The sequence below is a fragment of the Wolbachia endosymbiont of Dactylopius coccus genome (assembly GCF_977011065.1).
The window spans coordinates 57,672-173,014 of sequence record NZ_OZ347065.1; the positions used below are offsets into that span (position 1 = coordinate 57,672).

A 115,343-nucleotide genomic window follows, 5' to 3' on the forward strand; every position below is an offset into this window, starting at 1 on the left:
ATTTTTTACAAACAGCCCAAAATATATCACTATACCAGTTATCGCACTTGCTGCGTTGCTTGCAATTAGTCCAATATTTTTTGCAATAAAACAGTTTAGAAATACTGAAGAACATTCCATTCAAAAAGAAGATGCGAATGAAATTTTAGCTGATGTGTTGGAGCATCAGCCAAAAAATAAAGCTATAAAATCTGTAAGACTGGAATATAGCAATGGCACTCATTCAAATTTTGTACTTAATGCTTGGGAAGCTAAACAAGGCTTCACTAACATTGACGAAAAAGTAATTACTAGAACTAATAAAATAAAATCAGTAATTAACGACAGACCAATATTTACTGCATTATTTACTGGTGTAGTTGCTGCAAATATAGCACTTCCTTTATTGCTGTATGCGGAAGGCGGTGTTAATAATATACAAAAATTTTACCAAAACCCTTTGATTAATAACATAGGGTTATCATTACTTATAGGTTCTGGTATACTTGCATTATCAATTATATGTCTTGGCGTGCATTATTATAGAAAAACAAATTGCACTAACCTTATATATTCTCAGGAAAAGATTGACACTGAAAGCGTTAACAAGAAATTCATTGAAGAAATAAAACAAGAAAGAACAGAGGTTCTTGGAGAAAACCACAGTAAAGATGCTAAACGCAGCAGCTTAACGCTTGAGCAAGTTGTAGTCCAATCTCATAATTGTAAGGATGTTGTTTATAGTGTCGGTTAATAAAATGCACAACGTAAAACACAATGCCTTATGCTCTTTCTTCGTCATCCCAGCGCGTGACACTTTATAATGATGTCATGAAAGTAGCTGACACTTGGGGTCTATGTTTTTTCTGGTCACACGCTGGAATGACAAAGTGAGCGTGCGTAGGTGTCATCCCAGTGCCTATTTCTTTGTCATCCCAGTGCCCAGACACTGGGATCCAGCTTCTTTTTTTCTAGATTCCAGTGTCAAGCACTGGAATGACACCTCTCTTGGGCTCTTTTAGCTACAAACGTTAAGAAATTTACTAAACGAAAAAAAGGCAAAAGAAGCCCCATGGTTGGCTAATTACTTACATTATACTTTCAAGTATGGCGTTTTTTTATTCTAAACGCTACGATTCAGCCGCTTTTAAATGCAACTAACCTAAATTATAAACGTTAAGAAATTTACTGAGCGGAAAAAAAGGCAAAGAAACCCCAGGGTGGCTAGTATTCAAATTCTCCCTTGTCTATTTGACGTCTTTTACTGTCTTAAACGCTTTATAAGCGCGTTTCAGCTTATATAGGTGGAAACCTAGAAGTTTTATAAAGACATGAGGTGCACATAGTGCAAAAAATTAAGCATGATTTACGCCAAATACATTAAGTTTTTTTGTCATTAATCCACTGCAGAGATTGCGAAGATAAATAGCTTCACTTTCATGATAAGGGGGCTGGCGGAGTTTGTCAAGAAAGTTTTTCTTTCCCGTGAATGCCCTTTGAAGTTGAATATTGAAAATTGACTGGAGAGTTGTGGATTACTTTGTATATGTCATAACAAGCCATGGCACTCTCGGCAAAACCACTTAGTATTAACTTGAGTTTGCCTGGATAAGTAGCTATATCTCCGATTGCATATATTCTATCTCTACTGGTTCTAAGTGTAGCTGGGTCGACAATTATGCGGCCATGTTCTAACTCTATACCCCAACTGTTTATTGGCCCAAGATTCATTGACAATCCAAAAAATGGCAGCAAAAAATCAGCGGATATTTCTTTTTCTTCCTTAGAGGCAATGTTTTTTACTATCACTGCGCTCAACTGCCCATTACCTCCTGCTAGTTCGTGTAATTGATATGGCACTACCAGTTCTATCTTTCCATTATTTTCAAGTGATTCTAATTTATTTCTAGTTTCAGGAGTGCAGCGAAATTCCTTTCTTCTATGTATCACATAAATTTTCTTTGCAACTTTAGAAAGTTCTACAGTCCAATCAGCCGCAGAATCACCCCCCCCTGCAATGACTATAGTTTTGTCCTGAAAATCAGAAATTTTATTTACACTATAAAATACAGATTTATTTTCATATTCTAATATACCACTTAAGGGTGGACGGTTAGGTTCAAACATTCCGTTACCTGCAGCAACAATAACAGCCTTATATTTTACCTCTGTACCTGTGTTAGTTATGATAGTAAAGCTTTGATCACAGTTATTCGAAATCTTTTCCACTTTTTGACTTAAATGGTAAACAGGCTCAAATGGTGAAGCTTGCTCCATTAATTGCTCAATTAATTTTTGGGCAGTAATTACAGGATAACCAGGTATATCATATATTGGCTTTTCTGGGTAAAGAGCTGTGCATTGTCCTCCTGCTTGATCCAAAACATCTATTATATGACATCTCATATCAAGCATTCCCGCTTGAAAAGCAGTGAATATTCCAATAGGCCCTGCACCTATTATTACTATATCGGTTTTCATATTCAGATGGTAATCTATTTATAGATATTAGCTTTCTTCGCTAATAAGGTCAATTTACAAAGGGATGTATTTTTAAAAGATGTGGCTAGATTAGACAAGATTTCCAGCGTTATGAACCACATAGTCCAAATAAGCTCTAAAAATCAGCTAACATCGCGGGATGCTGTGCGGACGGAATGGGATTCGAACCCATGGTACGCTCATCACGTACGTCAGTTTTCAAGACTGGTGCCTTAAACCGCTCGGCCATCCGTCCATTTCTTTTCTATCACAACATTTGATTTTAAGCAATCTATAAAAGCTTTACTTGCCCACGCAAAAGTTGCTAAACACACTACTCAATATTTCCTCAACATCAATAATTCCAATCACCGCACCAAGTTCAAATGCAGCAAGCCTCAAATCTTCAGATATCAACTCAATTGGATTATCGATATTAAAACGTTGTAAATGTTCCAGTGCTTTCTTCATGTGATTCCTATGTCTTTGCCGAGTAATCACAGGAGTGTCTCTATCATGCCCAAATTTTTCCTCTGCCTTCTCTTTTATGAGGGAGATCAACTTGTTTGTACCTATTCCCTTTAAAATAGAAATGGGTAAAAGATCTATGCCATTAATTTTTATATTGTGATCATTGATAACATCGTCAGCTTTGCTCAGAACATGAATGGTGTCATTTTGGTCTGATGTCATGCAAGTAGCTGACACTGGAATCCAGCTATGAACATTGTTTTCAGCACATGTTTCTAGAATCCATTGTCTATTGCATAATTTGCAAGTATTTTTATATCTGGATCCCAGTGTCACGCACTGGGATGACACCGTTTGTTGATTACAATATTTGCATAGTTGTGTGTCAACGACAGATGGTATATTGCCTGCGGCTTGATAGTTGACATCGTGTCGTTGTTCAAAAGGAAATAGTTCTATTCTTAAATCAGCTTCAAAAGACCTCTTTTTTGCTCGACTTATGCCTTCTGATTCTATCGGGTCTGAACTCTCACGAATTCCAGCAGTATCAGAGAGAATGATTGGGTATCCGCCAATGTCAATATGAGCTTCAAGCACGTCTCTTGTTGTGCCTGCATATTCAGAAACAATAGCAATATCACGCTTGGCTAAGAAATTAAACAGAGTTGATTTACCGACATTTGGTTCACCAGTTATTACAATATGTAAACCCTCACGCAACCTTTCGCCCCGTCTATTATCATTTAAATGCTCTTGTATCAACTGCACGAGAGATTGCACTTCATTATTAATTTTTTCCAATTCACTTTTTTCTGCCAAAATGTCCTCTGGAAAGTCTATATATGCTTCGATTTTGGATTGTATCGTTATTAATCTTTGCCTCCAACTGCTGTATAGTCTCTCCAATTCTCCTGATATCTGCTTAATCGCTTGTTTAGCTTGCATTTTCGTCTCAGCATCAATTAAGTCTGCAATCCCTTCTATTTGCGTTAAGTCAAATTTACCATTTAGAAAAGCCCTAAGTGAGAATTCTCCAGGCTTGGCCATAACGAAAACTTTTGATAATTCCTCCAAGATGATTTTTATAACTGCCTTGCTTCCATGCACTTGTAACTCTATAACGTCCTCGCCAGTGAAACTGTTTGGAGCAGGGAAATAGATGATTATTCCATTATCTATCAATTGACTGGAATCATCATATAGATCAACTAAAGTAGCAAATCTTGGTTTAATTTCTTTCTTAATATGAAAATGATTTAAAGCTTTAAGTGCGTAATTGCCTGAAATTCTGATTACTGCAACTCCTGACTTACCAAATACGGTCGACAAAGCGAAAATAGTTTCATTTGTGTTTGTCATTATTTATATAAACTACTTAGCAATGTTATACTTAAGGAACCAAAATACCTAATTTGAAAACATCTAAATTTTATTTATCTTGTCAATTTATAGTAATATAACACTATCATATTAATGAATATATTATATAAAAAAACTGTAAAGATCATCCAGGTGAAAATATTTATTTTGAAAACTGATAATATGATTTATAATGACTGACACAAGTTTTAAATATTTTATGCTCAAGAAATTAGCTTGGTACTGGTCTTTTGTAGAGTTAATTAAAGGGTTTGTTATTACATTAAAATATATGTTTAAGCCAAAGGTTACTTTGAGGTATCCTATGGAGAAGGGCCCTTTAAGTCCAAGGTTTCGTGGTGAGCATGCGTTGCGTAGGTATCCAAACGGTGAAGAACGATGCATAGCTTGTAAATTATGTGAAGTTATCTGCCCTGCTCAAGCAATAGTTATTGAAGCAGAGGAAAGAGAAGACGGTAGTCGTCGCACCACGCGCTATGATATTGATATGACAAAATGCATATACTGCGGACTTTGCCAAGAGGCATGTCCAGTTGATGCAATTGTGGAGGGTCCTAACTTTGAATTTGCTACTGAAACAAGGGAGGAGCTAATGTACAATAAAGAAAAGTTATTGCGTAATGGTGAAGTTTGGGAAGACGCAATTGCACTCAGGTTAAAAAAGAATAGGCCTTATTATTAATGTTCGGAGCTTATAACCCTGTTATCCATTATGATTTAGGGGCAGTGCCCACTAGGGGTGGTGTCATCCCAGTAGCTGATACACAACTGTACGAACATTTGTTTGCGAGGGCAGTATGTTAAATGTTATAGCCTGTTTTGCCTCAAACACAAAGGTGTCATCCCAGTGCTTGACACTGGGATCCAGTAAAATTGATTGTGAACAAGCACACTATACAACATTTTCAATGAAATTACAAAAAAGCTGGATTCCAGTGTCAAGCACTGGAATGACACCATTTGCTGTGCAATTTACCTTCGAAAATGAATGTTCGTATGGCTATGTGCGTGACACTGGGATGACACCGTTGGAAGAAGCAAACCGCCTTCAAGCTACATGTCCGTATAGGTTTATTTATGGTTAGGATTACTTTTTCAACCGAACAAAAAGTAAAAGAATACAGTGGTAGAGTCACTGGCTTTGATATATTACAACCGTATGCTTTGAAAGAAGTAGTTGCATTGAAAGTAAATGGTGAGCTATATGACCTCTCACGTGAAATTGAAGCTGATGCAGAGATAAAAGTGATAAAACTTAGTGACGAAGCGGGTTTGGATATAATAAGGCATGATGCTGCTCATATAATGGCACAGGCAGTGAAAGAGCTATTTCCTAATACTCAGATTACTATCGGCCCAACAATTCAGGACGGTTTTTACTATGACTTTGCTACAAGTCGTGCCTTTACTACGGACGATCTTACCGCAATAGAAAAGAAAATGAAAGAGATTGTAAAAAGTAACCACAGATTTGTTCGAGAAGTTTGGACTCGCAAGCAGGCAATTGATCTCTTTAGTGGTATAGGCGAAAAATATAAGGTTGATATTATCTCATCCATACCAGAGGGTGAAAACCTAACTGTTTATAGGCAAGGTGATTTTATTGACCTATGCCGTGGTCCGCACTCACCATCAACCGGCAGAGTTAAAGCGTTTAAACTTATGAAAGTAGCGGGTGCATACTGGCGAGGTGATGCAAAGGGCCCAATGTTGCAGCGAATATATGGCACAGCATGGAGAAATAAGGATGAATTAAACGCTTATCTTGAGTGTCTCAAAGAAGCAGAGAAACGTGATCACCGCAAAATTGCCAAGGATATGGATTTATTTCACATCCAAGAGGAAGCTGTCGGGCAGGTTTTTTGGCATGAACAAGGATATATTTTATATAATGTTCTTGAGTCTTACATCAGAAAGAAGCTAATAAATAATGGCTATTTTGAGGTAAAAACCCCTATTTTAGTAAGCAAGGAACTGTGGGAAAAGTCGGGACATTGGGATAAATTTCGTGAAAATATGTTTATTGTTGATGAATCTGAAAGCAAAAAGCTAGCAATAAAACCTATGAATTGCCCTTGTCATGTGCAGATTTTTAATTCTCACACCAGGAGCTACCGTGATTTACCAATACGTATGGCAGAGTTTGGCACATGCCATAGAAATGAAAGCTCAGGCTCATTGCACGGACTGATGCGAGTGCGTGGTTTTACGCAAGACGATGCACACATTTTTTGTATGGAAGAACAAGTGAATTCTGAGACTATAAAGTTTTGTGACCTTTTAAAAGAAGTATATTCAGAGCTTGGGTTTAATGAAATTTCTGTGAAATTTTCAGACCGTCCAGATATTAGAGCAGGTAATGATGAAGTGTGGGATAGAGCTGAAAAAGCGCTGCTTGAAGCCATTAAAGAAGCGGGCTTGAGTTATAAACTTAATCCTGGTGAAGGTGCATTTTATGGTCCAAAGCTAGAGTTTGTTTTAAAAGATGCAATAGGCAGAAGCTGGCAATGTGGAACATTACAAGTTGATTTCATTTTACCAGAACGTCTGGGAGCTTTTTATATAGGGGCAGATGGGCACAAGTATCACCCTGTCATGTTACATAGGGCAATTCTTGGGACTTTTGAGCGTTTTATCGGAATTTTGATAGAAAATTACGCAGGAAAATTTCCAGTTTGGCTTGCTCCAACGCAACTTGCTATTCTAACCATTACAAATGAGGCTGACGGTTACGCCACAGAAATCAGCAATGTCTTAAAAGAACAAGGTGTGAGAGTCAAGACTGATTTGACCAATGAAAAAATTAGTTATAAGATACGTTTGCATAGTTCAAACAAGGTTCCTATATTGTGGATTGTAGGCAAAAATGAAGTTACAAGTAAAACTGTGTCAGTGAGAAATTTAGGATCGGAAAGACAGGAGTCTTTTTCTTTGGAGAAGGCTATTGAATTGTTGTTAAAAAGTATTAATTTGAATTAAGGGAGTTAAAGTTTGCAAGTTAAAAAGAACAATAAAAACAGAATTAATGGATTCATCACAGCTAAGGAGGTACGCTTAGTTGATCATAGTGGTGAAATGGTCGGAATCGTGCCAGTAGAACGAGCTTTGGAATTTGCACAGAGTGTTGGTTTAGACTTGGTGGAAATTGTACCTGATTCAACCCCTCCAGTATGTAAAATTCTGGATTATAGCAAACAAAAGTATGACATAAAAAAGAAAGCAAGTGAAGCAAAAAAGAAACAAAAAACATTAACTATAAAAGAAATTAAACTGGGTCCCAATATTGGTGATCACGATTACGGAACAAAATTGCGTCAAGCAAGAGACTTACTTGCCCACGGACATAAAATTAAAGTCACAATGAGATTTAGAGGGAGAGAGCTTATAAATACTGATGTTGGACTGGAAAAATTAGAACGGCTAATTCGAGACACTGAAGATATTGCAAAGGTAGAATTGGCACCTAAAAAAGAAGGGAATCAATATTTTTTAGCTCTGGTTGCTAAGTAGCAAAACGGCTTAAGAAGTATAAGTAGAGTTAAATTATCGCTCTTTCTCTGATAACATGGCGAAAATGTCTTATTAATCCTTGAATTGGCCAAGCTGCAGCATCGCCAAGCGCGCAAATTGTATGTCCTTCTATTTGAGTCGTAAGATCAAGCAGTTTATCTATTTCATCAGGCTTAATATCTCCTGCCACCATCCTCTTCATAATTCTCCACATCCATCCAGTACCTTCACGGCATGGTGTGCATTGTCCACAGGACTCATGCATATAAAAGTGTGATAACCTCTCTATTGCAGCTATTATATCAGTTGATTTATCCATCACTATTACAGCAGCAGTACCAAGCCCTGATTGTGCGGTTCTTAATGAATCAAAATCCATTTCAATAGTATCACATATAGATTTTGGAATTAATGGCACTGAAGACCCACCAGGTATTACAGCAAGTAAATTATCCCAACCTCCTCGCACTCCACCTGCGTATTTTTCAATTAATTCACGTAGTGGAATTCCGAGCTCTTCTTCAACATTACACAGGTTGTTTACATGTCCTGAAATACAAAAAATCTTAGTACCAGTATTATTTGGTTTACCAAGAGATGCAAACCATTCTCCTCCGCGATTTAGAATATCTGGAACCATGGCTATAGTTTCAACGTTGTTTATTGTGGTTGGACAGCCAAAAACTCCAACACCTGCGGGAAATGGAGGTTTCATGCGAGGAAAGCCCTTTTTTCCTTCAATTGATTCGAGTTGAGCTGTTTCTTCCCCACATATGTAAGCTCCTGCACCCCTATGGATAAACACATCAAGATCATAACCTGATTTGCAGGCATTTTTTCCAATTAAGTTTTCTTTATAGGCTTCCTCAAGTGCTTTTTTTAGAACTAAATATTCATTATAAAATTCACCCCTGATATAAATATACGCAACTGATGCGCTGATCGCTTTGCCGGCTAGGAGAATTCCCTCAAGTAACTTATGTGGCTCATATCGCAATATATCTCTATCTTTACATGTACCAGGTTCTGACTCATCTGCATTGACTACTAAATATGCTTTTGGGAGATTTTTGGGCATAAAGCTCCACTTAAGGCCGGTGGAAAATCCTGCACCCCCTCGACCTCTCAAACCAGATTTCTTTACTTCATCAATGATCTTTTCTGATCCTAAATCTAGTAACTCCTTTGTTTTTTGCCAGCTACCACGTTTTTTTGCACCCTTAAGTAGTGGAGTTTCTTTACCATTTAGGTTGGTGAATATTTTGTCTTGTTCTTTTAGCATGTTTTTCAAAATTTGTGAGTGAAGGAGTAACACTAAAAAAGAACTCCTCTCACGCTTGCTTGTCAATTTGACAAAATTAGCGATATAGAATGCATTTTATTAATCTTCACTCACGTAAGGATACACACCCAGTTGAGAACTTACAAGAAAAATTAAAGCAAATTTGTAGAATAAAATAGAATTGAGTCAATAAAAGATTTTTTGTTGTTACTAGGCTCTGTGGACAAAAAATATGAAGAGGGAGAAAAAAAGTGGTAGTTTAACCAAATGAACATAAAAATGGAGAAACTACCGAATGGAATATTATATAAAAGAAAGAAATTGGAAACAAATTTTAGAATTCATAAAAGGCATAAAAGGAATGCATAGTAAAGACGAAAAACGTTTAAGAATATTCATAGAAGCAGTGTGGTATATGGCGCGAAGTGGTTGCCAATGGCGACTTTTGCCGAAAATCTATGGCAATTACAGAAGTATACACAAACGATTTAAGAGATGGTGCGAAAGGGGTATTTGGAAAAATTTATTGGAGTACACAAAACAAGAGCCAGATTTAGAAGCCGTCATAATCGACGGTACGATCATTAGAGCCCATCCATGTTCGGCTGGATATACAAAAGATTCGAAGGATCAAGAGGCTTTAGGGCGAAGTAAAGGTGGCTTTACGACTAAAATTCATGCACTTGTTGATGCATTGGGAAATCCTTTAAAATTTATACTTACTCCTGGCCAGAGGAATGAAATTACACAAGCTGAAGTATTAACAAAAAATGTCTATAACTCCATTGTAGTAGCTGATAAGGGTTATGACAGCAATGCTTTTGTGGTCAGCCTTGAAAACAGGAAATGTGAAATCGTAATTCCATCAAAAAGGAATCGAAAAGTGCAAAGATACTATGATGAGCATATTTATAAAGAACGTCATTTGATTGAGTGCTTTTTCGGTAAAATTAAAAATTTTAGGCGCATTTTTTCCAGATTTGACAAGACCGCAGAGGTTTACATGGGATTTCTAAATTTTGTTGGAGCTCTCATATGGCTTCTCTAAAATTTTGTCCACAGAGCCTAGTACAAAGACTCCTGTTGTGATTAAAAATACACTAAATCTTGGTTTGCACATGTTTCATTTTCTGCCATAAGAGACAATAATTTTGCGCTCTCGAGGAGACTATTTGCACCAACTTCTAATACCAATTCCCATTACACGGCAAACAGATGGACAACAATGGAAGAAAAGCCATAATGAAGTAAGTAAAATAGTTGAGGTATAAATGGCATTAAGATCAAAATTATTGGATGAAAAAGTAGTAGAATCAGCAAAAGAAATGCTGAAGAAAGTAATACCAATTCTCATTGTTGGTCATTCAAATAGGATACATAGCAGAGTTGTTTAATTGTGGAGTAGGTAAGAGAAGTAATAAATTTACACAAAGCACTCTCAAGCAAAGCAATAGTATCGTATATTTTATTGCGCAAAATGTTCTGTTTTACATACAACCAAAGCCTCTCAACTGGATTGAGTTCAGGTGAGTATGGTGGTAGGTATATAATCTCAATATTTTTAGGTACCTTTAAACTTTTCGACTTATGCCAACTAGCACAATCCATAACAAGAAAGGCTTCTCGTGGTCCCAAATATTGAGACATTTGCTCAAGAAATATATTCATACAATCAGTGTTGACATTCGGTGCAAACAAGCTAGAATTCTCCCCATTTCTAGGATTAACTGCACTGTAGAGATAAAAATTTTCCCTACCTAATTTTACCTTAACTTTTGTTCTGACGCCTTTTTTAAACCATCCATGCCCGGTCTTTGAATGTGTGCCAAACCGCGATTCATCGAAGAAAAACAGCTCTTTTTCAGGATACTTGCCAATAACTTCGTTGAGATTTTTTTTTGAATTCCTCTTGTTTTCTTTTATCTTGTACATTGTGTACTGGTCTTGGTGTAATATAAGAGAATTTCATCTTTTGCATATAGCGGTGTACTGTAGATTTGCTAATATTTAAGCCGAACTTTTCCTGGATTCTTATTCTCATTTCTTTAATGGTAATATTAGGATTTTCTCCTACCCATGCTTCAACTTGCTGTAGTTGAGCCTGATTTAATTTAGTTTTTCTACGCCGTTGTGGAGGAGCAAACAATTTTTCTTCTCTGCCTAATTTCAAGAGTTTTATCCACGAAGTTAGTGCGCTTCTTGAAATGCAATATATTTTTGCTACAGCCGTTATACTATGCTTTTTTGCTGCAATTACAGCATTTAGTTTTTTTGCAACATATGCATTGTTCCTTACTTTCTTCAGCATTTTTTTTGCTGATTTTACTACTTCTTCATCCAATAATTTTGATCTTAGTGCCATTTATACCTCGACTATTTCACTTATTTCATTATGGCTTGTCTTCTATTATTGTCTATCTGTTTGCCGTGTAATGGGAATTGGTATAAGATATGAGATTTTGCTTCTGTAAGTTCGCATTCAATCTTATCTATTTTCCCATCCAAATTTTTATGTGCATCTTTGATTAACTCATTCATTTCACTTTTTAAAAGTTTTCTTGCTTCTTTACTCTGTTCAGTAAGAAGATCATCTATTTTGCTTGTAATTTCAGGCTTTATAAGACTTTCGATTTTTTCTTCACTGTATTTTTTGATTGCTTCTTCTATCTGAGTCTTTATTTCTGGCTTCAGCAGATCTGCAACTTCTGGTCCTACATTTTTTACTGCTTTTTCAGCTGCATTTTTAGCTGCTTTTGTAGCATTTTCATTAACAGACTTCAATATATTTTTTTCTATTTCCTGAGCTTTTTCGTTTACTTCAGCTTTAGCTGCTTTTCTAGCTTCTGCTTTTAAGTCGTCACCCATTTCAGTTATTACTTGATTCGCAGCTTCTTTTGCTGTTTTGCTTATACCCAGAATTTTATCGAATATTCCTGCACGATGCACTTGAGAGCTGAAGTTTGATTCGTTAGCCAAATTTTTGTAATTGTATTTTACCATAATATACTCCTTAATTTAAAAATAATGCTAATATTAGCATGTAAATATAAATGTTATATTAATATTAGTATAGTTGCTTTTCAGAGCAGTAGTATATATGGCAAATTGAAATCATTTATGGTGCCTTTTGAAAAAAATTCACAGCTTGACGACAAAGGCTAATGTAGCATTATATTGGTATCATGACTAACTTAGAAAAGATGAGAGAAAAACTACAAGATCAAATAAATTATCATAATGTTTTGTATCACCAAAAAAATAAGCCAGAAATAAGTGATGCTGAATATGATGAACTGAAGAAAAAGTTAGCTGAAATAGAGCCAGAAATTTATGCAACACAAGATAGTGTTGGTGCTCCACCTGATGAGAGGTTTTCTAAGGTGGAACATCAAGAACCTATGCTTTCCCTTGAGAATGCTTATGATGAACAAGGTGTAGAGAAATTTTTGTCTAAAATAAAGAGGTTTTTAATTGAGGACAAAATAGAGATATTATGTGAACCAAAAATTGATGGGTTGTCGTTTTCTGCAATTTATGAGGATGGAAGATTTGTTAAAGCTGCAACTCGAGGTGATGGTTTTGTAGGGGAAGATGTCACTCACAATGTTGCAACAATAAAAGGCTTTCCTAAGTTTTTGCAAGGTGTGCAAGGAAGACTAGAAGTAAGAGGTGAAATATACATCAGTAACAGCGACTTTTTGAAGTTAAATGAAAACGATGAATTTGCCAATCCTCGAAATGCAGCTGCTGGTTCTCTAAAGCAATTGGATGCAAACATTACAGCAAGTAGACCACTTAGATATTTTGCTTATTCTTTGATTGGTGGAGCAGAGAAAAGTCAAAGTGAAATACTAAGTAAGCTTGAGGCACTTGGTTTTTGCGTAAATGAGCATCAGTCCTTAACGAGTAGTTTGGATGGAATGCTGAAGTTCTATAACGAGGTCTATAATTGTCGCTATAACTTGGATTATGATATTGATGGAATAGTCTATAAAGTAAATGATTTGGTACTACAAAATCGTCTAGGGAATACTCACAAAGCACCGCGCTCAGCACTTGCATACAAGTTTTCTGCGGTTTATGCAAAAACAAAGTTAAACAAGATATTTATACAGGTGGGCAGAACAGGGGTTTTAACTCCAGTTGCAGATTTAGTGCCAGTCAATGTTGGTGGGGTGCTAGTTAGTAGAGCAAGTCTGCATAACCAAGATGAGATAAAACGTAAAGACATAAGAGAGGGAGATATTGTAACAATTAAAAGGGCAGGTGATGTAATTCCCCAGATCGTTGAAGTAAGCAGAGATTCTCGTCTTCCAAATACACCTGAATTTGTGTTTCCTGAAGTATGCCCTGAATGTGGTAGTAAAGTACGTCAGGTTGAGGGAGAGGCAGCAGTAAGATGTCCTGAGGAATTTGCCTGTAAAGCTCAAATGATAGAAAAACTAAAGCATTTTGTATCGAAAGATGCATTTGACATTGTTGGCCTTGGTGATAAGCAGATAGAGTTTTTTTACGACCTTGGTCTGATAAAACAAATCCATGATATTTTTACTTTAGAAGAAAAATTGGATGAATTTAATCTGGAAGGACAGTCTGGCTGGGGCAAGAAATCTATAGCTAATTTGTTAAATTCTATACAAAGCAGAAGGGTAATAACTCTAGATAGGTTTATATTTTCTTTAGGTATTAGATTTATTGGCCAAGTTGCAGCAGAATTGCTTGCAGATTATTATGTTTCTTATGATAATTGGTATAATTCGATGATTGAACTGTCATCAGATAATACTGAGCTAGTCGGTATAGACGGCATAGGAAAAAAAGGGGCTGAATCTTTGGAATCATTTTTTTCTAAGGAACATAACATCAAAATGTTAAATGATCTTACTGCTTGTCTTCAAATTCTTCCTGTGAGCTCCAACTCTAGTGACTCTGTTTTAAATAATAAAATTATAGTGTTTACTGGTAAGCTACTTGCTATGAGTAGAGGAGAGGCAAAAGTAAGAGCCAAAACTCTAGGAGCAAAGGTCAGCTCACATCTTTCTGCTAAAACTGACTACCTAATTGCAGGAGAAAAACCAGGATCCAAATATAAAAAGGCAGTGGAATTAGGTGTAGAAATTTTAGATGAAGACCAGTGGCATAAAGTGATAAGTTCGGGAGTGTTCAAATGACACTTGGATTGTATATTAAATCAAAGTTGCAAGACTATAATGAGCAAGCTGTTAATTGGATTACCACAAAAAAACTCCTTTCTCTCCATTTTTTCTGGGTAAGGTCATGGTGCTGGTACAGGTCCTATAGCTGACCCAAGCAACACGTCATACCGCCGCAGTATCTCGGCATAGATTCCGCTAACTAGTAGCGGAATGACGAATTTGTCGTTTTTCAAATTGTAGGTAAACCTAATCCACTTTAGCTATAGATCTGACATGTCTTATAGCTTAAGATATTAGGATTGTATAGACTGAAGTGCGCTCAAAGTCAATTAAAAACCCTCAGTTATGTAATTGACTTTGGTTGCAAAATTATGCAATAATGAAAGAATTAATAAAGGGGACATTTATGCCTGATCAAAAAAAGTTTGCATCATATGCAGCAGTAACCATAGGGTCTTTGGGACTCATAGCTAGTACCATAGCTCTTAAATATTGTCCTAGTTTACCGCCTTTGATCGCAGGGGGGATGATTGGCTCTATGCTCCCGCTAGCTGTGTGTACGCTTGTTGGCATTTTATTACTTATAGATAGAACCTTTTTCGATAAAATATATTGTAATATATATGACCAAAAAAAGATAAATGAAAAAGCTGAATTGTTTGATAAATTAAGTAAGTGTATTTTACCTCTTATAGCAGGTGCTGTTGTTTCTTTTGGAGTTGGAGCAGGTTTAGCTGCCCTTGGCCTTGAATCGCCCCTAGCTATAGCCGTCTTAGCTGCAGTAGCATGCAAAGTTATTATGTCACTTTTTAGTGCAATAACTGAACGCTTTTCTTCTCCACCAACACCACCAGGTAGCTCGGTTGACAGCGATGTGAAAGTTGATAATACTTCTCCTAACCCTAGTTATGTTCTTCCTAACTAATTCTTTCCATCCAAGCATTCACTTGCCTTAATGTTTCAACAGATGGCAAGTCTTCTGTGCTGAGTGGTAGGCGGACAGTTTGATGTTCTATAAGACCAATATCATGCAAAAGTGCTTTAGTAGGTATTGGGTTGCTGGCAGTAAATAGAGCTTTGCAAGCTTGTTGCCAGATATCTGTTGAACTTTTCATGTCATTTCCTGTCATTTGAACAGGTTTCCTTCTGGATTCCAGCGTCACGCGCTGGAATGACAGTGAAGAGAGTTCGTCGTTCAGACATTGCTTAACGTATTCATGCGCTATGCGTGGCCAAACATTGGCAGCAACGGAAACCAGACCAGCTACGCCACGAGCAGCCATATCGGATATCATATTATCATCTCCGCAAAAGACCTTAATATTTGGTGCAACTTTCTTATACTGAGTTAAAGTATCAACAGTGCCACTTGAATCTTTGATAGCCCAAAATTTTTCGTGACTGGATAAGTTGCGTACAGTTTCGGCGTAAAGACTGACTCCTGCTCTCGATGGAATGTTATAAAGCATAGCTGGCACATGTGCTTTTTCAAGTAGCTTTTCAAACCATAAAGTCTGCCCCATGATACCAGGCTTTGCATAAATGGGAGTTGTCATTAGATAGCCATGAATAGGCATATCCTTGCAAAAATCAAGCCATTCAAGAGTTTGATATAGATTCACCCCTGGTACGCCAATTATAATTTTCGTATTTAATTTTAGCTTACATACAAATTCAACTAATGTACGTTTTTCAGAATCAGTAAGCGATAGGCTTTCACCTGTGCTACCTAGCAACACTACACCATTTTTAGCTTCAGCTTGCATTGTCAGTAAACGCTGCAAACTGCTATAATCTATGCTATCCCCATTGCAATTAAAAGGAGTAACACAAGCAGTCCATAAAAATGTAGATTTCAATTTAAATTGTTAAAATGGTATTTCATCGTCGAGTAGTTCATCTTTTATATCGTTGTCAAAACTTTCGTGTTTATCTTTTTGTTCTGTTTCACCTTGTTTGTATTCACTTGGCTTGTAATCAGGATTTGGCGCACTATTTCGTGAATCCAAGAGAGTAAGAGCGCTATTAAAATTATATAGAACCACCTCTGTTGTGTATCTTTCACTACCGTTTTGGTCAGTCCATTTTCTAGTTCTCAAAGAACCTTCAACATAAACTTTACTGCCTTTGCGTGCAAAATCTTTGACGATTTTTACTAATCCTTCACTAAAAATTACAATATTATGCCATTCTGTCTTTTCAGAGCGCATACCGGAAAGTTTGTCAGTCCAACTTTCAGATGTGGCTATTGAAAAACTTGCCATTTCTTTTCCATTTTGTGTAGTCCTAATTTCAGGATCTTTTCCTAAATTACCAACTAGTATGACTTTGTTTATGGTACCACCAGACATAATTATGTTCTAAATAAATCCCTTTATTATCTTATATGAAAGTACTATTGTCAAATTTTATTAAAAGTGCGCTTGGAGGGATTCGAACCCACGGCCTTTGCCTCCGGAGGGCAACGCTCTATCCAACTGAGCTACAAGCGCATGTATAGCTACCCACCTGCGGTATCTCTAGATCCCGCTAACACGTAGCGGACCGTCATACCGCGATTCATTCCACAACTGTACGAACATTCGTTTGTGAAAGCAGTGTGTTAAATGTTATAGCAGGTTTTGCCTCAAACACAAAGATGTCATCCCAGTGCTTGACACTGGGATCCAGAAAAATTGATTGTAAACAAACGACTATACAACATTTTCAATAAAATTACAAAAAAGCTGGATTCCAGTGTCAAGCACTGGAATGACATCATTTATTATGCAACATCGTGTCACATTGCAACGTTCGTACAGTTGTGGATTCATTCACGGTATCTCATCAGCTAACAAGCAGCGGGATGACGGTTTTTCAAATTGTCGGTAAACCTAAGTCACTTTGGCTATGTACTAAATTATTTAATAGATAAGCTATCCAAGTCAAATTTTTGTTTTGGATAAAGCGTAAACATAACACTCTCCTGTCCAAGATATACATTTTGAGAATCATTCGCATGCTTTTTTATTGCTTTTTGATCTACGGCCCATACAAAAGTCACACAATTTTCAGTGACTGAGTGCACCTTTAAGTCCTTAGTATTTATAAACAGCTTTCCATTTACCCATATTTTCCATGTATCGGGAGAAAGATATAAAATTGAGTCTAAACTCACTACCTTACAGTTGAAATTATCTGACACCTCCTCTTTTGCAGCTCTTGAAGACCGTAAATTGAACTTTTCCATTTCATTGACTATTCTATTAACTGGCTCTTCATCAAAAAAAATGCTTTTTACGTTACTATATTGTGACAAAACGTCAAAGTCACTTTCCACTGCTTCTCTTATTATATCGTCCCGATCTGTATAGCTTAGTTTTTGATTGTTAATAAAGAAACACTCTTTTGCACGCAGATTTGCTATATCAATAAAATCATCGATTTCTTGATTGCCAACTTTAAGAATACTTTCAAAATATCTTTTTTCTATCATCATTCCATACTGAGAATGATGACAAACCATTTCATCATCACCTTGTTTTTCTATATATACGCATAAATTTCCACTATTTAATCCTAATATTTTATGCTCAATAAAATCTTCATTGCCAATATATTGTCGGCAAGAATACTCCTTACAAATTTCTATGCTTTCTATGATATCTTCACAACTGCAATATGCATTAACATTGGAAATGAGTAGCGTAAAAATAAAAAACAGCTTTATGTTCATCACCTTATCTACTTAATATAGTATACCAATCAAAGACTATATTAACTCTCACTATCTCTATCATATTACCATTCAAAATTTGATTCATAGTTGCATCATCAATATTTCTCTGCTTGTTTAAAATAAGAGATTTGATCATAACATAACCGGGCAGATTTGGAATAGACTGTAGAAATAAAAAAATATGCTTATCGCTGATTGAACTTAAATTTAGGACCACTTCACTTTTTATTACTTTTGTGCGTTCACTTTTGTTGTAGAGCTCAACTTCTTCGGGTATAGAAATTGATATTTCAGGTTCTAATATATAGTACTTTTTATATAACCTGCTAAGCTCGAAATTTAAATTTGCAATGTATCTGCTACTGTGTAAATTTGAAGAGGAAATTTTTCTCCATAAATCTAGGTTTTTATTTAGAACAACTTCCTTTTTTTGAATTCCAGTAATCTGTAAATTAATAGAACGTATTTTATCAATCGCAATTTGGTTTTTATTATAAATCTTTTCGTTATAGATAACAACATATGTTAATAACCCTATTAATCCAACAGATAATAACAAATACGATATAAACTGAATTGTAGCTTTTCTTTTTAATTGAGAGATAGTCATTAATCTACATTGCCTCTCCTATTTCAACATCAATAGATAGATTTTGCTCTTTAGCAGCAGGTAAGCTAGAAATATTAATGTCATAGGTACGAAAATTATCGTTTAAATTTTTTCGTAGTTTCTCGTATTGATGAGAAATATTTTTACCGGATTGAAAATTAAACTTTAAAGTTGTGGTAATATAACTTTTTGCCTCATTATAATTCCATTCAAATGATCGAAGCTCTATACCTGGTATTTTTAACTTTTCTACATACTTAACTTGTGTAAGAGGAGAGTATTCTATTTTTGATAAAATATTATTGATATTAATAAAATCATAAATTTCATCTATTTTTTTTACATTATAGCTTTGGCTAAGTTTTGTTAATTGGTTATTTAAGGTGCTCTGCTTTGCAGATAAATTATTAGCGACACTGAAGTTTGAATACAAATTTAGCAAACAAAGGGCGTTAATTACAACTAAAACCAAAGCGAAGTATAGAAAAATTTGAGGAGAGTTTAAATAAAGATAATTGAATAGATAAAATTCTTTAGTTTCCTTTGTATTAAAAATAGCTGCTAATTTATTCTTAAAGCTATGAAACAAAATTATGGTATCGCAAAAGTTATCTTTTTCACTTATAGCTAGTTCTGCTCCTAATAGTTTGCCTAACTCATATGGAGTTAATATGTTCACACTGTTCTCTGAAAAATTTATGACTGATAAACTAGCTTTAATATCTTCTGACACTATGATGCAAAGGTCGATAGGGTTATTTTTTTCAAACCCAAACTTAGTTAAGGATCGAATAGTATCTTGCACTTCCTGATATATTCCACCAGCAATAATTCCTGGTAAATTATCATTAGTAAATGGTACTAAACGCGTAAATATCATTTTATTCTCTTTAAGAACCACTTGTCTATAGCCTCCCGTTTTAGTTGCAGCAACTATAATTTTCCAATTATTAGGATCTTTATGTAGAATCTTTTTTGTTATATTACTTATTTCTATAGGAAACATTAATATTCCCTTAAAGTTGGAGCCTATCTCAACAAACACATTCAACCAATATTCTACTAAATGCTTTGCTTTTGATGAAACAAGAAGATAGCACCAGTTTTGATTGAATTTGTTTGGCTTCTCAACCAAAAAAACTGAACTTATGTCATTATTACGAGAAAAATGCTCCATCTTTGTTTTTGCTGATAGATAGGCACTAATCTTGTTTGCCCTTGTAATAAACTGTAGCGAGTAATTTTGATCTGCATGATTAAGCACCAGGTATAAAGGTGCTTTTTTATCTGACGAAAGACATGAAATTAAATCGGAAACTGCTTTATCGTTTTTGCCCTTAACAAAATACCTTTTATTTAAAGTGTTATTTTTAAAATATAGTAACATTATGCCTTCTTCTCCAATAGAAAGCATAAACTTACTTTTGGATTTTGAACTAAACATATTAACAAAACGTATACTTATCTAGAATTAAAAAGGCAATTTATTGAAATTCATTAAACGTTAGAGGGAAATATTGTTATAAATTTTCGCAGCAACATTATTTATATTATAATTTTTTCACAAAATTACTACTAATATTAAGCTATTTAGGTAATAGATTAAATTAATTAGAAATATACACTATCTGCCGATTAACTTTAATTAATAGGAGTTATTAGTCTATTTACTATTCTTGTAATATCATTTCTAATGGTAAACATTTCTAGTAATACTGGAACAGTTGTTATTTCAGATACAGAATTTAGAACTAACCATTTGCTGAAGAACGCTCATCTTTTGTGGTACTTGATGATGGAGCAACTAATTTGCTCAAAATCTCATCTTTTGGTCCCATAGCATAAATGACACCATCTGACATGAGAATCACTTTATCAACTACGGACAGCAGAGGTAGCTTATGAGTGATGATGACAGTGGTAGTATTTTGCTTTCTTGCAACATTGATTGCATTAATTAAGCACGCTTCCCCATTACTATCTAGGTTGGCATTTGGCTCATCAAGCACCAAAAGCTTTGTATTTCCATAAAAAGCTCTTGCAAGGCCGAGAAGTTGTTTTTGCCCACCAGAGAGCGTCACTCCTCCAGGCCCTCCTATTGTTGTATCATATCCATTTGGTAAGCTTAGTATTAGTTCATGTATTCCTGCAATTTGTGCTGCTTTGATTATTTCTTCAGGATTTGGATCTGGTCTCATGCGAGCAATATTAGCTTTAACACTAGTGTTAAATAACTCAATATCTTGAGGTAAGTAACCAACATAATTGCCAAAATTTTCCCGATTCCAAGTGTATACATCAGCGCCATCTAGTCTTACTACACCAGATATTGGCTTCCATACACCAACAGTTAATTTTGCGATAGTGGATTTACCAGAAGCACTTGCACCAATCACACCAACTACGTCCCCTGGTTCTATTACAAATGATATTCCTTTTACTGTCGGCTTATTGCTTCCATAAGGAGTAAAAAATACTCTATCAAATTCCAATTTTCCTTCAGGTTCTGGTAGAGCCATCGTTTGCTCTCTTTTTGGCGATGTTAATATAAGTCTTTGTAGCCTTCCATATGACATTCTAGCCTGATTTAAAAACTTCCAAGTATGAACCGCAGCGTCAAATGGTGCTAATACTCTACCCATTAAAATTGAAGCAGCGATGATGCTACCAGCAGTTTTATGAGCTGTAATTGCAAGTAATGCACCTGTTCCAATTACTGATATTTGCAGAGTTGAGCGCAAAAACTTAGTGATTCCAGTAATTACATTAGAACGATTTTGTGCTTTAATTTGCATTGCTCGATTTTGATCATTTCGTTTACACCAATCAGAGACTATGAACTCTGACATGCCCATAGCTTCAACTACTTCTGCATTTCTTGTTGCAACATCTATAGCATTGATATTCCGTATAGTTTCTTCGTTGGTTTCTTGTAATATTCGTTTAGTGGCAAGTTCATTCCATATTGCCATAGAGACTAATATAATAATTCCAGCAATAGCTATAAACCCCGTGGAAGTGTGTATCATGAAAATCACAACAAGGTAAATTAACGACCATGGAGTATCAAACAGTGAGAATATACCATTTCCTGTAATGAAATTTTTTATTACCCCGAGATCTCGTATTGCTTCACCACTTGAAGTTGAGCTCTGCACTGACGTTAGCCTGATTGACCTTACTATCAGATCTGGTGTTGCAGTTTTATCGATCCAATCACCTATTTTTGCCATGGCTAAATATCGACAAGTTTCAAGCATTGCAGAACATGCAAACGCAGATAAAGTGATAATTGTCAGCATAGTTAGTGTTGACACACTTTCGCTTGATATCACTCGATCAAGCACTTGAGAGGTATAAAGTGGTAGGAATAACATTAATAAATTGATTCCCGCACTAAACCAAAAGATGAACCAAAATGCACTTTTGCATTTTTCTAGGCAAATATATAGAGTACTTTGCTTCAATTCTTTTTTTATTGATGGCGTAATTTCCACAATCTTCCTCTTAATTTGATTACATGCACCATATACAATTTTTATTACAAAAATATTAATAATGGCAGTTAGCCTGCTTTAAGTGAGTAAAATATTAATATATGTGAATAGGAAATATAAACAATGGTAAAAAGAAGTATAGTTAATATTTCCTTCATTGCCTATAGCTGAGCTACGTCATACCGCCACGGCGCTAACAAGAGATCCCGCTAACAAGCAGCGGGATGACGAGGTATAAACCATCGTCATGCAGCCGCAAACCGTCATACCGCCGCGGTATCTCATCCGCTAACAAGCAGCGGAATGACAGTAATCCTACGTCATACCGCAGCGGCGCTAACAAGAGATTCCGCTAACACGTAGCGGGATGACGGTTGTCAGGGTAGCTGTTATCCCAGTGCCAAGCACTGGAATGACATCTTCCCTTGTGGAAATTGTTCTCAAATCACAATGTTCGTACAGCTATAGATTCATTCGCGGTGTAGATTCCGCTAACACGTAGCGGAATGACGGTTTTTCAAATTGTCGGTCAACCTAAGTCACTTTAGCTATAATTCAGAATTGAGAGTTTTTAATAACTCTCCAATTCCCACTTTGGCCTTGGTGCAAAATTAAGTGGATCTATATAATTCTTCTGTAACCTTTCAATTCCTGCCCATCCAACCATTATTGCATTATCTGTACATAGGTTGTTGGGAGGAAAAAATATGTTTAAGTTTATGTGTTGTTTTAATTTTTCTCTCAAGAAATTATTTGCTGCAACTCCGCCGGTAATCACAAAGTCATTGATTTTGATATTTAAAGATTCGGCCATAATGATCGCATTACTAACCCTGTCCAGCAGTATGTCACTAATACACTCTTGAAACGAAGCACACACATCACACACATCTTGCTCGCTCATTTTAAGTTCTTGCACTAAGTTTTTTACTGCTGTTTTGATTCCAGAAAACGAAAAATTACATCCAGAACGTTTTATCATTGCCCTTGGGAGCTTAAATCTTATACTATCTCCTTTTTTAGCCAATTTTTCAATTAATGGCCCTCCGGGATAGCTTAAACCCAGCATCTTAGCAACTTTATCAAATGCTTCCCCTAACGAATCATCAAGTGTTTCTCCAAGTTTAATATATTTACCTACATCTTGTGCAATTAAAAATTGACAGTGACCACCTGATATTAGTAGGATTAAAAATGGAAATGTTACCTCATGCAGTAACCTAATAACCAATGCATGCGCTTCTAAGTGATTCACTGCAATGAACGGTTTTTGTGCTACATGCGCAATTGCTTTAGCCATCATTGTACCAACTATTAGTCCACCTATGAGTCCTGGTCCTGATGTTGCTGCAATTGCATTGAGGTCACAAAAGTTAAGGTTAGATTTTTCCACGGCGCTTTTTATTAGACCACTTAAATGCTCCATATGAGCACGTGAAGCTATTTCAGGGATCACCCCACCGCGTTTTTTGTGTTCTGTTTGAGAAAGAATCTCGTGAGCAAGGACCTGCTTTTCACTATTTACAATCGCTACTGCAGTTTCGTCGCAGCTTGTTTCAACAGCTAAAATGGTTTTCATGTATACTCGAACACTTTATTATAAAAACTATACCTTGAAACGCTATAGAAGTTAACTGCAAAGTTAACTTCTATAGCTAAAAGATTTACCGACAACCGTCATTCCGCTACGTGTTAGCGCCGCGGCGGTATGACGGTTAAGTATCCCAGTGCTTGACACTTGGATTTAGTGCAGCTACCCTAAATCGGAATTGCTATTCTTGGCTGAAAGGAACACATTTTTAGAATAATGAAAACAATCAGCACTTTAATTCAAGAAGGATCGGAGTTATTATCGTCACATAAAGTTGAATCACCACATTTAGATTGTGAAATCATCATGCAGCACGTACTTGGAGTGGAAAGATCATTCATAATTATGAATCACACTAATCAGGTACCAAGAGACAAAGAACTTTTATTTTGGAAATTAACAAAAAAAAGAGCGGAAAGATATCCAATATCGCAAATAATAGGTAATCGTGAATTCTGGAGTAAAAATTTTATAGTTAACCAGCATGTTTTGGATCCAAGACCAGATAGTGAAACACTAATCTCAACGGTGTTAAAATATTACCCAAATAAAAAGCAGAGACTAAAAATTGCAGATTTTGGTACAGGCACAGGTTGTTTATTGATATCCGTACTTAGTGAGTATGAATATGCTGTTGGCGTCGGTTTTGAAGAAAGCTTGGAAGCATACAAAGTTGCCTGTCAGAACACAAAGAAACATGATCTTCTCAGCAGAGCCAAAATATTTCCAAGCTCATGGACAGAGTGCAGAGGTTCATTCGATCTTATAATCAGTAATCCTCCATATATTAAAAGAAGCAAATTGAAAGACCTGCAAGCCGAAGTGCAAAAGGAACCAAGAATTGCTCTTGATGGTGGAATTGATGGTTTAAACTGTTACTTGAGCATTTTTCCAATATTAAGGAGGTGCCTTAAAAAAAATGGGTTTGCAATATTGGAGATAGGTGAAGATCAAAATGATATTGACAAAATAATACCCCCATACAAATTAGCTTTTCAGGAATATGTACATGATTTGGCAGGAATGAAGAGGTGCATTGTTGTGCAAAAAACATAGCTAATGTTTTCTTCCTTCATCCCATATTATCCTATGTCATCCCAGTACCCTCTACCTCGTCATCCAAGTAGCGTGACTACTTGGATCTATATTTAACTAGATCCTATGGTCAAGCCATAGGATGACAGGAACGGTTTTATGCATTTTTTAAAAGGGCAACATGTTTAAGCTTTGCTGGCAAAGTGGAAAGTAAGACCAACCTCTATGCCGTGTGTATGAAAAAAGCTGTTCTCTATGGTAGTAGATACTGGACTAGCAACTGTTTGTTTAGCCATTCTACCTTTTAACTTACCTGCGCCATTATCAAAATTGGGATCCCACTTTAAGGTTTCTAGTTTGCACTCACTGCTACCAATAGCACCAAAACCTCTATATCCAATATGCATATTTACATCTTCGTTTATGCGATAATCAAGGCCAGCTTTTAATTGACCTGCGGGTCTTATTGACGATTTTTCAAACATTGTCATTCTTGTTGCACCGACTCCAACCCCAACATAAGGAGAAAAAGAGAAACGGTCACTTTTCCAATGATGATAAACATTTGCCATTACAGATATGTTCTCAATTTGGTCATGATTGACTATTGCTCCATAGCTCTCTTCTGGGTTAGCTTTATCCTTTGTGTAGGATATTGTCATCTGGCCGCTTGTTAAACCAATATTATCCACTTTTACAGAAGAATACATTCCTTCCAATTCAGCTCTGTAGCTATTGCCATTCAATTCCCCTGTATAACCCAATGCTACATTTGCAGCAAAAGGTGGATTATAATCTCCTTTATACTTACTTAGTGACTGACCTTCTGTATTCTGAGCATTCCTGTCATTTACAGATACCTTATTGGCAGCTGTAGCAGCAGTATCTCCAATTTTTGCTTTCAACTCACCCATGTAATTTAAATATTGACCGTAATACCCACTGCCAAAGTAAAACCCTTCTGTTTCACTTGCAAAAGATTGTTGTGATAACAACAAAGCAAGTGCTGTAACTGCTAACGTTTTTTTATTAATCATTACTACTCCCCTAGTTAAAATAGCTAATCTAATACTAATTAATTAAAAATGGCTTAATATGAAAAACCTAATTATTTGCATAACTTGCACTTTTCTGAGCTAAAAATAGGCAAAGTTAACCTTACTTCTCGTCATTTTTTAATTTATCGTCAATATCCTCATCTTCAAATTCATCCTCCTCTTCTTCGTCATCAAACCCATCATCTTCCTCCTCTTTAAGCTTATCATCACCTTCAAATCCATCATCATCTTCCTCGTCATCAAACCCATCATCATCTTCTTCAAACTTATCGTCAATATCTTCATCATCAATATCTTCGTCTGCAAATTCATCTGATTCATCATATACTGCATCTTCTGTTTTAGTTTCAGCAGGATAATCAGCAGCGCTAGGCCCTTCAATAGCATTATTCCCCTCGTTATTAACCTTATCTTTGCTTGCAGCGGCAGAAAGAACTTTGTTTGGGTCATATGGTTCTTGTGTAGGCACACGAGTTTGCTTGAGTAGTCTTTTTGTGAAGGTGCTATCACTATAGTACAAAATTTTCTTTGATTTAATTGGGTAAGTCGACTCTATTAAAATTATCTGATCGTCGCGTGGCAACATAATAACTTCTTGAGGCAATAGCAATGCTCTCTGTGTTTCAGAGATATGTAATGACCTTGAAGCAGGATTTAAATCTAAAAATTTAGGCTTATTCAACGATTCTTGTTGTACAGTTTTGTTTCCTATAAGTTGCGATATTAAATTAGCTGTTTCAATATTATTGGCTGCAAAAGTTATTCTGTAAGTCGAGTTTGACAAAAAGGAGTTCATTCCTGCTTCTTCGTATATTCCTTTGAGCTGCTCAGTATCTTGAACAATTAAGAATAACCTAACTCGATAACCACGAAAATATGCAATACCTGTTTGAAATTGCTCCATTTTTCCAAGTGTAGGAAACTCATCCATTAAAAACAATACTCCATAAGGCTCGTCATCCGATGGCAATTTTCTACATAAAAACTCAGTTGCCTGTTGGTAAAAAACCTGCATTAAAGGCCTGAGCCTAGTCAAGTTGTCAGGAGTTAAACCAACATAAACTGTAGTTTTCTTCTTTTTAAAATCTAAAATATTAAAATCACTTGACGCAGTTGCAGTATCAATCAATGGGTTTGCCCACAATTCAAGCGATGAGTTCATAGTTGATACAACACCCGACCTTTCTTTATCAGCTTTTTGTAAAAAAGCTGCAATATTCATATATGCTACAGGGTGTATTATTTTACCCATTGTATCAAGAGCAACAGCAAGATTATAAACTACGTCATCACTACGCATCGTACGCACAACTTCACCAAAAGATTTAACTTTCTCTGGTGCAGCAAGTAAGTATAACACCACTCCAACAAATAAGCTTCTTGCTTCATTTTGCCAAAAGTCTTGTTCAGGCATGATGAGGTTAGCTATTTTTTGCACATCGTCAACCATCTGCCCAGGTTTTTTACTAATCCATTGTAATGGATTGTAACAGTGACTTATTCCATCTGGCTGCGCTGGATTCCATACGTATACTTTTTGTCCTTGTCGTTCTCGCCAACCACTTGTTATTTCATAGTTTTCTAATTTTATGTCGTGTACAATCACCGAGTCAGTCCAAAATAATAAATTAGGAATTACAAAGCCAACACCCTTACCAGAACCTGTAGGTGCAAATAACAATGCATGCTGAAACCCATCAGCAATAAAGTATCCTCTTTTATCTTTACCAAGCAATAATCCCTTTTTGCTTCTTAATCCTGCTTTTCGTATGTCTTTCTCTGATGCCCACTGCGAATCTCCATGAAGTGATTCTTTCTTTTTAAATGGTCGCCACTCAATTATCCTTTCTCTTAAATTCCATAAGATAATCATTAAAACAATGATAGGCAGTGCAAAAGATATAATTAATTTGATTTTGAGCTCAAGGCTATATAACTCTGGATGATGCCAACAATATTGTATATGATCAAAAATCGTTGGCCAAAGAGCTTGAGGGAAAGGCGTCAAACTAGGATTGATTGCCTTAAAATCCACAGCATCCGGACCGTCAACTAATAGAAAGAACAATATACCAGATAGATAGAAGCAAAACTCAAGTACGCTAAAAGCTACTACACCTCCTATGAGAATATTACGTAGGTGATTTCCATTACTCATAAACTACTCTTTTTTAACTTATGTATAAATTTAAGCATTTTCGCTCGCAGATCTAGTAAATAATATCTCAGAAATGCTTCTTTTGCCCCCACCGGTTCTTTTTAGCTGAATAACAATATCAATCACATTTCTAATGTATGGTATAATTTGGTCTGGAGGAATGCCAAGATTTGCCTGCATAACCATCAATTTTATTTGCTCAAGGGCCATTTTTGGACTATCCGCATGAAGGGTTGATATTGATCCAGGGTGACCAGTATTTATCGCCCTAAGAAAACTAAAAGCTTCTGCTCCACGGAGCTCACCAACTATTATTCTGTCTGGCCTTAAACGTAAGCACGCCTCTATCAAATCTTGAGAGGTTACTTTTGCTCTGCCCTGCCCTCCTTTGGAGGCAATCAGATGCACTCTATTTGGATGATCGTTCAAAACGATTTCCCTTGCATCCTCAACAGTAATAATTCTTTCCTCAGTTGGAATAGCACGCAAAGTAGCATTAGTAAAAGTAGTCTTACCAGTGGAAGTTCCACCGCTAATTATAATATTTTTCTTACTTATTACAGCGTATTCTAAAAACTCTTTTATTTTTTTTTGCCTTAACAGTAAATCCAAATGACGGTCAACTGGATTATCAGCTGCTTCTGTAACAGTTTCAGAAAAAGCCCCCATTTTTTTGTAATCATCGAGTGCTAATTGCATGCTAGAAGGCTTACGAATCGACATGACTACTTTATCAGGTTCACATGCTGGTGGAAATACTATCTGTATACGATAACCATTTGGTAATGTTGCCGAAAGTAAAGGTGCTTCTTCGCTAAGTTTTTGTTCTGTAGCTTGAGCAATCAGTCTGCCAAGAGATTTCAAATGGTTAAGATCGAATACTTCTAATTTTTCACACCTTATTTCACCGCGATTTTCAATCCATACTTCCTTTGGCTTATTTATTGATATTTCATTTACGCCTTCTTCTTGAAATATGCCTTGTAATGGCTCCAAATATGTATCAAGTGCAGCATAATTCATTTCATTGATTTAATATTGCCTGTGAAGGAAATACTATATCTTGGTTAACAAATACTTTCAATGCGGTGCCTTGATCGACATAAATAGTTGGTTTTTTATCTGTATATCTGCCCACTATATCTCGCATATCTTTAGAAAAATCCTCGATTGATTTCCCAATTGCTTCATCATAAACAGACTTGCTTCTTTTCTGAGTTTGCCTCAACAGTTGACGTACATCGTCTAAAGTTATACCGATATTGTCACTAGTAATTGCATCAACTCCACTAGCTCCAGAACTTTTTATCACACTTACTATTTCTTCCTTTATTATTCTCAGTAAATCCTGATCACTTTTAGCATTCCGAATTTTTTCAATAGCCCTAAGACCCAATTTCCATTTTTCGTCTCCTACCTTCCCAACTTCAGTTTTTATAGCATCCTCCAATCTCTCAACAATAGCCCCTTTGAGAGAAGAAATATCTATTTCAGTTGCAGTGATGGATCTCACCGCATCCATAGCAGTTAGCGTATCAATAAGATTAGAAGCCTTTTGACCTACAACAGCTGAACCAATTGAAACACCAGCAAGTGCCACTGAAGAGAATAACGCACTTACTATTTTGTTATCAACTATTCCAGCTATTCCTGCTCTGCCAAGTTCATCCGTACCAAGTGATGAAATAGCAATATCTATTCCATGAGGAAGAATGACCCTACTCCAGTTTATATTTACACGAGCTCTTGCAACATTCGAGTCAAATGAATAACTACCTATCAATCTTGAGCCTTTAGGTATTAAAACTGTATCACCAGTTTCTGCATAAACATCTCTACTCACCATAGCACGCAGCATTCCTTGCAGATCAGAGTTTATTGCAGTTTCAAGAACAGCATCAATAATTTTACCTTGAGTAATCATTAAACCAAGCTTTCCTACCCTGGTAGCTTTGCTCGATTGTGCCGAAGTGTCGGATAAAATAGCATCAGCAGCCTTGTTCTCTCCACTACCACCTGAAATTGTTAACATTTGTGCACTACGTCTGTCTCTAGGATAACCGCCACCCCCTATTGTAGGAAATGAGGTAGGTAAATTGCCCATAACATTACTAGAAGGAAAATTTTGCTTTGGCAAAATAGGTATATTTGACACAGGAGTTTCTTTTGGTTTCTCTTCTTCTTTTTTCATCACTTCTTCTTTTCTAATTTGTTTTATTTCTGGTATGATTAGTGGTGTAGGAAGAGGAGGTAAGGGTGGTAAGGGATCAGTTATTATTCTTTCAGGAACCATTACATTATCTGGAACTTGTTCCAACTTTTCTTTCAATTCTTGAACGTTTTGCTTTGTTTCCTCTTTTTTAATAACTTCTGAACCCTCTTTATGAGAAGGACTAAAATAGAGATAATACACTCCACCAGCCAGAAGCACTAAAATAATGACCATCAATGCCCTATGACCTTGATTAGAGCCAACTGTTACTACCTTATTCTCTATTTCTGATTCATCTTCTGAATTGTTACGCCTTTCTTTATTCATATTGCATGTACCACAGCTAAAGTGACCTATTTATAATTTCAACTTCACCATCTTCATAACGCATAAATAGCTTTTTATGTACTCCTTTTATTATAACATAATCATCAAATAACAGCCTTTTACAAGGTTTATCCTCCTCTTCTACAAAAATCTGAGGTATTTTATTATTATTTCTAAATTTTAAATAGGTTAAATAACCATCATCAAATAGCTCAATCGGAACTATATCCGCATTACCACCTTCATCAATATATGTATAATTGTACTTCGTATCATTTTCTTGTATTATTTTTTCTGGCTTGTCTGTAGTATATTGCATTTGAGTAGGTAAAGAAACCTCATCTAAATCAACATCAAATTCACCTTCTTCTTGAGGATAATAAAAACGTACTACGTAAGATATATCCTTTTCAGCAGAATAATCGTGATCCACTTTCTTAGCATCAGTATCCGGGTATTTATCGTAGTTTGGCCTTGAGATTAAATCAAAAATGTAATTTCTTTTTTTAGTTGTCGTAATAATCATGTTAGTGCGACTACTAACTTCAAATGGCATGATAAGCAATTTATTGTCATAAGGATTAATTTTCCAACTTGATGCATCACCAACAGCGATATTTTTAACTTTTTCTCCTTCCGCAAATTCAATATAAGAATAGTAACCCTGACTAAAAACCACCGTAAATACTTCATTAGGGCTATACACAAAAGTCTTTATTCTACTATCTACAGAAATAGGCTCATTATAATTAATGGATGCGTTTAAATTGCCACTGACAAGTAAAGCTAAAACTAATAATATCCTATACATATTCATCATCTACTCTATATGAAATAACTTGAAATCCTAATGGGTTAATATATCTTTGCTGATCATCCATTTCAAGCGATGCATACCTATATGACATAATAACTATCTTGTTTTTTCTTGTGGAACTTCCATCTTTCCGTGTAAATTCCACAAAAAATCTCACCTGAAGAGCATCGTTACCCAATTTTTGAATTGAGCGAATTTTAAATTCACTTTTGGTATCTGAATATAAATTAAAAAGATCATCCATATTCTGCGATCCTATATAATTTCTAAATTCATTATACACATTAGGTGAGGAAAACAACCTCACCTTTGTATAATAGTTATAATTATAATGATATGGATCAAAAACCTCCCTTGCTTTTATATACTCTGAAATAAAATAATCGTTTAGCGCTTCATCTGCAGAATACTGCTTTACTGTGACAGGATCAACTAATTGCACTATTCCCGATTTCTTGTCAATTTCTATAACAAATGGCTCAATAGTGCTACTTGTGCTAATTTTAAATATGACTAATATGCTGATAGAGATCGTTGCTAATAATATTAATGCAAATAAAAGTAGAATATTCCTTTGAGCAACAACTGTGCTGTAGCGGTTTGAATTCCAATCTATATCCTTATCTAAGGATTCAGTATTTTTTTCTCGCTTAAAAAATCTTAGCATTTTAGTATTCCTAAAAATCTTAACTCATGTTAATAAACATAGCAAATTAACAAAGTAGTTACAACAAAAAAGCTAAAAAACTCTTAATCTATGGCCTAACTTACCAAACTTTGTCTCCATATATGAATCGTTATATTTATTACGTTCCACAATAAGTGGTAGACACTTTGTAACTCCTATACCATTACTTTCCAATTCTGATAATTTCCTATCATTGTTTGTAAGTAATTGGATCTTGTTAATGTTCAATTTCTTAAGCATTTTAGCTGCAACAACAAAACTCCTTTCATCATCTTCAAAACCCAATATTCTATTTGCATCAACAGTATCAAGATTATGTCCTTTTTGCACACTGTACGCTCTTAACTTATTAGTTAAACCAATGCCTCTTCCATCTTGCATCAAATACAATATAATACCACTTCCAAAGTCAGCTATCATTTGAATTGCTTGATGTAACTGACTTCTGCAATCGCATGATAAGCTATCTAACAAGTCACCCGTATAGCACGAAGAATGAATTCTTACTAATGGTTCGTCATCTTTATCTGGATTGCCAATGATAATTGCATGATGTTCTCTTCCACCACTTTCTGTTCTATAAGATATGATATTTACTTCTTGAGTCTGTTTTAAAAATAATGATGTTTTGCACACTTCATACACACTCTGATTTTGTTGAAAATTATTTACGAGTAACGTATCTAGTACAATAATGTCATTTTCTTCACACCAATTTCGCATTTCATGCTTATTCTCAAAAGTCATATCAGCCACTAACGCGTATGGCAATAATTCTGAGAACTTAAGCAAGGCAATAGCACATTCATCTATTGTCTTTGAGCATTGCAACTCTTTTATGCAATCTTCCTTTAAACAGTTTATTAAATGGAGCAGTTCATCAAAATTATTCACCAACAGACGTTTGCTGTTATGTTCTTTATTCTGAGATATGTATTTTACCTTACTTGAAGTTAAAGTAACATATACATTGCTTGATATAAGCTTGTATTGATTAAATAAATCTCTTTCTAAAGCCTCAGCAGCAGCAAACAATAGGTAATTACTTTCATCATATATTACAATTGGCCGACCGCGCCTGATTTCGCTGATAGCTCTTTCTACCTTATTGCTACTCTGATTTCCTATAAACATTTTTACCCATATTAAACAGCGATAAAAACTGGTGCGGCCGAGAAGACTTGAACTTCCAAGGCCTTATGAGCCACAGCGACCTCAACGCTGCGTGTCTACCAATTCCACCACGGCCGCACTATATTCTAGTTTTTATATAATTATTTTAAATTACTTAATCATTTTAGAATTTTTCATCTAGAGTGTCAATCTGATACTAGAATAATTTAGAAATTGTTTGTATAATTTGATTATGAATTTTGTGATTATAAATTTTAATCATTTAAGATAACCTTACTACTAATTTTTAACTTAGGTTTTTATACAAATGAATATAGCTAATATCTTTATTTTTTTAGCTCTCTCTCTTATAACTAGCTTTCATTTCGTCCATGCACAAATATTATACACATGGTCTCAAGTTATCCCAGAAAATAAACTAAGCATACGCGCAATTACGGACAATGACATGTGTCCCATTGTTTATGTTGATGGCGAGGAAACAGAAATGCTGAATCGCAGCTCAATTAACAATGGTGATCATAACGAAACAGTTTGTGAACTGACAGTACAAACAAGTGCCAAAAACATTAGTATTGAGGATCTACGGGTTCCTATATTACCAAAAAAGGTTAATAAAATTGCTTTCATTGGTGACACGGGCTGTAGAATAAATATGTTATTTCAGCAGGAATGTAATTCGGTAGATAGCTGGCCTTTAAAAAAAAATTTAGATTCAATCGCCCTTCATAAACCAGATTTAATTATCCATGTTGGTGATTATCATTATAGACAAACAAAATGTAGAAATACAAAAAAGTGTGGCGATATTTATGGATATAATAAAGAAGTTTGGTACGCTGATTGGTTTGAGCCTGCAAAGGATATTTTATCACAATCCCCTTTCCTTTTTGTTCGTGGAAACCATGAGAGTTGTGATAGAGCTTATGAAGGATGGTTCAGGTATCTAGATTCATACCCCTTTTCGTCTGAAAAATGTGGAAACTTCGTTTCTAGTTGGTCCTTAGATGCTGGACCGATGAAATTTTTTATCTTCGACTCTTCATCCGGTGAGGATATTTTTACAACCCAAAGCACAATTGATGCTTTTGAGAGGCAATTTGATAAATTGATACAAAATAGTTCTGACAAGCCCATGTGGTTTTTAACTCATAAACCGCTTTGGAGATCTCCAAAAAAAGAATTTTTGACATTAAAAAGCCATGGTAATCTTACACAAATCGAAGCTTTTGGAGATAAATTTCCAAGCAATGTTACTACCATAGTTTCTGGCCACATTCATATAGCCCAGATTTTATTAATGGATAATGTTCCAGACCAAATTATAGTTGGAAACGGTGGTGCATCATTACACGCTCAAGATCAAGAATCTGTTTATCAAAATGTAGAATTTGACTATTCAAATGGTAAAAACTACTTAGCACACGAGGTTAGAAACTTTTTTGGCTTTGGCTTTGCAATACTAAATTTAGATGATCACGAATTTACCTTCTATAATCAACACAATAAGGAAATGTATTCTGCGAAGCTAACAGAAGATTTTAAACTTAAACGGATTAAAACTATAGTCGATTCATTTTAGGATTTGTTATTAGCTATTTTAAAAACGCTACTTAAACATTTTTTTTAATCGATTGATTTCATCAGCAAATTTTGAGTCGGTCTTTATAAAATTTTCTACTTGTTTTACTGCATGTATAACAGTAGCATGGTCTCTGCCACCAAAGTTTCTCCCAATATCTGGTAGGCTTTTTTGCGTAAATTTTTTGGCAAAATACATAGCTATTTGTCTTGGCCTTGCAAGACTGCGAAGCCTTCTATTGGATTGCATATCTGCAACCTTTATATTGAAAAATTCAGCTACTTTCTTTTGTATTTCTTCTATTGTGACTGACCTATGATTTGACCTAAGAAGATCGATTAGGGTTTCACTAGCTGATTCTACCGTCATACTTCTTCCAATTAATGAGGTATGGGTAACCTTATTTAATGCTCCTTCTAATTCTCTTATATTAGATTTTATGTTCCTTGCTAAAAACTCTAGGACATCTTTCGGAACATACATATTCATCTGCTCCACTTTTGCCTGCAATATACCAAGCCTTAATTCAAAAGTTGTTTCATTAATATCTGCCACCAACCCCCAACCGAGTCGTGATCTTATTCTTTCTTCCACTCCATCAAGATCACTAGGAGACCTATCAGCTGATATAACCAATTGTTTATTTTGGTCTATCAATGCATTGAAAGTGTGAAAAAATTCTTCTTGTGTACTATCTTTACCACTGATAAATTGCACATCATCTACCATCAATACATCTACTGATCTAAATTGCTCTTTAAATAACATAATATCTTTGCTTCGCAGCGCTGTAATATATTGGTACATGAATTTCTCTGCTGATAAATATACTACTTTTCTTTTTTCTGATGGGGAATTGACTATGTGCCAAGCTATAGCATGCATTAGATGTGTTTTACCAAGTCCCACTCCACCATATAGAAACAAAGGATTGCTGCCTAATATTGGATCTATAGATTCTGCCACACGCTTTGCCGCCGTAAATGCTAATTCATTTGACTTTCCTACCACAAAATTATCAAAAGTGAATCTGGGATCCAGTGGTGAACCAAGATTATGATTACTTTCCTCTCTGTTTTTTAGTATAACATTAGAATTTGAATTCCTTTCCTCAATTACTTGAATATCAATAGAACATATACTTTTATCTTCGCTTTGCCATAATGATAGTATTTTTTTCATGTAATGAACTGTAATCCACTCTTTTATAAACCTTGTTGACACGGATAAAAGAACTCCCTCATTTCTGCTACTGATAAATTTTAGCGAACTCAGCCAGCTGTTATATGTTGCTTCTCCATAAAGATTATAAAGACAATTTTGGATTTTTTCCCAAGTAACATTGTGATCCGTTACTGTAATAATCTGATCAAAAAACATAGTAGAAACCTTAGGGCTAGTTAAGTTCATATACCACACCAAGAAAAAAGCAATAATTAGAAAAATATAAGACAATCAATAGCTTACTGCAAAATGAAAAGCTAATACTACTTAATACATACTAAAAATTATGGTGATTTTTTGATGGGTTGTAAAGGGTATAAAAACACTAAAATTGATCATTTTTATTTCAAAGAAATGAAAAATTTGTAAATGTCGCTTGTATCGAGGATTAGAAGCATGCTATTAAAAACAGTAATACATTATGTATAAATAAGATGTTAAATTTACTGGCAAATAAGTAAAGTATTCATATAAATATAGCTAACCTAATATAGATTTACTGAAGCAAATTTATGATTATATTAAGTAATTTGAGTTGTTATGCTGTATTCGGTATTGAACTAGAGTTTTACATTGAAGGAATAGAAAAAGAATATTTATTTCTGAATAGCATCAAAAATAAAATAGCATCTCTTGAATTTTCTTGCGAGAAGGAGAATTCTACACATCAATATGAGATAAAAAGTGGTTGTTATACGAACTCCGACAATTTAATTAAGCATTTTGAGTTAGCAAAACAATCACTTACTGAAACAGCACAAAAACTAGGTGGGAATATTTCTTTTAAAGCAAAGCCCTATTTGGATAGAGCAGGCAGTGCATTAAATGTGCATGTTAATTTAGTGGACTTAAACAGCAACAATTTATTTTATTATAATGAACAAAAATATAGTGATTACCTACTTCACAGTATTGGTGGATTATGTGCAATGATGAAAAAACATATGCCATTTTTTGCACCAAATAATGATTCATATTTAAGATTCCAGTACCCGGATATTCATACTCCAACTACGATTAGTTGGGGAGTAAATAACAGAACTGCTGCGATAAGAATTCCCTATTTTGGCAATGATTTCAAAAGGTGCCGGCTGGAGCACCGTGTTCCTGGAGCAGACTGTAACCTTGAAAAAGTACTCACAGCAATAATTGAAGGTATAGTTTTTGGTATAGAGAACAAAATTGCTCCGCCAAATAGAGTGTATGGCATTGCATCTGATTCTCAATATAAGATGGAGAGCTTAATACAACAACTACATGTTAAACCTTAACCCGTTAAACTCCTTTTGGGTAACTGGCTGTTCTAGCACTTTCTTCACATCATTATTTACATTCCCGTACTGTAATAGCCACTCTGCAGCAGATAGTTTCTGCGTGCTTTTAGACCCAAGCTCTACATTGGTAAGGTTGCTCGGTGGCTGCTCAGGAAGTGGATTATAAAATCCATCCATGTGTTCAGGGAGAGATTTCATCTGACTCTTTATAGAGCTAGAGCTATTTTGTGTAAGAGTTTTATCATCTGGCATGCCAAGAATAATTTTCTCAGGCACTACCATAGCTTTTGTATAATCAACAGGATTACTATTTCCAGTATCTATAATTTTAACAAGAATTGGTTCGCCAAACGCATTTATAGAGTCACTAAGTGATCTTTTCTCCATGCGTTCTTGTGCTCTTTTATTTTTTAATTCTTCTGCTAGCTCAGTTTCAGTTCTTTTTGGTTCTTTTACGGTATCTTTTTCTTCACCTTCATCAACACTGCTATACCCTTCATCTTCTGAAGCACCAATAATTTCAGCAGGCTGTTCTTTTTTAGTTCTTATTTTATGAACCAGCGAAAGTAATAAGTAAGTAACTGCAGCAGCAGCAACTATAATGGCTATCTTTGCAGCAATGTGGATTGCTGTTAAAAATATTAAAGCTGATAAAGCCCCAGCTAGTTCAGACACAATAACTTTATTTTTGCCTTTTGTTATGTTTAGAATTGCCACCATAATAACCTCTCAAATACTGTTCCAGAATTATTATACAGAAATTTTCTTATACTTGCAACTTTGCGAAAATTTTAATTATTCGCGTAAAGTTTTAAAGCTATACAAGGATTAATTAATATGCAACGTATCTCGACTATAATATTGTACAAACGCACATATTTAGTTAACATTCAACATGCAGAGCTTACTCATAGAGCGAAACAGGGCGGTGGTATTATTACTTATAGTAATTTTTATCTTCGGTTCATACGTTTATGTAAAAATGCCAAGGGAAAGTAACCCTGATATACAGATTCCTATAATCAGCGTGTTCGTTGGACTTCCTGGGATTTCTGCTCAAGATAGTGAAAAGCTATTAGTGCTTCCTATAGAAAATGAACTAAGATCCATTGAAGGTGTAAGAGAATTGAGAGCTTTTGCAACTAATGATGGTGCTCACATGATACTCGAATTTGGAACAGAGTATTATAATAAAGAAGTGCTCGATAATGTCCGTTCAAAGCTTTCAAATATAAAAGCGAAGTTACCTGTTGAAGCGGAATCTCCAATAATCAATGAAATAAATTTGAGTCTATTTCCCATATTAAATGTTGGCTTAATTGGTAATTTGCCAGAAAGAGCCTTAACTGAAATAGCACGCAAGCTAAAGAAAGAAATAGAATCTCTGCCAAATGTTCTCAAAGTTGAAGTGGCGGGTATGCGTAAAGAAACAGTGGAAGTTATAATTGAGCCCACAGTTCTAACAAAATATAACATTCAATCAAACGAAATATTCCAAGCTATATCAAGCAATAATAGACTAGTGGGAGCTGGGTCACTGGAAAACGATATCGGTAAATATTCGATTAAAATATCAGGGTTATTAAAAGATATAGAAGATATTATGAATATTCCTATTAGATCTCAAGGCAATGCAGTTTTGAGAATCAAAGATATAGCAAAAGTATACCCTAGGTTTGAGGATCACCAAGGGTTTGCTCGCATTAATGGATTACCTAGTGTCGTGCTAGAAATTTCAAAACGTAACGGAAAAAACATAATAGACACAGTAAATCAAGTAAAATACTTAATGGATAAGGCAAAAGATCAATTACCTGAAAATTTAAAAGTGGTGTACTTAAATGACCAGTCAAAAAACGTCCGCGATGTGCTTGATGACTTGGAAAACGGCATAATATTCGCTGTGTTGTTAATATTGATCATAATGATGCTTTCTATGGGAACAAGGATTGCTATTCTTGTGGCACTCTCGATACCCGGTTCCTTTCTCATTGGGATAATAGCTCTTTACTTTATGGGCATAACCTTAAATATTGTTGTGCTCTTCAGTTTAATTATGGCTGTTGGCATGCTGGTTGATGATGCAATTGTGATTAGCGAATATGCTGATAGAAAGATGATCTGCGGAATGGACAAAATAGAAGCCTTTCACACTTCAGTTCGTGATATGTTTTATCCGGTTCTATCATCGACGTTAACTAAATTAGCAGTGTTTTTTCCTCTATTATTCTGGCCTGATACTGTTGGTAAATTCATGCAGTACATACCAATTACAATAATTCTAACTTTGACTGGATCGCTCATTATGGCTTTGGTTTTTATACCAACACTTGGTGCAATATTTGGCAAGCCTTCGATAACTTCAAAAAAAGAAATAAAAAAAATGAGTGCTATAGAAAGTGGTGAGATAAAAAATGCTGGGCCTATAATAAGAGCTTACACACGCATGCTAGAGAAGGTTTTAGATCATCCTAAAAAATTCATATGTGCTACTGTATTCGTCCTGTTTTCATTTAGTGTGCTGTACTTGACCTTTGGTCCTGGAGTGAAGTTTTTTCCGAAAGTGGATTCAGATAATATTTTAATCAGTGTTAAAGCAAAAGAAAGCTTATCAGCTAAAGAACGAGATCTGATACTCAAAGAAGTGGAAGAACGCATTTTGAGCGTTGAAAAAGAAATTCATGTTTCTTATGCTAGATCAGGAGCATTTTCAGACAACGTTATCGCCAGAATACAACTAGAACTTATGGATTGGCGCTTCAGGCGCAAAGCTAAGCACATACTAAATGATATAAGGAGCAGTGTGCAAGACATGAAAGGAATAATAATTAATGTTCAAGAGGAAAAGCCAGGACCGTCGGCTGACAAGCCAATACAAATTAACCTCAGCGGGAGTGTATCCAGTTTGAATTTAGCAGCAGAGAAAATTCTAGAAATTATGAACCAACCTTCATCCGGGTTTATAAATATTCAAGATAGCAGATCAGCACCTGAAATAGAGTGGAATATGAGTGTTGATAAGAGTAAGGCTACAAGTTCTGGAGTAAGTGTTGCAACCATTGGCGATTTTATAAAGATGGTTACAAATGGAGTGTTGATTGGAAAATATAGACCAAATAACACGGATGAAGAAATCGATATTGTACTCCGTTTCCCTGGAAAGGATCGCAACATGAAGACTATAGATAATCTTTTTATCAATACAGTAAACGGCCCGTATCCTATGAGCAACATAGTAAAATATGCTCCCGAAAAAAAGGTAAACAAACTAAATAGGATTGATGGATTACGTACAGTGACAATTTCCGCTGATGTGGATACAGGTTATCTTGTTAATGAAAGAGTAAAGTTCATTCAGAATTCTGTTGCCCAGGATTGGGACAAGGGAGTAAAAATTGATTTTAAAGGCGACAAAGAAGATCAACAAAAATCAGGAGCATTTTTGTTAAAGGCTTTTATATTAGCGATTACACTAATGATATTGGTATTAGTGGCACAGTTTAATAATGTATACCATACATTTATCGTAATGACAGCAGTGTTTTTATCTACAACATGTGTGTTTTTTGTTTTCTTTCTTATCCAACAAGTTTTCGTAGTTGTTATGTGTGGAGTGGGGATAATTGCTTTGGCAGGAATTATAGTAAATAATAACATACTATTGCTTGATGCCTTTCATCACCAAATTAAGGTACACAAAAATGACATCAAGCGATGTGTAATAAACGCTGCAATTTCTCGCATTAGGCCAATATTGCTTACCGTTGCAACCACAGTTCTTGGTTTAATACCGATGATTACCAGGTTAAATATCAATTTTTTTACGCTACAAATCACATATGATGCTCCATCAAGCCAGTGGTGGGTTGACATTTCAACAACCATAGCAAGTGGAATATTGGCTGCAACAGTTTTAACTTTATTCTTTACTCCTGCGTTGCTTGTTATGCAAAGACACGAAAAAACTTGACTTAAATTAGCAATTATTTAACATTTAGGATAGCGTTCTTTGCCCGTTGAAGCTATAATTATAACTAATTACATTGGATTTATTTATTATGATTGCTAATCGTAAAAGCAGTGTTAAGCAGAAAAGTAACAAGAATAACATAGTTGGAAGCCTTGATGTAATAAAAACAGCAGGAGAACTTTCACTTCAAAAAGGTTTAGATTTTAATGTTGTAATAAAGGCACTAGAAAGTGCTATAGAAGCAGTGGCTTATCAAAAATATGGTAGCAAAAGTAAAATTGTAGTTAATATAGATAGAAATACAGGCAAAGTTACTTCATACAGAAAACTAAAAGTTATTGATGACGAATCAGATGGAGAAAAGAATACTGAGTATGAATCAATTACGCTGACACAAGCTAAATTAATAAAAGGAGATGCAAAAGTTGGAGATACTGTTAGTGAATTGCTCTCTCTTAACACTGATCTTGCTTCAGCAAGGATTGCCCAGCAAAAGATTGCTCAAATAATTAAAGATGAAGAGTCAAAAAAGCAATATGAGGAATTTAAAGATAAGGTGGGAGAAATAAGGTATGGTATTGTTAAACAAGTAGAATATTCAGATCTTATTATAGACATAAATGGCACTAGGGCATATCTTCCATTGCGAAATTTGACCGGTGGTGAATCATTTCGTGAAGGCGATAAGGTTAAAACTTACATACAGACCGTTAAGCGCTCTGATGATGGACGTCAAATTATTCTTTCTAGGACTCATGAAGGCTTTTTAGAGGCATTATTAAATCAAGAAATACCAGAAATTGCTGACGGGTTAGTAACAATTAAAGGTATAGCTAGAGACGCCGGCTCAAGGTCTAAGGTTGCTGTTTTCTCTCCTGACAAGAACATTGATCCAGTAGGTGCTTGTGTTGGAGTCAAGGGAGATAGAATAAAAACTATTATACACGAATTAAATGGTGAAAAAATTGACGTTATAAATTACTCCTCAGATTTGGGTCAATTTGTTATTAAAGCCATTACTCCTGCAGAAGTATCGAAGGTTATTATTGATGAAAATGAAAATTGCATAGAGTTAATAGTTGCTGAAGATCAATTGAGTTTAGCTATAGGAAAAAAGGGCCAGAATGTAAGATTAGCTTCAGAGCTTGTTGGATGGAAAATTGAGATATTAAGCACTCAGCAAGAATCAGAAAGGCGAAGTAAAGAACTTAGTCAATGTTCAGCTTTATTTGCTGAAGCTTTAAACTTAGAAGAGATTATGGGTCAGCTATTGGTAACAGAAGGTTTTTCAAGCGTAGAAGATATATCCAGCGCTTCAATTAAAGAGCTTGCTTCAATAGAGGGCTTTAATGAGGATATTGCAAACGAACTTCATAACAGAGCAAGCAAGTATCTGAAAGCAGAAAATGATAGAAAAATAGAAGAGCTAAAAAGTCTAGGTATGGAAGATGATGTAATCAATTTAACTTTATCAATAGACAATAAAATTGCTCTTAGTAAACATGATATTAAGACTTTAGAGGACATAGCAGATTTATCAAGTTATGAGTTTTGCAGCATACTCTCTTCCTCATCCGATAGCAAAGAAGATCTAAAAGATACAGTAGATTCAATAATCATAGAAGCACGTAAAAAGCTTGGGTTAATATAATAAAATAATATGAATAATGAAGATATCAGTAATAAAAAATTAACGCTCCAAGGCTTAAGCAAGCTTAAATTAGACCTCAATTTAAACTCTTCAGCTAGCCCAAGTACTGGAGCTACAATAGTAAAAAAAAGAAGAAAAAAATCTCATGATGCAGAAGAACATAATTTATTTGACGAGAGTAAATTAGGTTCTTTAACAGAGAAAGAACAAATTTTCCGCATTAATGCTGTGCAGAATGCTGCTTTGCTGAAAGAAAGAAATCAAAGAGAAGAAAAAGAGAAAACAGCAAAAGAAGACAGCAATAAAGAGATTGACGAGAAAAATGAAGCGGACACTTTATCTAAAGAAATAAATAAGAAGGTTTTAAGTAATACTCACTTAGTTGAACTAAGAGAAGATAATATTGACTATGAGAGCGACGATAAAAAGTCTTCTAAAGTCAACAAAGATATATATTCTAAGCATTCTAAACTGGTAATTGCACAGGCAATAGATGAAAAAACTGAACAACCCCCTGTATTTAAGCAAAGATTTGGTATAAGAAGTAGAAAGTCAAAGTTTACTAAGGGTAAAAATATATCAAGAGAAGTTATTATACCAGACAAAATAACTATCAGGGAGTTATCTATTCGTATGGCAGAAGATAGCAAGAGTGTGCTAAAAATGTTCAAAGAAGAAGTCGGTGAGAGTTATAGAGTAGATGATCTGGTGGATCCAGATATAGCATCTGAAATAGTGGAAAAATTTAATCATACGGCTAAACGAGTGAGCGATACCAACAGAGAAAAGGATTTATTTTTTATAGAAGGCAGAGAAAGCCTGCCTAAAAAACCTAAACCACCAATCGTCACTTTTATGGGACACGTTGATCATGGTAAAACCTCATTGCTCGATGCATTTCGTGAATCTAATGTTGCAGAAAGAGAGTCAGGTGGCATAACTCAACACATAGGTGCTTATCAAATAACGACAAAAGATAAGCAAAAAATTACTTTTATTGATACACCAGGACATGAAGCGTTCACTGCGATGCGTGCATGTGGTGCCAATATTACTAATATAGTTGTAATAGTAGTTGCAGCTGACGATGGAATCATGAAACAAACAGTTGAAGCAATAAATCATGCAAAAGCAGCAAATGTTTCTATTATAGTTGCTATTAATAAAATTGATAAATCTGAGCCTGGTGATGTAGAAAAAATAATTAATAGTTTGCCTCAATATGATCTCATTCCTGAAGAGCTTGGTGGTGATGTTATGATTATGCCAGTATCAGCAAAAAAGAAAACTAATTTAGATAAACTAGAAGAGGCGATTTTGTTAATCGCTGAATTAATGAAGCTAGAAGCAATAGAAGATTGTCGAGCACTTGGATGGGTAATAGAATCCAAAATAGATAAAGCGAAAGGAATATCAGCTACATTGATAGTTGAGGAAGGAACGTTAAAGGTTGGTGATATATTGGTAGTTGGTACAACATACAGCAAAGTACGTAGTATGGTTAATCACCTTGGTCAAAGAGAAAAAGCAGCACTACCCTCCGCTCCAATTGAAATTACTGGTCTAAATGGTGTGCCAAATGCTGGAGATAAATTTGTTGTTGTAAAGTCTGAAAAGCAGGCGCGTGAAATTGTTGAATACAGGCTAGAGTTAATCAAGAAAAAGAAAGAAGATTTGGGCGACAATAATTTAGATATATTCAGTTGTAATAACAGTGAAACAGAAGAACTATCTGTAGTTTTAAAGTGCGATGTAACTGGTTCTATTGAAGCAATATCAAGTTCAATTGATAAACTAGGTAAAGACCAAGTGAAATTAAATATCCTACACAAAGCAGTAGGAGGGATAACAGATTCAGATGTGCTGCTTGCAGAAGCATCAAGTGCAGTAATTTTAGCTTTTAATGTAAAAGTGGATTCAAAAATAAGGGACTTGGCAAAACAAAAAGGTGTAGAAATACATACTTATAACATAATATACGAGCTCATTGACGACATGAGAATGTATTTAACTAAAATGTTAAAGCCTGTTACACGAGAGGTTCGTGTTGGCTTTGCATCTGTGAGGCAAATATTTAACGTATCTAAAGCTGGTAATATCATTGGATGTTACGTAAGTGATGGAGTCATAAGAAAAGATTCTTTAATTAAGGTAGTGCGTGGTGGCAAATTGGTGCATGAAGGAAAGTTAAAAGCACTACGTAGATTTAAAGATGATGTTAAAGAAGTAGGTGTAAACTTTGAATGCGGAGTATCACTAGAGGGTAATATCGATATTAAAGTTGGAGATATTTTGGAAGCTTATCAATTAGTGCAAGAAGAAAGGGTGTTATAGTAGCTGGATATGAAAAAGGAAATTAGAAACCTAAAAATAGCATCGGTATTGCATAGAGCAATATCAAGAGTCCTAATGGAAGGTAAGGTGTTCAATAAAAATGTAGCGGTATCTGACGTAAAATTAAGTAAAGATTTGAAAAAAGCAGATGTATATATTGTGTTGTCTTCATTGAATATTCAAGTAGCTGACTACTTAGATCCAGAAAAAAGTACGTGGATTTCAGCATCATGCACTGGAGATCCTTCTGAGAATAATTGTGATATTAATACTATTGTTAATGAAATGAACCAATCTGCATGGTCAATACGTAAATCTATATTGTGTTATGTTGATTTGCGATTTATACCTGAGTTAGTTTTCAAGCCTGATTTAGCGTTCGATAATTTTGTTAATGTAAGCAAAATATTACATAATCACACTTAATTAATGTATTTCAACCATTACTTTTCATTAATGAGATTGCACAGTTTAACAGGTTTGTGGCTTGTGCTATTTCCCAGTTTGAGCGGTATTCTTTTAGCCTCAACTTCTCTATCGTATCAGGCTCTTTTTCTCCTTGTTTTATTTACTATAGGTGCATTTTTAATGAGACCCGCAGGGTGCATAATCAATGATATCTTCGATAGAAAAATAGATGCGCACGTTGAACGAACAAAATATAGGCCACTTGCAAGTGGTGCATTAAACATAAAGCAGGCTTTGGCTTTACTTTCACTGTTACTGTCTATTGCCCTGGTAATCTTATTATTAACTAATAAAACTACACTTATACTTGGAATAATCTCAATGTGTATGATAGCTACTTACCCTTTATTAAAGCGGTATGTTTGGTGGCCACAATTGTTCTTAGGGTTTACCTTCAATATGGGATCGCTCATGGGCTCAGCAGCAATAACAAACCAGATCAGTATAGAATCCTTGCTGTTTTATATAGGATGCGTCTTTTGGACGCTGAGTTATGATACCATATACGCCCATCAAGATAAAAAAGATGATGAAAAACTCGGAATGAAATCTACCGCATTATATTTTGGTGATACAACAAAATCTTGGTTGAAAAGATTTTATTTAATATCTCTTATGACGTGGCTATATGCTGGTATCTTATCATCATTAAATAACATTTTTTATATTGCTCTACTTGCTGTAGGGTTCATATTTCACCGCCAATACAAAAATTTCAATCCTGATGATCCCAGTCAATGCATGTCCATATTTAAAAATAATTCCTACGTAGGGTTGCTTCTCTTTTTTGGCATCCTTTTAGATAGAATTATCACCTAGGTCTCAAGAGTTTTGGCTCTAATGAAGTCAATAAGCTCAGGTAGCTCGCAGAAACGAAAAACTTGCTTGACAAACTCCGCCAGCCCTCTTATCATGAAACTGAAGCTATTTATTTATCTTCGCAACCTCTGCAGTGGATTAATGACAAAAAACTTAATGTATTTGGCGTAAATCATGCTTAATTTTTGTATCTGTTCAGCAGAGTGGCAAAATAAGGTAGACGAGAAAAGACAACTATAGGAAGAAATGGGTGTCATTTCAGTGCGTGACACTGGTTTCCATCCAAAAGGGTGTCATCCCAGTGCCCAGACACTGGGATCCAGAAAATTTGATTGTGTACTATACAACATTTTCGATCAAAAGCTGGATTCCAGACTGGAATGACATCACAGGGGCACTGGAATTTTTGTTTCAATATTTGTACATTAGCCATGCATCTGAACAGATACTAATTTTTTGCACTATGTGCACCTCATGTCTTTATAAAACTTTTAGGTTTCTACCTATACAAGCCGAAACACGCTTATAAAGCGTTTAAGACAGTAAAAGACGTCAAATAGACAAGGGAGAATTTGAATACTAGCTACCCTGGGGCTTCTTTTGCCTTTTTTTTCATTTGGTAAATTTCTTAATGTTTGTAACTAAACGACAACCGTCATCCCGCTACTTGTTAGCGGGATCTAGAGATACTGCGGCGGTATGACGTAGGGAAACCTTTCTTGGGTTAGCTACAGCAGCTTGCAAACCATTCAGAAAAGGGAAGACAAAACTATAAAAAACCATAGGAGCCAGATGGTTTTTAGCTAAAGTCAAAATTTTCTGCCATAACATGAGCCCACCACTAAGCAGCAGAAGACCTTGCATGACCTCCAAAAAATGCTTTTACTCTTTCAAGATAAGTAGGTGGTACTGGAGGAATTTCTATACCATCTATAACAGCGCTTATTGCTTCTTTTACATCATCGCTTGTAATTAACTCTTTTAATTTATGCTTTATAGGGCCTCTTCCAACATCTTGCCCATACCTATTGTAATAATCCACATATAATTCATTAAAGACAGATTGTTTTGCTTCTTCTATCAGTTTACTGATGTTGCTTTTTATTTGAGGATCCATATCACCATCAGAATAAAAATTATCAAAATTGTCCTTTAAAACTGTAATTTTTTTATTGTTACAGCTTCTCAGGAATTTTTCTGTAATGCTTGGCATTCTCTCATACACTTGAGCGTTTACCTCAACTGTAAAGTTATTTTTAGCTTCAAGACAACTGAGTGAATAAATAATACGATTAAACATTCCAAGATGACATGCACCATTTCCTTCTTGTAAACGCATTAGCAACATGCATTTTAGAAAATCTGTATCTAACTTTTGATCCTTAGCTGCAGTCAAAACTAAGTTTGCAGTTTGTGTGAGGGTTAGGCCAGTTTTTGATTCTCTATAAGCTGCTCCATTAGAACCATTAAAGTTAAGATAAAGTTTTAATTGCTCTTTTTGATCCCTTGTCAACTCATCTGAACCATTTATGTAATCCTCAAATTCTTTATCCAGTACATTTGGTTGAGCTCCAAATTTCTGTTTTAACTCTTGAGCGCATTGGAGAATACTATGTTCAAAACTACTCGTGTGAACACTCTGACTACTAGTACCCACATCACTTACATTAAACAAAAAGCTTAGCTGCTTTACATTCAAACCCAAAGGTGAGAAAAGCTTCACTAATGGATACTTTATCAATTCAAGAAGTGCCACTGGGATTAATAATATAGTATTGATAAGCACAAGAAATATGTTAATACCTGGTGTCCTTCCGTCAGTGTTCAGTAACAGCCACCCATTAAGGGCAGATATTTTCGATGCACAGTACAAAAATGGTAATTGAATGCAATATACTAAATATATAGAGAAAAACAAAATTTTATCTTTCAACCCTATTGTTGGGTCATTATATACTTCAGAAAAAATGCTATCATCACTATTTTCATTTTTGAAAGATTGATAGCTGCTTGTAATCTTTTCTGTAAAAATAGAACAGAGCTTATGCAGTCCGTAGCACAAAACGCAAGTGGCAAGTAAAACTGCAAGTGTTCCAAAAACAGCTAACACCTCACTTGAAGTTTTGGCAAGAAGGAATGCATAAAGCGCATTAATAAAGATATCAAGTAAATATTCAAATAAAAAAATTGCTCCAATAGCAGCATCAACTAATAAAACATACCCACAAACAACCAAAAATTTTTTTAACCTTGGATTCATAACCCCCTCTTAATCATCTGTTAACATAATCTATTTTAGCAATAAATTGAGAAAAATGCAAGTTTTTATGTTAAAAGATCGATTGAAATTTCTGAGCTTCAGTTATATTCTTAATCTATTTAGATAAAAATTATTGTGTCAAATAAAATAGGTTTTTGGGCTATTTTTGCCTTAGTGATTAGCAGCCAAATTGGCTCTGGAATTTTTATGCTTCCAATTAGCCTTGCTCCATATGGCGCTTATAGCCTTATAAGCTGGGTGATATCAGGGCTTGGTGCTATATCTCTTGCTTTGGTTTTTGCCTTACTCTGCGCAAAATTTCCAGAAACGGGTGGTCCTCACGTTTATGTAAAGCATGCTTTTGGCCCTGCTGCAGCTTTCTTTTTTGGTTGGACGTATTGGGTAATCTCATGGGTTAGCACAACAGCTGTAATAGTTGTAGGTGTTGGTTATCTTACACCATTTTTCTATGAGGATATTCAAAACGTACATCTGTTTTTAGAGATGTTATTACTCACAATTATTACACTAATAAATTTTAGAGGAGTAGCTACTGCTGGACGTGTTGAGTTCTTATTGACGGTTATAAAAATTTCTGTATTGCTTGTAATACCTATAGCAGCATTGTTTTTTTTTGATAGAAATAACTTCATCATAAGTGAAGAAATATCAAATCTTACAACATCGCAGATTCTCGCCCGTTCTACACTTATTACTCTATGGGGTTTTATTGGAGTTGAATTGGCAACAGCACCAGCTGGTTCGGTTAACAATCCAGGCAAAAATATACCCAGAGCCATAGTGCTTGGCACAATTTCTGTTGCTGTTGTGTATTTTATCAACAATCTTGCAATTATGGGATTAATAAATGGCAATGATTTAGCAAGTTCAAGAGCACCATATGTTGACGCGATAAAAATTATGGCCTCTGGCAATTGGCACTTGATTATTTCTATAATTGCGTTTATTTTTTGTGTTGGTACCTTAAACGCTTGGGTCTTATCCAGCGGGCAAGTTGCTTTTGGCCTTGCAGAAGATAAACTGATGCCACAGTTCTTTGCTAAAAGAAACAAGCACGGTTCTCCTTTCTGGGGCATAACAATCAGCTCTGTTGGTACTTCAGTTCTACTAATTCTCACTTCAAGCAACAATTTTGCTAAACAGATCACATCAATTATCGACTTTTCTGTAGTTTCATTTTTATTTGTTTACCTTGCATGCAGTCTTGCTTTTCTCAAGGTTATTATAAAGGAGAAAAACTATTACAAATTTTTAATTGGCAGTATAGCAACAACCTTTTGCTGCTGGGTAATATTTGAAACTTCTGTGAATACCTTGCTGATCGCAAGCTTATTCACTGCAAGTGGCGTACCTCTTTATTTATTTTGGTATCGCAGAGTTTCTGTATAGCAAATGTTATGTATCTGTTCAGCAGAGTGGCAAAATAAGGTAGACGAGAAAAGACAACTATAGGAAGAAATGGGTGTCATGCCAGTGCGTGACACTGGCATCTAGTTCTTTCGCGCAGTTCCATCAAAAACGTTGTAAAGCGCTTTCGTGTTTACCAACTTAGTGCCCAATCTGGATCCCAGTGTCAGCTACTCGGATGACAAGAAAGGGAGCACTGGAATTTTTGTTTCAATATTTGTACATGAGCCATGCATCTGAACAGATACAATGTTGTAGCTAGAGATAATTTTTAAATGATTGATATTTATGAACCACGACTTTTCTTATTGTCCACTTGTTCAACATTACCCTTCTCAAGTTTACTATCTACTTCTTTTGCGTGTTCATCATCTATACTAGTCTCATCTTTTATCTTACTGGAGTGACCTGCTTGCGATTTTTCATATGCTTCCATGTTGTCATATATAGGGTTACTGGTGATTTCTATTTTTTCAGGTGTGAAAATCCTTGCTAAAAATCTCCCTATTATTGGTATTGATCTTAAGAAATCTCTTAGCTTTGAAGATTCTTGTCTTTTATTTAGGAACTGTTGGTCTATTTTAAGGTTTTTTACACCATATTTTTTATCATCAAAATTTATTGCAGGCTTTCTTTTTTTCGAAAGAACATTTTGAACCTTTAATCCATTGGTTCTTTCAGGCTCTTGAGGTGTAGACATTGCAGGTTTAACCTTAGTTTCATTGTATTCTTTATTCATCTTTCACTTTATTATGTAATATTACTAATATTGCATAATAATAGCTAAATTACAATTAATTGCAAGGTGAAAATATTAAAACAATTGTAAATTTTGTCAGTAAAAATATAATATAACTTTAAAGTTAGAGGTTCATCTATATGAGATACAAAATTGCTGTTATTGGAGCAACCGGAAGAGTAGGGCGTGAGGTATTAAGCACGCTTGCTGAGTTTCAAGATGAGGCGATAGATTCTGTTATTGCACTTGCGTCGAAAAAATCAGAAGGGAAGAAGGTGAGTTTTGGTGACAAAGAGTTAACAGTTTTATGCCTTGAGGATTATGACTTCGTTGGAACTAATGTAGCCATTTTCTGTGCCGAATCTCATGTTTCTGAGAAACACGTACCGACTGCAATTAAGGCTGGGTGCATCGTGATAGATAACACTTCCCATTTTAGAATGAAAGAGGGTGTGCCGCTCATTATTCCAGAGATTAATAAAGAAAAAATTATGGAATATAAAAACCACAACATAATATCCAACCCAAACTGTACTACAATACAGATGCTGCTAGTACTACATCTATTACACCAGAAAGCAAAAATAAAGAGAATCGTTGCTTCAACTTATCAATCAACTTCTGGTGCAGGTAAAGCAGCAATGGATGAACTTTATAATCAGACAAAAAAAATCTTCATGAATGAGACTAAAAAGCCCGAGATATTCCCCAAGCAAATAGCGTTTAATTGCATTCCCCATGTAGGAGAATTCATGGAAAATGGTTCTACAGAAGAGGAATGGAAAATGCAAGAGGAGACAAAAAAAATTTTAGAGGAAGATATAAAAGTTACTGCAACTTGTGTAAGAGTACCCGTCTTTATCGGTCACGCTATGGCAGTAAATGTAGAATTTGATCAACATATCACTGAAGAACAAGCTCGTGAAGTGCTAAGTGAAGCCGAAGATAGTGGAGTTTTAGTGTACAACAGGCGTGAAGACGGTGAATACATCACTCAAATTGATGTTGTACAGGAGAATGCTGTATATGTATCACGTATTAGAAGAGACAATACTGTTGAACACGGATTAAATATGTGGATAGTGGCTGATAATCTGCGCAAAGGCGCAGCATTAAATATAGTGCAGATTCTTGAGATTCTAAGAACCTGTTTAAAATCTTCGTAATAGGAGAGAAATGAAGGAAAGGACAATCATTTGCAAGCTGGTATTGAGTTTACGTTCGCAATTTTTCCATAGCCGTCTACACTTTTCTAACCAAGCGAAAGAACGCTCTACAACCCATCTTTTTGGCAATACAGCAAAGGTATGTAATTCACTGCGTTTTATTACCTCAACAGTTGCACCAATAGTTGCTTTTATTTGTGTTGCAAAAATTTTTCCTGTGTAGCCAGCATCAGCGAGTATATTTTTGACTTCAGAGAGGTTTGCTTTAGCATTTTTCACCATTTTCACAGCACTAGTTGCTTCTGCCGTTGTTATATGAATTGCATGTCTTGTGTATCAACTGCGATATGGCACTGAAATTTTTTTTCCTGCATCATAGCCCTTTCTTTCAGCAGTATCTGCGTTTTTAACGCTTTGAGCATCGATTATACAGAAACTTGTTTTCTCTTTCCGACCATTGTTAATACGGACTTTTCTGACTAATTTTTTTTAAAACACGTTCCAAAATACTTTCTTTATCTACGCTTGGTTTTTCGCTCCATTTTTTAAGGAATACCAACGTAGAGTATTAGAAAATAAAAATGATGAATCATCAGAGAAAAAGTTTGCAAGAAGAGAAAATCAAATAAAAGAAGGTATCGAAAAATTAATGGAAGATTATTATAGTCAAGAAAATGCAGGAGAGAAAGGATATATAAGCGAGGGAGAATTTAAATAGACAATGAGAAAAATGAAAGAACGCTTACAAGGGATAGAAGAAGAGAAAAAAAAGGTAGTTGATCAGAAGGCAGTAGAAAAAGGAATAAGTCTTATTATAAATAGCATAAAGAATTTTTATTCTAGTGTAAAATCGAACCTGGAACAGCTAGATTGGCAAACTAAGCGCGGCATTATTAAAGCATTAATAGAACAAATTAACATTGGTCGTGATCAGGTAGAAGTAGGATTTCAGATCGAAGAACCAGCGCAGGGTGGGGAAATTCTTAATTTGTATCATTGTACTACACACCATGATAAGGGGGCTGGCGGAGTTTGTCAAGCAGGTTTTTTCGTTTCTATTCCCAAGAAAAGTTCGTTATATGGTTATGCAAGAAGTCTATTGTTGGTTAATGTTTTATGGCTTTACGGAAAGTTTATAGCTATACAACTTATCTTAAAAGCAATATAGTGTTCACTATGCAATGAATCAAAGATAGTAAGTAAAGTCTATGAAATTTCAAATCACTACACATTTTCAACCCTCTGGAGATCAACCGCAAGCAATCGATAGTTTAATTGCGGGGCTAAATAGCAATAAAAGAGACCAAGTTTTACTTGGGGTTACTGGTTCTGGGAAAACTTTCACTATGGCAAATGTTATAGCAAGGACAAACAGACCTGCGCTGATCATGGCACACAATAAAACCTTAGCAGCACAACTTTATGAGGAAATGAAAGGATTATTTCCCAATAATGCTGTTGAATATTTCATTTCTTATTATGATTACTATCAGCCCGAAGCTTATTTGCCGCAAACTGATACTTATATCGAAAAAGACTCTGCAATCAACGACAGAATTGACATGCTGCGTTATTCTGCCGTCTGCTCCCTCTTGGAGCGCAGGGACACGATCGTAGTTGCCAGTGTTTCTTGCATATACGGTCTTGGTTCGCCTGAAAGCTACCGCAGCATGACTATATCTTTAAGTGTTGGAGATAAAATTCATGTTAATGATTTCTTGAGTAACTTAGCTGATCTTCAATACAAGCGCTCTGATGCCAGGTTTGAGAGAGGATATTTCAGAGTGCGTGGCGATATTATCGATATATTTCCTGCCTATTATGAAAATAAGGCTTGGCGTTTATCGCTGCTTGGTGATGAAATAGAAGAAATTTCTGAAATTGATGCTATAACGAGTAATATTACCAAAAGCCTAAATACAATCACCATTTTTCCAAACAGCTATCACATTACATCACGTGAGACTCTGTTGCAGACAGTTGGGTTAATCAAAAAAGAGCTGCATGAACGCTTGGATTATTACTACTTGCAAAACAAGATTGTTGAAGCAAAGCGCCTCGAGCAACGCACTAATTTTGATATTGAAATGATGAGAACAACAGGAATATGTAAAGGTATTGAAAATTATTCGCGTTATCTCTATGGAATGGAAGCTGGGGATCCACCGCCTACTTTGTTTGAATATTTACCCAAAGACGTAATTTTATTTGTTGATGAGAGTCATGTCACTGTTCCTCAGATTGGTGCAATGTACAGTGGTAATGAGGCGCGTAAAAAGAAATTGATTGACTATGGCTTCAGGCTCCCTTCCGCTTTTGATAATCGTCCATTAAAATTTGAAGAATGGGAGAAAGTTAGGCCGCAGACTATTTACATTTCAGCTACTCCCGGAAAGTATGAGTTAGCACAAACCAATAATGTATTTATAGAGCAAGTTATTCGTCCAACAGGGCTTGTAGATCCAATCTGCATTGTGAAACCAATAGAGAGTCAAATTGATGATGTAATTCATGAGGCACAAGTGACAATAGGAAAGGGATTTTGTGTTTTAATCACTACATTGACGAAAAAAATGGCTGAAAATTTAGCTGAATATATGAGTGAATTGAATATGAGAGTGAGTTATTTGCATTCGGATATTGGTGCGCTGGAGAGAATAGAAATTATATGTAAATTAAGATCTAAAGAAATTGACGTTTTAGTAGGTGTTAACTTGCTTAGGGAAGGTCTTGATATTCCAGAGTGTGGGTTGGTTGCAATTTTGGATGCTGATAAAGAAGGATTTTTGCGATCAGAAACATCGCTCATTCAAACGATCGGTCGTGCTGCGCGTAATGCTGAAGGTAGAGTAATTTTATATGCAGATAAAATCACTGGTTCTTTAGATCGTGCATTAAGAGAGACCGAAAGAAGAAGAAAAAAACAAGAAGAACATAATATATTGCACAATATTGTCCCGAAGACTATAATAAAACCTATATCAAACACCTTACAGGAGAGGGCAATAGCAGAGCCGAAAGTAAATACTAATAAGGATGATTTGAGAAGGCAAATGTTAGCGCATGCTGAAAATTTAGAGTTTGAAGAAGCAGCAAGAATAAAAAAATTATTACAAGGTTAAGTAATATATGATGCTATGGGCATAGCATGAAAGTGTAAACAACTAAACTTCCACTATTCTCCTTCTTACTTTAACTCATCTTTTTAAGACCTTTGACAATGTTTAGAACTGAAGAAGGAAAGGTGTATTTTTTTATTGACTTACCTGTGTATTCATGGTAATCACTGCAGAATTAGTGAGTAATGGTTATAGAATATGAATGGTGGGGTACCAAGCAAGGAATTAAATGAAGAATTACTTAACATTTTAAATAAGTTAGAACAGGATATCAGTCTATTAAATAATCACGATTATATTCAACGTATAATGTCTCTTCTAAAAGTAGGAGCTGATCCAAATCTAAAAAACCAAGCTGGAAAAACTCTGTCATGTTACTTAAATAAAAATTTACTTGGCATTTTAGATGAGTTAGAACAGAATATCGTGGCATTAAGTGATCACGGTTATATTCAACATATAATACGTCTTCTACAAGCAGGAGCTGATCCAAATCTAAAAAACCAAGCTGGAAAAACTTCGTTAGATTACTTAAATGAAGAATTACGTGAAATTGTAAATTGGTTAGCAATCAATATCAATCTATTAGATGATGTCAATTATATTCAATGTATAACGTCTTTTCTACACGTAGGGGCTGATTCAAATGTACAAAACCGAGAAGATGGAAAAACTCTGTTACATTACGTTGCTGAACGTAACGATACTAACGGTATAGGATTTCTTTTAAAAGCAGGAGCTGATCCAAATGTGCAAGATCACAGTGGAAAGATTCCATTGGATTATGTTACTGAACCTAACTGCCTTCAAGATTTGAAGTGTTTGGGTTATGATTTAGATGATTCTCATGAAAATGAAGGAAATTCGGCAACACCTAATGGTTCGGTAGATGATTGTTCAAATAGCTCTGGTGATGATAGTCAGATAGAGTCTGTTAAATTGAGTGATTGTAACACAGAAGAGGATTCGGACTATCATTCAGATGGTTCTTGTGAAAATGAAGAGAATCCGGCAAATAACTCTAGTAATTACCCTAACAAGCACAATGATGATCAGACACTTCGTGATGATCCAGGGTATAGCTCCGGTGACGATAATAAAACAATTTCTACTGAACCGAGTGATTGTGACCGAAAAGACGAGGATTCGAGCTGTAGTTCAAGTGATTATCTTTTTTTAGAAGACTCACTGTTAGCGAAGCTAGAAATACCATTAACTACAAGCGAAGAGGGGCTAATTGATAAGTTTTGTGAGAAGATAAGAGGTATAACAGCACAAAATAAACAAGAATCTGAAGAAAGTATTCTAAAAAGTATCGAGGAAACAGTAAATAACCACTTGAATACAGGAGCAAGAATAAATTCTTTATGTTGTGATAAGTGTAAAAGCACTGTAACAAATTTAATACTTGAAGAAATAGAAGGTGTTTTTAGTGATCGTGTGAAACCACGCGATGGAACCAAAGAGTATATAGGGAGGGTTAATGATATTACCGACCAAGACGATGACAACGAAGATAAAGTTTCAGGTATCATAGAAAACATCACTAACGAGTTATTGTTAAAAGGTGGGAAAGCAAGACAAAAATTTTTCTTCGGTGATACTGAGCTAGCACAAAATTATAGATCTGATTATATAAGTAATCTCGGTGAGAAATGTGAAGAAATTGAAAGCAAGCTAATAAGCATAGCATGTGAAGGTATTGTAAACAAAAGTAAGCAAACTCATGAGTATGACTTTAAAGCAGAAATAGATAATCAATATTTTTATGTGAAATATCCACAAGATAGTATTATTGAACCTGCGAAAGTCTTAAACCATGAAAAAGCTAAAAAGTTAAATCTAAAAGTCGGTATACTTCAAATTGGGGAGAATATAGTAAGAGTTAAAGGTACAAAAGATGGAAAAAGAAATTATACAGATATCTTAGGTAGCATTGAAATGTCTTTTAACACTGAGGCAGGAGAGATTAGTATTTACCTACATCCTAGTGAGAAAGATAGTAATAAAATAGAGGTAGAGATTGATAAAGAGAGCGAAGCAAGGCTTAACAAGTTAAAGGCTGAGAAGAAAAGTTTAGGAGAAAACTGTCTTTTGGGAGAAAAAAGTGTTCTGGAAGCTATAGAAGATAAAGGTTTTGAGAAAAATGGTAGTGTGTCTACAGAGTCAATCAAGACTACTAAGGATGATCCATCTACTGATCTTACGCAAGCAAGCTCATTTGCAGCAATTAACACAAGAGCTAAAGGCAAATAGCGATCTACCGATTATTGAAATAGTGCCACACAATGACAAACTCACTCAAAATTGTTCCAATTATAGAGTCTGGCAGGGTTTTTCTGTCACAGCAAGCAGTATGGCTCAATGATTTTGAGTATGAAATTTTGTATCCGTTCAGCGGAGTGGCAGAATAAGGTAGACAAGGTGATCTAAAAAGATAATCATAGAGCAAAAGTGAGGTAATGTGGTAAACCTTTTAGAACTTTGCAAAAATTTACAGCAAAAAATAGAAAAGTTAGAAGCAAAAATAGAAAGGCTGGAAAGAGAGAATGAAAGTTTAAAAGCAGAGAACAAGGCTTTAAAGATAGAGAACGCTGAATTAAAGGAGAGGCTTGGTTTAAACTCAAGAAATTCATCTCTACCAAGCTCTAGGCTCTGTGGACAAAAAATATGAAGAGGGAGAAAAAAAGTGGTAGTTTAACCAAATGAACATAAAAATGGAGAAACTACCGAATGGAATATTATATAAAAGAAAGAAATTGGAAACAAATTTTAGAATTCATAAAAGGCATAAAAGGAATGCATAGTAAAGACGAAAAACGTTTAAGAATATTCATAGAAGCAGTGTGGTATATGGCGCGAAGTGGTTGCCAATGGCGACTTTTGCCGAAAATCTATGGCAATTACAGAAGTATACACAAACGATTTAAGAGATGGTGCGAAAGGGGTATTTGGAAAAATTTATTGGAGTACACAAAACAAGAGCCAGATTTAGAAGCCGTCATAATCGACGGTACGATCATTAGAGCCCATCCATGTTCGGCTGGATATACAAAAGATTCGAAGGATCAAGAGGCTTTAGGGCGAAGTAAAGGTGGCTTTACGACTAAAATTCATGCACTTGTTGATGCATTGGGAAATCCTTTAAAATTTATACTTACTCCTGGCCAGAGGAATGAAATTACACAAGCTGAAGTATTAACAAAAAATGTCTATAACTCCATTGTAGTAGCTGATAAGGGTTATGACAGCAATGCTTTTGTGGTCAGCCTTGAAAACAGGAAATGTGAAATCGTAATTCCATCAAAAAGGAATCGAAAAGTGCAAAGATACTATGATGAGCATATTTATAAAGAACGTCATTTGATTGAGTGCTTTTTCGGTAAAATTAAAAATTTTAGGCACATTTTTTCCAGATTTGACAAGACCGCAGAGGTTTACATGGGATTTCTAAATTTTGTTGGAGCTCTCATATGGCTTCTCTAAAATTTTGTCCACAGAGCCTAGAGAGTTGTACAAAATAAAAAAGGACAAGCCAAAGAGCGACAGAAACGTCGGTGGTCAGGTTGGTCATAAAGGAAGTTTTCGCGCCAAAATGGATGCAGATGAGGTGATAAAAGTAAAGTTGTCATCTACTTGCGAATGTGGAGGAGAGATTGGAATATGTGGGAAACCTTACATTCATCAAAAAGTTGATCTTCCGGAAATCAAGCCTTATGTAGTAGAATATCAATTAGAGCATGGCCGTTGCCGGAGATGCGGGAAAAGAAGAAGCAGTAAGTTACCAGAAGGTGTTACGTCAGATACATTTGGACCAAGGGTTAAGTCAATAATTGCAGCGTTCAGCGGGTTTTACAAAAATTCAAAACGCGAAATAGCGAGTGTCGTAAATGATATCTTCAATTTGAACATAAGCGTCGGTAGCATATCAAATAGTGAACATAGAGTTGCTTCAAAATGCAAAAAAATGTATGAGCAGATCGAACAAGAGATAAGTAGGAGTAAAGTTCTACATATTGATGAAACGAGCCATTATAACAAAGGTAAACTCGCTTGGTGTTGGATGTTTGCAAGCAATACGGCAAGTTTTGTAAAATTTACAGAGTCAAGAGGAATGAAAGTTTTACAAAGTAGTAAATTCTGCAATCGCAATAGCTTATACCAATTCCCATTACACGGCAAACAGATGGACAACAATGGAAGAAAAGCCATAATGAAGTAAGTAAAATAGTTGAGGTATAAATGGCATTAAGATCAAAATTATTGGATGAAAAAGTAGTAGAATCAGCAAAAGAAATGCTGAAGAAAGTAATACCAATTCTCATTGTTGGTCATTCAAATAGGATACATAGCAGAGTTGTTTAATTGTGGAGTAGGTAAGAGAAGTAATAAATTTACACAAAGCACTCTCAAGCAAAGCAATAGTATCGTATATTTTATTGCGCAAAATGTTCTGTTTTACATACAACCAAAGCCTCTCAACTGATTGAGTTCAGGTGAGTATGGTGGTAGGTATATAATCTTAATATTTTTAGGTACCTTTAAACTTTTCGACTTATGCCAACTAGCACAATCCATAACAAGAAAGGCTTCTCGTGGTCCCAAATATTGAGACATTTGCTCAAGAAATATATTCATACAATCAGTGTTGACATTCGGTGCAAACAAGCTAGAATTCTCCCCATTTCTAGGATTAACTGCACTGTAGAGATAAAAATTTTCCCTACCTAATTTTACCTTAACTTTTGTTCTGACGCCTTTTTTAAACCATCCATGCCCGGTCTTTGAATGTGTGCCAAACCGCGATTCATCGAAGAAAAACAGCTCTTTTTCAGGATACTTGCCAATAACTTCGTTGAGATTTTTTTTTGAATTCCTCTTATTTTCTTTTATCTTGTACATTGTGTACTGGTCTTGGTGTAATATAAGAGAATTTCATCTTTTGCATATAGCGGTGTACTGTAGATTTGCTAATATTTAAGCCGAACTTTTCCTGGATTCTTATTCTCATTTCTTTAATGGTAATATTAGGATTTTCTCCTACCCATGCTTCAACTTGCTGTAGTTGAGCCTGATTTAATTTAGTTTTTCTACGCCGTTGTGGAGGAGCAAACAATTTTTCTTCTCTGCCTAATTTCAAGAGTTTTATCCACGAAGTTAGTGCGCTTCTTGAAATGCAATATATTTTTGCTACAGCCGTTATACTATGCTTTTTTGCTGCAATTACAGCATTTAGTTTTTTTGCAACATATGCATTGTTCCTTACTTTCTTCAGCATTTTTTTTGCTGATTTTACTACTTCTTCATCCAATAATTTTGATCTTAGTGCCATTTATACCTCGACTATTTCACTTATTTCATTATGGCTTGTCTTCTATTATTGTCTATCTGTTTGCCGTGTAATGGGAATTGGTATTAGTAGTAACCGACAGGTACGCAGCATACAACTACTTTGCCGATAAAAACAGGCAAATCTGCTGGGCACATTTATCAAGAGATTTTGAAAGGTTAGCGCATAGTTGGAATATTAAAGTCAAAGTTCTGGGCTGTTACTTGAGAAACGTAGCCACTGAATTATTTGCACTGAAAAAAGCTTTACTAAAAAGTGAAATAGATGTTTTAAGATTTGCCAGACGCGCAAGAAAATTGCGAAAGCGTACACGATGTTACTTGAAGCCGTTTACTTGAAGCAATTGGAGCTTCTCGAGTTGCGAAAAATATTTTGAAATCTGAAAGAATGATGTGGAATTTTTTAGATGACTCAGAAAATATTCCATTGACAAATAATCACGCTGAACAACAGATACGACACTATGTCGTTTACCGTAAAAACTCATATTTTACACAATCACAGCAAGGAAACACATTCCTCGAACGGATAATTTCATTATACTTAACATGGAAACAAAAGGGGCTAAACCCTTTCCAAAATCTCCTATCTATTGTTTCTTAAACCACTCTGCTGAACGGATACGGCCAATGGTACTTTATACTCACTTATACTCACTACGTATTTCTGCTGTACTCCTATCGCTTCCCCAAAGCTATCTTTGCTTTAATATATTTTCTTGTTGCAATACTACCCTACTGTTTGTCCTTATTCTTTTTAACTCGAATTAACCATTTTTTTTAGTCTAAATTTTTGGGTGCATTATACTCCAGCGTCATCTACTGCTTCTAAATATACCATTGCTAGACATATACCGCTATGTACTTCTATGGATACTTTATCTCTTAAACTTCGGTTAAAACAAGAATTTTTTCCTGGAAAAGCAAGGTTACTAAGGTACAGTTCCCACTTTAATCCTTTGGTTGATACTTGAGCTCTTGGTATACCAAGTAAGGATATTTTAGTATTTTTTGACAGGTAAGAGAAATGAGTCATACCTCTTTGTAAGGTATAACCTACCATACGAGGTGAAGGCGTGTAAAAAATACTGCCTGTGCTTAAAAAAATGTTAATATTCTGTAGTATATGATCAATTGATCCTCCAGTAATACCTGTGATTATCGACGGCAGCAACTGCATTGTCTTTAAATGCTCTATTGCTTTAGAAAAATCGCAGTAATCTTGATCAGACAGATATATTGCATTTAAACTAGTGCTTAAGTCTGGATTTACACTATCCAAATCTCCTATCACAAGATCAGGTTGTATGTCAATCGATGCAAGTTGATTTGTCCCTCCGTCTACAGCAATAATAGTCATATCTCGTTTAAAAAATGATGCATCAGGTATTTCTCCATTTAACACCACAACAGAACGATATTGTTGTTGTATACTACAGTATAACAGATGGTTATAAAATGCTTCGTGCAGATTTTGTATCGTAGTGACATTTTTGGAGTTTTGGGCTTCTTCGCTGCCTTTACATGTAGGTTGATATATATTAAGATCATTATTATTCTTATTAATATCTTTGCATAATTGAGTGTCAATTTCTGTAACATTAATTTGCTCTTCTACATCAATTTTGATTTCCTCAACATCTTTTAGCATGGCCCTTGATTTCTCTATAGCAGCTCCCTTTACATTATGTGTTAAACAGTGCTGTTACGCCACTAATTCATAAAATTTCTTTAACTGCTCACTCCATAACATCGGTATTTCTCTCAAATCAGCTAACTTCAAATCTCTTGGCTGCCTCACATCTACTATGTCTTCCTTAATTTTTGGAGCCAAGTAATTTAACCTTAAAATCTGTTGTATACGTCTTGTACCTACATTAATTTTGATACTCAGCTCTTTCACACTTCTATATTTTCCTTCCTCCAGTTGTCGTTTCCAAAGATGGGCTCTTACCACTGCTTTCAGTAGTGCATTATTTGTTTTACCTTCTGGCTCTATTACCATACATTTGTTTGCTTTCTTTTTTAACCCCATTGGTATAAATTCTACCTTATCCTCTGAACTCACCTCTATTCCATCTTCTTTTACCATTACTCCCTTTATTAACTTTTTCACTACTTCTTTCTGTTTTCCAGGGCTTAAATTTTTCCATTCTTCCACTTTTTCTTGCCAATTTTTGTATAGATGCTCTGCTCTCTTCATCACTTCTTTTTCCACTTCTCCGGCTATTACATTTCGGTTTCCTGATTCACAACCCTTTCCCCTTAAATGGTTATTGCACACATAATATCGGTACCTTTTATTCTCTTTTTTTGCGTACGTCAGCGTCATATTTGCATTACAGCTCTTGCACTTTATTATCCCCTTTAGCAGCGCTTCCTCGTATTTCGCCTTTCTATATGGCTGATTCTTTATCAATTCCTGCGCTTTTTGCCATTTTTCTTCCTCTATTATTGCTTCATGTTTTCCCTCATATTGCTTCTCATAATGCTTGATTTTCCCCATATATGTCGGATTTGTTATTATTCTTCTTACCGTCGCTTTTTTAAAGATTTCTCCTCCGTCTGATCTTGCTTTCGTTCGGTATCCCTCTCTATTTAACTCCCTTGCCAATTCTGCCATTGATTTCAGCTCCATATACCTCTCAAATATATGTTTCACCGTCTTTGCTTCTTTCTCATTTATTATTAATTCTTTATCTTTTACATCATACCCTAGCGGCAAAGTTCCACCCATCCATAGACCCTCTTCCTTCGATGTTGCTATTTTATTTTTTACTCTCTCTACTATCATTTCTCTTTCTAGTTGTGCTGCTCCTGATAACACTGTTTGTACAAATTTTCCCATTGGCGTATTATTGTCAAATATTTGTGTTACTGCTATAAAATTTACTCGATGCCTCCTAAAAAATGATGTCACTTCTATACTATCTTTTGTTTCCCTTGATAGTCTATCTAATGTATATACTACTACACAATCTACTTCTCCTGCCTTTACATCTTCAAATAATTCCTTTATCGCTGGTCTTTCTAAATTTTTTCCTGAAAAGCCTCCATCATCGTACCTTTTGGGCAATACTACCCACCTTTCTCTGCTTTTTATGTACTTTTCACATGCTACTCGCTGTGCATCCAAACTATTAAACTTTTGTTCTAGCCCATCCTCATTTGATTTTCTCGTATATATCGCACATCTTATTTCTTCACACACTTTTTCTCTCCTTTTCACGCATCCCAAACAATAAAGGTCCGTTATAACTCATTCCCATTATTTTTCCGGCCACTGCCGATAATGACGTATAAAACTCTTCTTTGTAGATCAAACCTGTATTTGTTACCATTACAACGTGGACTTCTTCCCCTCTCTCTAATATCAACTCTGTTCCTGCTACTGGCAGTTTATCACTACTTATTCTTTTTCCCTTCTCTAGCCGATCTGCTAGGCTCTGTGGACAAAATTTTAGAGAAGCCATATGAGAGCTCCAACAAAATTTAGAAATCCCATGTAAACCTCTGCGGTCTTGTCAAATCTGGAAAAAATGCGCCTAAAATTTTTAATTTTACCGAAAAAGCACTCAATCAAATGACGTTCTTTATAAATATGCTCATCATAGTATCTTTGCACTTTTCGATTCCTTTTTGATGGAATTACGATTTCACATTTCCTGTTTTCAAGGCTGACCACAAAAGCATTGCTGTCATAACCCTTATCAGCTACTACAATGGAGTTATAGACATTTTTTGTTAATACTTCAGCTTGTGTAATTTCATTCCTCTGGCCAGGAGTAAGTATAAATTTTAAAGGATTTCCCAATGCATCAACAAGTGCATGAATTTTAGTCGTAAAGCCACCTTTACTTCGCCCTAAAGCCTCTTGATCCTTCGAATCTTTTGTATATCCAGCCGAACATGGATGGGCTCTAATGATCGTACCGTCGATTATGACGGCTTCTAAATCTGGCTCTTGTTTTGTGTACTCCAATAAATTTTTCCAAATACCCCTTTCGCACCATCTCTTAAATCGTTTGTGTATACTTCTGTAATTGCCATAGATTTTCGGCAAAAGTTGCCATTGGCAACCACTTTGCGCCATATACCACACTGCTTCTATGAATATTCTTAAACGTTTTTCGTCTTTACTATGCATTCCTTTTATGCCTTTTATGAATTCTAAAATTTGTTTCCAATTTCTTTCTTTTATATAATATTCCATTCGGTAGTTTCTCCATTTTTATGTTCATTTGGTTAAACTACCACTTTTTTTCTCCCTCTTCATATTTTTTGTCCACAGAGCCTAGGAAATTCACAGCCTTTGCTGGCCTAAATCCAGAACATTATCAATCAGGATCTTCCGTAAGCAAAAAAAGTCGAATATGCAAAATAGGATCTGAGCGCATTCGCAAAGCTCTTTATATGCCAGCTATAGTAGTCAAAAATTTCAACCCTTACTTTCAAAAATTTTGCCAGCGTTTAACAAGCAAAGGAAAGTGTCCAATGGTTATAATTGTCGCATTAATGAGAAAACTAATGCACGTATTTTTTGGAATTCTTAAAAACAATCAACCATTTAATGGTGATTTAGTGAAATAACGTTAACGGTACGTGAGATTGTGTAACGGTTTTGAGTATTCAATATAAAGCACCGTGCTCGGAGTTTTGGTAATATAGTAGATTGTGTATTGTATCGTTTTATTTTGGTTTTAGCAGAGTGCTCGGTAGTGTAACTGTGCTTCTACACAAACTAAAAGCACAGTTACACTAATTTATAGAAGATGTAAGCCTAAATTAAATTTTCTTGTTATTTTTTATTCTTTTTTATCAAATAATTTGTTGACAGCAAGGACAGTATCTTTTTTCTCATTTCTAACCCCATTCTAAAACTCATATACTATCCCTTTTCTTGTTTGCGGACAAGCTCTAACTTCATAAAACTTGCTTTATTGTTGGCAAACACCATCCCAATTTGCCTTTGTTGTAGTGACTGGTTTCATCAATATGCAAAATTTCGCTTGCTTTCATTTCTTCCTCCATAGGCTTCTTTACATTTTGACGAAACCCTTATTGTACACACTACCAACACTTATACTCATGTTAAAGATGTCTTTCATAATATTCGCTATTTCTCGCTTTGAATTCTTATAAAATCCACTTAATGCTGCAACTACTGACTTAACTCTAGGACCAAAGGTATCAGCCTTCTGGTAATTTGCTACTCCTTCTTTTTCCGCATTTACGACAGCGCCCATGCTCTAATTGATACTCAACTACGTAAGGCTTAATTTCTGGCAAATCAACTTTTTGATAGACATATGGTTTTTCTGATTTCTTCACCGCACTCGCATCTATTTGGCAACTCTACCTTCACCACCTCATCTGCTTCCATTTTAGCTCGGCAATTTCCCTTATGTCCACCTATCTTCCTGCCGCCCTCTGACTTATCTTCTGGTGTGTCTTTTTTTATTTTGTACAGCTCTTTTGAACTTGGTAAAGATGAATTCCTTGAGTTTAAGCCAAGTCTCTCTCTTAGTTCAGCATTCTCTATTTCTAAGATTTTATTTTTTTCTTCAAGCTTTCTGCTCTAAGTTTTTACATAACTCTACAATACTGATCAACAATTGAAGCATCTAGCCTTACATTACTATCAACATTTTGTGTTATTACTACTTTAATATATTATGTCAATTATTTTTTATCCTTGCCGCACCTCTGAACGGATACAACTTTTTCCTATTGTCATCCAAGCAGCGTGAGCTATAGCTAAACTGACTTAGATTTACCGACAATTTGAAAAACGACAAATTCGTCATTCCGCTACTAGTTAGCGCCGCGGCGGTATAACGTGTTGCTTGGGTCAGCTATAGAAGGAGTGCGTTGTTATTTAAATAATAGTTATGCAACAGATCTATTGAATTGAGCAGGAGCTCTTATTTGCTTTTTGCGCACTGACTACTTGTGTCTCAGTGCTTGGTGTAATCAATTCCCATCCTTCATTATTTGCTTCACAAGCATTCCAACATTGAGCCAATTCCTTATTATTTTTTACAGAATCTGGCATTTTTTCATTAGGATTTTGTTCTAATGTATGCTTAATTAGAATCTTACAGCAATCTTTGCATTCAATTGACTTATCTGTACCATATAATTTAGTAACACAATCTAAAGCGGTGTTTCCACCGTAGTGTTCATGTGGGCAATCACTTATTCCCGCTTCTATGAGAGCCTTTAACACGTCTGGAGAACGAGCCAAAGCGCAGGCATGTAAATATCCTTTCTCATTTTGCACGTTAGCCCCTGCTTTTATTAAAACTTGCGCTAGATTTGGTAAAGCGCAAGGTTTGTAATTAATAGCAATAGAAAAAAGACTATCTACTGGAAAGCCATCATAGTCTTTCAAATCAAATTTGTGATTAATATCAAAACCTTTTTCTTCCCAAGAAGTGTATAAATATTCATAATCGTTTTTTTTGCTTGAAGTTTGCATTCTACTTTCTAGCCTTTCTTTTATTTTTTCTATTACATTACTAATATCTAAATCGTGATCTTCATTCACTTTATACAACACATTATACAAAACACTATAAAGCAAATTTTCTCTATCCATCATAATTTATACCTTAAAACTATTAATATACACTTATATAGTATATAAACTCTAAATAACATTTTGCAAAATATTAATTATTAGATAACATAATCAAAGTTTTTATCTTACATTCATCATGGTTAGAGCTATACAAATTAAAAAAACTGGAGGACCAGAAGTATTAGAATTTGTAGATAAGAATATAGGTGAGCCAAAAGGCGAAGAAGTCTTAATACGTCATACAACTATCGGCTTAAATCGTTATGATTTAGAGCACAGAAAAGGTACACGCAAAATTAAAAATTTACCATCAGTGCTTGGAGTGGAAGCAGTTGGGGTTATTGAAAAACTTGGTAAAAAAATCAGTGGTGGATTCAAAGTTGGAGACAGAGTTGGATATTGCACAGCTCCTCCAGGGGCATATTGTGAAAAGTGCATTATACACCAGAAATATCTGATAAAAATTCCAGATGACATATCTGATGAAGTTGCTGCTGCAGTGCTGTTTAAAGGTATGACAGCTCACTATTTAGTTAATCAATCTTATAAAGTTAGGCCTGGTGCTTTCGTGCTAGTTCATGGGGCTAATGGTGGTTTAGGACAAATAATATGCCAATGGGCAAAGGATAAAAAAGGTGTAGTGATAGGTTCTGTAAGCTCTGATGAAAAAATGAAGATAGCTTTACAAAGTGGCTGCACATACGCAATAAACTACAATGATAAAGACTTCGTTTCTAAAGTTATGGAGATTACGCAAAACAGAGGAGTAGGTGCAGTGTATGACCCTATAGGTTACGCTACAAGCAAGCTTTCTTTTGAATCTTTAGGCAGGTTCGGCATATACGTTTCCTATGGGCAGATATCAGGTAACGCTCCTATTAGTTTTTCTTTACTTAGTTCACGTTCGTTATTTGCAACTGGAACCTCAATATACCATTATAAGCATGATAGATTCACATTAGTACTTACCGCAATGGAAATCTTCGAGATGATAAGAAAAAAACTTTTAACTGTACGGATCAATAAAAGATATAAATTTGATGAAATAATTCAAGCTCATCGCGATATGGAAAATAGAAAAACGAGTGGGTTAAATATTATCAAAATCTCTTAAATAAATTAGTAATTTAAACTAACCATTCATTAAATCATATCAACTAGAGCTTCACATATTTAATTCTCCTTTTGGGGGAATTAAAAGCATATAGCTAAACTGACTTAGGCTTACCAACAACCGTCATCCCGCTACTTGTTAGCGCCGCGGCGGTATGACGTCTTAGCTATAGATGCTGGTTTGTGTGATTTCAAGAGAAGCTTAGTAGATAAGTTGTGTTTTAAACCAAATTCGGTATTTTAAACTGAACATTTTCAATAATACCACCTGGCATAACTGAAATTTTTACACTCAGGTTTACTTTTAGGTAGTCCATTAATTCATCAACCAATATGTCAGGAGCGGAAGCACCTGCAGTGATTCCTATCTTTTCTACGCCCTGAAACCAGCTTTTATTCACACAGCTGTAATTATCAATCAAGTAGGCTCTTTTTCCTCTGGCAGTGCACAGATCTAATAAGCGGTTTGAATTTGAGCTATTTTTACTTCCTACAACTAACACCATGTCTACAATTTCAGCTAGCTTTTTAACAGCATTTTGTCTGTTTTGCGTTGCATAGCATATGTCCTTTAAATCTGGACCTGTTATGCTTGGAAACCTGAGCTTCAGAGCAACAATAATTTCACGGGTGTCGTCGATGCTTAACGTGGTTTGTGTAACATAAGATAAATTATCTGGATCTTTAACTTTTAAATTGCGTACGTCCTGCACAGTTTGCACTAAAATGATAGGATTATTTACTCTTCCTCTAATTCCCTTAACTTCTGGATGGTTTTCATGCCCAATGAGAATTAGTTCTTTACCACCGTTTTCATACCTTTTTGCCTCTTTATGCACTTTGCTGACTAAAGGACATGTTGCATCAATCACTTGAATACCCTTTCTTTTTGCCTCATCTTCTATATTTTTTGATACTCCGTGCGCGCTGAAGATCAGTATTCCTCCATTATCTTCAATTTCCTCGATACTGTTCACAAAAACCACTCCTTGTCTCTTAAAGTCCTCTACTATATATTTATTGTGAACAATTTCGTGTAGCACATAAACTTGGCACTTGTTTTTGTATTTTTCTAAAGTAATAGCTAATATGTCCACAGCTCTTTTTACCCCGGCACAAAAACCTCGCGGCTCAGCTAAGATAATTTCCATTTTTGTCAAATCAAGTAAATATGCAAGCATTACTTAAAAATAAGCTCCGCTCACTGTGTTTTATAGTACCATTATTTACGTTTTATATAATAATTATTTTTCGCATATTCTCTTTAACATTTGATCAACCTACTACTTCAGAAAATTTTAGAAAAGATAATATAGTACATAAACAACCTGATATTTTAGATAGAAATGGAGTGGTAATAGCAACAAATGTGCCCACAACATCACTATATACAGATGCAACCAAAGTAAAGAATCCGGAAAGTATAGCAGCACAACTGTGTTCTATTTTGAATGATCTTGAATACGAGAATTTATATAGAGTACTTACTTCAAAAAAGAAATTTGCTTGGGTAAAGCGGCACTTAACTCCAAAAGAACTGTTAGCAATAAAAAACGCCGGCGTGCCAGGAATAAACTTCTATAACGATGTAAAACGTATATATCCTCACAGTAATTTATTTTCACACGTGCTTGGTTACACTGACATAGATGGCAACGGTATTGCAGGAGTTGAGGCATATATAAGTAAAAACAAACAACATTCTGTTATCCAAGTACCTGATATACAGTTGTATGAATGTTGCAACTTGAAAGCAATTCCTGCACAGCAATTCCCCACACAACAGATCCAGTGCGTGACACTGGGATCCAGATATAAAAATACTGACAAATTACGTGATGAACAACGGATTCCAGAAACATATGTCAAAAACAATGTTTGTGATGAAATTGCGCATAAAACTGGATTCCAGTGTCAGTGCACTGCAGACCAAGCTTCTGCACAATCTTCTGTCATCCGACAGGGATGGTCACGCTCTGCTGATCAATATGTTCAACTATCCTTAGATACACGAGTGCAAAGCATAGTGCATGAAGAGCTAACTAAAGCTGTAAGCGGATATCAGGCACTTGGCGGAGTAGGAATTGTTTTAAATGTGAGAAATAGTGAAGTCGTCTCGATGGTCAGTCTACCTGATTTTAACCCCAACCTACAGAATAAGGCAGAAGACGTACAAAAGTTTAATCGCGCCAGTCTTGGGGTGTATGAGATGGGGTCGGTATTAAAATTCTTTACAATAGCCGCAGCGCTTGATGCAAACGTTACAAAAACTAGCGATTTATATGACGTATCAACACCAATCACCATTGGAAAGTATAAAATTCAGGATTTTCACAAATCTAAAATTCCAAAAATTACTGTGCAAGATATATTTGTAAAATCATCCAACATTGGTGCAGCAAAAATTGCAGTCAAATTAGGTATTGAAAAACAGGTAGAATACTTTAAAGCTATGAAGCTATTTTCTCCTTTGAAAATAGAAATACCAGAAAAGTCCACACCGATAATCCCGGATAAATGGAGTGAAAACACTTTAATAACAGCATCTTATGGTTATGGCATAGCTGTAACTCCTATACATCTTGCACAAACTGCAGCAGCATTAATCAACAATGGGATATTTCATAACGCAACCTTGATGTTGAATAAAAGAAGTATAGGAGAGCAAATTATCTCAAGAAGAACCTCCAGGGAAATGAGAAAATTATTACGCGCAGCAGTAACAGATGGCACTGGCAGAAAAGCAAAAATAAAGGCATATTCAATAGGAGGAAAAACTGGATCGGCGGAAAAAGTTGTAGATGGTAAATATAGCAAAGATGCAAACATAGCGTCATTTATAGGAGTGCTAACTATGCTTGACCCAAGGTATATAGTGCTAATTGCTATTGATGAACCTCAAGGGATACACCATACCGGGGGAATAATTGCTGCGCCTATAGTAAAGAACATTATAAATAGAATAGCACCTATATTAAATGTTACACCTGAGATGTAAAATTATGATTGCTTTACTATAACTTCAAATCTATCATTGCCAAAATCCTTATTAATATACCAAGAACCATCATCTTTAGTTACAAATTCAAGACCTTTAAGATTTCTTTTCATTGTCTTTCCATTTTGACCATCGATAGCGATATTAATATCGAATGTAATAACGTCTAGATTTATCATAGCTTCTTTCCCGCTGCACGAATTTAGACTGAACTTGCCTAACATGACATCATTAAAACTTACTTCCCCTGTATAGACATCACACTGACCGTCCACACAACACGTAGTCTCAATATAGAAAAGGTCTGACATATAAAACACCTTGCGTTTATAAAAAAAGAGCTAAATATATATAGCTAGTGCAGTCCTACGCCACGCCGCTATAGTCGTAAACCTAGAGCACTTTAGCTATAATACAGCTAGGAATGTAAAATTCAACAGTTAATTGTGTAAGGAAGTCTAAATTACTACATCTTAGAGGAATGGTTGTTTAGTTTTTTTGTTAATCTTTTTTACCATACTGTCAATCATATGCTTTATCCCTTGATATACAGAGTATGTACTTTCGTCACTACGCATATAAGCAGAACAAGAAAATACATTATACTCTTCGTCTTCTATTGATAACCCTGTATCACACTTTATGTGTTCACCACCAAGCTTCTCTATCAACTGTTCTCTGTCATCTCCTATAGTTACCTTAACCTTACTTTCTTCTTTACCTATCTTGCTACTTAAAATTGAAACAATTACGGCAGGAGATATGCATATTGCTCCAATTGGCTTTTTTGTAACAAAAAATTCTGAAACTAATCTTTCAAATTCAGGCATTACTGTCACCATGTCTTTATTTTCAGCTAAGTCAGATAAATTTTTGGCAACCCCGTATCCACCAGGTACAACTAGCATGTCAAAATTTTCAGCTTTGGCTTCTTTTAAGTCATATATTTCGCCTCTTGCGATTCTTGCTGATTCTGCAAGCACATTCCTTTTTTCTTTCACTGCCTCCTTTGTTTTATGATTCATAACTTGTGTGATATTGATATCAGGTGCAAAGCATTTAACATCCACTTCCTGCTGATCAAGCACAAGCAGACTTAAAACAGCTTCTCTTATCTCTGCACCGTCAAGGTGACCACACCCTGATAAAACCACAGCAGCTTTTAATTTTTTTTCACCCATAAAGTACCTTGATTTCATATAATCTAGATATTTTAATACAAATTCTATATTTGGAAAGGGGTATGTTATATCAATTATAATATAATTAATGATTAGTATGTATAATTAGGCATATTTATAATCAACGAAGCTGATTATGGAATCTAGCAATAGTATGTTTTTTGACACTGACTATCCAGAACTAAGAAAAGCTGTTTCAGATATAATAGAAAGTATTGCACAATCCTCACAAGAGGGGAAAAAAGAGTTATTTACAACCCTATCAGAACAAGTTAAAGGGATGAACCTCAAAGATTTAGGTTTAGCGATTAATGACCAAGGCTTGCAAAAGGAGGTAAATAAAGAATTATTTATAAAACTCATTGAAGAAGCACTTAAAGGTTTAACTTCTGAAAATGTTGACTCAAAAATAATAGAAGAGGCGTTAAAATCTGTTAATCAGCAAGCAATAAGTAATGTTATAAATAATAATAAAGGTCCACTGGACAATCTAGTCAATTATTTTAAATCAGCATCTGCAAATAAAAAAATTGGAATAGCTTCTGCTGGAATAGTATTAGGAGTAGCATTTTCTCCGCTTATTGTGCTTGCTACATTAATAGCGCTTGTGGCTATTGGAGCACGTTATATAGGAATAGGGATAGTAAAGGCAGGTGAAAAAATAAAAGAAGGTGCGATTGAAGCAGGAAAAGCAGTGAAAAGTTCATATAAGGATTTAATAGATAAATTACCTGAGGTTCAAAGAAGAGAAAATAATTTTGAAAAGCTAATAAGCAACTTAATGGAAAAGAATCTTGAAGCTGATGAAAGAGAAAGAACAATGCTTAGTAATGAAATAAAAACAATAAAAATGCTTCAGAATCAAGAGCAACTAGCAGCCATAGGACAGTTAATAGGGGAAGATAAGGCTGGTCTTTTGAACAATCTTATGAGCAAGGGTACTAGGCTCTGTGGACAAAATTTTAGAGAAGCCATATGAGAGCTCCAACAAAATTTAGAAATCCCATGTAAACCTCTGCGGTCTTGTCAAATCTGGAAAAAATGCGCCTAAAATTTTTAATTTTACCGAAAAAGCACTCAATCAAATGACGTTCTTTATAAATATGCTCATCATAGTATCTTTGCACTTTTCGATTCCTTTTTGATGGAATTACGATTTCACATTTCCTGTTTTCAAGGCTGACCACAAAAGCATTGCTGTCATAACCCTTATCAGCTACTACAATGGAGTTATAGACATTTTTTGTTAATACTTCAGCTTGTGTAATTTCATTCCTCTGGCCAGGAGTAAGTATAAATTTTAAAGGATTTCCCAATGCATCAACAAGTGCATGAATTTTAGTCGTAAAGCCACCTTTACTTCGCCCTAAAGCCTCTTGATCCTTCGAATCTTTTGTATATCCAGCCGAACATGGATGGGCTCTAATGATCGTACCGTCGATTATGACGGCTTCTAAATCTGGCTCTTGTTTTGTGTACTCCAATAAATTTTTCCAAATACCCCTTTCGCACCATCTCTTAAATCGTTTGTGTATACTTCTGTAATTGCCATAGATTTTCGGCAAAAGTCGCCATTGGCAACCACTTTGCGCCATATACCACACTGCTTCTATGAATATTCTTAAACGTTTTTCGTCTTTACTATGCATTCCTTTTATGCCTTTTATGAATTCTAAAATTTGTTTCCAATTTCTTTCTTTTATATAATATTCCATTCGGTAGTTTCTCCATTTTTATGTTCATTTGGTTAAACTACCACTTTTTTTCTCCCTCTTCATATTTTTTGTCCACAGAGCCTAGTACTCATGAGGAGGATATGGAGAAACTTGTAGGTTTTATGAGCGAATTTCAACCTAAAATTATGGCAATTGGTAGTGACATAAAAGAGGTAGAACAAAAAGTTAATGAGAAAGCTCAGGAAATGAAGCCAGATTCTCAAGTAGATAGTCCAAGTCCTGAACGAGTTAGTGGAGAAGGAATCACAGGACCGAGTTGATGCATTTGAGGAGCGTTTTGACGCAAAAATTACTATTAGAAAGTGGGATTACGCTACTCCTTTCTATCCACTTTCTTGGGCAATCCACTTTCAAATCTAACACACATCTCAGTGATTATAATATCCAATTTTTGATCATGTTGTTCTACAGGTAAATCTTTACAATATTGTTTCTCATAGGCTACACCTATAAATATTTTTCCAAGCGGCCGTAATTTTTTTATCATTGTATCATACCAACCACCGCCAAAACCTAATCTATTAAAATGATCATCAAAAGCAATAACAGGAGTAATGATTGTATCGGGAATTACATCTTCATTTGTTTCGTTCCATTCCTCAAATTTTAGTAACTTATTTTTATTAGGAATTGCTACTTTATAATCTAAATTGAGTAAACTATGCATCAAAGGCATAACATTTATTTCCCCATCCATTGGAATGTAAGCCGCTATTGTTTTGCCTTTAACGTAGCTTAAGTTCTGATTAAAGAAATTAATAAGGGAATTTGCCGCATAATTAGAATAACTTTCATCAATATCTTTTCTTATAGTTCTATATTGCTCTCTTATTTCCTTTTTGTGCTGTTTAATATCTTTGAACATGTTCTATCCATTTCGCAGTGAGCTTTTCTTGTAAACTATTTTGCTTCAAGCGCTCACTTAAAAAATCAAAGTCAACAAGTTCCATATCCTGGTCTTGATTACTGCAACTATAAACAAAACTCTTTTCTCCTGTTTTTGCATTTATATGTTGCTGCACACACTGAGCGCAGATTTCTTTCATCATACACTGCATAGGAGAATTAACTGATGATATTGCTATGTGGCTTGATTTCAGATATGGCTTTAAAATTGTTTTTCTAGCGTCATTTACAGCTTTCATCATTTTATCAGAACCAATAGTGATGATTTTATCTATAGCGTTCAAATTAATACCTAGCTTTCCTTGTTGATAAGAGATTATTGCATCAACTATATTACCATGAAATGATTTATCTTGATCTCTGCTTGTGTCTATCAATCCTTCTTCACATGCCCAAACTACCGCATTTGATGCACGTTCTATCAGTGCTCGTTTAAATACATCACTTAATTTCTTATAGCCAGCAAAGTACAAAACCTTGTTATTATTTTCAAGACATGCCTTCCCTATCGAAAATAACACTGCATTTCCAACTCCACCACCAATTAGCATTATATTCTTCATGTGCTATTTTAACTGCATTTGTTCAAATTTTTTGAAATTTTATAGAACAAAGGCACACAAAGACAGAGACAAGGACACTCTCTGACTTCAACTATACCGATAACTGACAGCTGCATTTTTACGCATATCATCTAATAACAAGTTGCTTTGTATCATAATCTTTTGTTGGTACATTTCCTGTTTAACTTTTTCTATATCTACTGCATTACTCTTGATATCACACAACATCATCAGCTTTGCAGCGCCATTTTCTCTTAATTCTACTATTTCATTCACACTTGTTTTACTAAATAAAATCTGTAAATCAGGATTTAAATCTTGCATTTTTATTTCAAACTCTTTTACATTTGGCAACTTAAAATCATCTGCTAATTTGTCAAAATTTAAACAATTGACCTTTTGCTCTTTAAAATTATCCAATAAACTTTCTGAACCCTCAACCACAACCTGTTTTAATTTTAAAGTGCTTTCCAGCAGTGCATGATTAAGTTGTACTTTATCTATTACTTTTATAACAGAGTAACCTTCACTGAAACTGAATGGACCTGCTATGTCGCTGATTTCTAATCCTTCTAAAACGCTCTTGAGTTTGCCTTTCAACTGACTTAAATTAACTGTTGCTTTACGCATCTTTATTGGAGATTCTGGGTTATTACTATTGCGTAATTTTTTTACTAGATCTTCAGCTATACCATAAACGTCCTTGTCTTTTTGATCAGGAATTATAAACTCTTGGAACGTGATAAGATAATCTGGCTTTTCTGTTTGCCTTTTTACATCATCTACTTCTTTATCGCTTATATTAATAAATGGCACAATTCTTACTTCAATAATTTTGCTCCATAGTAACTGACATTTTATTTGTTTTCTTAAAATACTAAGATCTATATTATGCTTCTCTATGTATTGATCAACTTCATTAGCCTTAAGTTTAAAACTTTGGGTTAAAAATAACATGACAGCATTATCTAACTCCTCGTTGCTCAATTTTATATTCAGCCTCTGCGCTTCATTGATAATGATAATTTCGTCTATTAGCTCCCTAAGAATTTGAGGCTTTGCTTCTTTTTGATTAACACTTTGAGTGCCAAACAATGAATTTATAAAGTTGATGCGTTTTTTGATATCTAAATTTGAAATTGGCTCACCATTTACATCTGCAACAATTTCAATCTCGGTTGCAAGCAACCTAAGTGGCAACACTATCAACAGTAAAATTAGTATTTTATACATACAAGTAAAGTTGTTTAGTTAATAACCAATTCTATAATAAATACTGAGTCAATGCTAGCCAACTTTTTAATAGTGATCTCAGTGACAATGGAAACAAAAACCATTGCAACAAAATCAGGTAAACAGGCTAAAAACGTGCTAATATAGCGAACTTAGACCGTGCTCAAAACAGTATACGGAAGGAGAGGGATTCGAACCCTCGATACGACTTTTGGGTCGTATAACGGTTTAGCAAACCGCCGCCTTCAGCCGCTCGGCCACCCTTCCAAATTTAGAAATTTATCATCTAAAGATTATATAATACCAAGACCTCTACCGCCTGTCTAATGCTTTTAACAGCAACATTTTTCCGAACAACTGTAATTTTTAGATCTGTGGTACAAAAATCTATAGCTAACCCAAGAAAGGTTTCCCTACGTCATACCGCGATTCATTCCATAGCTGTACGAACGTTGTCTAGCAGGATGGTGTCATCCCAGCGCCCCTATGATGTCATCCCAGTGCTTGACACTGGGATCCAGGAATTTTGATTGGGCACTAAGTTGGTAAGCATAAAAGTGGCTGATCTTATGTTAAAACACAACGTTCTTGATGAGATTACGGCAAGGCTGGATTCCAGTGTCAAGCACTGGGATGACACCATTTGCTGTGCAGTTTACCTTCAAGAATGAATGTTCGTACAGTTGTGCGCGGTATAGATTCCGCTAACAAGTAGCGGAATGACGAATTTGTTGTTTTTCAAATTGTAGGCAAACCTAAGCCACTTTAGCTATAAATCAACGTAAACTAATTTCCGCTTTTTTCAATGATTTTCTTTGCTTCTTCTATACCAACCCATTCTCCAACTGTTACCGTTTTTCCCTTTTCTAGATCTTTATAATGAGAAAAGAAATGAGCAATTTTATCTAGTAGGTTTTTAGATAAGTCAGAATAGTTCTTGATATTGTCATAATAGCTATCAACACTGGAAACAGGCACTGCTAATATTTTCTCATCTTCTCCTTTTTCATCTTTAGTGAGTAATGCGCCTATTGGACGCACCGATATTAAAACACTAGATGCTAAGGGAAATTGAGTTAGCACCAAAACATCCACAGGATCACCATCACCTGCGCAGGTATTTGGTATAAACCCATAATTGCAAGGATAAGTCATTGAGGTAGACAAAAATCTGTCAACTTGTAACAACCCAAGCTCTTTATTAAATTCATACTTTACAGGCTCAGCATTTGCACTTATTTCAATTACCACATTCACCGCATTTGGTCCCGCTGTTATTTTACTTAAATCCATAAATTACCTTCTTAACTTAAGAATAAGCATTATACAATATGTACTTTTAAGTTGCTAGATTTATGTAGTTCTAAGCTTGTTTTGCATGGGGCGGTTCTAATTTTTTATTCTGCACATCATCGACTGTTGAAAGTGGTGGTTCCTGTGGTGATTTCAATAGTTGAAATAAAGCATATACTACTACAATAGTCAGCACAGCAGCAATTATTAGATTAGTTTGTGGCAAAATATTTTTCATTGAGTTGAACAATTTTTGCTCCATAAGGAAATAATCAGCAACATATAACCCAACAGACAATACAAACATACCTAAAATAAGTTTACAGACTGTGTTTTTATGATTTTTCTTGCTGAGTATGAAATTTGGCCTACATTTATTCTCTTCCTGTGGTACTGAGTAGTATATATTTTTAGGGCTTGTTACTAATTGTTCAAATTCATCACTATTTTGGTTTTTTAACAGTTGCTCTAGGGTGTTTTTTGTATTTATAGGATATATTAATCCATCTATTTTGAATTCTTTCTCTTGTCGATCCACATTCTCATGGTTGATTGTATATTTGATGGTTCCATCTCTACTTGATAGCTCGATGCTATGGTGTAGTCTAGCAGCTAGGAGCATTATATAGCTCTCTATTAACTGATTCTCACATATCTCTAGTACTTCTCTTCTTACTGTTTTGTTAGATGGTGAAAGTTCTTTATAGTGACTACCCAAAGACAAGAGCAATGCTACATCTTTATCTACCTTTATATCTTGATGAATAGAATAATAGAAGTCAATAATGCACTTATTTAATGCAAATTCTCTGTCATATTTGTTGTTTAATATATTTTCTTCACTTAACAACCTTCTAACATCAATAAGTACCTTATCTTCAAAATCTTCTTCTGTTTTAAATATTGGTTCTCTCTTTGGATTTGCTAAGATGTTAAGTAAATCTAATTTCCTTCCATCTACCACTTCATTTACATCTTTACCTAACTTAGACTCCTTTTTACCTAACTTAGACTCCTTAATAACTTTATATATTTCATCTATGACATCTTTAGTATTCAGATTATTGTTTTCACTTAGAATTCGATAAGCTTGAGCATAAATTAAAAACAGCCCTTGTAGACTAAATTTTAAGTTAAAATAGTAATCTAATTGTTCATCTTGCTTCTGTATGAATGCAGAAAGACCTATATGATTTCTGTGGTCCATGCAACAATCTAAGTTAGCATGTTGAAAGCTACCTAAGAAAATAAACAAAGCCTCTAATAAATTACCCTTACCAACAATTTTTATTAATTCTTCAACTTCCTTAACCATTGCTAAAACCTATAATGTTCTACTTTATAGTATAAGCGATATAGGGTAAAATAGCAATAAATATTATTGTACGTTTACATTCTGCATCAAAGAATTAAGCATTTTAGTTAAGAACATATCCATCCACCGCCAATTACTTGCTCATCTTTATACGCTACACAGGCTTGACCTGGACTGATGCCAAAGTAATCGTCGTTTAAAATGACACAGGCTTTATTTTTTTCGTCAGTTGAATGTATTGTTGCTAAACTTCCCGCATGTGATGACCTCAGCTTCACAGTTACTTCCATACCTTCCTTTGGTTGTTCTAACCAATTTAACTCTTTGATCAATATTTTTTTTTGCATTAATGCGTTGATCGGACCTACTATAACCTCATTATTCTCTGTATTAATTTTTATCACGTAAAGAGGTTCACTGTACCCAACACCTAAGCCTTTTCTTTGCCCTACTGTAAAATTTACTATGCCACTGTGCTCACCTAGCACTTTTCCATTCACATCCACAATTTTACCTTTCTGTACAGATTGTGGAGCTAATTTAGCTATTGTTTTACTATAGCTTTCGGAAACAAAGCATATATCTTGACTGTCTGGCTTTTCAGAAATTTGTAAACTGAAATATTTTGCTAATTTTCTTATATCACTTTTATAGAACCCACCTAGCGGAAATCGCAAAAGCTTTAACTGCTCTTGAGTTGTAGCAAACAAAAAATAACTTTGATCTTTACTTTTATCAATGCTTCTGCACAACTTTACCTCACCATTTTTTTCTAACCTTCTCACGTAATGTCCTGTTACGAGCACATCCGCACCAAGATTTTTTGTAACTTGCAATAGATCACGAAATTTTACCGTTTGGTTACATCTCACGCATGGTATGGGAGTTTCCCCACGCATATAGGTACTTGCAAAATCCTCTATTACTTCCTTTTTGAATATTTCCTCGTAGTTTAAAATATAGTGAGGAAAGCCAACACTTTCAGCCACGCGCTTAGCGTCGTAAATATCCTGTCCAGCACAACATGCACCTTTTCTTGCGTTAGCATTACCATCGGTGCCATAGAGTTGAAGAGTCACACCTATCACCTGGTACCCAAGGTTATGTAGCAGTGTTGCAGCAACCGAGCTATCAACTCCCCCGGACATTGCAACAACAGCCTTAGTCTGGTGCGGAGCTTTATCTTTTAGCAGAGGTTCAATTTCAAATTCTTTTAGCATAATCGCCTTAATTTATAAACGCAAATCTTGTGTCATTCCAACATACAACTGTGCAAACGTTTTGATTTGGGGGCAATTTACATAGTAGATAATGTCATGAAAGTAGCTGACACTGGAATCTAGCTTCTATTACACAAATTCATTAAAACAGCATATTTATTTGTAATCAAGTTTCCTGGATCCCAGTGTTAGCCACTCGGATGATACCCTTTCCTGCTGGAAGTTGCCTTCAAATTACTTGGTGCGTGACACTGGGATCTCATTTATATTACATAATTCCATCAAAACAATTCGATAAACTACCTTCAAAAACAATTTAATCTTGCTTGAATAAAACATGGCCAAAATAATCCATGTTTTCAAGCACTTTTCCACTACCCAAGGCAACACAACAAAGTGGGTCATCTGCAACACGAACTGGTAGTTTTGTTGTTTCACTGATAACTTTGCCCAAGTTACGCAATAATCCACCACCACCAGATAAAATTATTCCTCTATCGACTATATCAGAGGAAAGTTCAGGTGGAGTGCTCTCCAGTGCAGTCCTAATAGCAGAAATTATCTGATGTACAGGCTCTATTAAACTCTCTGCAACTTGATATTCTGATAAAAGCATTTCTTTTGGCATGCCACTCACTAAATCCCTGCCTTTAATTATCATTCCCTCTTTGTTATTTTCACCTGGCAGACTTGCTGAACCTACGTTTTTCTTAATTTTTTCAGCAGTTGTTTCACCGATTAATAACTTATGATTTTCACGAATATACGATTTTATTGCTTCATCCATAATATCGCCACCTACTCTGGCAGAACGTGAATAAACAATTCCGCCTAAAGAAATAATTGCAACTTCAGTTGTACCGCCTCCTATATCAACAATCATAGAACCCTCAGGTTCAGTAACCGGGAGCCCAGCTCCGATTGCTGCAGCCATTGGTTCTTCAATCAAAAATACTTCATTTGCACCAGCACTTTCTGCTGCATCTTGTATAGCACGCCTTTCAACTGGCGTGGATCCAGATGGAACGCATATGATAATATTAGGTTTATTAACAGTGAATTTTGTGTTTGCACTGCGTATGAAATATTTTAGCATTTCTTCCGCACTTTTAAAATCAGCAATAACTCCATCCTTTAAGGGCCTTATCGCCTCTATTTCTCCAGGCGTTTTTCCAAGCATCATTTTAGCTTTTTTACCAAAAGCGTAAGGAACGTAGCTTCCTTTTTCTTTTACTCTTGCTACAACTGAAGGCTCATCAAGCACGATTCCCTGATTTTTCTGATAAACTAAAGTGTTTGCAGTACCAAGGTCTATGGCAATATCGCTAGCAAACAAACCTTTGAAAGTAAAAAGGCTATAAAACTTTCCGGTCAATTTTCGAACAAAACTCATATACAACCCAAGAAAATCATTTATTGAGACAAATTATACTTTTCAGATAGGTAGTAAGTAACACACTCAACGTCTAAACCCTTGCCTGTTACTTTTTTTAGCAGTTCCAGGCCACACTTTGCACTGTATATATTTTGAGATAACCAACTGATAAGTAAACTAAAATCTCCTTTTATTATAGCACTGAATGATTCGTAATGATTCTTTTTAACGAAAGAGAAAATCTGCACAGCAGCAATTAAAGCAATAATTTTTATAGGAAAGTAGCCCATAACACCGCTTGCCCAATATTCATCTTGAAAATAAGTGTCCAGCTCATTTTTAGCTTTTACTGGAATTTTATAGTGCTTCATACCTTCCAGCCACGCATCGTGCAGATCCTTAACTTCCAGTGTACCATTTATTATATCCTGTTCTAACTTAGTTCTCAACATAATATGAGCTAACAGACTAAATTCATCTGCATTTTTTAAAAAAGAAGAAAGGTTTATTTCATTGAAAACCAAGTGCAAATTTTCAACACTGCTATTAGTTTTGCCTTTTATAGCAAACTTCTCTTTTATGTGTGGTTGAATGAACTCAATAAATTCTCTGGATGTTCCAATCATCCTTTCCATGAATAACCCTTGAGTTTCATACATAACATGTCTCATAATTGGGCTACTTATAGAATTTTGCGCTAAACATTTTTGATAAATTGCATAACCACTATGCCGTAAAAGTGAAAATAAACCATAACAAAAATCAGATTCATCATAATCTATAGGGTAGTAATAAGAAGTACGAATCTCATTTAGTGCAATACCCATTTGCTGTAAACATAATGAGCCAAGTTCAATCTGTTTCTGAGTAGCAACTTTTTGTATATTAGTAACCTTATCCTTTTTCTGCTTTTCAATTATTTTATCTACATTTTCGCTAAAAAATTTGCCTACCTTGGGGAATACTTCCCTTATATTCTTTTCTGTGATATCAGAGTCATAGTCAGCAAGCAGTGAGTCGTATTTTGAGCATTTTAATTGCTGCGATTTTATAGAAGCTACTTCGCGAATGAGTGTGATTAAATCAGTAAAACGTTCTTTTAGTTTTTCTAAGTTACTGGTTTCAGAATGAGATAGCTTCCATAAATTTTGGCATTCAACCTTAGCTTTGGATAAAGACTTTACTAAATCAATAGGAACAGCACTGTTGCTTTTATGTATTCTCTCTATTAACTTTAGCTGCTGAGTATTTGCACTTTTTTTGTTACCAAGAGCATCTGCTAATGATTCTTTTATTGCGTCATGAGAGATAATTTCATGTCTGATTTCTTCTAGAAGACTCATTTGTTCAACTTTGTCCTCTATATTCAATTGGCTTTGGTTTAGTACTTTTAGCGTATTTTCGATATTCTTTACCCTATATAATACTTCCTCTAAAAACTTATAAGATTTCATATTTGTTCATTGTTTTAGAAAACATCTGTTTAATATCGTAATAGATTAATAATAAAGTTAAAAGTATATTTGCTTAAAGTACAATAAAAAATTGTACTTTTTATTCCTTTATTAGATTTTTCTACTCAGAGTCCAGCATATTATAAGAAAATTAATTGTAAGGTTGTAGAAAAAGTATTTAGTATTTTATTTCTCTTGACTATATTACAATATGGAGAGATATTAGCTACTGAAATTAAAGTTACGCACTATTTAAAATTTATGGAGGTTTAGTAATGTGGAGTAGACTGGTTATAATGTGCTGTTTTTGTTTATTACTTACTGGTGTAAGTTCTTGCCCAAAAAAAGGAGCAAATACAACAAATAAAATAAATTCTGTTGTTAAGCAGATAGGTGATAAAAGAGTTTTCTTTGGTTATGATGAATCTAATATTACTGAAGTAAGTGCAGATGCATTACTTGACGTAATGGAGGTGTTACAAGATAACCCTGACGCGGAGGTTACTTTGACTGGTCATACTGACAACCGTGGTTCTCATGAATATAATCTTGCGCTAGGCGCTAGAAGGGCAGATGCAGCTAAAAAATTTATGGTTAGTTGTACACCCTACATAGAAAACAGAATAAAAACTGCTTCTAAAGGTGAAACTGAGCCTTTGGTTAATGTAAAAGATGATTCTAGAAATTCTAAATATGAAAAAGAGCATGCTAAAAATCGTAGAGTGGAATTTTCATTTTCTGGAATAAAGAAGTAGTTTCTTGCATTAAAACCTGGATCCCAGTGTCAAGCACTGGGATGACATAAAGAAAGGGCACTGGGGTAGACAAAAAAGGACAAACTTGTCATGTTTTGTTGCTTGTTAGCGGGATCTATATATACCACAAATAAGTCGCGGTATGACGTAAGAGATCTGACCTATCTGGCCATCAAGAGACATAATGGAATTAGAGTTATTATTTCAAAATGTGGTTAATAGTTTTGCTTTCTATAACAATCAAGTTGCAGTTGCAGTATCAGGTGGTGTAGATAGTATAGTCTTACTGCACTTAATGACTAACTGGGCAAAAAAAAACAAGCTTTCACTTCCTATAGCATTAACAGTAAATCATGGATTACGTCCAGAGTCTCAAAAAGAAGCTGATTTTGTTGTAAGTTATGCAAAGGAACTTGGAGCAAAGGAATCGTTCATATTAAATTGGGAAAAGCAAAATATTAAAGGCAATATTCAGTTACAGGCACGAAAAGCACGGTATAAGTTACTAGCAGAGTGGTGTAAAAACAATAATGTTAAATGTTTGCTCGTCGCTCATCACAAAGATGATCAAGCAGAAACGTTCTTGTTAAGATTAGAGCGAGGTAGTGGCGTAGATGGATTATCATCAATGGACTACAAGTCTTTCCTAAATGGTATTTATATATTTAGGCCATTGTTAAATTTTAGTCGTAGTGAAATAGAAAAGTACGCTAAGCTTCACCAATTAAAATGGATCGAAGATAGAAGCAACTATAACTTAAAATACAGGCGAACTTTATACCGTAGCTTACTTAAAGCAAGTGACAATCAAGAGATTTTAACAGAGCGAATATGCCTCACAGCCCTTCATATGAAAAGAGCTGCAAAAGCGTTGATGCACTACACACGCCTTGCGTTTAATGACTGCGTTAATGTGCATGATCTTGGTTATATTGAAATTAAACTAAGTGAATTTTATCAATTGCCAGAGGAAATAGCCTTGAGGCTTCTTCTTTACTCTATAATGGCAATTGCCAGTAAACACTATAAACCAAGGTATAATAGCCTTATCGTAATATTTAATAAAATATTGCAAAAGGATAGTAATGTTAACTGTACACTTTCTGGGTGCAAAATAAGAAAGTATGGAGAAAATATCTTGATAATTAGAGAATCGTCAAAGATACAAGAAATTACCGTAAACCTACCTTTAAATGAACCTACTCAATGGGATAACAGATTTAGCTGCACAATACTCGGAAATCAAGAGTGTTCAGTTATCATCGCTCCATTAAAAAAAACACAAAAAGTTCCTGAATTTCTGAAGGATTACATCTGCTGCCCTGAAGTTTTCTATTCTTTGCCTGTAGTGCTAAAAGATGGAAAGGTGCTTGCTTATCCTGATGTAAATTATAACGGAAAAAATACCAATGACGATAAGGCTCAATGCATTATTAATAGCACAATAAAACAAAATTTGGTAAGCTTGATTAGTATTTAGTTAGAAATAGAAATGAAAAAATTTTTAGAAGGCTTATTGATCTGGTTAGTAATTATTGTTCTTATTTCAGTTGCTTATATTCAGTTCAGCGGAAATGTAGGTAAAAGTAAAACAATTATACCTTTTTCGGAATTTTTAACTAGACTAGAAGACAATGATGTAGAAAATATTGTCATAAAAAACCAGAGCATTGAAGGCAAGTTCAGGGATGGTTCAAGTTTCAATTCAAACGGTGTCATATATAGCGACCTAATAAAAAATTTACATGATAGAAAAGTGAGATTCTCCTTTTCAACTGGAGATTCTGCCATGAGCGTAATTGGTGGATTACTTATCTCATGGGTCCCAACATTTATCTTTATTGGCTTTTTGCTATTCTTTCTTAAACAAACACAAGCAGGGGGCAACAGAACTATAAGCTTTGGCAAGTCAAGGGCTAGACTCATGACTAGTGGAAAAAAAGTAACATTTGATGATGTTGCCGGAATTGATGAAGCAAAAGAAGAGCTAGTAGAGATTGTTGATTTTCTTAAACAAAGGCAAAAATTTCAAATATTAGGTGGAAAAATACCAAAAGGGTGCCTTTTAATTGGCTCTCCTGGAACTGGTAAAACTTTACTTGCTCGTGCAATTGCAGGAGAAGCTAATGTGCCATTCTTTAGCATTTCTGGATCTGATTTTGTTGAAATGTTTGTGGGTGTTGGTGCAAGTCGTGTTCGTGATATGTTTGATCAAGGCAAGAAAAATGCTCCTTGTATAATTTTTATAGATGAAATAGATGCGGTGGGTAGACATCGTGGCATTGGTCTTGGTGGCGGCAATGATGAAAGAGAACAAACATTAAATCAGTTATTAGTTGAGATGGATGGCTTTGAGTCTAATGAAGGTGTAATAATAATTGCTGCGACTAACCGTCCGGATGTCTTAGATCCAGCACTGCTTAGACCTGGTCGTTTTGACCGACAGATTACTATTTCTTTACCCGATATAAATGGGCGTGAAAAAATATTAAATACTCATATAAAGAAAATATCAATAGCACCAGATGTAAACGTGAAAACAGTTGCAAGAGGAACACCAGGCTTTTCTGGAGCTGATTTAGCAAATTTAGTGAACGAATCTGCACTTATTGCTGCAAGAAGAAACAAGAAGATTGTTACCATGGACGATTTTGAATATGCACGTGATAAAGTGATGATGGGCGTAGAAAGGCGATCTCTCATTATGACAGAAGAGGAAAAGAGACTGACTGCATACCATGAAGCTGGTCATGCAGTAGTTGCTATCAACATGCCTGCCTCTGACCCGATACACAAAGCAACTATTATTCCAAGGGGTAGAGCCCTAGGTTTAGTGATGAGACTACCAGAAACAGATAGAGTGTCCCTCACAAGAGAAAAGATGCTAGCAGATATAACTGTTGCAATGGGTGGACGTGTGGCAGAAGAGCTAATTTTTGGCTATGATAAAGTCACAAGCGGTGCATCTTCGGATATAAAACAAGCATCAGATTTATCACGTTCTATGGTAACAAAATGGGGAATGAGCGACAAAATAGGTCCGATCTATCACAATCGCGAACAAACCATGCATGGTTCTGACATAATTTCTGAAGATACGTTAAAACTTATAGATGAAGAAGTGAAGAAAGTTGTGTCTTCTTGCTATGAAAAAGCAAAAGAGATTTTGACCAAGCATAAGAAAGGCTTAGATCTCATTGCCGAAAATCTACTGGAGTTTGAAACTTTAACAGGAGATGAAATAAAGGACATATTAAGCGGAAAAAAAATTGTTAGAGAGGAAAATGAGAAGAATGAGAAAATAAAAAAATCCTCTCTCTATTAAATTTGGCCTTGTTTAACTGCCAAATGAAAGTTTTTAGTTGCAGTAATGGCGTCATCAGGTAGCTATCTGACTCACAGAAACGGAGCTAAAATTCCTTGACAAACTTCGCCAGCCCCCTTATCATAGAAGTGAAGCTATTTATTTATCTTCGCAATCTGTGCAGGTTAATGACAAAAAACTTAGGGTATTTGGCGTCTCATGTTTAATTTTTCGCACTACGTGCATCGCATGTCTTTAAAAATTTCTAGGTTTTTACCTATATAAGCCGAAACGCGCTTACAAAGCGTTTAAGACAGCAAAAAATGTCAAATTGACAAGGGAGAATTTGAATACTAGCTACCCTAGGGTTTCTTTGCCTTTTTTCCTACTTAGTAAATTTCTTAACGTTTACAATTTTGTTATAAAAGTAGCTAAATTGGGATGTTGAGGATAAAAAACGCCAATTTATAAAGTTAATATAGGTAATTAGCCAACTATGGGGTTCTTTTTGCCTTTTTTTCATTTGGTAAATTTCTTAACGTTTGTAGCTAAAAGAGCCCAAGAGAGGTGTCATTCCAGTACCCCTGTGATGTCATTCCAGTGCTTGACACTGGAATCCAGCCTTTATTATGCAGCCACTTGGTTGAAATTAAGTCTTCTGGATCCCAGTGTCAAGCACTGGAATGACATCATCATAAAGGAACCAGTGTCAGCTACTTGAATGACAGGAGAAGGGGCTACTTATACCAATTCCCATTACACGGGAAACAGATGGACAACAATGGAAGAAAAGCCATAATGAAGTAAGTAAAATAGTTGAGGTATAAATGGCATTAAGATCAAAATTATTGGATGAAAAAGTGAGCAAAAGAAATGCTGAAGAAAGTAAGGAATAATGCATATGTTTCGAAAAAATTAAATGCTGTAATTGCAGCAAAAAAGTACAGTATAACGGCTGTAGCAAAAATATATTGCATTTCAAGAAGTGCACTAACTTCGTGGGTAAAACTCTTGAAATTTGGCAGAGAAGAAAAACTGTTTGCTCCTCCCCAACGTCGTAGAAAAACTAAATTAAATCATGCTCAACTACAGCAAATTGAAGCATGGGTAGAAGAAAATCCTAATGTTACCATTAAAGAAATGAGAATAAGAATCCAGGAAAAGTTCGGCTTAAATATCAGCAAATCAACAGTACACCGCCATATGCAAAAGATGAAATTCTCATATATTACACCAAGACCGGTTCATAATGTACAAGATAGAGGTAAACAAGAGGAATTCAAAAAAAAATCTCAATGGAGCTATTAGTAAGTATCCAGAAAAAGAGCTATTTTTCTTTGATGAATCCAGGTTTGGCACACATTCAAAGACCGGGCATGGATGGTTTAAAAAAGGCGTCAGAACAAAAGTTAAGGTAAAATTAGGTAGGGAAAATTTTTATCTCTACAGTGCAGTTAATCCTAGGCTCTGTGGACAAAATTTTAGAGAAGCCATATGAGAGCTCCAACAAAATTTAGAAATCCCATGTAAACCTCTGCGGTCTTGTCAAATCTGGAAAAAATGCGCCTAAAATTTTTAATTTTACCGAAAAAGCACTCAATCAAATGACGTTCTTTATAAATATGCTCATCATAGTATCTTTGCACTTTTCGATTCCTTTTTGATGGAATTACGATTTCACATTTCCTGTTTTCAAGGCTGACCACAAAAGCATTGCTGTCATAACCCTTATCAGCTACTACAATGGAGTTATAGACATTTTTTGTTAATACTTCAGCTTGTGTAATTTCATTCCTCTGGCCAGGAGTAAGTATAAATTTTAAAGGATTTCCCAATGCATCAACAAGTGCATGAATTTTAGTCGTAAAGCCACCTTTACTTCGCCCTAAAGCCTCTTGATCCTTCGAATCTTTTGTATATCCAGCCGAACATGGATGGGCTCTAATGATCGTACCGTCGATTATGACGGCTTCTAAATCTGGCTCTTGTTTTGTGTACTCCAATAAATTTTTCCAAATACCCCTTTCGCACCATCTCTTAAATCGTTTGTGTATACTTCTGTAATTGCCATAGATTTTCGGCAAAAGTCGCTATTGGCAACCACTTCGCGCCATATACCACACTGCTTCTATGAATATTCTTAAACGTTTTTCGTCTTTACTATGCATTCCTTTTATGCCTTTTATGAATTCTAAAATTTGTTTCCAATTTCTTTCTTTTATATAATATTCCATTCGGTAGTTTCTCCATTTTTATGTTCATTTGGTTAAACTGCCACTTTTTTTCTCCCTCTTCATATTTTTTGTCCACAGAGCCTAGAAATGGGGAGAATTCTAGCTTGTTTGCACCGAATGTCAACACTGATTGTATGAATATATTTCTTGAGCAAATGTCTCAATATTTGGGACCACGAGAAGCCTTTCTTGTTATGGATTGTGCTAGTTGGCATAAGTCGAAAAGTTTAAAGGTACCTAAAAATATTGAGATTATATACCTACCACCATACTCACCTGAACTCAATCCAGTTGAGAGGCTTTGGTTGTATGTAAAACAGAACATTTTGCGCAATAAAATATACGATACTATTGCTTTGCTTGAGAGTGCTTTGTGTAAATTTATTACTTCTCTTACCTACTCCACAATTAAACAACTCTGCTATGTATCCTATTTGAATGACCAACAATGAGAATTGGTATTAGATGACAGAAGAATGGGACAACAGGAACGGAGTGTGACGGACTTAAATCACAATTATCAGCTGTTACAAAAAACGCCAAAAATAATTGCCTTTTAGTTTGGGTTATGCAAGAAATCTAATAATTTCACTATACACTTGATTATCATTTTTTGTTTCAATTTCAGTGATGACATGGCACCTAACGGGCTCTTTTATGGCTATTTCCTGAAATCCTTTTCTGACCTTATTGTAAAAATTAACATCCATTTCTTCATATTTATTCTTGTCTTTTGCTCTATTTAACCCAACTTTAACATCAATATCTAGAATAAATGTAATATCTGGATATCTAACTCCAGCCAACCTGTGCAAATCTTCTATTAGTTTTAAATCAACTCCAAACCCATATCCTTGGTATGCAATGGTTGAATCAATAAACCGATCACAAATCACTATTTTCCCTTCTGCAAGAGCTGGTAATATTAATTTTTTCATATGTTCGTGCCTCATCGAGATAAGTAGCAAGAGTTCAGAAATAGGATCAATATTATTTGTTAACAACACTCCTCTTATCTTTTCTGCAAAATCAGTGCCACCTGGTTCTCGAGTCGACACTACATTATTTTCGCCGTGAATTTGCTTAAAATGATTTGCAAGTAGCTTAGATTGTGTTGTTTTACCAGAGCCGTCTATTCCTTCGAAAGTTATGAACATAAGTTTTATAATACTAAAAAAGAATATGCAAACAGTATACATAGAAACCGTTTGACATTTAAATAATAAGACCGTAAATTACATACGGTATAATAATAGTCTATGGTTGCTCTGAATACTCCTAAAGTCGATTTTAGTTTTACTGCAAAAGATTTTAATCTTTTGGGAGTAGACAATAAATACTATACATTAAGTGACTGTTGTGGAAAAAATGGTCTTATTGTAATGTTTATATGCAATCACTGTCCTTACGTTCAGTCAATTATTAGCAATCTGGTAAGCGATGTTGATCAATTGAAAAAAGATTATCAGGTGAATACCGTTGCAATAATGTCAAATGATGTAAATGAATATCCAGAAGATTCCTTTGAAAATATGATTAATTTTGCCAAGGAAAATAAGTTTACATTTCCATATTTAATTGATAGTGCACAGAAAATAGCTAAAGAGTATGGTGCTGTTTGTACTCCTGACTTTTTTGGTTTTAATGCTAATTTAAAACTTTGCTATCGTGGACGTTTTAACGACGCAAAAAAAGAAAAGGTTCAAAACTATAAAATAGGAAGTAGTGATTTATTTCAAGCTATGAAATTTGTTGCAGAAACTGGTAATCCTCCGGCTGACCAAAAGTCAAGTATTGGTTGCTCAATTAAATGGTCTGATCCTACAGGTTAAATATCATGCACAGTGGCTCTCAGCATTTGTTTGATATTATAATTTTACTTTCTGCTGCTGTGTTTATAGTCATAGCATTTTGGAAAATGAATATTAGTCCAGTGCTTGGTTACTTCGTTGCAGGTGCAGTTATTGGTTCTCATGGATTTAATCTGATACACTCAGCTGAAGCAATGGATAATCTTGCAGAATTTGGTGTAGTTTTTCTATTATTCATTATAGGCCTTGAATTGACATTTGAACGCCTTATCGCCATGCGTATCCATGTATTTGGATTTGGTTCCCTTCAAGTTATAGTTACCATGGTAGCAATATGGTGCATCGCTCTTGCTTTCGGAGTGAATACGAATATAGCAACAGTTATTGGTGGTGGGCTTGCGCTATCCTCAACAGCAATAGTGTTGCAGGTTCTGCAAGAAAAAGGTTCTCAAGCAAGTCAGGTTGGTAGATTGTCGATAGCAGTGCTATTAATGCAAGATTTTGCAGTGGTACCATTAATAGTATTGGTACCTTTACTTACTGGCAATTCTGAGCACAGCCTGATAAGCTCATTGGCAGGTTCATTGGTGCAAGCAGCTATTGCATTAGTGCTGATATTTATAACTGGTAGATTATTGCTTAGACCTTTATTTTCGGTTATTGCTAAAATGGAAAGTAATGAGGTCTTTATATCAACAACGCTTTTAATAGTATTAGGAGCAGCGTTTATCACTGAGCAATTTCATTTATCGTTGGCATTAGGTGCATTTGTTGCTGGATTGTTAGTTGCAGAAACAGAATATAGACACTCAGTAGAACACGCAGTATTGCCATTTAAAGATTTGTTTCTTGGCTTATTTTTCATGACTGTTGGTATGTCCATCAATACCGAACTTTTACTCAATAAGTTACCACTAATTACTTTATTATCGATTATCCTTATCGTTTTAAAAACATCTATTATATATATATTGTGTAGATTTTTTGGGTTTAAGAGTGCACCTGCTATACAAGCTGGGTTACTGCTTTCACAAGGCGGTGAATTTGCGTTTATTTTGTTTCGCTTAGCAGATGAGCTAAATGTGCTACCAAGTGAAATCGCTCAAGTACTTATGATGGTAACTACAGTAACCATGGCTTTCACTCCTCTTTTATCGGGGCTTGGAGATTGGATAGCAAACTCACTTAGCACTGAGAAAACAATATTAGATGATGAAGCTGTTGAAACAGATACACAAGATCTTTATAACCATGTGATAGTTGCTGGATTTGGTAGAGTGGGATATATGGTAACAAAAATGCTTACGGCAGAGCATTTAAGTTACGTTGTTGTAGATATTCAATCGAAAATAGTCAAAGAAGGAAAAAGTGATAGTTTTCCTATATATCTTGGAGATGTTACAAGATGTGAAATTTTAAAATCGGTAGGAATAGAAAGAGCTCAAGCTCTCGTTATTTCAATAAAGAATGAAGTTACTATAAAAAAAGTTGTTTCTTTAGTTGCAGCAAATTTTCCGCATGTAAATATTGTAATACGCTTACCAGATCTGAGTAATATGGAGGTTTATAGAGATCTAGGAGCTAGTAAAATTATTCCTGAAACATCTGAGATAGGATTGCAGCTAGGTGGAGCTGCACTGAGCCTTAGTGGTATTAGCGAAAGTGGAGTTACGTCTTTAAAAAGTAGATTCAGAAAAGGCAATTACAGTATGTTAAAAGACCTTGGTAGTGATAAAGATGAATAACTACTTCTCTAATTTTATGTACAGAAAGCTTCAAGCTTTATTGAGGTCAGATGCATGGCTAATGCTGAAACAAAAATTCCAGTGCTCCCTTTCTTGTCATCCCAGTGCTTGACACTGGGATCCAGATTGGGCACTAAGTTGGTAAACACGAAAGCGGTTAATCCTTTACAACGTTTTTGATGGAACTGTGCAAAAGGACTGGATGCCAGTGTCACGCACTGGCATGACACCCATTTGTTCCTATAGTTGTCTTTTTTCGTCTACCTTATTTTGCCACCCTGCCTGAACAGATACATTGAGGTTTTGCCTATGGTAAATTACGCACATAATCAACCAAGTTAAGGAAAGTGCAAACCAAGTGATTGCATATTCCAAATGCTTCATTGGCTGTATGGCTAATTTGCTGCCAAAATTGTTCGGCCACAATATACACTTCTCTAGCTTAATACCTAACTCATTGGAAATTTCTTCTGTACTCAGGGTAAACCATGTATTCGAAGCAGTATCGTTCTTGATAAACCAATTTTTGCTTTTATTGCTATCGCAATATAAAGTTCCATCTGCAACTACTTTTTCAATTTTTACTTTTTCCTCTTTTTTTTCTTTAACTATTCCTTTGTTCACTAACATATAATTTCCAGTAGTAAGCAGCATGGGAGACAGCACATAATAGCCGCGTTGCCCTGCAAAAACGTATAGCTCTATGTCACTTAAAATCCCACCAATCTTGACATGCCTATAGTTAAATTTTTCAAGGTCGTTATTGGGCAATAGATGAACAACTGGAAGACTCATATTTTTGATAATATTATTCTTCCAGTTCAATCTGAATACTTGCCATAATCCTAATAAAAAAAGGAGCAAACAAGGTACAATTAAAATAAATACTATCTTTTTTAACACTCTATATTTGTGTTCTTAAATAGTTTTCAACACCCATTAGTTCAATAAGATCGATCTGCTTCTCAATCCAATGGAAGTGCTCTTCTTCATTTTTTAACATCTCTTCTAATAACATTACACTAACAAAATCTTTTTCTTTCTCAGCGATAGAAATCGTTTCTTTGATATCCTTAATACCTTTTCCCTCTAATTTCAAATTAGCTTCTAAGATTTTTTGTATTGTATCTTTTGTAAACTTTCCATCATGCTTTGATATTTCGTTTGTATCCTGAAAATTTGGAACTCCTTTAAATAACAAAATTCTTTCTGCCAACTTGTTTGCATGTTCAAGTTCTTCGTTAAGCTCATTTTTTACCTTTTCTGCAAGTCTATTAATTCCATTATTTTTGAGAATCGCAAAATGCAAAAGATACTGGCGTACAGAAGTCAGCTCATTGGTCAATAATTTATTCAAATGTTTTACTATCTCTTCATTCATAATCTTCCCTTAGTTCAATTCATCAGCATAATTTATATGATAACGATAGTTATAGCAACTCATTTAATAGTTCCTTTGATAACAACCGTATTAAATAGCATGTCGTGGTATGTCTGTTTTTTCTTAGAGAAGCAAGCAACTAGATACCAGCAGAGAGTGAGTAGCACTATAATTACTTTCAATGCACTCAAGACATTCACTAATACTTCCTGATCTTGCAAAAATTCAGTAAGGACAACTACTACACTGTTTAACAAAGGAAGAAAAAACTGGGAAGTGCTTCTGTCAAATGCTAAATTCAAGTCTATTTTAGAATTATCTAAATTGATAGTATACATATTCATTAACTGTTGACCGGGAGTTGCTTGGGCCTTTGAAGATATAAAATATGTGAAGTAACTACAATTTACACACATGTATGATAGATGTAAGATCAACGGAGAATCCTCTAATAGCAGTATAATTAATAAAGTTGGAATTAATAAAATTGCTACATCTATTAAATATGCGCAAAGGCGCCTTTGTATACTGGCAATCTCTGTCATTACCTATCTTCTAAATACTTTATTATAAAATCTGTAAGTTTATCAAAATGCTGAAAACATAACAAATCTTCGTATCCACTTATTGATTGGCCATATATAATAGGTAAACAATTAGCATTTTGTGCACACAGAACATCTGTGATGCTATCACCAATGAAAAACACATTTTCTTTATTTATAGGCAACGTACTCTCTTCTAGTGCAAATAGCAGTGGAGTTGCGGAGGGTTTATCTTCTGCAGTATCGCATGAACCAACTACTCTCTCAAAGTAAGAGTCTAGCTTAAAATAGGCAACTTCTTCACGTAAATTAGTGTTTTTCTTATTACTTACTATTGCTAGATAAATATTGTGGCTTTTCAGTGTCTGCAACATTTTCTCTACTCCTTGATTCAAAGCAATGTTTTGCAATAGTGCATCATCTAAATATTGTTGATATATCTGATTTGCTTTTTTCCACTGATCGCCAAATAAATTGACCATATAGCTCTTTCTCGACTCGTGGGAATTTCTATCAGCAGCTTTATTACTATACCCCATTGAGTTTATGGTATGCTTAATAGCATTAAAAATGTTATCTTGAGTGTCAACTAAGGTATTATCCCAATCGAATACTACTGCTAATGGACTATTTCTCATTTCTACATTGTTACGTATTTTAGGTTAATAAGTAAATAGCATTTTAATAAAAAAAATATAAATAGAACGCTCTTACTCTTTACCATAAGTTATGTTAACTGTTTTTTATATAATTAGCTAATACCAATTCTCATTGTTGGTCATTCAAATAGGATACATAGCAGAGTTGTTTAATTGTGGAGTAGGTAAGAGAAGTAATAAATTTACACAAAGCACTCTCAAGCAAAGCAATAGTATCGTATATTTTATTGCGCAAAATGTTCTGTTTTACATACAACCAAAGCCTCTCAACTGGATTGAGTTCAGGTGAGTATGGTGGTAGGTATATAATCTCAATATTTTTAGGTACCTTTAAACTTTTCGACTTATGCCAACTAGCACAATCCATAACAAGAAAGGCTTCTCGTGGTCCCAAATATTGAGACATTTGCTCAAGAAATATATTCATACAATCAGTGTTGACATTCGGTGCAAACAAGCTAGAATTCTCCCCATTTCTAGGATTAACTGCACTGTAGAGATAAAAATTTTCCCTACCTAATTTTACCTTAACTTTTGTTCTGACGCCTTTTTTAAACCATCCATGCCCGGTCTTTGAATGTGTGCCAAACCGCGATTCATCGAAGAAAAACAGCTCTTTTTCAGAATACTTGCCAATAACTTCGTTGAGATTTTTTTTTGAATTCCTCTTGTTTTCTTTTATCTTGTACATTGTGTACTGGTCTTGGTGTAATATAAGAGAATTTCATCTTTTGCATATAGCGGTGTACTGTAGATTTGCTAATATTTAAGCCGAACTTTTCCTGGATTCTTATTCTCATTTCTTTAATGGTAATATTAGGATTTTCTCCTACCCATGCTTCAACTTGCTGTAGTTGAGCCTGATTTAATTTAGTTTTTCTACGCCGTTGTGGAGGAGCAAACAATTTTTCTTCTCTGCCTAATTTCAAGAGTTTTATCCACGAAGTTAGTGCGCTTCTTGAAATGCAATATATTTTTGCTACAGCCGTTATACTATGCTTTTTTGCTGCAATTACAGCATTTAGTTTTTTTGCAACATATGCATTGTTCCTTACTTTCTTCAGCATTTTTTTTGCTGATTTTACTACTTCTTCATCCAATAATTTTGATCTTAGTGCCATTTATACCTCGACTATTTCACTTATTTCATTATGGCTTGTCTTCTATTATTGTCTATCTGTTTGCCGTGTAATGGGAATTGGTATAATATACTGGTTATATTGTATGCTTTAAGGTAGTAGGTATGACTGAAGTTAAAAATACACCTCAAACAGGTGTAGAAAAAAAATTTAAAGATGTTTTTGAGCGTTCTCCAGGTGCTTTTCCAGAGGGAACCTCATTAGAGGAGAAGGTTAATTATATTGCAGAAGCAACAGAGGCTCAAAAGGCTATGAGGAGTGGAGAGCTTGAGAACAAAATGAAAAACGTTGCTGAATTAAGCAAAGAACTTGAAAGTCGAAAGAGTCATGCAGCTGAAAAAGTACATCAAGATTTTGAAAGAATTGCTGAGCTTGACCGCCAATATAAAGACAAGGGTATTTTCAGAAGTGAAAAAGTTGCAGGACCAAAAAGTGACAAAAAACTCCAAGATTCTCCGAAAAAGCCTATAGCAGAAGGTAAAAGCTTTGAGCAAAGTAGACAAAAAGAGACTTCTGTGCAAACAGATACACAGCCATCAGAGCACATCGTTAGTCCCTCAGTGAGCAAGAGTTCTGTAAAAGAGAAGCTCAACACTGAGCTAGGCAAAAAAGATAACACACCTCAACCACAAGAAAATCAAGAAGAAGGGTTTTTGAGTCTTCTGAAGCGCTTTGTTAAGAGGACACTAGAAAAACTTTTAGGTGAAGATAAAAAGAGTGTGGAAAATGCTCGTGGCATAAAAGAAGATGCTCAAAGAGATACATCAAATAACGAAGAGCAACAAAAGAGTAAGCACTTTGATAAAATTTTAAATCAGGACCAAAGTATAAGCAAGGGCTTAGAGCAAGCAACACAACTTGAAAACCCAACGATAACACCTGTTAATACTCCTGAAGTAGATACAGGTCGTGAAAGGTGATCCGCTTTCAAGCTTCATTATACCGCCACGAATCATCATACCGCCGCGGTATCTCCTTAGCATAGATCCCGCTAACACGTAGCGGGATGACGATTGTCATGGTGTCATCCCAGCGCCTCTATGATGTCATTCCAGTGCTCCTTTCTTGTCATCCCAGTGCCTATTTCTTTGTCATTCCAGTGCCTCCTTCTCCTGTCCATTCCAGTGCTCCTTTTTTTGTCATCCTAGTAGCCCCTATGATGTCATTCCAGTGCTCCTTTCTTGTCATCCCAGTGCCTATTTCTTTGTCATCCCAGTGCCCAGACTACTTGGATCCAGGAAACTTAGTTGCAAGTAATGCATTGGGTTTGGTGAGTATGGGTTTTGCGTTATAGAATGAAGCACTTTTGGTGAATTTATAAAGAAAGCTGGATCCCAGTGTCAGCTACTCGGATGACACCCTACTAGCAGAAGTTACTCTCAAATGTTTGTTCATGTTAGCTACAAACATTAAGAAATTCACCAAATGAAAAAAAAGGCAAAAGAAGCCCCGTTGGTGACTAGTTATTTATATGTACTTCAAAATATTGGCGTTTTTTATTCTAAACGCTACGATTCAGCCGCTTTTAAATGCGATTAACCTAAATTATAAACGTTAAGAAATTTACTGAGCGGAAAAAAAGGCAAAGAAACCCTAGGGTAGCTAATTATTCACTATCCATTTTTTAAGTTGGCGTTTTTTGATGTTTTAAATAGCGTATTTCAGCTTGTGTAGCTAGAAATTTGATAAAGACATGAGGTGCACATAGTGCAAAAAATTAAGCATGATTTACGCCAAATACATTAAGTTTTTTGTCATTAATCCACTGAAGAGATTGCGAAGATAAATAAATAGCTTCACTTTCATGATAAGGGGGCTGGCAAGGTTTGTCAAGTAAGTTTTTTCGTTTCATCCAACGCGCTGCCAAAAGTTTGTTATGCAAGAGATCTCATAAATTGGATGTCATAATAACTACACCCACATTAATTTTGGTGTACGTGACCTTGAAAGATCGTGATTCAATACTTAAATTATTAGGGTAATAGGCAAATAATGGAGCTCAAAATGCATAATGTACAAGAAACTGAAAATTTAAAATTTGATGCTGAAGTAGGGAAAGTACTGAATATAGTGATTCATTCACTTTATACTAATAAAGACATTTTTCTGCGTGAATTAATATCAAATGCATCGGATGCATGTGATAAGTTGCGTTATGAATCTCAACTAAATCCTAATTTGCTGGATTCTAGTGATGAATTAAAAATCACTATCAGCTCCAATAAAGATAAGAACGAGCTATATATCACTGATAATGGCATCGGAATGAACAGACAAGATTTAATAGACAACCTTGGTACAATTGCAAGCTCTGGCACGCAAAAGTTCTTAGATGCGATTAAGAATAGCAAGGATTCAAGCCAAGCTGTGGAGCTGATCGGGAAGTTTGGTGTTGGTTTTTACTCAAGCTTTATGGTTGCATCGGAGGTAATAGTAGAATCGAGAAAAGTTGGAGAAGAAGAATCTTGGGTCTGGAAATCCAAAGGAGATGGGGAATATTCAATCAGCAAGTCAGATAATCAAGTCCCTCGCGGAACCAAAATTACGCTCATTATGCATCCTGAAGAAAACGAGTTTTTAGATAAATTTCGTGTTGAAAACATTATCACTACTTACTCTGATCATATAAATTTTCCTGTTGAATTCATAGACGAAGAAGGAAAAAGTGAAAAGTTAAACAGTAAGGCTGCAATTTGGACTAAGCCAAAAAATGATGTTACTCAAGAGGAGCATAATGATTTTTTCCGCAGTGTTGCTCATGTTGGCGGGGAGCCTTGGATGATATTGCATAATAAAAATGAAGGTGCAATAGAATATACAAATTTGCTTTATGTTCCCTCTATTAAACCTTTTGATTTATTTCATCCAGATAGACGTTGCTCTGTGAAGTTATATGTAAACAAGGTATTTATTACTGAAGATAACGTACAGATCATACCACAATACTTGCGTTTTCTGAAAGGTATTGTTGATTCACCGGACTTGCCTCTTAATATCAGCAGAGAAACGTTGCAGAATAATCGCGTTGTTGAGCAGATCAGAAAATCTCTCACTAAACGTGTAATATCAGAGCTCGGTAAAAAGGCAAAAGAGAATTTGGAAGAGTACACAAAATTCTGGACCAATTTTGGTGCAGTATTAAAAGAGGGTCTTTGTGAAGCTATGCCAACTGATGAGAGAGAAGCGCTGCTCTCAATTTGCAGATTTCAGAGCACTGGTGATGAGAAATTAGTCAGCATTGATGACTATATAAGCAGAATGAAGCCTGAGCAGGAGCATATCTATTATCTCACCGGAAATAGCTTGGATTCAGTGAAAAACAGTCCACAACTTGAAGGATTCGTCAGTAAAGGACTAGAAGTGCTCCTATTTGTTGATCCAGTTGATGATTTCTGGACTAGCGTGATTCATGAATATAAAGATCAAAAATTTAAGTCTGTGACCCGCGCTGATGTTGATTTGGAAAAATTCTCTTCAGAAGAAGATAAAAAAGATGAAGAAAATAAGCAAGATGAAGAAAAGACTGAAGAAAATACGGACTCTATACTGCAATATTTCACCAAGGTTCTTGGCAATTTGGTAAAAAGCGTAAAGATCTCTAAAAAATTGACCGACAGTCCTGTATGTCTAGCAGTTGATGAAGGTGCTATGGATCTTCGCATGGAGCGTTTTTTGCGTGAACAAAAGCAGCTAAACTACCGCACGCCAAAGGTGCTGGAAATCAACACTAAGCATTCTGTAATAAAAAGCATAATGAAATCCCATGCTGAAAGTGGTGAAAACCCAACATTGGAGGACATGGTTCACTTATTGTTTTACCAAGCTTGTATAGTGGAAGGTGAAGAGATGGATGATGTAAGTCTGTTTGCTAAGAGAGTTAATAATTTGCTTGGCAAAGTTGTTGTCTAATACTATACTAGATTAGTGATTTATGTGAGGTAATATATAATTAATCTACTTAGAAGATCTATTCCACAAACAGCAGGTGTTACAGGTAAAGTTAAAAGCAGGAATAATTCTAGGAATCTAACTAAAATTGCAGGATTTAACCAAAAGAAGTTATTAGAGATGATCAACTTCACTATGGTAGGCTATTATGTTAGCGATTGTGGTTGTAAAAACAATGAGTTTGTTAAGCTAAAGAGAGGAGGATATAAAACTCCTGCTCAACTTGAGAAAGAGGGTTACAAAGTTGTTCAATTTCATGGCATTATTTCTGACCAAGAAGTTCGGCATACTGGTTATGTTTTTATAAGGGGTAAGGAAGTAACTATAGCATACCGCGGTACTTGTGATTCTTATGACTTCAAGAGAGATGTTGAAATACCTTTAATTCGTCAATATGAACTTCTGCCCAAAGGTGGTAAGATCCACCTAGGTTTCTACTCCGTATTTGAAAATTCCTGGGAGAGTCTTTACGGGATATTAAAAGGGTATGCTAACGATCGAGGATTAGAAATCAGAGATTTAAAAATTAATCTTACAGGTCACAGCATGGGAGGTGCTGTCGCTAACATAGCTGCTCTATGTTTAAGTGTAACAGAGGATGCAAAAGATTTGCATATTGCAACTTTTGGTGCACCAAGGGTTTTTGACTGTAATGCTGCTAAAGTTTGTAATGGACTTTTTGGCAGGAAGACTATTAGAGTAGTTGATCGATCAGATTTCATACCTTCATTACCACCTAATTTTATGGGCTATAAGCATGTAGGCAAACAATTAAAAATAGGAAGACATTCCGTGCCGGCGTTGCATGACCACAAATTGGAAGTTTATCATAATCTTATTTTAAAAATAAAGCCAAAAAATTTTAAGTCGGATAATAATACATCTGCAACATGCTACATCCTTTCCCGGGCTGCTAGGGAAGTGTATGATGTACTAACTGTACCCAGTTGCCTTATTCCAAGCACCCATTCAAGTAGCGATAAACAATATTTTGAACGAGTGAAAAATCAACATAAGAATGCTTCATTTTCTAAAATAATTAATAGATATTCTGAGTTTGGCAATAAAAATGATAAATTTCTTGACAAAGATAGAAGAAATGGTATTATGGGTGACATAAGGGCTTCAATAAAGAAGCCCAGAGGCAATAATAATAAGGAGGGTGTAATGACCAAATTTAAAGAACAAAGTGAAAAGTCAGTCAGTTGGGGAGGAGGACTTTCTAATATTGACAATCTGACCAACTCGAAAGAAAGATCAGTTGGTAAAATGACCAATTTTGAAGAGCAAAATAGAGGGAATATGACTGGTTTGGCAGAATCGTTTGAAAATTGGGCCGATTCGGGGGAAATTCCTGGTATTGGCGGTACGAATAATCTTGAAGAAAGTAGAAAGAAGTCAGTCAGGAAGTCAGTTAGTTATGGAGGAGGACTTTCTAATGTTGATAATTTGACTGATTCGGGTCTTGATGCTAACAAAAAGAAGTCGCTCAGTTTCAGTGGAGGACTTTCTAAAATTCGCAAGCGGCTCAATCCTAAAAAAAAGAAACAAAGTAATAAAAGATTGAACAGTTCGGAAGCACTTCCTGAGACTCGCAGATGGAACCTGGAAAACTTGGTTGATGCTATCAAGAAGTTCGATTCTGAAACAGTGGAACTCATAATGAAAAGAAACGCGATCGTTATGCATGAATCTACTAAATCTATTCTTCAAGAAGCGATAAATGAAGCCAAGACAGAAATTGGTAATTTGCAGGGCGAGGAGAAGAATCGACAAGGAAGCGAACTTAAAAAAATTGAAGAATTGTTTAAAGGATCGCTTTCTGAGATTCAAACTAATCAAGGAAAGGCCATAGAAGGAACTTTTTTTAATGCTATCGAGGATGCCAATTTTGAGGCAGTGAAACTTATAATGGAACTAGGGGGCATTAAAGCAACTGAACCTATTTTACAAGCAGCCTTAAAAAAAGCTAATGAAAAATATGGCTCGGGAGAATTGAGAAAAAAAGATAAACAAGAAATCAGAGAAATTATAGATTTTCTTAGTGCAAAGCTTTCTGAGATTCAAAATGATCATGTACCATCAATAAATGTTTTAAACAGAGCTGAGCTAGAGAAAGCTAGATCCGAAAAAATTGCAGCAGAATCAACTGAACTAGAGAAAGTTGAGTCAGAAGCTGAATTCGAAAAACTTGCAGCAGCATCAACTGAACTAGAGAAAGCTGAATTCGAAAGAATTGTAGCAGAATCGGCTGAACGAGAGAAAGTTGAGTCAGAAGCTAAATTCGAAAAACTTGCATCAGTACAAGATCTGTATCTTGATCATGCACAACCAGTAAATGCTAACATTAGTGAGGAAGATGTTAACTCTACTACAAGTGATCAAATAACACCTGTTGGTAGTGATGAGCTAGATTCCTCAAGTGGTGAACCTTTGTATAGCACAATAGATAGTGGCTCAAGTGATCCTCAGCTTGATGGTCAACAAAGTCCACAATCGGAAATTTTAACTAACACCCTGGATGATGATGTTAGTTCTTTAAGCAGTGATGAGCACAGTAGCGCCTCTTCAAATGCTGGCGATACGTCTACAACTGAAAATGTTATTGACAATGAAGAAGAGCCTGTGGTAGATGATAAGGATGATCAACCTGCAGGTAAAGAAGGTGATTCAAAAAGTCCGGTGACTTTTATCATCGAGGGTGATGATAATAAGGTAGTTTTTGAACAAGACAACAGTGTTAAAACGCACCCACAAAACGCAAAACTGCCTGTTATAGCTACATGGACATCAGCAATAACTGGAGTGCTTACAGGGGCTGCTGCACCAGTTGCATATTTTGCTTTTAGTGCTAGTCTGCTAGTAGCAGGAATAATAGCAGGTGTTGGAGCTTGTTGTCTGGTTGCTGCTGTAGTTATATACTGCTGCACGCCTAAAAGCCAAGTTGAAAACAACGAGGTTGAAAAACCTTTTAACATGAAGGAAGAACTTACTGTTACATCTGTATAACAGTAAATTGAGGTTGTAGTTTACCATTTTATAATTTATTATAATTATGTTAATTATCGGTAAATAAGGACTTGGTAAACTACGAAGAAATATTCTTGAATAAAATCAAAGATATAAAAGATGAGGGGCGCTACCGTGAATTTACGCACTTTGCGTCATTGCCAGGTAGGCTTCCCCACATTATGGACTATGAAAGAAATAGGGAAGTAATAGTCTGGTGCAGTAATAACTATTTGGGAATGTCGCAGAATGAGAGCGTCATTGCCGCTATTCAAAATTCATCTGTTGGCGCTGGAGGAACAAGAAATATATCTGGTACAACAAAAGAGGTTGTCGAACTTGAAAAATCCTTAGCTTGTTTGCATAAAAAAGAGGCTGCTTTAACTTTTGCTTGTGGATATCTTGCCAACCAAACCACACTAAGCACTTTATCGTCTGTTATTCCGGGCGTAGTAATTTTTTCAGATGAAAAAAACCATTCTTCGATGATAGAAGGCATAAAATCAGGAAAAAGACCAAAACATATATTTAGACATAATGATGTTGATCACTTAGAGCAGTTGTTAAAGTCCGTAGACACAAAAACACCAAAGATAATAGCGCTTGAATCCGTATATTCAATGGATGGCGATATAGCGCCGCTTGAGGCGATATGCGATCTTGCAGATCAGTATAAAGCAATTACCTATTTGGATGAGGTGCACGCAGTTGGCATGTATGGTTCACATGGTGGCGGAATTGCAGAAAGAGAAGGCCTGATGGATAGAATAACCGTCATTCAAGGTACACTATCGAAGGCTTTTGGAGTGATGGGTGGGTATATCGCGTCTTCAAAGAGCTTGGTAGATGTAATAAGAAGTTCCGCTCCAGGATTTATTTTTACCACTGCTATGTCGCCTGTTTTAGCAGCGGCAGCAAAGGCAAGCGTTGAGCACCTAAAATCGAGTAACATTGAAAGGGAAAAGCAAAAGCAAGTCGTTGAAAAAGTAAAAAACTCACTGAGAAATACAGGAATTAACTTCATTCCAACAGAAACTCATATAATTCCAATAATAATTGGCGACCCAGAGTTATCCAAAAAAGCATCAAAATTATTATTTGATGAGTATGGAATATATGTTCAACATATAAATTATCCAACAGTGCCAAGAGGAACTGAGCGTTTCCGTATTACCCCTACACCTTATCATACTGATGAAATGATAAAACATTTAACAGAATCTCTTGTAAAAGTTTTCGAAAAGTTGTCTATCTCTGTAGCCTGTTTATCCTAATTTAATATCGCCAGCAATAATCAATCCGTTGTCTTCCGTTAGCCTTCCACCGCTTTCTTGCAGAAAAAGTCTACCGAGCAAGGCTTTATATTTGTTAACTCCAGAGTAAACTGTTCCTCTGTGCCTTCCTGCTGCAAGGTATGCAAAGCCTAAAATTGTTGAACCTATGGAGCGTACATTACTATTACCAGGCAGCAATTTATTTAATAAATTACCACTTACATCTATTAAACCCCCTTCACGGTTTTTCACCCGCATTTTTATATGACGAGATCTAAAATCCTCAAGAAAAGCACCTTTCTTTTCTTCTGCCCAAAAAGTTTCTCTAAGAGCCGGAGCATCAATTACAGCTGCCACAACTTTATTTTGATGAATGAGACAGACTGATACTGCAAAATAAACCATGCAACTAGAAAAGTTCTCCCTGCCCTCTATAGGCATAATAAACCAGGTATAAGTGTCATCTTTTACTTCTTGATCAGTATCATCTTCGGAAATAAACCCATAGTCTCGTTTGTAGTCGTGCAAGCAATCGTATATGGTTTGCTTGGATTTTGAATAAGTTTTATTAATAAAGTCTGCTGATTTAACATTAGAAATTTGCAATTCATTAAAATCGCGCATAAGCTGCCTGGAAGCACTACGCACAGAATCAAGCATCACATTAATTCGTGGTGATGAGATGGACATTCTTCTTTTTACTCTTTCACTCTTTCATAATAGCTGTCATCTGGAGTATATACTACAATTTTATCCTCTTCTTTTATAAACTGAGGCACGTTAACGCGCATTCCGTTTTCCAAAATTGCAGGCTTATAAGAAGCAGTAGCAGTTTGTCCTTTAATAACAGACTCTGTTTCTTTCACAGCAAGTGTAACATAATCAGGCACATGCGCAGAAATTATTTTGTCTTGATAAGCTACAACTTTAATTTTCATGTTATCCTGTAAATAAATTTTTTTTCCTCCCAATAAGTCCAAATTTATAGTGATTTGCTCGTAATTACTTGGATGCATAAGATTTACAATGTTTCCTTCAGTGAAAAGGTAAACATATTCCTCTTCATCTAAAATTGCCCTTCTGATTGTTGCATCAGAACGAAATCTTTCATAGTGTTTTGCTCCGGTCTTAATATTTTTCATTTCAGCTTGTATGTATGCACCACCTTTACCAGGTTGAGTATGCATAATACCTACAACCAAAAATAATCCGCCGTTATGTTCCAACACCTGACCTGGTCTGATATCGTTAGCTCTTTCTGCCATAATTACATTTTCAGTTTGATCTTACAATTATAAATAGCTTTATATAAATATCAAAGCCTTTATTAGTCAATAAATTCTGGCATATTTAATACTATATACCTCCCCCTTATATTTATATGTGGAAATATCTCTTTAGTGAAAGATAGCATAATGCGTTTTTTTGTGCTGATAACCAAAATTTCTAATATATCCCCTGAGCCGAAATTATATATAGATTTTACATGGCCATATAATTCATTACTTTCCAGCCTTACTTCCATATCTACAAGGTCACTTTGATAAAATTCATCCTCATCATTTAGCTCTGGTAACTTGCTTCTTTCTATATATAGCTTCTTATTCCTTAAAAGCTCTGCTTCATTACGGGAATTTACTCCGCTGATTGTAGCTATTACTAGATTATCACCTATGACGGATACTAAGTCTATTTTATAATTCTCATCACCACTGATTAGCTCACCATATAAGGAGATATTTTTGGGCTTTTCAGTAAAGGTTTTCACTTTAACAGCTCCTTTAATTCCGTGAGGAGAGGTAATAATTCCTAAACATACCAGATTGTCGTTCATATTAAGATGATAACTAATGTTGGATTTTTTGTCTATAAGGCATAAAATACCTAAAAACGTTTGTTGTAATTCTATCAATACAATGTATTATGGAATACATTATATTAATAGTGGGAAGATATGAATCAATGTATTACTAATCAAATAAAAGAGCTTATCCCTCATTTAAAGGAAGTTAATAGTAAGTTACAAGGTGAATCTATAAAGCTCTTCAGTGACAAAGAATCTATAATAGTAGAACGTCGTAAACCTGTTGTTGAAGAGATGCTAAAGCATCTAGAAAGTTCTTCCATCACTAACTGTAATACTATGATTGATGCAGAAACTGGGTTTGGCAAGACTTATGATATTGGATTGTGGAGTCATGCGCTAGCTCAAGCAGGATATCACCATTTAGTTGCAGTGCCAAATGGTAATTTAGTTGAACAAGCTAAGAAAATGATAGATGGTGCATTTACTGTAGATGTTAAAACACCTAAAACTGTGCAAGAAATTGAAGATACGCTGAAAGTCACTAAACCTACAACAATTATAGTAACACATGATCTGCTTTTACAGCAAGAGAATTATCGAAAATTTGAAGAGCAAAACGGTGAAAAGCCTAAATTGTGGGTTAGTGTTGATGAAGCAGATAGCATTAACAAGCAGCAGGCCTTTGAAAATATGTGCAAACTTGATGCGAAATATCCTACGACTTACCTAACCGCAACACCAAAGAAAAGGATCTTAAACAGATGTGGAAAAATTATCAGTCCTACAAGATCAAGTAGACGCTGCATTGCAGACACTATCAAAACAATAAATGTTATTGCAAAAACTAATGAAAGAGAAAAATTCAATCGAGCATTCGTGGTGAATGTTGCTGCTACCATAATACCTTTAATTACATTATTCCCTATTATAAATAGTAATGTTGCTGCAATAATTGGTCTAACTTCAGATTATTGGCTGTATTTCGCTTTAATTGAGAATCTATATTATATAGTTTCTATGTTTATATTTAGTATAGTAATGTTGCCAATTTGGTGGGTGTTGACCAAAATAACTGGAGTAGAATCAAAAGAACTGCTCCTTAGGTTTGCTGCTAACGTGAGCAGCTTATTTGCTAGGGAAAAGTCTAGTCCAGCTCATGAATATGTTGAAGAATGTGAAGAAGTTTTTAATTACAATAAACTTGTTGACTCTGATAATCCGCTGGAATCTGTGAGATGGAATATACAAAGTCCGGTTGGGGAAAATGCTCTTATTCTAGTTGATGATGTGAATAGCATAATTAACCTTAGCTTTGCATTGCAAGGTAAGAACAATTTGGTATATGAAGATGGTACGCGTTATAAAGTTTATAATAAATTTAAGCCTGAAGGAATGTCGTACCAAGATTACAGACTCAAACTACGTCAATCAAACTTTATAAACTGCGTTAAAAAGCAACACCCTGGTCTAACGGAAGAACAGATATCTAAATTGAAAGACAAGGTAGATCTTCGCGATACTGCTAAGTATCTAGAATACAGAGTAATGCATTCAATGATTGATCTTACACTTTCGTATTTAGTGGAATGCGATAACACCGCTTTGGATAAACAAAGAGGAGAAGATTTAGGTAGATTAATAGAAGGTGTTAAAAATAAGATTAATACCGCTAATGATGGCAGCATTATAGCTTTCTTAAAGGAAAAAGGTTTTAGTGAGCAATTCGCTAGGGACAAGCTTTTACCACAGGTAAATACAGTTATTAGTGCACTGAAAACAAGCAACGATGATCGAAGCAGATTAATAGTAGACAATTGGCACTTAAGTAAAGAGCTTCATGATCTAATAGAAAGAGAAGAAGATGTACTACACAACCTCAGCGATTTCTGCAAAAAAAATAAATGTATTTTTGCAGGACTTGGAAAAAATGATCTTGGTATTGAGACAAATAAACCTTTTTTTAAAATAACACGTAATGACGCAGGTAAATATGGAGCTGACTATTGTAATTATGACCAAGGCGATTTAAGTACATTAGCTAAATATGCGTTGACAACAATTATAGACGAGTCAAAAGGCCGTGGTTTCGATAGTGAGTATAATCACGTTGCATCAATATTTACAGATTCAACTAGTCAGTTCAACGATCCAGCAGGAGCTTTGCAGAATTTTGGAAGAAATAGAGAACGCAATCCTAACAGGCAACCTTGGTTTTTTGCTGCTGGAGGTGAAAAAATTGAGTTATTTGTAGATAAAGTTTTAGCAAAATTAAAAAGCGCACCGCAGGATTTTTGTCAAAAGGTTTTATTTCCGGCTACTGATAGGTACAATAAACTAGTAAAAAATAGAATGGGAATAGAGCTTGGAGAAAAAATAGAGATCTATATTAGCGGAAACATGGATGCACTAGGAAATATCGATGACGCAGCTCTGAAAAAATTTTCAAAGGATTTGATAAAAGAGGTGTATGAAAAAGTACATGATATAAATGATTTTGACGTAGGAAAGACAGAAGAAGATTTACGTAAGATTTTAAAAAGCACAGAAAAATATCTTTGTTCATATGAAGGCAGAATTAAAAACAACGGTAAATTATCTTGCACACGCTCAGTTCTGTTTTCTGTGGGGAGTGCTATAGTAAAGGTGATGTATTATCTATGGGCAGGATTTGACTATTTAGTCTTTTTAGCTAAAGCGTATAATGTAGGTAAGTCTGAAAATGCTGATGCAAAGGCATATGTGCACATAATCAGAAACTGCTACTTTGAAAGTAGTGTGAAGGCTAAAAATGTATTAGGTCATGTATTAAAAATTGCCGAAGAAAATGACGATAGTTTTACACGAAATAGTTTGTACGAAGACAATGGAAATAGGTGTAAAGAAAAAATCATCTCATACTTTCAATCTAAACAATATATATGCATTAGATAAAACGATTTCTCGTATTGAAAATGAGCATTTAGCAACAGTTTTGAAAGCCGTAGGTTGCAGAGATGATGCTAATAAAACAGCACAAGAAATTAAAGACTTTTTGTACGATTTAAAGAATTTAAGCTGCGCGGACTTTAGAGAAAAGTATTATCAAGGAGACTCATATGAAATGAGCAATTTATATAAGATCAATGATCAAATTAGTATGGTAATTGATGAAATTGTAAGTTGCCATAAATGGCGTCATGGAGTAATTTTAGAGCGGAACGATCTTTTGGAAGGAGATTTTGGTTTAGAACTTAAATTAAAAACTAACCATAATATTTTTAAAGTAAAAGTTAACAATAACTTTTCTGAATTGTATTGCAAGAACTGGAAAGAACATTCTAGACAAAGGATGGTCCTGGGTACAGCTATGCTATTCATCGGACTTATAGTTTCAGTGAAGCTTATATATGAAATATCATTAGGCTATATATGCTATTGCCATCACTTTGCGGTTTCATAGCATTTGGACCACTAGTGCTTTTGTGTGGTGCATTATTATGTGGAATAACGACCTATTTAGTGAAAGGGACATTTTTTCTTTTTGGAATACCAATCCTGTTAGGGGAATTATCGAAATGCGTTTTTAGAAACGGTTTAGTACAGGATTTATCAGAAATGACATTATCATTTGGTAATGGCGTTTTCTTCAATGCTCCAAAAAGCATTTTACAATCATTTATATTTGAGGATGCAACAAAGTTTGACTCACTAAGTGATATGAATAAGCTTACACTGATAAGCAAACAGTCTGAAGTTAAATGCATGAATGAGGTGGCTAATGATGTTAATTTCATTGCTACTGACCTATCTTCAGTCCTGATACAGCCAATACCTCATGAAGCAAAATCTCCTTATGTGCATGCACCTGCTTGATACGTAGCGCTTAATCAGAAGATTTCTCAGATAAGTATTGTCTAAGAATCTCAACTCCTTCATCAATCTCATTTTCAGTGATAATGAGTGGAGGTAAAATTCTCACAACGTTATCTGATGTTACCCCAACAGTCAGCAAGCCGCGGTGACTTAACTCTGCTGCAAACTTTTGATTGTCCGCTTTCACTTTTATTCCAAGCATTAACCCCTTTCCTCTTACTTCTTCTATCATTGAAAACTTACTTGCCAGGTCTTCTAATTTATGTTTTAAATACTTACCTCTAATTTCAACATTTTTCAAAAAGCCAGGACTTAGCAATTCTTCAAGCACAACATTGCCTATTGAAGTTGCAAGCGGATTGCCACCAAAAGTGGAACCGTGCATACCGACCGCCATGTATTTAGCAGCCCTTTCAGTTGCAAGACAAGCCCCTAGCGGAAAGCCTCCTCCTATTCCCTTTGCAAGAGCACATATATCAGGTTCCACTCCTATATGTTCGTATGCGAATAATTTTCCTGTCCTACCAGCACCGCATTGTACGCAATCAAAAAATAGCAATATGTCATTTTCATCACACAGCTTTCTTAGTTCTTTCATAAAGACTTCATTCATTACTTTGATACCACCTTGCCCTTGTATCGGTTCTATTAATATAACACCTATACCACTTGAAATTGCTTTCTTTACACTCTCAATATTGGGCTCGATATTATCACACCAATCAATACAGGGACTCAGTAATTCAGAAAATTTCTGTTTATCGTTTGCAGCACAAGTTAGGAAGGTTCTTCCATGAAATGCACCATGGAATGTTAAAATTCTGTGACGGTTTTTATTGCCTTTTCCGTTTTGATAGACCCTAGCAATCTTAAGCCCACATTCTACTGCCTCTGATCCAGAATTTGAGAAAAATACAGTGTCAGCGAAACTGTTGTTTATTAATTTTTCTGCAAAATTATTGGCAGCAGGTATATTATAGGTATTTGATATATGCCATAATTCTTCTCCTTGCAATTTTAGAGCACTAATTAATCGCGAATTGGTGTGACCTAAGCTACTAACGGCTATTCCAGAGTGAAAATCTACGTAGCGCTTACCGTCAATATTATACAAGTAAATACCTTTACCATAAGAAAAATTTATGTTAACAGGAGAATAAACTGGCAAAATAGGAGAAATTGTCATAAAATGTTATATGCTAAATTTTATTATTAATAACATAAAAACCGTTGTTTCACAATAAGAAGGATATGTATAAGCTAATGTTTTCTGCACTGGGGAAAAACAAATACACAAAAGTTATTGCATTACTCTCATCGATCTTTATGATTTTATTCAGTGTGATATATTGTAATTATTTACTAAGGAGTAATTTCCTTTCTTCTTACCGTGATTCAAGTGTAAACTTAAAAAGTATACTGGAAAATGGCATAATAAAAAAATACCATTATTTACTAATAGAAAAGCATCACATTAAATACAAAAGTTTTGATTACATAAACCAACTGGTAAAACTGCGTGCTGAATTATTACAATCAGTGAGCAAAGTAAAGGATTTCAGCTTAATACTGTATGATCAAAACGGCAGAATAATATTCAGTAATTTTAACACTCAAGATTATGATTATGAACAGTTACTTACAAACGATGAAATTGATGAACTATTAAGTAACCAAGAAATATTTTATACTACAGGAAATACATCAACTTCTATTTTCCCTATATTCCATGAAAATAGCGTTAAACCGTCGTTTTTTTTGAAGATTCTTCGAAACTACAATAATTCTTATGTTATAGCATATGGCCTATCTTTAACATTTTTTGGCTTATTATTAATAATTTTAATATTAATAATGTTCTATTTGCACTTTTCTAATACCCAAATGCTAGCCAAGCAACATAAAACTAACATTGAATTACAGCAGATAAAAGAGACATTAGAGCAAGAAAATGCAAACAAGCTAAAGTTTTTTGCAAGCGTTACACATGAATTACGCACACCTCTTAATGCTATTATTGGATTTGCGGAGTTGATCAAAAATAAAACTTTAGGTTCAATGGATAATTCTCAATACAAGGAGTATGCAGACGATATATATAATGCAGGAACACACTTACTTACCTTAATTAATGATGTGCTCGATTTTTCTAAAGCTGAATCAAGTAGTTTAACAGTAGAAAAAGTGAAGTTTAACCTGAACAAAATAATGGATTCATGCATAAATATGCTATTACCTAAATTAAGAGAAACTGAGATTAATTTAAAAAAAGAGATACCTAATAAGCAATTATTAGTTATTGCAGATCCTAAGAGAATGAAACAAGTTATAATAAATTTATTATCAAACTCAATCAAATTTACCCCAAAGGGTGGTTTAATAAGAATGGTGGTAAAAGAAAATATAGAAAAAAACTTATTAACTATTGAGTTTCATGACAATGGAATAGGGATAATGCAGCAGGATATATATAAAGTTATGTCTGTTTTTGGCCAAGCAGATTCAGGATATAGAAATGAAGGTACGGGCATCGGATTGCCGCTAAGCAAGAAATTAGTAGAGTTAATGGGTGGAACTTTTGACATTAAAAGTGAAGCAAAACTTGGTACTACGATAACATTGAACTTCTTTTATGAAGAACAAACATGTGAAGATTCGATTGATTTTTAATAGGATCTATTTGATATGGTCTTGAAAACCACACTTTATCAAAAGCAGCAAGCCGAGAAGGTAGATACTTTCTGGCTAGTCAACAAGAAAATTATAAAAATTGAATCTCAAGCTGTATTGTAAAATCAAAAAATACTTCTAACTGTGTAGCGGTATACAGATTACAGTTAGTGGATATGTTGATAAGTAAATTAGTTATACCAATTCCCGCTATACAAGTAACGGATAGACAATAATGGAAAAAAGCCATACTGAAGTAAGTAAAATAGCGAGGTTTAAATGGCATTAAGATCAAAATTATTGGATGAAAAAGTGAGCAAAAGAAATGCTGAAGAAAGTAAGAAATAACGCATATGTTGCAAAAAAACTAAATGCTGTAATTGCAGCAAAAAAGCACAGTATAACAGCCGTAGCAAAGATATGCTGCATTTCAAGAAAGGCACTTACTGCATGACCTAAAATTTGGCAGAGAAGAAAAATTATTTGCTCCGCCTCAACGCCGTAGAAAAACTATATTGAATCAAAGTCAACGTGAACAAGTTGAGGTGTGGATAGAGGAAAACCCCAATATTACTATAAAAGAAATGAAAATAAGAATTCAAGAAAAGTTTGGTTTAGCAAATCTACAATCTTCCAAGGAAAAATCAGAGAGGAAGATTTCTCTGCGGAGCAGAAGTTAAATGAACTGAAAGCAGCCATAGAGGAGCTTGACAGACAAGATTTGCTCAGAAGGCTCGAGTGTGAGCATCAGGCTTCTAGTTGTATCGATGAAATATCATCTCAAGCAGAACTACATATCGAAGATGGTGATGAGGATTACTTCAATGGTGAAAGAGAAAGAGTGCTCGAAGGTTTCTGGAATTTCTTTGAATCTCTCTTCAACCTCTTTGAAGTAAATGTAGATGATCCAAAAATCTACCAAATGTTCAAGGAGAAGAAAGAAAAGAACCTGATTGCTGCGATAATGAAGTTCTTGTGTGACAAGCTTAAGGAGTTAATCAAGAAGATCTTCACAAGTAATTTAGATTTGAGTTGGGACAAGAGGTTGGACAAAGAGATAAAAGAATTGCAGGAGAAATTAGGCAGTGGTGAGTTATCAGAAGAAGAGTTTGCAAGGATGTTAGAGAGGCTCGAAGCTCTACAAAATCTAACGCCTACGACAATGTTACAAAAAATAATATAGAGTTCAAAAGCGTGATTTCTAGGGAGTTTCTGCGCTCAAAGGCAAATTAAAAGCTTAAACCTAGAAGCTATACGAAAAGTCTGGTTGATAGTCCTCGCGATTGAGTGTCATTTCTATAACTTCCCCCTTACTACAAATATGAACGTTTGTTGCATAGCTCTTAATGGTTAACTTTTGCTTGAAATAACTGTTTATATGGTACAATTTACAGCTTTTAGTTGCTAAAATTATAACTCTTAATTTTAATCTAATAATCTTTCAAGTTAATAAAATTATTTGAGTAAATACAATACCATGTCTTTATTTGTGGGTAATAGTAAGATTTTTAATAAAATTGGTTGCCAAGAATACTATAATAGAGTAGATGTAAGTTTTAAAATTCTGCAAAAATTTACAGTAAAAAAGTTGGAAGCAGAACTCTTTTTAACTCATCTTTTTGAGACTTTTGACAATTTCTTAGGACTGAAGAAGGAAAGGTGTATTTTTTTATTGACTTACCTGTGTATTATGGTAATCACTGAAGAATTAGTGAGTAATGGTTATAGAATATGAATGGTGGGGTATCAAGCA

At 35.1% G+C, this 115,343-nt stretch carries 99 protein-coding genes, 4 tRNA genes and 15 pseudogenes (1 of these 118 only partly in view); 56 read left to right on the forward strand and 62 right to left on the reverse strand.

From position 1 onward, the window contains the following. Both ACWHVF_RS00275 and ACWHVF_RS00280 read left to right on the forward strand, forming a co-directional pair. On the forward strand, positions 1-733 hold the 3' portion of the coding sequence (locus tag ACWHVF_RS00275; protein ID WP_064124782.1) for a hypothetical protein. It extends 725 nt beyond the left edge of the window; the window shows 733 of its 1,458 coding nt (coding positions 726-1,458); its start codon lies beyond the left edge, outside the window; its stop codon occupies positions 731-733. Between the two features lie 103 nt (positions 734-836). After that, entirely contained in the window at positions 837-1,001 is a 165-nt protein-coding gene (locus ACWHVF_RS00280) for a hypothetical protein (protein WP_179945549.1), read from the forward strand. Positions 1,002-1,443: 442 nt separating this feature from the next. Here ACWHVF_RS00280 and ACWHVF_RS00285 read toward each other — a convergent pair whose 3' ends face one another. The 3 genes from ACWHVF_RS00285 to mnmE all read right to left on the reverse strand — a co-directional run bounded on the left by ACWHVF_RS00285 (position 1,444) and on the right by mnmE (position 4,290). Beyond that, on the reverse strand, positions 1,444-2,460 hold the full coding sequence (locus ACWHVF_RS00285) for an NAD(P)/FAD-dependent oxidoreductase (RefSeq protein WP_447933034.1): 1,017 nt from the start codon (positions 2,458-2,460) through the stop codon (positions 1,444-1,446). Positions 2,461-2,628: 168 nt separating this feature from the next. Then, positions 2,629-2,716: transfer RNA gene (locus tag ACWHVF_RS00290), tRNA-Ser, on the reverse strand. A gap of 47 nt (positions 2,717-2,763) precedes the next feature. After that, a complete protein-coding gene (mnmE, locus tag ACWHVF_RS00295) occupies positions 2,764-4,290 on the reverse strand; it encodes a tRNA uridine-5-carboxymethylaminomethyl(34) synthesis GTPase MnmE (protein ID WP_447933035.1) in 1,527 nt (508 codons plus the stop codon). 220 nt (positions 4,291-4,510) lie between these two features. Here mnmE and nuoI point away from each other — a divergent pair, with 220 nt between their 5' ends. From nuoI to infC, 5 genes are read left to right on the forward strand one after another with little or no spacing between them, the layout of a single operon-like run. Then, entirely contained in the window at positions 4,511-4,993 is a 483-nt protein-coding gene (gene nuoI, locus ACWHVF_RS00300; protein WP_038199316.1) for an NADH-quinone oxidoreductase subunit NuoI, read from the forward strand. Continuing rightward, positions 4,993-5,115, forward strand: a complete 123-nt coding sequence (locus ACWHVF_RS00305) for a hypothetical protein (RefSeq protein ID WP_447933036.1) — start codon at positions 4,993-4,995, stop codon at positions 5,113-5,115. The genes nuoI and ACWHVF_RS00305 overlap by 1 nt, the downstream gene beginning before the upstream one ends. Beyond that, positions 5,109-5,396: a hypothetical protein gene (locus ACWHVF_RS00310; protein WP_049973587.1), complete on the forward strand. Its 288-nt coding sequence runs from the start codon at positions 5,109-5,111 to the stop codon at positions 5,394-5,396. The genes ACWHVF_RS00305 and ACWHVF_RS00310 overlap by 7 nt, the downstream gene beginning before the upstream one ends. Then, positions 5,389-7,290 carry a threonine--tRNA ligase gene (gene thrS / locus ACWHVF_RS00315; protein ID WP_064125006.1) on the forward strand — a complete coding sequence of 634 codons (1,902 nt, stop codon included), beginning with the start codon at positions 5,389-5,391 and terminating at the stop codon, positions 7,288-7,290. Before ACWHVF_RS00310 ends, thrS begins: the two co-directional genes overlap by 8 nt. Positions 7,291-7,302: 12 nt before the next feature. Continuing rightward, positions 7,303-7,821: a translation initiation factor IF-3 gene (gene infC, locus ACWHVF_RS00320; protein WP_064125005.1), complete on the forward strand. Its 519-nt coding sequence runs from the start codon at positions 7,303-7,305 to the stop codon at positions 7,819-7,821. 28 nt (positions 7,822-7,849) lie between these two features. On the opposite strand, the gene nuoF is transcribed toward infC, so the two are convergent. Both nuoF and ACWHVF_RS00330 read right to left on the reverse strand, forming a co-directional pair. Beyond that, positions 7,850-9,103 carry an NADH-quinone oxidoreductase subunit NuoF gene (gene nuoF, locus ACWHVF_RS00325; protein ID WP_064125007.1) on the reverse strand — a complete coding sequence of 418 codons (1,254 nt, stop codon included), beginning with the start codon at positions 9,101-9,103 and terminating at the stop codon, positions 7,850-7,852. Positions 9,104-9,255: 152 nt separating this feature from the next. Continuing rightward, complete coding sequence (locus ACWHVF_RS00330) at positions 9,256-9,378, reverse strand: hypothetical protein (RefSeq protein ID WP_447933037.1); 123 nt, start codon at positions 9,376-9,378, stop codon at positions 9,256-9,258. Between the two features lie 20 nt (positions 9,379-9,398). Between ACWHVF_RS00330 and ACWHVF_RS00335 the strand changes: the two genes are divergently transcribed. Beyond that, positions 9,399-10,151, forward strand: coding sequence for an IS5 family transposase (locus ACWHVF_RS00335; RefSeq protein ID WP_064124816.1), 753 nt, complete (start codon positions 9,399-9,401; stop codon positions 10,149-10,151). 223 nt (positions 10,152-10,374) lie between these two features. Continuing rightward, positions 10,375-10,497, forward strand: a complete 123-nt coding sequence (locus ACWHVF_RS00340) for a hypothetical protein (RefSeq protein WP_447933308.1) — start codon at positions 10,375-10,377, stop codon at positions 10,495-10,497. On the opposite strand, the gene ACWHVF_RS00345 is transcribed toward ACWHVF_RS00340, so the two are convergent. After that, positions 10,454-11,465, reverse strand: a protein-coding gene (locus tag ACWHVF_RS00345; protein ID WP_447933038.1) for an IS630 family transposase whose coding sequence is annotated in 2 segments (ribosomal slippage) — positions 10,454-11,002 and positions 11,004-11,465 — 1,011 coding nt in all. Because the reading frame shifts where the segments join, the coding sequence is not laid out codon by codon here. The two genes, ACWHVF_RS00340 and ACWHVF_RS00345, sit on opposite strands and share 44 nt — an antisense overlap. A 20-nt stretch (positions 11,466-11,485) precedes the next feature. Continuing rightward, positions 11,486-12,103 (reverse strand): hypothetical protein, encoded by a 618-nt coding sequence (locus ACWHVF_RS00350; protein ID WP_447933039.1) that lies wholly within the window; start codon positions 12,101-12,103, stop codon positions 11,486-11,488. A gap of 182 nt (positions 12,104-12,285) precedes the next feature. Here ACWHVF_RS00350 and ligA point away from each other — a divergent pair, with 182 nt between their 5' ends. Then, a complete protein-coding gene (gene ligA / locus ACWHVF_RS00355) occupies positions 12,286-14,274 on the forward strand; it encodes an NAD-dependent DNA ligase LigA (RefSeq protein WP_064125086.1) in 1,989 nt (662 codons plus the stop codon). Positions 14,275-14,638: 364 nt separating this feature from the next. Next, positions 14,639-15,184, forward strand: coding sequence for a hypothetical protein (locus ACWHVF_RS00360; RefSeq protein WP_064125085.1), 546 nt, complete (start codon positions 14,639-14,641; stop codon positions 15,182-15,184). Here the strand turns inward: ACWHVF_RS00360 and dapA are convergent. The 8 genes from dapA to tsaD all read right to left on the reverse strand — a co-directional run bounded on the left by dapA (position 15,177) and on the right by tsaD (position 23,663). Continuing rightward, positions 15,177-16,118 (reverse strand): 4-hydroxy-tetrahydrodipicolinate synthase, encoded by a 942-nt coding sequence (dapA, locus tag ACWHVF_RS00365; protein ID WP_447933040.1) that lies wholly within the window; start codon positions 16,116-16,118, stop codon positions 15,177-15,179. The two genes, ACWHVF_RS00360 and dapA, sit on opposite strands and share 8 nt — an antisense overlap. 9 nt (positions 16,119-16,127) lie before the next feature. Then, positions 16,128-16,610 (reverse strand): single-stranded DNA-binding protein, encoded by a 483-nt coding sequence (gene ssb, locus ACWHVF_RS00370; RefSeq protein ID WP_064125083.1) that lies wholly within the window; start codon positions 16,608-16,610, stop codon positions 16,128-16,130. Between the two features lie 67 nt (positions 16,611-16,677). Then, a tRNA-Arg gene (locus ACWHVF_RS00375) sits at positions 16,678-16,751 on the reverse strand. Positions 16,752-17,158: 407 nt separating this feature from the next. Next, positions 17,159-17,974 (reverse strand): hypothetical protein, encoded by an 816-nt coding sequence (locus ACWHVF_RS00380; RefSeq protein ID WP_064125082.1) that lies wholly within the window; start codon positions 17,972-17,974, stop codon positions 17,159-17,161. Between the two features lie 4 nt (positions 17,975-17,978). Continuing rightward, positions 17,979-18,587: a hypothetical protein gene (locus tag ACWHVF_RS00385; RefSeq protein WP_447933041.1), complete on the reverse strand. Its 609-nt coding sequence runs from the start codon at positions 18,585-18,587 to the stop codon at positions 17,979-17,981. 4 nt (positions 18,588-18,591) lie between these two features. After that, complete coding sequence (locus ACWHVF_RS00390; RefSeq protein WP_179945574.1) at positions 18,592-20,031, reverse strand: hypothetical protein; 1,440 nt, start codon at positions 20,029-20,031, stop codon at positions 18,592-18,594. 307 nt (positions 20,032-20,338) lie between these two features. Beyond that, positions 20,339-22,084 (reverse strand): type I secretion system permease/ATPase, encoded by a 1,746-nt coding sequence (locus tag ACWHVF_RS00395; protein WP_447933042.1) that lies wholly within the window; start codon positions 22,082-22,084, stop codon positions 20,339-20,341. A 571-nt stretch (positions 22,085-22,655) separates the two neighbouring features. After that, positions 22,656-23,663 (reverse strand): tRNA (adenosine(37)-N6)-threonylcarbamoyltransferase complex transferase subunit TsaD, encoded by a 1,008-nt coding sequence (tsaD, locus tag ACWHVF_RS00400; protein ID WP_064125079.1) that lies wholly within the window; start codon positions 23,661-23,663, stop codon positions 22,656-22,658. A gap of 228 nt (positions 23,664-23,891) precedes the next feature. On the opposite strand from tsaD, the gene prmC reads away from it, so the two are divergent. Further along, positions 23,892-24,731: a peptide chain release factor N(5)-glutamine methyltransferase gene (gene prmC, locus ACWHVF_RS00405; RefSeq protein WP_064125078.1), complete on the forward strand. Its 840-nt coding sequence runs from the start codon at positions 23,892-23,894 to the stop codon at positions 24,729-24,731. 164 nt (positions 24,732-24,895) lie between these two features. On the opposite strand, the gene ACWHVF_RS00410 is transcribed toward prmC, so the two are convergent. The 8 genes from ACWHVF_RS00410 to ACWHVF_RS00445 form a co-directional block, all read right to left on the reverse strand. Next, positions 24,896-25,747 (reverse strand): P44/Msp2 family outer membrane protein, encoded by an 852-nt coding sequence (locus ACWHVF_RS00410; RefSeq protein WP_064125077.1) that lies wholly within the window; start codon positions 25,745-25,747, stop codon positions 24,896-24,898. 121 nt (positions 25,748-25,868) lie between these two features. Further along, positions 25,869-27,926 carry a type IV secretory system conjugative DNA transfer family protein gene (locus ACWHVF_RS00415; protein ID WP_064125076.1) on the reverse strand — a complete coding sequence of 686 codons (2,058 nt, stop codon included), beginning with the start codon at positions 27,924-27,926 and terminating at the stop codon, positions 25,869-25,871. Positions 27,927-27,956: 30 nt separating this feature from the next. Further along, positions 27,957-28,949 carry a P-type DNA transfer ATPase VirB11 gene (gene virB11, locus ACWHVF_RS00420; RefSeq protein WP_064125075.1) on the reverse strand — a complete coding sequence of 331 codons (993 nt, stop codon included), beginning with the start codon at positions 28,947-28,949 and terminating at the stop codon, positions 27,957-27,959. A 1-nt stretch (position 28,950) separates the two neighbouring features. Continuing rightward, the gene (locus ACWHVF_RS00425) at positions 28,951-30,465 is read right to left on the reverse strand and encodes a TrbI/VirB10 family protein (protein WP_064125074.1); all 1,515 of its coding nucleotides are present in this window, start codon (positions 30,463-30,465) and stop codon (positions 28,951-28,953) included. A gap of 16 nt (positions 30,466-30,481) precedes the next feature. Next, on the reverse strand, positions 30,482-31,282 hold the full coding sequence (gene virB9, locus ACWHVF_RS00430; protein ID WP_179945573.1) for a P-type conjugative transfer protein VirB9: 801 nt from the start codon (positions 31,280-31,282) through the stop codon (positions 30,482-30,484). Beyond that, entirely contained in the window at positions 31,269-31,949 is a 681-nt protein-coding gene (locus ACWHVF_RS00435; RefSeq protein ID WP_064125073.1) for a virB8 family protein, read from the reverse strand. Before ACWHVF_RS00435 ends, virB9 begins: the two co-directional genes overlap by 14 nt. Positions 31,950-32,021: 72 nt before the next feature. Further along, the gene (locus tag ACWHVF_RS00440; RefSeq protein WP_447933043.1) at positions 32,022-33,104 is read right to left on the reverse strand and encodes a GTP cyclohydrolase II; all 1,083 of its coding nucleotides are present in this window, start codon (positions 33,102-33,104) and stop codon (positions 32,022-32,024) included. 29 nt (positions 33,105-33,133) lie between these two features. Then, positions 33,134-33,221, reverse strand: a tRNA-Leu gene (locus tag ACWHVF_RS00445). 190 nt (positions 33,222-33,411) lie between these two features. Between ACWHVF_RS00445 and ACWHVF_RS00450 the strand changes: the two genes are divergently transcribed. Beyond that, positions 33,412-34,686, forward strand: a complete 1,275-nt coding sequence (locus ACWHVF_RS00450; protein WP_064125071.1) for a metallophosphoesterase — start codon at positions 33,412-33,414, stop codon at positions 34,684-34,686. Between the two features lie 27 nt (positions 34,687-34,713). Here the strand turns inward: ACWHVF_RS00450 and dnaA are convergent, their stop codons facing one another. Further along, on the reverse strand, positions 34,714-36,096 hold the full coding sequence (gene dnaA, locus ACWHVF_RS00455) for a chromosomal replication initiator protein DnaA (protein ID WP_064125070.1): 1,383 nt from the start codon (positions 36,094-36,096) through the stop codon (positions 34,714-34,716). A 326-nt stretch (positions 36,097-36,422) separates the two neighbouring features. On the opposite strand from dnaA, the gene ACWHVF_RS00460 reads away from it, so the two are divergent. Continuing rightward, entirely contained in the window at positions 36,423-37,181 is a 759-nt protein-coding gene (locus ACWHVF_RS00460; protein ID WP_064125069.1) for a glutamine synthetase, read from the forward strand. Here the strand turns inward: ACWHVF_RS00460 and ACWHVF_RS00465 are convergent. Beyond that, complete coding sequence (locus tag ACWHVF_RS00465) at positions 37,164-37,904, reverse strand: hypothetical protein (protein WP_064125068.1); 741 nt, start codon at positions 37,902-37,904, stop codon at positions 37,164-37,166. The two genes, ACWHVF_RS00460 and ACWHVF_RS00465, sit on opposite strands and share 18 nt — an antisense overlap. A 175-nt stretch (positions 37,905-38,079) precedes the next feature. Here ACWHVF_RS00465 and ACWHVF_RS00470 point away from each other — a divergent pair, with 175 nt between their 5' ends. The 6 genes from ACWHVF_RS00470 to ACWHVF_RS00495 all read left to right on the forward strand — a co-directional run bounded on the left by ACWHVF_RS00470 (position 38,080) and on the right by ACWHVF_RS00495 (position 46,955). After that, positions 38,080-41,154 carry an efflux RND transporter permease subunit gene (locus ACWHVF_RS00470; protein WP_064125067.1) on the forward strand — a complete coding sequence of 1,025 codons (3,075 nt, stop codon included), beginning with the start codon at positions 38,080-38,082 and terminating at the stop codon, positions 41,152-41,154. 88 nt (positions 41,155-41,242) lie between these two features. Then, positions 41,243-42,805, forward strand: a complete 1,563-nt coding sequence (gene nusA, locus ACWHVF_RS00475) for a transcription termination factor NusA (protein ID WP_064125066.1) — start codon at positions 41,243-41,245, stop codon at positions 42,803-42,805. 9 nt (positions 42,806-42,814) lie between these two features. Next, on the forward strand, positions 42,815-45,139 hold the full coding sequence (gene infB, locus ACWHVF_RS00480) for a translation initiation factor IF-2 (RefSeq protein WP_064125065.1): 2,325 nt from the start codon (positions 42,815-42,817) through the stop codon (positions 45,137-45,139). Between the two features lie 9 nt (positions 45,140-45,148). Beyond that, entirely contained in the window at positions 45,149-45,565 is a 417-nt protein-coding gene (locus tag ACWHVF_RS00485; RefSeq protein WP_064125064.1) for a ribosome-binding factor A, read from the forward strand. A 3-nt stretch (positions 45,566-45,568) separates the two neighbouring features. Beyond that, entirely contained in the window at positions 45,569-46,426 is an 858-nt protein-coding gene (gene ubiA / locus ACWHVF_RS00490) for a 4-hydroxybenzoate octaprenyltransferase (RefSeq protein ID WP_182366339.1), read from the forward strand. Between the two features lie 265 nt (positions 46,427-46,691). Beyond that, the gene (locus ACWHVF_RS00495) at positions 46,692-46,955 is read left to right on the forward strand and encodes a hypothetical protein (RefSeq protein WP_447933044.1); all 264 of its coding nucleotides are present in this window, start codon (positions 46,692-46,694) and stop codon (positions 46,953-46,955) included. 134 nt (positions 46,956-47,089) lie between these two features. On the opposite strand, the gene ACWHVF_RS00500 is transcribed toward ACWHVF_RS00495, so the two are convergent. Continuing rightward, a complete protein-coding gene (locus tag ACWHVF_RS00500) occupies positions 47,090-47,290 on the reverse strand; it encodes a hypothetical protein (RefSeq protein ID WP_064125560.1) in 201 nt (66 codons plus the stop codon). Beyond that, positions 47,268-48,686, reverse strand: a complete 1,419-nt coding sequence (locus tag ACWHVF_RS00505; protein WP_064125559.1) for a hypothetical protein — start codon at positions 48,684-48,686, stop codon at positions 47,268-47,270. Before ACWHVF_RS00505 ends, ACWHVF_RS00500 begins: the two co-directional genes overlap by 23 nt. A 135-nt stretch (positions 48,687-48,821) precedes the next feature. Here ACWHVF_RS00505 and ACWHVF_RS00510 point away from each other — a divergent pair, with 135 nt between their 5' ends. Beyond that, positions 48,822-50,096 carry an APC family permease gene (locus ACWHVF_RS00510; RefSeq protein WP_064125558.1) on the forward strand — a complete coding sequence of 425 codons (1,275 nt, stop codon included), beginning with the start codon at positions 48,822-48,824 and terminating at the stop codon, positions 50,094-50,096. A gap of 304 nt (positions 50,097-50,400) precedes the next feature. On the opposite strand, the gene ACWHVF_RS00515 is transcribed toward ACWHVF_RS00510, so the two are convergent. Continuing rightward, the gene (locus ACWHVF_RS00515) at positions 50,401-50,853 is read right to left on the reverse strand and encodes a hypothetical protein (RefSeq protein WP_064124981.1); all 453 of its coding nucleotides are present in this window, start codon (positions 50,851-50,853) and stop codon (positions 50,401-50,403) included. A gap of 140 nt (positions 50,854-50,993) precedes the next feature. On the opposite strand from ACWHVF_RS00515, the gene ACWHVF_RS00520 reads away from it, so the two are divergent. Further along, positions 50,994-52,019: an aspartate-semialdehyde dehydrogenase gene (locus tag ACWHVF_RS00520; RefSeq protein WP_064124980.1), complete on the forward strand. Its 1,026-nt coding sequence runs from the start codon at positions 50,994-50,996 to the stop codon at positions 52,017-52,019. Here the strand turns inward: ACWHVF_RS00520 and ACWHVF_RS00525 are convergent. Further along, a pseudogene (locus ACWHVF_RS00525) lies at positions 52,005-52,572 on the reverse strand (IS5 family transposase); the annotation flags it as partial. The gene ACWHVF_RS00520 and the pseudogene ACWHVF_RS00525 sit on opposite strands and share 15 nt — an antisense overlap. A 177-nt stretch (positions 52,573-52,749) precedes the next feature. Here ACWHVF_RS00525 and ACWHVF_RS00530 point away from each other — a divergent pair. The 8 genes and pseudogenes from ACWHVF_RS00530 to ACWHVF_RS00565 all read left to right on the forward strand — a co-directional run bounded on the left by ACWHVF_RS00530 (position 52,750) and on the right by ACWHVF_RS00565 (position 59,503). Then, positions 52,750-53,187, forward strand: a complete 438-nt coding sequence (locus tag ACWHVF_RS00530) for a hypothetical protein (protein ID WP_447933045.1) — start codon at positions 52,750-52,752, stop codon at positions 53,185-53,187. A 40-nt stretch (positions 53,188-53,227) separates the two neighbouring features. Next, on the forward strand, positions 53,228-55,141 hold the full coding sequence (gene uvrB / locus ACWHVF_RS00535; RefSeq protein WP_064124977.1) for an excinuclease ABC subunit UvrB: 1,914 nt from the start codon (positions 53,228-53,230) through the stop codon (positions 55,139-55,141). A 195-nt stretch (positions 55,142-55,336) separates the two neighbouring features. Beyond that, positions 55,337-57,394, forward strand: a complete 2,058-nt coding sequence (locus tag ACWHVF_RS00540) for an ankyrin repeat domain-containing protein (protein ID WP_064124976.1) — start codon at positions 55,337-55,339, stop codon at positions 57,392-57,394. After that, positions 57,360-57,552, forward strand: a pseudogene (locus tag ACWHVF_RS00545) (phage terminase large subunit); the annotation flags it as partial. The gene ACWHVF_RS00540 and the pseudogene ACWHVF_RS00545, both read left to right, overlap by 35 nt. Before the next feature lie 50 nt (positions 57,553-57,602). Then, positions 57,603-57,791: pseudogene (locus tag ACWHVF_RS00550) on the forward strand (IS66 family transposase); the annotation flags it as partial. Positions 57,792-57,871: 80 nt separating this feature from the next. After that, a complete protein-coding gene (locus tag ACWHVF_RS00555; RefSeq protein ID WP_447933046.1) occupies positions 57,872-58,624 on the forward strand; it encodes an IS5 family transposase in 753 nt (250 codons plus the stop codon). Positions 58,625-58,643: 19 nt separating this feature from the next. Beyond that, positions 58,644-59,297: pseudogene (locus ACWHVF_RS00560) on the forward strand (IS66 family transposase); the annotation flags it as partial. Positions 59,298-59,380: 83 nt separating this feature from the next. Beyond that, positions 59,381-59,503, forward strand: a complete 123-nt coding sequence (locus ACWHVF_RS00565) for a hypothetical protein (RefSeq protein ID WP_447933308.1) — start codon at positions 59,381-59,383, stop codon at positions 59,501-59,503. Here the strand turns inward: ACWHVF_RS00565 and ACWHVF_RS00570 are convergent. Continuing rightward, positions 59,460-60,470, reverse strand: a pseudogene (locus ACWHVF_RS00570) (IS630 family transposase). The gene ACWHVF_RS00565 and the pseudogene ACWHVF_RS00570 sit on opposite strands and share 44 nt — an antisense overlap. An 83-nt stretch (positions 60,471-60,553) precedes the next feature. Here ACWHVF_RS00570 and ACWHVF_RS00575 point away from each other — a divergent pair. Beyond that, a pseudogene (locus ACWHVF_RS00575) lies at positions 60,554-61,091 on the forward strand (IS66 family transposase); the annotation flags it as partial. A 198-nt stretch (positions 61,092-61,289) separates the two neighbouring features. Here ACWHVF_RS00575 and ACWHVF_RS00580 read toward each other — a convergent pair. From ACWHVF_RS00580 to ACWHVF_RS00595, 4 genes and pseudogenes are all read right to left on the reverse strand, one after another. Further along, positions 61,290-62,138 (reverse strand): thiamine diphosphokinase, encoded by an 849-nt coding sequence (locus tag ACWHVF_RS00580; RefSeq protein ID WP_447933047.1) that lies wholly within the window; start codon positions 62,136-62,138, stop codon positions 61,290-61,292. A gap of 54 nt (positions 62,139-62,192) precedes the next feature. Beyond that, entirely contained in the window at positions 62,193-63,698 is a 1,506-nt protein-coding gene (locus ACWHVF_RS00585) for a recombinase family protein (RefSeq protein WP_064085798.1), read from the reverse strand. Further along, positions 63,691-63,930 (reverse strand): annotated as a pseudogene (locus ACWHVF_RS00590) (DUF2924 domain-containing protein); the annotation flags it as partial. The gene ACWHVF_RS00585 and the pseudogene ACWHVF_RS00590, both read right to left, overlap by 8 nt. A 17-nt stretch (positions 63,931-63,947) precedes the next feature. Further along, on the reverse strand, positions 63,948-64,700 hold the full coding sequence (locus ACWHVF_RS00595; RefSeq protein WP_064085756.1) for an IS5 family transposase: 753 nt from the start codon (positions 64,698-64,700) through the stop codon (positions 63,948-63,950). An 83-nt stretch (positions 64,701-64,783) separates the two neighbouring features. On the opposite strand from ACWHVF_RS00595, the pseudogene ACWHVF_RS00600 reads away from it, so the two are divergent. After that, positions 64,784-65,077: pseudogene (locus tag ACWHVF_RS00600) on the forward strand (transposase); the annotation flags it as partial. A 360-nt stretch (positions 65,078-65,437) separates the two neighbouring features. Here the strand turns inward: ACWHVF_RS00600 and ACWHVF_RS00605 are convergent. After that, positions 65,438-66,099: pseudogene (locus ACWHVF_RS00605) on the reverse strand (IS66 family transposase); the annotation flags it as partial. A 290-nt stretch (positions 66,100-66,389) separates the two neighbouring features. After that, on the reverse strand, positions 66,390-67,091 hold the full coding sequence (locus ACWHVF_RS00610; protein WP_447933048.1) for an ankyrin repeat domain-containing protein: 702 nt from the start codon (positions 67,089-67,091) through the stop codon (positions 66,390-66,392). 115 nt (positions 67,092-67,206) lie between these two features. Between ACWHVF_RS00610 and ACWHVF_RS00615 the strand changes: the two genes are divergently transcribed. After that, complete coding sequence (locus ACWHVF_RS00615) at positions 67,207-68,184, forward strand: quinone oxidoreductase family protein (RefSeq protein WP_447933049.1); 978 nt, start codon at positions 67,207-67,209, stop codon at positions 68,182-68,184. Positions 68,185-68,404: 220 nt separating this feature from the next. On the opposite strand, the gene ispH is transcribed toward ACWHVF_RS00615, so the two are convergent. Next, entirely contained in the window at positions 68,405-69,334 is a 930-nt protein-coding gene (ispH, locus tag ACWHVF_RS00620; protein WP_064125014.1) for a 4-hydroxy-3-methylbut-2-enyl diphosphate reductase, read from the reverse strand. 20 nt (positions 69,335-69,354) lie between these two features. Here ispH and ACWHVF_RS00625 point away from each other — a divergent pair, with 20 nt between their 5' ends. Beyond that, entirely contained in the window at positions 69,355-71,181 is a 1,827-nt protein-coding gene (locus ACWHVF_RS00625; RefSeq protein WP_064125015.1) for a peptidoglycan D,D-transpeptidase FtsI family protein, read from the forward strand. 2 nt (positions 71,182-71,183) lie between these two features. On the opposite strand, the gene ACWHVF_RS00630 is transcribed toward ACWHVF_RS00625, so the two are convergent. Both ACWHVF_RS00630 and elbB read right to left on the reverse strand, forming a co-directional pair. After that, the gene (locus ACWHVF_RS00630; protein WP_064125016.1) at positions 71,184-71,492 is read right to left on the reverse strand and encodes a hypothetical protein; all 309 of its coding nucleotides are present in this window, start codon (positions 71,490-71,492) and stop codon (positions 71,184-71,186) included. 162 nt (positions 71,493-71,654) lie between these two features. Next, positions 71,655-72,362, reverse strand: a complete 708-nt coding sequence (gene elbB / locus ACWHVF_RS00635; protein WP_064125017.1) for an isoprenoid biosynthesis glyoxalase ElbB — start codon at positions 72,360-72,362, stop codon at positions 71,655-71,657. A gap of 136 nt (positions 72,363-72,498) precedes the next feature. On the opposite strand from elbB, the gene ACWHVF_RS00640 reads away from it, so the two are divergent. Then, positions 72,499-73,341 carry a hypothetical protein gene (locus ACWHVF_RS00640; RefSeq protein WP_447933050.1) on the forward strand — a complete coding sequence of 281 codons (843 nt, stop codon included), beginning with the start codon at positions 72,499-72,501 and terminating at the stop codon, positions 73,339-73,341. Here ACWHVF_RS00640 and ACWHVF_RS00645 read toward each other — a convergent pair. Next, a complete protein-coding gene (locus ACWHVF_RS00645) occupies positions 73,325-74,077 on the reverse strand; it encodes an IS5 family transposase (protein ID WP_064124677.1) in 753 nt (250 codons plus the stop codon). The two genes, ACWHVF_RS00640 and ACWHVF_RS00645, sit on opposite strands and share 17 nt — an antisense overlap. Before the next feature lie 20 nt (positions 74,078-74,097). On the opposite strand from ACWHVF_RS00645, the gene ACWHVF_RS00650 reads away from it, so the two are divergent. Then, positions 74,098-74,358 (forward strand): hypothetical protein, encoded by a 261-nt coding sequence (locus tag ACWHVF_RS00650; protein WP_447933051.1) that lies wholly within the window; start codon positions 74,098-74,100, stop codon positions 74,356-74,358. Between the two features lie 53 nt (positions 74,359-74,411). Here the strand turns inward: ACWHVF_RS00650 and ACWHVF_RS00655 are convergent, their stop codons facing one another. The 4 genes from ACWHVF_RS00655 to ACWHVF_RS00670 form a co-directional block, all read right to left on the reverse strand. Beyond that, positions 74,412-74,963 carry a 5-formyltetrahydrofolate cyclo-ligase gene (locus tag ACWHVF_RS00655; RefSeq protein WP_064124924.1) on the reverse strand — a complete coding sequence of 184 codons (552 nt, stop codon included), beginning with the start codon at positions 74,961-74,963 and terminating at the stop codon, positions 74,412-74,414. Then, on the reverse strand, positions 74,947-75,567 hold the full coding sequence (locus tag ACWHVF_RS00660) for an oxidoreductase (protein ID WP_447933052.1): 621 nt from the start codon (positions 75,565-75,567) through the stop codon (positions 74,947-74,949). The genes ACWHVF_RS00655 and ACWHVF_RS00660 overlap by 17 nt, the downstream gene beginning before the upstream one ends. Before the next feature lie 87 nt (positions 75,568-75,654). Further along, positions 75,655-76,800 carry a SurA N-terminal domain-containing protein gene (locus ACWHVF_RS00665; RefSeq protein WP_064124926.1) on the reverse strand — a complete coding sequence of 382 codons (1,146 nt, stop codon included), beginning with the start codon at positions 76,798-76,800 and terminating at the stop codon, positions 75,655-75,657. A gap of 176 nt (positions 76,801-76,976) precedes the next feature. Then, positions 76,977-77,067 (reverse strand) — tRNA-Ser (locus tag ACWHVF_RS00670). 107 nt (positions 77,068-77,174) lie between these two features. On the opposite strand from ACWHVF_RS00670, the gene ACWHVF_RS00675 reads away from it, so the two are divergent. Beyond that, entirely contained in the window at positions 77,175-77,330 is a 156-nt protein-coding gene (locus ACWHVF_RS00675; RefSeq protein WP_156488179.1) for a hypothetical protein, read from the forward strand. A gap of 256 nt (positions 77,331-77,586) precedes the next feature. Here ACWHVF_RS00675 and ppa read toward each other — a convergent pair whose 3' ends face one another. The 5 genes from ppa to ACWHVF_RS00700 form a co-directional block, all read right to left on the reverse strand. After that, positions 77,587-78,093 carry an inorganic diphosphatase gene (ppa, locus tag ACWHVF_RS00680; protein ID WP_064124927.1) on the reverse strand — a complete coding sequence of 169 codons (507 nt, stop codon included), beginning with the start codon at positions 78,091-78,093 and terminating at the stop codon, positions 77,587-77,589. Positions 78,094-78,163: 70 nt separating this feature from the next. Then, the gene (locus tag ACWHVF_RS00685) at positions 78,164-79,408 is read right to left on the reverse strand and encodes a WD1261 family protein (RefSeq protein ID WP_447933053.1); all 1,245 of its coding nucleotides are present in this window, start codon (positions 79,406-79,408) and stop codon (positions 78,164-78,166) included. A gap of 107 nt (positions 79,409-79,515) precedes the next feature. Beyond that, positions 79,516-80,628 (reverse strand): tRNA 2-thiouridine(34) synthase MnmA, encoded by a 1,113-nt coding sequence (gene mnmA, locus ACWHVF_RS00690; RefSeq protein WP_064124929.1) that lies wholly within the window; start codon positions 80,626-80,628, stop codon positions 79,516-79,518. 316 nt (positions 80,629-80,944) lie between these two features. Next, positions 80,945-82,021: a rod shape-determining protein gene (locus tag ACWHVF_RS00695; RefSeq protein WP_064124930.1), complete on the reverse strand. Its 1,077-nt coding sequence runs from the start codon at positions 82,019-82,021 to the stop codon at positions 80,945-80,947. Positions 82,022-82,041: 20 nt separating this feature from the next. Next, positions 82,042-83,457, reverse strand: coding sequence for a carboxypeptidase (locus tag ACWHVF_RS00700; protein ID WP_064124931.1), 1,416 nt, complete (start codon positions 83,455-83,457; stop codon positions 82,042-82,044). A 275-nt stretch (positions 83,458-83,732) separates the two neighbouring features. Here ACWHVF_RS00700 and ACWHVF_RS00705 point away from each other — a divergent pair, with 275 nt between their 5' ends. The 3 genes from ACWHVF_RS00705 (at position 83,733) to ftsH (ending at position 87,537) form a co-directional block, all read left to right on the forward strand. Beyond that, positions 83,733-84,212 carry an OmpA family protein gene (locus ACWHVF_RS00705; RefSeq protein ID WP_064124932.1) on the forward strand — a complete coding sequence of 160 codons (480 nt, stop codon included), beginning with the start codon at positions 83,733-83,735 and terminating at the stop codon, positions 84,210-84,212. Between the two features lie 184 nt (positions 84,213-84,396). Continuing rightward, positions 84,397-85,692 (forward strand): tRNA lysidine(34) synthetase TilS, encoded by a 1,296-nt coding sequence (tilS, locus tag ACWHVF_RS00710; protein ID WP_064124933.1) that lies wholly within the window; start codon positions 84,397-84,399, stop codon positions 85,690-85,692. A gap of 12 nt (positions 85,693-85,704) precedes the next feature. Beyond that, positions 85,705-87,537 (forward strand): ATP-dependent zinc metalloprotease FtsH, encoded by a 1,833-nt coding sequence (ftsH, locus tag ACWHVF_RS00715; protein ID WP_447933054.1) that lies wholly within the window; start codon positions 85,705-85,707, stop codon positions 87,535-87,537. A 569-nt stretch (positions 87,538-88,106) separates the two neighbouring features. Here ftsH and ACWHVF_RS00720 read toward each other — a convergent pair. Further along, a pseudogene (locus ACWHVF_RS00720) lies at positions 88,107-88,187 on the reverse strand (WPE palindromic element domain-containing protein); the annotation flags it as partial. A gap of 156 nt (positions 88,188-88,343) precedes the next feature. Here ACWHVF_RS00720 and ACWHVF_RS00725 point away from each other — a divergent pair. Beyond that, positions 88,344-88,981 (forward strand): annotated as a pseudogene (locus ACWHVF_RS00725) (IS630 family transposase); the annotation flags it as partial. 16 nt (positions 88,982-88,997) lie between these two features. Here ACWHVF_RS00725 and ACWHVF_RS00730 read toward each other — a convergent pair. Continuing rightward, positions 88,998-89,750 (reverse strand): annotated as a pseudogene (locus ACWHVF_RS00730) (IS5 family transposase). Between the two features lie 80 nt (positions 89,751-89,830). Between ACWHVF_RS00730 and ACWHVF_RS00735 the strand changes: the two are divergent. Beyond that, positions 89,831-90,202, forward strand: a pseudogene (locus ACWHVF_RS00735) (IS630 family transposase); the annotation flags it as partial. Between the two features lie 114 nt (positions 90,203-90,316). On the opposite strand, the gene tmk reads toward ACWHVF_RS00735, so the two are convergent. Beyond that, on the reverse strand, positions 90,317-90,907 hold the full coding sequence (gene tmk / locus ACWHVF_RS00740) for a dTMP kinase (protein ID WP_064125399.1): 591 nt from the start codon (positions 90,905-90,907) through the stop codon (positions 90,317-90,319). 102 nt (positions 90,908-91,009) lie between these two features. Between tmk and ACWHVF_RS00745 the strand changes: the two genes are divergently transcribed. From ACWHVF_RS00745 to ACWHVF_RS00755, 3 genes are read left to right on the forward strand one after another with little or no spacing between them, the layout of a single operon-like run. Continuing rightward, positions 91,010-91,582 (forward strand): thioredoxin family protein, encoded by a 573-nt coding sequence (locus tag ACWHVF_RS00745; RefSeq protein WP_064125400.1) that lies wholly within the window; start codon positions 91,010-91,012, stop codon positions 91,580-91,582. 5 nt (positions 91,583-91,587) lie between these two features. Further along, on the forward strand, positions 91,588-93,306 hold the full coding sequence (locus ACWHVF_RS00750) for a monovalent cation:proton antiporter-2 (CPA2) family protein (RefSeq protein WP_447933055.1): 1,719 nt from the start codon (positions 91,588-91,590) through the stop codon (positions 93,304-93,306). Between the two features lie 54 nt (positions 93,307-93,360). Then, positions 93,361-93,486: a hypothetical protein gene (locus ACWHVF_RS00755; protein WP_265021581.1), complete on the forward strand. Its 126-nt coding sequence runs from the start codon at positions 93,361-93,363 to the stop codon at positions 93,484-93,486. A gap of 60 nt (positions 93,487-93,546) precedes the next feature. Here ACWHVF_RS00755 and ACWHVF_RS00760 read toward each other — a convergent pair whose 3' ends face one another. The 5 genes from ACWHVF_RS00760 to ACWHVF_RS00780 form a co-directional block, all read right to left on the reverse strand. Then, positions 93,547-94,209, reverse strand: a complete 663-nt coding sequence (locus ACWHVF_RS00760) for an SURF1 family protein (RefSeq protein WP_064125402.1) — start codon at positions 94,207-94,209, stop codon at positions 93,547-93,549. Between the two features lies 1 nt (position 94,210). Then, on the reverse strand, positions 94,211-94,687 hold the full coding sequence (bfr, locus tag ACWHVF_RS00765; RefSeq protein WP_447933056.1) for a bacterioferritin: 477 nt from the start codon (positions 94,685-94,687) through the stop codon (positions 94,211-94,213). Between the two features lie 59 nt (positions 94,688-94,746). Beyond that, positions 94,747-95,232 (reverse strand): RDD family protein, encoded by a 486-nt coding sequence (locus ACWHVF_RS00770; RefSeq protein ID WP_064125404.1) that lies wholly within the window; start codon positions 95,230-95,232, stop codon positions 94,747-94,749. Beyond that, the gene (locus tag ACWHVF_RS00775; protein WP_064125405.1) at positions 95,232-95,870 is read right to left on the reverse strand and encodes an HAD family hydrolase; all 639 of its coding nucleotides are present in this window, start codon (positions 95,868-95,870) and stop codon (positions 95,232-95,234) included. Before ACWHVF_RS00775 ends, ACWHVF_RS00770 begins: the two co-directional genes overlap by 1 nt. A 130-nt stretch (positions 95,871-96,000) precedes the next feature. Then, a protein-coding gene (locus ACWHVF_RS00780) for an IS630 family transposase (protein WP_447933057.1) occupies positions 96,001-97,012 on the reverse strand; the annotation gives its coding sequence in 2 pieces (ribosomal slippage) (positions 96,001-96,549 and positions 96,551-97,012; 1,011 coding nt in all). 122 nt (positions 97,013-97,134) lie between these two features. Here ACWHVF_RS00780 and ACWHVF_RS00785 point away from each other — a divergent pair. Together ACWHVF_RS00785 and ACWHVF_RS00790 are read left to right on the forward strand one after the other, a co-directional pair. Next, complete coding sequence (locus tag ACWHVF_RS00785) at positions 97,135-97,950, forward strand: hypothetical protein (RefSeq protein ID WP_064125406.1); 816 nt, start codon at positions 97,135-97,137, stop codon at positions 97,948-97,950. 86 nt (positions 97,951-98,036) lie between these two features. Then, positions 98,037-98,324, forward strand: a complete 288-nt coding sequence (locus tag ACWHVF_RS00790; RefSeq protein WP_156488221.1) for a hypothetical protein — start codon at positions 98,037-98,039, stop codon at positions 98,322-98,324. Positions 98,325-98,747: 423 nt separating this feature from the next. Here ACWHVF_RS00790 and ACWHVF_RS00795 read toward each other — a convergent pair whose 3' ends face one another. Next, positions 98,748-98,912: a hypothetical protein gene (locus tag ACWHVF_RS00795; RefSeq protein WP_447933058.1), complete on the reverse strand. Its 165-nt coding sequence runs from the start codon at positions 98,910-98,912 to the stop codon at positions 98,748-98,750. 122 nt (positions 98,913-99,034) lie between these two features. On the opposite strand from ACWHVF_RS00795, the gene htpG reads away from it, so the two are divergent. The 3 genes from htpG (at position 99,035) to hemA (ending at position 105,261) form a co-directional block, all read left to right on the forward strand. Continuing rightward, a complete protein-coding gene (htpG, locus tag ACWHVF_RS00800) occupies positions 99,035-100,939 on the forward strand; it encodes a molecular chaperone HtpG (RefSeq protein WP_064124687.1) in 1,905 nt (634 codons plus the stop codon). A gap of 159 nt (positions 100,940-101,098) precedes the next feature. Then, positions 101,099-103,987: a lipase family protein gene (locus ACWHVF_RS00805; RefSeq protein WP_447933059.1), complete on the forward strand. Its 2,889-nt coding sequence runs from the start codon at positions 101,099-101,101 to the stop codon at positions 103,985-103,987. Between the two features lie 71 nt (positions 103,988-104,058). Continuing rightward, positions 104,059-105,261 (forward strand): 5-aminolevulinate synthase, encoded by a 1,203-nt coding sequence (gene hemA, locus ACWHVF_RS00810; RefSeq protein WP_064125542.1) that lies wholly within the window; start codon positions 104,059-104,061, stop codon positions 105,259-105,261. Here hemA and ACWHVF_RS00815 read toward each other — a convergent pair. The 3 genes from ACWHVF_RS00815 to rimM form a co-directional block, all read right to left on the reverse strand. After that, entirely contained in the window at positions 105,253-105,951 is a 699-nt protein-coding gene (locus ACWHVF_RS00815) for an inositol monophosphatase family protein (RefSeq protein ID WP_064125541.1), read from the reverse strand. The genes hemA and ACWHVF_RS00815 overlap by 9 nt on opposite strands. Before the next feature lie 8 nt (positions 105,952-105,959). Next, positions 105,960-106,526 (reverse strand): elongation factor P, encoded by a 567-nt coding sequence (gene efp / locus ACWHVF_RS00820; RefSeq protein ID WP_064125540.1) that lies wholly within the window; start codon positions 106,524-106,526, stop codon positions 105,960-105,962. Positions 106,527-106,588: 62 nt separating this feature from the next. Continuing rightward, the gene (gene rimM, locus ACWHVF_RS00825; protein ID WP_064125539.1) at positions 106,589-107,095 is read right to left on the reverse strand and encodes a ribosome maturation factor RimM; all 507 of its coding nucleotides are present in this window, start codon (positions 107,093-107,095) and stop codon (positions 106,589-106,591) included. 120 nt (positions 107,096-107,215) lie between these two features. On the opposite strand from rimM, the gene ACWHVF_RS00830 reads away from it, so the two are divergent. The 3 genes from ACWHVF_RS00830 to ACWHVF_RS00840 all read left to right on the forward strand — a co-directional run bounded on the left by ACWHVF_RS00830 (position 107,216) and on the right by ACWHVF_RS00840 (position 110,920). Continuing rightward, entirely contained in the window at positions 107,216-109,999 is a 2,784-nt protein-coding gene (locus tag ACWHVF_RS00830) for a DEAD/DEAH box helicase family protein (protein WP_447933060.1), read from the forward strand. Beyond that, complete coding sequence (locus ACWHVF_RS00835) at positions 109,932-110,507, forward strand: hypothetical protein (protein WP_447933061.1); 576 nt, start codon at positions 109,932-109,934, stop codon at positions 110,505-110,507. Before ACWHVF_RS00830 ends, ACWHVF_RS00835 begins: the two co-directional genes overlap by 68 nt. 155 nt (positions 110,508-110,662) lie before the next feature. Next, positions 110,663-110,920, forward strand: coding sequence for a hypothetical protein (locus ACWHVF_RS00840; protein WP_447933062.1), 258 nt, complete (start codon positions 110,663-110,665; stop codon positions 110,918-110,920). Positions 110,921-110,930: 10 nt separating this feature from the next. Here ACWHVF_RS00840 and ACWHVF_RS00845 read toward each other — a convergent pair whose 3' ends face one another. Then, positions 110,931-112,106, reverse strand: coding sequence for an aspartate aminotransferase family protein (locus ACWHVF_RS00845; RefSeq protein ID WP_064125538.1), 1,176 nt, complete (start codon positions 112,104-112,106; stop codon positions 110,931-110,933). 65 nt (positions 112,107-112,171) lie between these two features. On the opposite strand from ACWHVF_RS00845, the gene ACWHVF_RS00850 reads away from it, so the two are divergent. The 3 genes and pseudogenes from ACWHVF_RS00850 to ACWHVF_RS00860 form a co-directional block, all read left to right on the forward strand. Beyond that, complete coding sequence (locus tag ACWHVF_RS00850) at positions 112,172-113,590, forward strand: sensor histidine kinase (protein WP_064125537.1); 1,419 nt, start codon at positions 112,172-112,174, stop codon at positions 113,588-113,590. Positions 113,591-113,869: 279 nt separating this feature from the next. Continuing rightward, a pseudogene (locus ACWHVF_RS00855) lies at positions 113,870-114,207 on the forward strand (IS630-like element ISWpi10 family transposase); the annotation flags it as partial. 11 nt (positions 114,208-114,218) lie between these two features. Beyond that, positions 114,219-114,740: pseudogene (locus ACWHVF_RS00860) on the forward strand (hypothetical protein); the annotation flags it as partial. Positions 114,741-115,343: the final 603 nt, after the last annotated feature.

Coding starts and splice junctions, on each gene's coding strand:
- ACWHVF_RS00280 (WP_179945549.1), top strand. CDS start 837: ATGTTTTTTCTGGTCACACGCTGGAATGACAAAGTGAGCGTGCGTAGG.
- ACWHVF_RS00285 (WP_447933034.1), bottom strand. CDS start 2,460: ATGAAAACCGATATAGTAATAATAGGTGCAGGGCCTATTGGAATATTC.
- mnmE (WP_447933035.1), bottom strand. CDS start 4,290: ATGACAAACACAAATGAAACTATTTTCGCTTTGTCGACCGTATTTGGT.
- nuoI (WP_038199316.1), top strand. CDS start 4,511: ATGCTCAAGAAATTAGCTTGGTACTGGTCTTTTGTAGAGTTAATTAAA.
- ACWHVF_RS00305 (WP_447933036.1), top strand. CDS start 4,993: ATGTTCGGAGCTTATAACCCTGTTATCCATTATGATTTAGGGGCAGTG.
- ACWHVF_RS00310 (WP_049973587.1), top strand. CDS start 5,109: ATGTTAAATGTTATAGCCTGTTTTGCCTCAAACACAAAGGTGTCATCC.
- thrS (WP_064125006.1), top strand. CDS start 5,389: ATGGTTAGGATTACTTTTTCAACCGAACAAAAAGTAAAAGAATACAGT.
- nuoF (WP_064125007.1), bottom strand. CDS start 9,103: ATGCTAAAAGAACAAGACAAAATATTCACCAACCTAAATGGTAAAGAA.
- ACWHVF_RS00330 (WP_447933037.1), bottom strand. CDS start 9,378: ATGTTCATTTGGTTAAACTACCACTTTTTTTCTCCCTCTTCATATTTT.
- ACWHVF_RS00335 (WP_064124816.1), top strand. CDS start 9,399: ATGGAATATTATATAAAAGAAAGAAATTGGAAACAAATTTTAGAATTC.
- ACWHVF_RS00340 (WP_447933308.1), top strand. CDS start 10,375: ATGGCATTAAGATCAAAATTATTGGATGAAAAAGTAGTAGAATCAGCA.
- ACWHVF_RS00350 (WP_447933039.1), bottom strand. CDS start 12,103: ATGGTAAAATACAATTACAAAAATTTGGCTAACGAATCAAACTTCAGC.
- ligA (WP_064125086.1), top strand. CDS start 12,286: ATGACTAACTTAGAAAAGATGAGAGAAAAACTACAAGATCAAATAAAT.
- ACWHVF_RS00360 (WP_064125085.1), top strand. CDS start 14,639: ATGAAAGAATTAATAAAGGGGACATTTATGCCTGATCAAAAAAAGTTT.
- ssb (WP_064125083.1), bottom strand. CDS start 16,610: ATGTCTGGTGGTACCATAAACAAAGTCATACTAGTTGGTAATTTAGGA.
- ACWHVF_RS00380 (WP_064125082.1), bottom strand. CDS start 17,974: ATGAACATAAAGCTGTTTTTTATTTTTACGCTACTCATTTCCAATGTT.
- ACWHVF_RS00385 (WP_447933041.1), bottom strand. CDS start 18,587: ATGACTATCTCTCAATTAAAAAGAAAAGCTACAATTCAGTTTATATCG.
- ACWHVF_RS00390 (WP_179945574.1), bottom strand. CDS start 20,031: ATGTTTAGTTCAAAATCCAAAAGTAAGTTTATGCTTTCTATTGGAGAA.
- tsaD (WP_064125079.1), bottom strand. CDS start 23,663: ATGAAAACCATTTTAGCTGTTGAAACAAGCTGCGACGAAACTGCAGTA.
- prmC (WP_064125078.1), top strand. CDS start 23,892: ATGAAAACAATCAGCACTTTAATTCAAGAAGGATCGGAGTTATTATCG.
- ACWHVF_RS00410 (WP_064125077.1), bottom strand. CDS start 25,747: ATGATTAATAAAAAAACGTTAGCAGTTACAGCACTTGCTTTGTTGTTA.
- ACWHVF_RS00415 (WP_064125076.1), bottom strand. CDS start 27,926: ATGAGTAATGGAAATCACCTACGTAATATTCTCATAGGAGGTGTAGTA.
- virB11 (WP_064125075.1), bottom strand. CDS start 28,949: ATGAATTATGCTGCACTTGATACATATTTGGAGCCATTACAAGGCATA.
- ACWHVF_RS00425 (WP_064125074.1), bottom strand. CDS start 30,465: ATGAATAAAGAAAGGCGTAACAATTCAGAAGATGAATCAGAAATAGAG.
- virB9 (WP_179945573.1), bottom strand. CDS start 31,282: ATGAATATGTATAGGATATTATTAGTTTTAGCTTTACTTGTCAGTGGC.
- ACWHVF_RS00435 (WP_064125073.1), bottom strand. CDS start 31,949: ATGCTAAGATTTTTTAAGCGAGAAAAAAATACTGAATCCTTAGATAAG.
- ACWHVF_RS00440 (WP_447933043.1), bottom strand. CDS start 33,104: ATGTTTATAGGAAATCAGAGTAGCAATAAGGTAGAAAGAGCTATCAGC.
- ACWHVF_RS00450 (WP_064125071.1), top strand. CDS start 33,412: ATGAATATAGCTAATATCTTTATTTTTTTAGCTCTCTCTCTTATAACT.
- dnaA (WP_064125070.1), bottom strand. CDS start 36,096: ATGAACTTAACTAGCCCTAAGGTTTCTACTATGTTTTTTGATCAGATT.
- ACWHVF_RS00460 (WP_064125069.1), top strand. CDS start 36,423: ATGATTATATTAAGTAATTTGAGTTGTTATGCTGTATTCGGTATTGAA.
- ACWHVF_RS00465 (WP_064125068.1), bottom strand. CDS start 37,904: ATGGTGGCAATTCTAAACATAACAAAAGGCAAAAATAAAGTTATTGTG.
- ACWHVF_RS00470 (WP_064125067.1), top strand. CDS start 38,080: ATGCAGAGCTTACTCATAGAGCGAAACAGGGCGGTGGTATTATTACTT.
- nusA (WP_064125066.1), top strand. CDS start 41,243: ATGATTGCTAATCGTAAAAGCAGTGTTAAGCAGAAAAGTAACAAGAAT.
- infB (WP_064125065.1), top strand. CDS start 42,815: ATGAATAATGAAGATATCAGTAATAAAAAATTAACGCTCCAAGGCTTA.
- ACWHVF_RS00485 (WP_064125064.1), top strand. CDS start 45,149: ATGAAAAAGGAAATTAGAAACCTAAAAATAGCATCGGTATTGCATAGA.
- ubiA (WP_182366339.1), top strand. CDS start 45,569: ATGTATTTCAACCATTACTTTTCATTAATGAGATTGCACAGTTTAACA.
- ACWHVF_RS00500 (WP_064125560.1), bottom strand. CDS start 47,290: ATGCAAGGTCTTCTGCTGCTTAGTGGTGGGCTCATGTTATGGCAGAAA.
- ACWHVF_RS00505 (WP_064125559.1), bottom strand. CDS start 48,686: ATGAATCCAAGGTTAAAAAAATTTTTGGTTGTTTGTGGGTATGTTTTA.
- ACWHVF_RS00515 (WP_064124981.1), bottom strand. CDS start 50,853: ATGAATAAAGAATACAATGAAACTAAGGTTAAACCTGCAATGTCTACA.
- ACWHVF_RS00520 (WP_064124980.1), top strand. CDS start 50,994: ATGAGATACAAAATTGCTGTTATTGGAGCAACCGGAAGAGTAGGGCGT.
- ACWHVF_RS00530 (WP_447933045.1), top strand. CDS start 52,750: ATGAAAGAACGCTTACAAGGGATAGAAGAAGAGAAAAAAAAGGTAGTT.
- uvrB (WP_064124977.1), top strand. CDS start 53,228: ATGAAATTTCAAATCACTACACATTTTCAACCCTCTGGAGATCAACCG.
- ACWHVF_RS00540 (WP_064124976.1), top strand. CDS start 55,337: ATGAATGGTGGGGTACCAAGCAAGGAATTAAATGAAGAATTACTTAAC.
- ACWHVF_RS00555 (WP_447933046.1), top strand. CDS start 57,872: ATGGAATATTATATAAAAGAAAGAAATTGGAAACAAATTTTAGAATTC.
- ACWHVF_RS00565 (WP_447933308.1), top strand. CDS start 59,381: ATGGCATTAAGATCAAAATTATTGGATGAAAAAGTAGTAGAATCAGCA.
- ACWHVF_RS00580 (WP_447933047.1), bottom strand. CDS start 62,138: ATGCTAAAAGATGTTGAGGAAATCAAAATTGATGTAGAAGAGCAAATT.
- ACWHVF_RS00595 (WP_064085756.1), bottom strand. CDS start 64,700: ATGGAATATTATATAAAAGAAAGAAATTGGAAACAAATTTTAGAATTC.
- ACWHVF_RS00610 (WP_447933048.1), bottom strand. CDS start 67,091: ATGATGGATAGAGAAAATTTGCTTTATAGTGTTTTGTATAATGTGTTG.
- ACWHVF_RS00615 (WP_447933049.1), top strand. CDS start 67,207: ATGGTTAGAGCTATACAAATTAAAAAAACTGGAGGACCAGAAGTATTA.
- ispH (WP_064125014.1), bottom strand. CDS start 69,334: ATGGAAATTATCTTAGCTGAGCCGCGAGGTTTTTGTGCCGGGGTAAAA.
- ACWHVF_RS00625 (WP_064125015.1), top strand. CDS start 69,355: ATGCAAGCATTACTTAAAAATAAGCTCCGCTCACTGTGTTTTATAGTA.
- ACWHVF_RS00630 (WP_064125016.1), bottom strand. CDS start 71,492: ATGTCAGACCTTTTCTATATTGAGACTACGTGTTGTGTGGACGGTCAG.
- elbB (WP_064125017.1), bottom strand. CDS start 72,362: ATGGGTGAAAAAAAATTAAAAGCTGCTGTGGTTTTATCAGGGTGTGGT.
- ACWHVF_RS00640 (WP_447933050.1), top strand. CDS start 72,499: ATGGAATCTAGCAATAGTATGTTTTTTGACACTGACTATCCAGAACTA.
- ACWHVF_RS00645 (WP_064124677.1), bottom strand. CDS start 74,077: ATGGAATATTATATAAAAGAAAGAAATTGGAAACAAATTTTAGAATTC.
- ACWHVF_RS00650 (WP_447933051.1), top strand. CDS start 74,098: ATGTTCATTTGGTTAAACTACCACTTTTTTTCTCCCTCTTCATATTTT.
- ACWHVF_RS00655 (WP_064124924.1), bottom strand. CDS start 74,963: ATGTTCAAAGATATTAAACAGCACAAAAAGGAAATAAGAGAGCAATAT.
- ACWHVF_RS00660 (WP_447933052.1), bottom strand. CDS start 75,567: ATGAAGAATATAATGCTAATTGGTGGTGGAGTTGGAAATGCAGTGTTA.
- ACWHVF_RS00665 (WP_064124926.1), bottom strand. CDS start 76,800: ATGTATAAAATACTAATTTTACTGTTGATAGTGTTGCCACTTAGGTTG.
- ppa (WP_064124927.1), bottom strand. CDS start 78,093: ATGGATTTAAGTAAAATAACAGCGGGACCAAATGCGGTGAATGTGGTA.
- ACWHVF_RS00685 (WP_447933053.1), bottom strand. CDS start 79,408: ATGGTTAAGGAAGTTGAAGAATTAATAAAAATTGTTGGTAAGGGTAAT.
- mnmA (WP_064124929.1), bottom strand. CDS start 80,628: ATGCTAAAAGAATTTGAAATTGAACCTCTGCTAAAAGATAAAGCTCCG.
- ACWHVF_RS00695 (WP_064124930.1), bottom strand. CDS start 82,021: ATGAGTTTTGTTCGAAAATTGACCGGAAAGTTTTATAGCCTTTTTACT.
- ACWHVF_RS00700 (WP_064124931.1), bottom strand. CDS start 83,457: ATGAAATCTTATAAGTTTTTAGAGGAAGTATTATATAGGGTAAAGAAT.
- ACWHVF_RS00705 (WP_064124932.1), top strand. CDS start 83,733: ATGTGGAGTAGACTGGTTATAATGTGCTGTTTTTGTTTATTACTTACT.
- tilS (WP_064124933.1), top strand. CDS start 84,397: ATGGAATTAGAGTTATTATTTCAAAATGTGGTTAATAGTTTTGCTTTC.
- ftsH (WP_447933054.1), top strand. CDS start 85,705: ATGAAAAAATTTTTAGAAGGCTTATTGATCTGGTTAGTAATTATTGTT.
- tmk (WP_064125399.1), bottom strand. CDS start 90,907: ATGTTCATAACTTTCGAAGGAATAGACGGCTCTGGTAAAACAACACAA.
- ACWHVF_RS00745 (WP_064125400.1), top strand. CDS start 91,010: ATGGTTGCTCTGAATACTCCTAAAGTCGATTTTAGTTTTACTGCAAAA.
- ACWHVF_RS00750 (WP_447933055.1), top strand. CDS start 91,588: ATGCACAGTGGCTCTCAGCATTTGTTTGATATTATAATTTTACTTTCT.
- ACWHVF_RS00755 (WP_265021581.1), top strand. CDS start 93,361: ATGGCTAATGCTGAAACAAAAATTCCAGTGCTCCCTTTCTTGTCATCC.
- bfr (WP_447933056.1), bottom strand. CDS start 94,687: ATGAATGAAGAGATAGTAAAACATTTGAATAAATTATTGACCAATGAG.
- ACWHVF_RS00770 (WP_064125404.1), bottom strand. CDS start 95,232: ATGACAGAGATTGCCAGTATACAAAGGCGCCTTTGCGCATATTTAATA.
- ACWHVF_RS00775 (WP_064125405.1), bottom strand. CDS start 95,870: ATGAGAAATAGTCCATTAGCAGTAGTATTCGATTGGGATAATACCTTA.
- ACWHVF_RS00785 (WP_064125406.1), top strand. CDS start 97,135: ATGACTGAAGTTAAAAATACACCTCAAACAGGTGTAGAAAAAAAATTT.
- ACWHVF_RS00790 (WP_156488221.1), top strand. CDS start 98,037: ATGACGATTGTCATGGTGTCATCCCAGCGCCTCTATGATGTCATTCCA.
- htpG (WP_064124687.1), top strand. CDS start 99,035: ATGCATAATGTACAAGAAACTGAAAATTTAAAATTTGATGCTGAAGTA.
- ACWHVF_RS00805 (WP_447933059.1), top strand. CDS start 101,099: ATGATCAACTTCACTATGGTAGGCTATTATGTTAGCGATTGTGGTTGT.
- ACWHVF_RS00815 (WP_064125541.1), bottom strand. CDS start 105,951: ATGTCCATCTCATCACCACGAATTAATGTGATGCTTGATTCTGTGCGT.
- efp (WP_064125540.1), bottom strand. CDS start 106,526: ATGGCAGAAAGAGCTAACGATATCAGACCAGGTCAGGTGTTGGAACAT.
- rimM (WP_064125539.1), bottom strand. CDS start 107,095: ATGAACGACAATCTGGTATGTTTAGGAATTATTACCTCTCCTCACGGA.
- ACWHVF_RS00830 (WP_447933060.1), top strand. CDS start 107,216: ATGAATCAATGTATTACTAATCAAATAAAAGAGCTTATCCCTCATTTA.
- ACWHVF_RS00835 (WP_447933061.1), top strand. CDS start 109,932: ATGGAAATAGGTGTAAAGAAAAAATCATCTCATACTTTCAATCTAAAC.
- ACWHVF_RS00840 (WP_447933062.1), top strand. CDS start 110,663: ATGACATTATCATTTGGTAATGGCGTTTTCTTCAATGCTCCAAAAAGC.
- ACWHVF_RS00845 (WP_064125538.1), bottom strand. CDS start 112,106: ATGACAATTTCTCCTATTTTGCCAGTTTATTCTCCTGTTAACATAAAT.
- ACWHVF_RS00850 (WP_064125537.1), top strand. CDS start 112,172: ATGTATAAGCTAATGTTTTCTGCACTGGGGAAAAACAAATACACAAAA.